Source organism: Pseudomonas sp. MWU15-20650 (genome assembly GCF_023242475.1).
Classification (GTDB): domain Bacteria; phylum Pseudomonadota; class Gammaproteobacteria; order Pseudomonadales; family Pseudomonadaceae; genus Aquipseudomonas.
Genome location: NZ_JALJFG010000017.1, coordinates 1 through 108,302, shown reverse-complemented (window position 1 = coordinate 108,302; position 108,302 = coordinate 1). Strand labels below are relative to the sequence as shown.

At 57.7% G+C, this 108,302-nt stretch carries 87 protein-coding genes, 2 tRNA genes, 1 other RNA gene and 1 pseudogene; 41 read left to right on the top strand and 50 right to left on the bottom strand.

All coding sequences use genetic code 11. The annotated features are described in order from the left end of the window. Positions 1 to 42: 42 nt before the first annotated feature. The 9 genes from msrQ to mrcB form a co-directional block, all read right to left on the bottom strand. Positions 43 to 663, bottom strand: a complete 621-nt coding sequence (gene msrQ, locus M5B43_RS15150; RefSeq protein ID WP_248750861.1) for a protein-methionine-sulfoxide reductase heme-binding subunit MsrQ — start codon at positions 661 to 663, stop codon at positions 43 to 45. Next, positions 663 to 1,676 carry a protein-methionine-sulfoxide reductase catalytic subunit MsrP gene (gene msrP / locus M5B43_RS15145; protein WP_248750860.1) on the bottom strand — a complete coding sequence of 338 codons (1,014 nt, stop codon included), beginning with the start codon at positions 1,674 to 1,676 and terminating at the stop codon, positions 663 to 665. The genes msrQ and msrP overlap by 1 nt, the downstream gene beginning before the upstream one ends. 63 nt (positions 1,677 to 1,739) lie before the next feature. Further along, positions 1,740 to 2,597: a CDP-diacylglycerol--serine O-phosphatidyltransferase gene (gene pssA / locus M5B43_RS15140; RefSeq protein WP_248750859.1), complete on the bottom strand. Its 858-nt coding sequence runs from the start codon at positions 2,595 to 2,597 to the stop codon at positions 1,740 to 1,742. A gap of 144 nt (positions 2,598 to 2,741) precedes the next feature. Beyond that, positions 2,742 to 3,758 carry a ketol-acid reductoisomerase gene (gene ilvC / locus M5B43_RS15135; RefSeq protein WP_248750858.1) on the bottom strand — a complete coding sequence of 339 codons (1,017 nt, stop codon included), beginning with the start codon at positions 3,756 to 3,758 and terminating at the stop codon, positions 2,742 to 2,744. 47 nt (positions 3,759 to 3,805) lie between these two features. Further along, positions 3,806 to 4,297 (bottom strand): acetolactate synthase small subunit, encoded by a 492-nt coding sequence (gene ilvN / locus M5B43_RS15130; protein WP_003176102.1) that lies wholly within the window; start codon positions 4,295 to 4,297, stop codon positions 3,806 to 3,808. Between the two features lie 2 nt (positions 4,298 to 4,299). Continuing rightward, complete coding sequence (locus M5B43_RS15125) at positions 4,300 to 6,024, bottom strand: acetolactate synthase 3 large subunit (protein WP_248750857.1); 1,725 nt, start codon at positions 6,022 to 6,024, stop codon at positions 4,300 to 4,302. Between the two features lie 430 nt (positions 6,025 to 6,454). Next, a complete protein-coding gene (locus M5B43_RS15120; protein ID WP_248750856.1) occupies positions 6,455 to 6,784 on the bottom strand; it encodes a YqcC family protein in 330 nt (109 codons plus the stop codon). Further along, positions 6,784 to 7,518, bottom strand: coding sequence for a hypothetical protein (locus M5B43_RS15115; RefSeq protein WP_248750855.1), 735 nt, complete (start codon positions 7,516 to 7,518; stop codon positions 6,784 to 6,786). The genes M5B43_RS15120 and M5B43_RS15115 overlap by 1 nt, the downstream gene beginning before the upstream one ends. Before the next feature lie 16 nt (positions 7,519 to 7,534). Then, complete coding sequence (gene mrcB, locus M5B43_RS15110; RefSeq protein ID WP_248750854.1) at positions 7,535 to 9,859, bottom strand: penicillin-binding protein 1B; 2,325 nt, start codon at positions 9,857 to 9,859, stop codon at positions 7,535 to 7,537. Between the two features lie 118 nt (positions 9,860 to 9,977). On the opposite strand from mrcB, the gene M5B43_RS15105 reads away from it, so the two are divergent. The 3 genes from M5B43_RS15105 to M5B43_RS15095 all read left to right on the top strand — a co-directional run bounded on the left by M5B43_RS15105 (position 9,978) and on the right by M5B43_RS15095 (position 12,446). Continuing rightward, positions 9,978 to 11,534: a bifunctional aminoglycoside phosphotransferase/ATP-binding protein gene (locus M5B43_RS15105; protein ID WP_248750853.1), complete on the top strand. Its 1,557-nt coding sequence runs from the start codon at positions 9,978 to 9,980 to the stop codon at positions 11,532 to 11,534. A gap of 92 nt (positions 11,535 to 11,626) precedes the next feature. Next, positions 11,627 to 11,971: a pentapeptide repeat-containing protein gene (locus M5B43_RS15100; protein ID WP_248750852.1), complete on the top strand. Its 345-nt coding sequence runs from the start codon at positions 11,627 to 11,629 to the stop codon at positions 11,969 to 11,971. Between the two features lie 202 nt (positions 11,972 to 12,173). After that, the gene (locus M5B43_RS15095) at positions 12,174 to 12,446 is read left to right on the top strand and encodes a TfoX/Sxy family protein (protein ID WP_138813831.1); all 273 of its coding nucleotides are present in this window, start codon (positions 12,174 to 12,176) and stop codon (positions 12,444 to 12,446) included. Between the two features lie 243 nt (positions 12,447 to 12,689). On the opposite strand, the gene M5B43_RS15090 is transcribed toward M5B43_RS15095, so the two are convergent. From M5B43_RS15090 to M5B43_RS15080, 3 genes are read right to left on the bottom strand one after another with little or no spacing between them, the layout of a single operon-like run. After that, positions 12,690 to 13,457 (bottom strand): heme ABC transporter ATP-binding protein, encoded by a 768-nt coding sequence (locus M5B43_RS15090; protein ID WP_248750851.1) that lies wholly within the window; start codon positions 13,455 to 13,457, stop codon positions 12,690 to 12,692. Continuing rightward, complete coding sequence (locus M5B43_RS15085; RefSeq protein ID WP_248750850.1) at positions 13,457 to 14,494, bottom strand: iron ABC transporter permease; 1,038 nt, start codon at positions 14,492 to 14,494, stop codon at positions 13,457 to 13,459. The genes M5B43_RS15090 and M5B43_RS15085 overlap by 1 nt, the downstream gene beginning before the upstream one ends. Further along, the gene (locus M5B43_RS15080; protein ID WP_248750849.1) at positions 14,491 to 15,369 is read right to left on the bottom strand and encodes an ABC transporter substrate-binding protein; all 879 of its coding nucleotides are present in this window, start codon (positions 15,367 to 15,369) and stop codon (positions 14,491 to 14,493) included. The genes M5B43_RS15085 and M5B43_RS15080 overlap by 4 nt, the downstream gene beginning before the upstream one ends. Before the next feature lie 156 nt (positions 15,370 to 15,525). Between M5B43_RS15080 and M5B43_RS15075 the strand changes: the two genes are divergently transcribed. Further along, positions 15,526 to 15,843 (top strand): Rieske 2Fe-2S domain-containing protein, encoded by a 318-nt coding sequence (locus M5B43_RS15075; RefSeq protein WP_248750848.1) that lies wholly within the window; start codon positions 15,526 to 15,528, stop codon positions 15,841 to 15,843. Here the strand turns inward: M5B43_RS15075 and sfsA are convergent. Next, positions 15,840 to 16,553, bottom strand: a complete 714-nt coding sequence (gene sfsA, locus M5B43_RS15070; protein ID WP_248750847.1) for a DNA/RNA nuclease SfsA — start codon at positions 16,551 to 16,553, stop codon at positions 15,840 to 15,842. The two genes, M5B43_RS15075 and sfsA, sit on opposite strands and share 4 nt — an antisense overlap. Next, positions 16,553 to 17,725 carry a pyridoxal phosphate-dependent aminotransferase gene (locus M5B43_RS15065; RefSeq protein WP_248750846.1) on the bottom strand — a complete coding sequence of 391 codons (1,173 nt, stop codon included), beginning with the start codon at positions 17,723 to 17,725 and terminating at the stop codon, positions 16,553 to 16,555. The genes sfsA and M5B43_RS15065 overlap by 1 nt, the downstream gene beginning before the upstream one ends. A gap of 321 nt (positions 17,726 to 18,046) precedes the next feature. On the opposite strand from M5B43_RS15065, the gene dksA reads away from it, so the two are divergent. From dksA to M5B43_RS27290, 15 genes are all read left to right on the top strand, one after another. Next, complete coding sequence (dksA, locus tag M5B43_RS15060) at positions 18,047 to 18,481, top strand: RNA polymerase-binding protein DksA (RefSeq protein ID WP_005791430.1); 435 nt, start codon at positions 18,047 to 18,049, stop codon at positions 18,479 to 18,481. 85 nt (positions 18,482 to 18,566) lie between these two features. Then, complete coding sequence (gene gluQRS, locus M5B43_RS15055; protein ID WP_248750845.1) at positions 18,567 to 19,454, top strand: tRNA glutamyl-Q(34) synthetase GluQRS; 888 nt, start codon at positions 18,567 to 18,569, stop codon at positions 19,452 to 19,454. Between the two features lie 62 nt (positions 19,455 to 19,516). Continuing rightward, positions 19,517 to 19,693 (top strand): hypothetical protein, encoded by a 177-nt coding sequence (locus M5B43_RS15050; protein WP_003176118.1) that lies wholly within the window; start codon positions 19,517 to 19,519, stop codon positions 19,691 to 19,693. Then, the gene (locus tag M5B43_RS15045; protein ID WP_248750844.1) at positions 19,677 to 22,631 is read left to right on the top strand and encodes a sensor histidine kinase; all 2,955 of its coding nucleotides are present in this window, start codon (positions 19,677 to 19,679) and stop codon (positions 22,629 to 22,631) included. The genes M5B43_RS15050 and M5B43_RS15045 overlap by 17 nt, the downstream gene beginning before the upstream one ends. 22 nt (positions 22,632 to 22,653) lie before the next feature. Next, entirely contained in the window at positions 22,654 to 24,090 is a 1,437-nt protein-coding gene (locus tag M5B43_RS15040) for a sigma-54 dependent transcriptional regulator (protein WP_248750843.1), read from the top strand. Positions 24,091 to 24,787: 697 nt separating this feature from the next. Beyond that, positions 24,788 to 26,185, top strand: a complete 1,398-nt coding sequence (locus tag M5B43_RS15035) for a polynucleotide adenylyltransferase PcnB (RefSeq protein ID WP_248750842.1) — start codon at positions 24,788 to 24,790, stop codon at positions 26,183 to 26,185. A gap of 2 nt (positions 26,186 to 26,187) precedes the next feature. Further along, positions 26,188 to 26,670, top strand: a complete 483-nt coding sequence (gene folK, locus M5B43_RS15030; protein ID WP_248750841.1) for a 2-amino-4-hydroxy-6-hydroxymethyldihydropteridine diphosphokinase — start codon at positions 26,188 to 26,190, stop codon at positions 26,668 to 26,670. Positions 26,671 to 26,992: 322 nt separating this feature from the next. Beyond that, positions 26,993 to 27,793, top strand: a complete 801-nt coding sequence (gene panB, locus M5B43_RS15025; protein WP_248750840.1) for a 3-methyl-2-oxobutanoate hydroxymethyltransferase — start codon at positions 26,993 to 26,995, stop codon at positions 27,791 to 27,793. Beyond that, positions 27,790 to 28,641 carry a pantoate--beta-alanine ligase gene (panC, locus tag M5B43_RS15020; protein WP_248750839.1) on the top strand — a complete coding sequence of 284 codons (852 nt, stop codon included), beginning with the start codon at positions 27,790 to 27,792 and terminating at the stop codon, positions 28,639 to 28,641. Before panB ends, panC begins: the two co-directional genes overlap by 4 nt. Before the next feature lie 224 nt (positions 28,642 to 28,865). Continuing rightward, positions 28,866 to 30,530 (top strand): glucose-6-phosphate isomerase, encoded by a 1,665-nt coding sequence (gene pgi / locus M5B43_RS15015; RefSeq protein ID WP_248750838.1) that lies wholly within the window; start codon positions 28,866 to 28,868, stop codon positions 30,528 to 30,530. Between the two features lie 103 nt (positions 30,531 to 30,633). Then, positions 30,634 to 32,571: an acetate--CoA ligase gene (gene acs / locus M5B43_RS15010; RefSeq protein ID WP_248750837.1), complete on the top strand. Its 1,938-nt coding sequence runs from the start codon at positions 30,634 to 30,636 to the stop codon at positions 32,569 to 32,571. A gap of 32 nt (positions 32,572 to 32,603) precedes the next feature. Next, entirely contained in the window at positions 32,604 to 33,473 is an 870-nt protein-coding gene (locus M5B43_RS15005) for an oxygenase MpaB family protein (protein WP_248750836.1), read from the top strand. Between the two features lie 69 nt (positions 33,474 to 33,542). Then, entirely contained in the window at positions 33,543 to 34,559 is a 1,017-nt protein-coding gene (locus M5B43_RS15000; RefSeq protein WP_248750835.1) for a class I SAM-dependent methyltransferase, read from the top strand. Between the two features lie 87 nt (positions 34,560 to 34,646). Further along, the gene (locus M5B43_RS14995) at positions 34,647 to 37,580 is read left to right on the top strand and encodes a DUF748 domain-containing protein (protein ID WP_248750834.1); all 2,934 of its coding nucleotides are present in this window, start codon (positions 34,647 to 34,649) and stop codon (positions 37,578 to 37,580) included. 489 nt (positions 37,581 to 38,069) lie between these two features. Beyond that, entirely contained in the window at positions 38,070 to 38,192 is a 123-nt protein-coding gene (locus M5B43_RS27290) for a hypothetical protein (RefSeq protein ID WP_283099489.1), read from the top strand. A gap of 280 nt (positions 38,193 to 38,472) precedes the next feature. On the opposite strand, the gene M5B43_RS14990 is transcribed toward M5B43_RS27290, so the two are convergent. The 16 genes from M5B43_RS14990 to rlmE form a co-directional block, all read right to left on the bottom strand. Continuing rightward, positions 38,473 to 39,093, bottom strand: coding sequence for a BON domain-containing protein (locus M5B43_RS14990; protein ID WP_248750833.1), 621 nt, complete (start codon positions 39,091 to 39,093; stop codon positions 38,473 to 38,475). A gap of 294 nt (positions 39,094 to 39,387) precedes the next feature. Then, positions 39,388 to 41,493: a polyribonucleotide nucleotidyltransferase gene (pnp, locus tag M5B43_RS14985; protein ID WP_017528788.1), complete on the bottom strand. Its 2,106-nt coding sequence runs from the start codon at positions 41,491 to 41,493 to the stop codon at positions 39,388 to 39,390. Positions 41,494 to 41,688: 195 nt separating this feature from the next. Next, entirely contained in the window at positions 41,689 to 41,958 is a 270-nt protein-coding gene (rpsO, locus tag M5B43_RS14980) for a 30S ribosomal protein S15 (protein WP_003177875.1), read from the bottom strand. 115 nt (positions 41,959 to 42,073) lie between these two features. Continuing rightward, on the bottom strand, positions 42,074 to 42,991 hold the full coding sequence (gene truB / locus M5B43_RS14975; protein WP_034117853.1) for a tRNA pseudouridine(55) synthase TruB: 918 nt from the start codon (positions 42,989 to 42,991) through the stop codon (positions 42,074 to 42,076). A gap of 3 nt (positions 42,992 to 42,994) precedes the next feature. Then, complete coding sequence (gene rbfA / locus M5B43_RS14970) at positions 42,995 to 43,390, bottom strand: 30S ribosome-binding factor RbfA (protein WP_003176137.1); 396 nt, start codon at positions 43,388 to 43,390, stop codon at positions 42,995 to 42,997. A 159-nt stretch (positions 43,391 to 43,549) separates the two neighbouring features. Beyond that, complete coding sequence (gene infB, locus M5B43_RS14965) at positions 43,550 to 46,066, bottom strand: translation initiation factor IF-2 (RefSeq protein WP_248750832.1); 2,517 nt, start codon at positions 46,064 to 46,066, stop codon at positions 43,550 to 43,552. Between the two features lie 27 nt (positions 46,067 to 46,093). Beyond that, positions 46,094 to 47,575 carry a transcription termination factor NusA gene (gene nusA, locus M5B43_RS14960; protein ID WP_008057419.1) on the bottom strand — a complete coding sequence of 494 codons (1,482 nt, stop codon included), beginning with the start codon at positions 47,573 to 47,575 and terminating at the stop codon, positions 46,094 to 46,096. Positions 47,576 to 47,622: 47 nt separating this feature from the next. Further along, positions 47,623 to 48,081 (bottom strand): ribosome maturation factor RimP, encoded by a 459-nt coding sequence (rimP, locus tag M5B43_RS14955; RefSeq protein ID WP_032867412.1) that lies wholly within the window; start codon positions 48,079 to 48,081, stop codon positions 47,623 to 47,625. A gap of 140 nt (positions 48,082 to 48,221) precedes the next feature. Continuing rightward, a tRNA-Met gene (locus M5B43_RS14950) sits at positions 48,222 to 48,298 on the bottom strand. Positions 48,299 to 48,394: 96 nt separating this feature from the next. Beyond that, positions 48,395 to 48,480: transfer RNA gene (locus tag M5B43_RS14945), tRNA-Leu, on the bottom strand. Between the two features lie 21 nt (positions 48,481 to 48,501). After that, complete coding sequence (gene secG / locus M5B43_RS14940) at positions 48,502 to 48,885, bottom strand: preprotein translocase subunit SecG (protein WP_083207073.1); 384 nt, start codon at positions 48,883 to 48,885, stop codon at positions 48,502 to 48,504. Between the two features lie 4 nt (positions 48,886 to 48,889). Then, entirely contained in the window at positions 48,890 to 49,645 is a 756-nt protein-coding gene (gene tpiA, locus M5B43_RS14935) for a triose-phosphate isomerase (protein ID WP_248750831.1), read from the bottom strand. 66 nt (positions 49,646 to 49,711) lie between these two features. After that, positions 49,712 to 51,049: a phosphoglucosamine mutase gene (glmM, locus tag M5B43_RS14930; protein WP_248750830.1), complete on the bottom strand. Its 1,338-nt coding sequence runs from the start codon at positions 51,047 to 51,049 to the stop codon at positions 49,712 to 49,714. A gap of 16 nt (positions 51,050 to 51,065) precedes the next feature. Further along, complete coding sequence (folP, locus tag M5B43_RS14925) at positions 51,066 to 51,917, bottom strand: dihydropteroate synthase (protein ID WP_248750829.1); 852 nt, start codon at positions 51,915 to 51,917, stop codon at positions 51,066 to 51,068. An 8-nt stretch (positions 51,918 to 51,925) separates the two neighbouring features. Further along, entirely contained in the window at positions 51,926 to 53,836 is a 1,911-nt protein-coding gene (gene ftsH / locus M5B43_RS14920; protein ID WP_159959949.1) for an ATP-dependent zinc metalloprotease FtsH, read from the bottom strand. Between the two features lie 200 nt (positions 53,837 to 54,036). Next, the gene (gene rlmE / locus M5B43_RS14915) at positions 54,037 to 54,687 is read right to left on the bottom strand and encodes a 23S rRNA (uridine(2552)-2'-O)-methyltransferase RlmE (RefSeq protein ID WP_010206606.1); all 651 of its coding nucleotides are present in this window, start codon (positions 54,685 to 54,687) and stop codon (positions 54,037 to 54,039) included. A gap of 105 nt (positions 54,688 to 54,792) precedes the next feature. Between rlmE and yhbY the strand changes: the two genes are divergently transcribed. Continuing rightward, entirely contained in the window at positions 54,793 to 55,101 is a 309-nt protein-coding gene (yhbY, locus tag M5B43_RS14910; RefSeq protein ID WP_248750828.1) for a ribosome assembly RNA-binding protein YhbY, read from the top strand. A 9-nt stretch (positions 55,102 to 55,110) separates the two neighbouring features. Here yhbY and M5B43_RS14905 read toward each other — a convergent pair whose 3' ends face one another. From M5B43_RS14905 to grpE, 8 genes are all read right to left on the bottom strand, one after another. Next, positions 55,111 to 55,515 carry an MFS transporter gene (locus M5B43_RS14905; protein WP_248750827.1) on the bottom strand — a complete coding sequence of 135 codons (405 nt, stop codon included), beginning with the start codon at positions 55,513 to 55,515 and terminating at the stop codon, positions 55,111 to 55,113. 28 nt (positions 55,516 to 55,543) lie between these two features. Then, the gene (gene greA, locus M5B43_RS14900) at positions 55,544 to 56,020 is read right to left on the bottom strand and encodes a transcription elongation factor GreA (protein ID WP_248750826.1); all 477 of its coding nucleotides are present in this window, start codon (positions 56,018 to 56,020) and stop codon (positions 55,544 to 55,546) included. Next, positions 56,017 to 59,238, bottom strand: a complete 3,222-nt coding sequence (carB, locus tag M5B43_RS14895) for a carbamoyl-phosphate synthase large subunit (protein ID WP_248750825.1) — start codon at positions 59,236 to 59,238, stop codon at positions 56,017 to 56,019. Before carB ends, greA begins: the two co-directional genes overlap by 4 nt. A 105-nt stretch (positions 59,239 to 59,343) precedes the next feature. Beyond that, complete coding sequence (gene carA / locus M5B43_RS14890) at positions 59,344 to 60,480, bottom strand: glutamine-hydrolyzing carbamoyl-phosphate synthase small subunit (RefSeq protein WP_248750824.1); 1,137 nt, start codon at positions 60,478 to 60,480, stop codon at positions 59,344 to 59,346. A gap of 258 nt (positions 60,481 to 60,738) precedes the next feature. Beyond that, positions 60,739 to 61,545 (bottom strand): 4-hydroxy-tetrahydrodipicolinate reductase, encoded by an 807-nt coding sequence (gene dapB / locus M5B43_RS14885; protein WP_248750823.1) that lies wholly within the window; start codon positions 61,543 to 61,545, stop codon positions 60,739 to 60,741. A gap of 10 nt (positions 61,546 to 61,555) precedes the next feature. Beyond that, positions 61,556 to 62,680 (bottom strand): molecular chaperone DnaJ, encoded by a 1,125-nt coding sequence (dnaJ, locus tag M5B43_RS14880; RefSeq protein WP_248750822.1) that lies wholly within the window; start codon positions 62,678 to 62,680, stop codon positions 61,556 to 61,558. A 317-nt stretch (positions 62,681 to 62,997) separates the two neighbouring features. Next, positions 62,998 to 64,914: a molecular chaperone DnaK gene (gene dnaK / locus M5B43_RS14875; protein WP_248750821.1), complete on the bottom strand. Its 1,917-nt coding sequence runs from the start codon at positions 64,912 to 64,914 to the stop codon at positions 62,998 to 63,000. 102 nt (positions 64,915 to 65,016) lie between these two features. Continuing rightward, on the bottom strand, positions 65,017 to 65,577 hold the full coding sequence (grpE, locus tag M5B43_RS14870; protein ID WP_248750820.1) for a nucleotide exchange factor GrpE: 561 nt from the start codon (positions 65,575 to 65,577) through the stop codon (positions 65,017 to 65,019). A 253-nt stretch (positions 65,578 to 65,830) separates the two neighbouring features. On the opposite strand from grpE, the gene recN reads away from it, so the two are divergent. Beyond that, entirely contained in the window at positions 65,831 to 67,504 is a 1,674-nt protein-coding gene (gene recN, locus M5B43_RS14865; protein WP_248750819.1) for a DNA repair protein RecN, read from the top strand. A gap of 84 nt (positions 67,505 to 67,588) precedes the next feature. Here the strand turns inward: recN and fur are convergent, their stop codons facing one another. Continuing rightward, complete coding sequence (gene fur / locus M5B43_RS14860) at positions 67,589 to 67,993, bottom strand: ferric iron uptake transcriptional regulator (protein WP_248750863.1); 405 nt, start codon at positions 67,991 to 67,993, stop codon at positions 67,589 to 67,591. A 98-nt stretch (positions 67,994 to 68,091) separates the two neighbouring features. On the opposite strand from fur, the gene M5B43_RS14855 reads away from it, so the two are divergent. Beyond that, on the top strand, positions 68,092 to 68,619 hold the full coding sequence (locus M5B43_RS14855) for an outer membrane protein assembly factor BamE (protein WP_248750818.1): 528 nt from the start codon (positions 68,092 to 68,094) through the stop codon (positions 68,617 to 68,619). 63 nt (positions 68,620 to 68,682) lie between these two features. Here the strand turns inward: M5B43_RS14855 and M5B43_RS14850 are convergent, their stop codons facing one another. Together M5B43_RS14850 and M5B43_RS14845 are read right to left on the bottom strand one after the other, a co-directional pair. After that, positions 68,683 to 68,985, bottom strand: a complete 303-nt coding sequence (locus tag M5B43_RS14850) for an RnfH family protein (RefSeq protein WP_248750817.1) — start codon at positions 68,983 to 68,985, stop codon at positions 68,683 to 68,685. Next, positions 68,978 to 69,412, bottom strand: a complete 435-nt coding sequence (locus M5B43_RS14845; RefSeq protein WP_248750816.1) for a type II toxin-antitoxin system RatA family toxin — start codon at positions 69,410 to 69,412, stop codon at positions 68,978 to 68,980. The genes M5B43_RS14850 and M5B43_RS14845 overlap by 8 nt, the downstream gene beginning before the upstream one ends. 168 nt (positions 69,413 to 69,580) lie before the next feature. On the opposite strand from M5B43_RS14845, the gene smpB reads away from it, so the two are divergent. Then, positions 69,581 to 70,063: an SsrA-binding protein SmpB gene (gene smpB, locus M5B43_RS14840; RefSeq protein WP_014719962.1), complete on the top strand. Its 483-nt coding sequence runs from the start codon at positions 69,581 to 69,583 to the stop codon at positions 70,061 to 70,063. Positions 70,064 to 70,101: 38 nt separating this feature from the next. Here the strand turns inward: smpB and M5B43_RS14835 are convergent, their stop codons facing one another. Beyond that, the gene (locus M5B43_RS14835; protein WP_248750815.1) at positions 70,102 to 70,869 is read right to left on the bottom strand and encodes an FCD domain-containing protein; all 768 of its coding nucleotides are present in this window, start codon (positions 70,867 to 70,869) and stop codon (positions 70,102 to 70,104) included. A 250-nt stretch (positions 70,870 to 71,119) separates the two neighbouring features. Here M5B43_RS14835 and M5B43_RS14830 point away from each other — a divergent pair, with 250 nt between their 5' ends. The 5 genes and pseudogenes from M5B43_RS14830 to M5B43_RS14810 all read left to right on the top strand — a co-directional run bounded on the left by M5B43_RS14830 (position 71,120) and on the right by M5B43_RS14810 (position 78,058). Further along, positions 71,120 to 72,814, top strand: a complete 1,695-nt coding sequence (locus M5B43_RS14830; protein ID WP_248750814.1) for a lactate permease LctP family transporter — start codon at positions 71,120 to 71,122, stop codon at positions 72,812 to 72,814. A gap of 70 nt (positions 72,815 to 72,884) precedes the next feature. Continuing rightward, positions 72,885 to 75,695 carry an FAD-binding and (Fe-S)-binding domain-containing protein gene (locus M5B43_RS14825; protein ID WP_248750813.1) on the top strand — a complete coding sequence of 937 codons (2,811 nt, stop codon included), beginning with the start codon at positions 72,885 to 72,887 and terminating at the stop codon, positions 75,693 to 75,695. A gap of 140 nt (positions 75,696 to 75,835) precedes the next feature. Further along, positions 75,836 to 76,117 (top strand): hypothetical protein, encoded by a 282-nt coding sequence (locus M5B43_RS14820; protein WP_248750812.1) that lies wholly within the window; start codon positions 75,836 to 75,838, stop codon positions 76,115 to 76,117. A 103-nt stretch (positions 76,118 to 76,220) separates the two neighbouring features. Next, positions 76,221 to 76,617, top strand: a transfer-messenger RNA (tmRNA) gene (gene ssrA / locus M5B43_RS14815). 185 nt (positions 76,618 to 76,802) lie between these two features. Beyond that, positions 76,803 to 78,058, top strand: a pseudogene (locus M5B43_RS14810) (integrase domain-containing protein). A gap of 631 nt (positions 78,059 to 78,689) precedes the next feature. Here the strand turns inward: M5B43_RS14810 and M5B43_RS27350 are convergent. Further along, the gene (locus M5B43_RS27350; protein WP_122559349.1) at positions 78,690 to 79,493 is read right to left on the bottom strand and encodes an endonuclease NucS domain-containing protein; all 804 of its coding nucleotides are present in this window, start codon (positions 79,491 to 79,493) and stop codon (positions 78,690 to 78,692) included. A gap of 247 nt (positions 79,494 to 79,740) precedes the next feature. Continuing rightward, positions 79,741 to 80,475, bottom strand: coding sequence for an HNH endonuclease (locus M5B43_RS14800; protein WP_192346364.1), 735 nt, complete (start codon positions 80,473 to 80,475; stop codon positions 79,741 to 79,743). A 366-nt stretch (positions 80,476 to 80,841) separates the two neighbouring features. On the opposite strand from M5B43_RS14800, the gene M5B43_RS14795 reads away from it, so the two are divergent. The 4 genes from M5B43_RS14795 to M5B43_RS14780 all read left to right on the top strand — a co-directional run bounded on the left by M5B43_RS14795 (position 80,842) and on the right by M5B43_RS14780 (position 85,434). After that, on the top strand, positions 80,842 to 82,530 hold the full coding sequence (locus M5B43_RS14795; protein ID WP_248750811.1) for a hypothetical protein: 1,689 nt from the start codon (positions 80,842 to 80,844) through the stop codon (positions 82,528 to 82,530). 128 nt (positions 82,531 to 82,658) lie between these two features. Further along, positions 82,659 to 83,729, top strand: coding sequence for a RelA/SpoT domain-containing protein (locus tag M5B43_RS14790; RefSeq protein WP_248750810.1), 1,071 nt, complete (start codon positions 82,659 to 82,661; stop codon positions 83,727 to 83,729). An 87-nt stretch (positions 83,730 to 83,816) separates the two neighbouring features. Next, on the top strand, positions 83,817 to 84,737 hold the full coding sequence (locus M5B43_RS14785) for a hypothetical protein (protein ID WP_248750809.1): 921 nt from the start codon (positions 83,817 to 83,819) through the stop codon (positions 84,735 to 84,737). Between the two features lie 91 nt (positions 84,738 to 84,828). Next, positions 84,829 to 85,434: a hypothetical protein gene (locus M5B43_RS14780; protein ID WP_248750808.1), complete on the top strand. Its 606-nt coding sequence runs from the start codon at positions 84,829 to 84,831 to the stop codon at positions 85,432 to 85,434. A gap of 779 nt (positions 85,435 to 86,213) precedes the next feature. Here the strand turns inward: M5B43_RS14780 and M5B43_RS14775 are convergent. Continuing rightward, positions 86,214 to 87,017, bottom strand: coding sequence for an HNH endonuclease (locus M5B43_RS14775; RefSeq protein WP_248750807.1), 804 nt, complete (start codon positions 87,015 to 87,017; stop codon positions 86,214 to 86,216). A gap of 324 nt (positions 87,018 to 87,341) precedes the next feature. Between M5B43_RS14775 and M5B43_RS14770 the strand changes: the two genes are divergently transcribed. Then, on the top strand, positions 87,342 to 88,781 hold the full coding sequence (locus tag M5B43_RS14770) for a phospholipid carrier-dependent glycosyltransferase (protein WP_248750806.1): 1,440 nt from the start codon (positions 87,342 to 87,344) through the stop codon (positions 88,779 to 88,781). A gap of 15 nt (positions 88,782 to 88,796) precedes the next feature. Here M5B43_RS14770 and M5B43_RS14765 read toward each other — a convergent pair whose 3' ends face one another. Beyond that, positions 88,797 to 89,285 (bottom strand): TIGR00645 family protein, encoded by a 489-nt coding sequence (locus M5B43_RS14765; RefSeq protein ID WP_071485524.1) that lies wholly within the window; start codon positions 89,283 to 89,285, stop codon positions 88,797 to 88,799. A 162-nt stretch (positions 89,286 to 89,447) separates the two neighbouring features. Here M5B43_RS14765 and M5B43_RS14760 point away from each other — a divergent pair, with 162 nt between their 5' ends. After that, positions 89,448 to 91,274, top strand: coding sequence for a hypothetical protein (locus M5B43_RS14760; RefSeq protein ID WP_248750805.1), 1,827 nt, complete (start codon positions 89,448 to 89,450; stop codon positions 91,272 to 91,274). Positions 91,275 to 91,499: 225 nt separating this feature from the next. Here the strand turns inward: M5B43_RS14760 and M5B43_RS14755 are convergent, their stop codons facing one another. Further along, on the bottom strand, positions 91,500 to 91,829 hold the full coding sequence (locus tag M5B43_RS14755; RefSeq protein ID WP_248750804.1) for a hypothetical protein: 330 nt from the start codon (positions 91,827 to 91,829) through the stop codon (positions 91,500 to 91,502). A gap of 182 nt (positions 91,830 to 92,011) precedes the next feature. Next, positions 92,012 to 94,450, bottom strand: a complete 2,439-nt coding sequence (locus M5B43_RS14750) for an ATP-binding protein (RefSeq protein WP_248750803.1) — start codon at positions 94,448 to 94,450, stop codon at positions 92,012 to 92,014. A 269-nt stretch (positions 94,451 to 94,719) separates the two neighbouring features. On the opposite strand from M5B43_RS14750, the gene M5B43_RS14745 reads away from it, so the two are divergent. The 5 genes from M5B43_RS14745 to M5B43_RS14725 all read left to right on the top strand — a co-directional run bounded on the left by M5B43_RS14745 (position 94,720) and on the right by M5B43_RS14725 (position 98,723). Further along, positions 94,720 to 95,208 (top strand): DUF3015 domain-containing protein, encoded by a 489-nt coding sequence (locus tag M5B43_RS14745; RefSeq protein WP_248750802.1) that lies wholly within the window; start codon positions 94,720 to 94,722, stop codon positions 95,206 to 95,208. Between the two features lie 91 nt (positions 95,209 to 95,299). Continuing rightward, positions 95,300 to 97,153 (top strand): DUF4105 domain-containing protein, encoded by a 1,854-nt coding sequence (locus tag M5B43_RS14740; protein WP_248750801.1) that lies wholly within the window; start codon positions 95,300 to 95,302, stop codon positions 97,151 to 97,153. 91 nt (positions 97,154 to 97,244) lie between these two features. Continuing rightward, positions 97,245 to 97,571 (top strand): chorismate mutase, encoded by a 327-nt coding sequence (locus M5B43_RS14735; RefSeq protein ID WP_248750800.1) that lies wholly within the window; start codon positions 97,245 to 97,247, stop codon positions 97,569 to 97,571. A gap of 236 nt (positions 97,572 to 97,807) precedes the next feature. Then, positions 97,808 to 98,164 carry a hypothetical protein gene (locus M5B43_RS14730; protein WP_248750799.1) on the top strand — a complete coding sequence of 119 codons (357 nt, stop codon included), beginning with the start codon at positions 97,808 to 97,810 and terminating at the stop codon, positions 98,162 to 98,164. 70 nt (positions 98,165 to 98,234) lie between these two features. Beyond that, positions 98,235 to 98,723 carry a GreA/GreB family elongation factor gene (locus M5B43_RS14725; protein WP_248750798.1) on the top strand — a complete coding sequence of 163 codons (489 nt, stop codon included), beginning with the start codon at positions 98,235 to 98,237 and terminating at the stop codon, positions 98,721 to 98,723. On the opposite strand, the gene gdhA is transcribed toward M5B43_RS14725, so the two are convergent. After that, entirely contained in the window at positions 98,720 to 100,057 is a 1,338-nt protein-coding gene (gdhA, locus tag M5B43_RS14720; RefSeq protein WP_248750797.1) for an NADP-specific glutamate dehydrogenase, read from the bottom strand. The two genes, M5B43_RS14725 and gdhA, sit on opposite strands and share 4 nt — an antisense overlap. Positions 100,058 to 100,973: 916 nt before the next feature. Beyond that, positions 100,974 to 102,638, bottom strand: coding sequence for an energy-dependent translational throttle protein EttA (gene ettA, locus M5B43_RS14715; RefSeq protein ID WP_248750796.1), 1,665 nt, complete (start codon positions 102,636 to 102,638; stop codon positions 100,974 to 100,976). A 286-nt stretch (positions 102,639 to 102,924) separates the two neighbouring features. Here ettA and M5B43_RS14710 point away from each other — a divergent pair, with 286 nt between their 5' ends. Together M5B43_RS14710 and glyA are read left to right on the top strand one after the other, a co-directional pair. Next, positions 102,925 to 106,776 carry a bifunctional diguanylate cyclase/phosphodiesterase gene (locus tag M5B43_RS14710; protein WP_283099488.1) on the top strand — a complete coding sequence of 1,284 codons (3,852 nt, stop codon included), beginning with the start codon at positions 102,925 to 102,927 and terminating at the stop codon, positions 106,774 to 106,776. A gap of 236 nt (positions 106,777 to 107,012) precedes the next feature. Further along, a complete protein-coding gene (gene glyA / locus M5B43_RS14705; protein WP_248750795.1) occupies positions 107,013 to 108,266 on the top strand; it encodes a serine hydroxymethyltransferase in 1,254 nt (417 codons plus the stop codon). Positions 108,267 to 108,302: the final 36 nt, after the last annotated feature.

The window sequence follows — 108,302 nt, the reverse complement described above, 5'->3', positions numbered from 1 at the left end:
TCGTCAAATTATAGGCTTCCAGAATCTGTCGTCAAGCCTTAATTACGCTTTTGTTGCAAAAGGGGCTTTTTTCGCAATAAGACGGGGGATCCGACGCATCACCGCAGGCACCCGCAGCACCAGAAGCAATGCACCTATAGATGCATAGATAGCCCACTCCTTGAGGTCAGCACGCACAATCCACAGCATATGCAGTAACCCGAGCCCAAGAATCACATACACCAGGCGATGTAATTTCTTCCATCGACTGCCCAATTGGCGCTGGCTATAACGATTCGACGTCACGGCCAACACCAACAGAGACAGAAACCCCAGAGCGCCCACAATGATGTACGGCCGCTTACGCAATTCCACCCCCAGCTGCGACCAATCGAGCCCAAGGATAAACACGCAATAAGCCGCCAGATGCAGCACAACATAGGCAAAGCACCACAACCCCAACTGCCGACGTACCGCTATCCACCCCGCCCAACCGCTCAACTTCTGTAGCGGTGTCATACCCAGCGTGATCAACAAAAGAATCAAGGTGCCCAAACCCAGGCGATCAACCAGCACTTTTCCTGGATCAGGCCCCAAGGCAAAACTCCATGCATCATATAGCCAGAGCAAAGGCCATACCGCGGCAGCTATAAAGACGCCGATGCGCCAGATCGGATAGCGCATTAGTAGTTCTTCCGCAGGTCGAGCCCCGTATATAGAGAGGCGACTTCATCCGAGTAGCCATTGAACATCTGTGTCTCACGTACATTCGGACTGAACAGGCCACTCGGCAGACGACGTTCCCGTGCTTGCGTCCACCGCGGATGATCAACGGTTGGGTTCACATTCGCATAGAACCCATACTCATTGGCCGCAATACTCTGCCAAGTGGTTTTCGGTTGCTCGCTCACAAGGCTGATCCGAACGATGGACTTCACACTCTTGAAGCCATACTTCCACGGCACCACTAAGCGCAACGGTGCGCCGTTCTGATTTGGCAGCTCCCGCCCATACATGCCAACGGCAAGGATCGCCAGCGGATTCATCGCCTCATCCAGGCGCAACCCCTCGACATAAGGCCAGTCGATCAAAGCGAAACTTGAGCGTTGCCCAGGCATGCTTTTGGGATCCTGAAGCGTTTCAAAACGGATGTACTTCGCTTTGGAGGTTGGCTCGACCTGCTTGAGCAAGGCCGAGATAGGGAAGCCTATCCACGGAATAACCATCGACCACGCTTCGACACAGCGCAGACGATAAATCCGTTCTTCCAATTCATAGGGTTTCATGAAGTCTTCCAAGGCATAGCGCCCAGGCTTCGCCACCTCACCATCGATCACAACACTCCAAGGCTCAGTCTTGAGTGAACCGGCATTTGCCGCCGGGTCCCCCTTATCTGTGCCGAACTCATAGAAGTTGTTGTAGTGGGTTGCATCCTTGAACGGGGTGATAGCTTCGTCTCTGACGGTCACCGCCTGCCATTTCGTGCCAGGGAGTTTCTCGGCAAACCAACCGGGTGCCCTGCCCGGCTCGACATCGGCATAACGCACAGCATCATCCGCACTGGCCCAGCGCGGCAAGCTACTGGCGGCAATACCGACAAGCGCACCACCGAGCAAACTGCGGCGAGACAAATAGAGGGATTCGGGCGTGACATCCGCTTCGCGACAACCGGACGCTTTGGGGATCTTGATTAACATGGCAACTCCGCAGCATTGGAGGACTGATGCACCAATAGACTGCGGAGTATGGGGGAAATTACATTAAGGCAATGTTTTGTCGCGGCGCAGATGCAGCAGGTACTGAATCGGCCCTGAAGCTGCGTAGACGAGGAACGCCAGTAGCAGAATACGCGGCGGATCACTGAATACCACTGCAAACACCAGCACCACCACAAGGATCGCTACGAAAGGCACCCGCCCCTTGAGGTCGAACTCCTTGAAGCTGTTGTACTTGATATTGCTGACCATCAGCATCCCAGCCGCCGCAACCATCAAGGCCACCAGGAACGACATCTTCGAACCCTGGATGCCGTAGTCACTGAACGCCCAGACGATTCCCGCGACGACACCGGCAGCAGCAGGGCTTGCCAGACCGATGAAGTAACGCTTGTCGGCAGTCCCCACTTGGGTATTGAAGCGTGCCAGACGCAGCGCAGCACCGGCGACATAGATGAAGGCAACCATCCAGCCAACCTTGCCCATGTCACCCAATGCCCAGGCAAACGCCAGCAAAGCAGGCGCGACACCAAAGGCAACCATGTCCGACAACGAGTCGTACTCGGCGCCAAAGGCACTCTGGGTATTGGTCATCCGCGCCACGCGCCCGTCAAGACCGTCGAGCACCATGGCCACGAAAATCGCGATGGCAGCAAAACCGAAATACTTACTGGCACTCGCGGCATCACCTGCAGCCAGCGCGCTCTGGGCACTCATGGAGTTGATAATGGAATAGAAGCCAGCAAACAGGTTCGCCGTAGTAAACAGGTTGGGCAGAAGATAGATGCCACGATGCCGGACCTTGCGACCTTCCGCGTCATGCCCTTCTTCGACATGTTCATCGATCGGCAGCAGGCTATCGGCGTCAGAAGCCTGGTTTGGCTCTTCGGGACGTTCGCTCATGGACTTTACCTTGCAACGGTGTGAAAAAATTCGACAAATACTTGCGGCGAGTGTTCGCCCGCAAACGATGCAGCTTTATACCAGAACCCGGCCCTCAAACGAAAAAACGCGGCCTAAGCCGCGTTTTCCCTTGATACGTACGACTTAGTTTTTGGCTTTGTCGACGATCTTGTTGGCACCGATCCACGGCATCATGGAGCGCAGCTGCTCGCCGATGACTTCGATACCGTGAGCGGCGTTGTTACGACGCTTGGCGGTCATCGAAGGGTAGCCGGTTGCGCCTTCGCTGATGAACATTTTGGCGTATTCGCCGTCCTGAATACGTTTCAGGGCGTTGCGCATAGCCTGACGGGACTCGGCGTTGATCACTTCCGGCCCCGTCACGTACTCGCCGTATTCGGCGTTGTTGGAGATCGAGTAGTTCATGTTGGCGATACCGCCTTCGTACATGAGGTCAACGATCAGCTTCAGTTCGTGCAGGCATTCGAAGTAGGCCATTTCCGGCGCGTAGCCAGCTTCAACCAGGGTTTCGAAACCGGCCTTGACCAGCTCAACGGTACCGCCGCACAAAACGGCTTGTTCGCCGAACAGGTCGGTTTCGGTCTCGTCCTTGAAGGTGGTTTCGATGATGCCGGTACGACCGCCACCCACACCAGCGGCGTAGGACAGCGCAACGTTTTTGGCGTTGCCCGATGCGTCCTGGTAGATCGCGATCAGGTCAGGGATACCGCCGCCTTTGACGAACTCGGAACGCACGGTGTGGCCCGGTGCTTTCGGCGCGATCATGATCACGTCGAGGTCAGCACGTGGCACAACCTGGTTGTAGTGGATCGCGAAGCCGTGGGAGAAGGCCAGGGTAGCGCCCTTCTTGATGTTCGGCTCGATTTCGTTCTTGTACAGCGCGGACTGGAACTCATCCGGGGTCAGGATCATGACCAGGTCGGCAGCCGCTACGGCGGAAGCAACGTCGGTCACTTTCAGGCCGTGGGCTTGCGCCTTGGCAACAGTAGCCGAACCTTTGCGCAGGCCAACGGTGACGTCCACGCCGGAATCTTTCAGGTTGCACGCTTGGGCGTGGCCCTGGGAACCGTAGCCGATGATGGCGACTTTCTTGCCCTGGATGATCGACAGGTCACAATCTTTATCGTAATAAACTTTCATGAGGTTCCTCTATATATCCAGGCCGTAAGGCCATTCGCTAATTTGGGTTAGATGCTGAGTACTTTGTCGCCACGGGCAATCCCGGTGACACCACTGCGTACGGTTTCCAGAATCGAGGCCGTCCCGATCGACTGGATGAAGCTGTCCAGCTTGTCGCTTGTACCGGTCAGTTGAACGGTATAAACGCTGGCGCTCACATCGACGATCTGCCCGCGATAAATATCGGTAGTCCGTTTGATCTCGGCACGTTGGGCACCCGTAGCCTTGACCTTGACCAGCATCAGCTCACGCTCGATGTGGGCACTTTCCGACAAGTCGACCAGCTTGACCACTTCGATCAGCTTGTTGAGGTTCTTGGTGATCTGCTCGATCACCTCATCGTGGCCCACGGTGGTCAACGTCAGGCGCGACAAAGTCGGGTCTTCGGTCGGGGCCACGGTCAGGCTTTCGATGTTGTAGTTGCGTTGCGAAAACAGGCCGACAACACGAGACAGAGCGCCGGGTTCGTTCTCCAGAAGCAGGGAGATAATATGCCGCATGATTAAGTACGCTCCGTCTTGTTCAGCCACATATCGCGCATAGAGCCGTCTTTGATCTGCATCGGGTAGACGTGCTCGCTGGTATCCACCTGAATATCGAGGAACACCAGGCGGTCCTTCATGGCGAACGCTTCTTCCATCTTCGGCTTCAGATCTTTCAGATCAGTGATGCGAATGCCAACGTGGCCATAGGCTTCAACCAACTTGATGAAATCCGGCAACGATTCCATGTAGGAATGGGAGTGACGGCTACCGTAACTCATGTCCTGCCACTGACGAACCATGCCCAGCACGCCGTTGTTCAAGCAGACAATCTTCACTGGAAGACCGTACTGCAGGCACGTCGACAGTTCCTGGATGTTCATCTGGATGCTGCCCTCACCGGTGACGCACGCGACGTCGCTGTCCGGGAAGCTCAGCTTCACACCCATGGCCGCAGGAAAACCAAAGCCCATCGTGCCCAGGCCACCGGAGTTGATCCAGCGGTTAGGCTTGTCGAACTTGTAGTACTGCGCGGCGAACATCTGGTGCTGGCCCACATCGGAGGTCACAAAGGCGTCGCCCTTGGTCACTTCGCAGAGGGTCTCGATCACGGTTTGTGGCTTGATGATGCTGCCGTCGCCCTTGTCGTAAGGGAACAGGCCACGGTCACCGCGCCATTCGTCGATCTGCTTCCACCAGCTGGCAACGGATTCCTTGTTCGGCGTCTCGCCGATGTCCTTGAGCGCAGCAACCATTTCGGTCAACACGCTTTCTACAGGACCCACGATCGGCACGTCGGCCTTGATGGTCTTGGAGATAGACGCCGGGTCGATGTCGATGTGGATGATCTTGGCGTTCGGGCAGAATTTGCTCGCGCCGTTGATCACACGGTCATCGAAACGCGCACCCACCGCCAGGATCACGTCGGCGTGATGCATGGCCAAGTTGGCGGTGTAGCTGCCGTGCATACCGAGCATGCCGACAAACTGGCGGTCCGTACCCGGGAATGCGCCGAGGCCCATCAAGGTGTTGGTTACCGGCAGATTGAGCAGCTTGGCCAGTTCGGTCAGGGGGGCGGAACCGCCGCCCAGAATCACGCCGCCACCCGAGTACAGCACGGGACGCTTGGCCGCCAGGAGCATTTCTGCCGCCTTGCGGATTTGCCCCGAGTGCCCACGGACGGCCGGGCTGTAGGAACGCAGCTTGGCTTTCTTCGGGAAAACGTATTCGAATTTTTCAGCCGGGTTGGTCATGTCTTTCGGGATATCGACGACCACAGGGCCCGGACGACCGGACTGTGCGAGGTAGAACGCCTTCTTCATGACTTCCGGGATTTCCGACGCATGCTTGATCATGAAGCTGTGCTTCACGATCGGCCGGGAGATACCGATCATGTCGGTTTCCTGGAACGCATCGGTCCCCACCATGGTGCTTGGCACCTGGCCGGAAATGATCACCATCGGAATGGAGTCCATATAAGCAGTCGCGATGCCGGTAATGGCATTCGTTGCGCCTGGGCCGGACGTTACCAGTACCACACCGGCTTTACCGGTGGCACGGGCATAACCGTCAGCCATATGGGTCGCGGCCTGCTCATGGCGAACCAGGATGTGGGTAACAGCCGGTTCCTTGAACAGTGCGTCGTAGACATGCAGCAGAGCACCACCTGGGTACCCGTAGATATAGTCGACGCCTTCGTCACGCAAAAAGCGGACGAGCATCTCACCGCCAGATAAAAGCTCCACGTTGTTCACCTCTAAAACGCCAGAATACCGTCCGTTGAAACCGACGGGTCTTAATAGGTTTACTTCTCAACAGAGCATGAGCGACGGTGGTCGCCGACTACGTCAGCACTGACTGAGCAAGTATTGGGATCGTCCCAAGTGTTGCGGGCTTTTCCCACCCAGCGCGAGGTAACGCGTTGCGGGTGTTACAGGTCGGCGCGGATGTGCGCCTCATGATCTGCTGAGCGGGCCTGCTTCTGGCAGTCCCGATACAGCGGACTTTGGATTCTTCTGTTTCAGCCCCTTCAAGTCAAGCAATAATTGCGCTTTTTTCCAACTAAGCGCATGCGAACGCAGAAGAAAAGGGTTTGAGGAGGGATAAAACTCGCCTGAATGTCGTCAAGCGGTAGAAATATGCGCAAGACTGCCGAAAAACCCGGCAGTCAGGCAATTAACGAGCGTCGACGATCAGTTGGTCGAACTTTTTCAGCGCATTACGCAAGCCAAGGCTTTCCAGCGGACGGTCGGCGTAGACCATCTCGGCCATTTCAAGGATGCCCGAAGCATTCGGCAATGGCAGGTCCTGCTCCAGGATCTGCTTCATGCGGACAAGGAAGACCCATTGCAACCACTGGTGGAAGTCCAGGGTATCGACCGAAAAGGGCTCCACGCTGCTAAGCGCTACGGCGCCAGGGGACACTTCGTCCCACCAGCCCTGCACGCGCAATTCGCGCTCGATCAGCAATAATTGTTCGGCAATCGCGGGAAAACGCTCATCCATCAGAGGCTGACCTTGGCTTTTTGCCGAGCCTGGGCGGCACCCGCAGCGTCACCTTGGGCGGCGCGCGCATCGCCAATCAAGGCCCACAGGTTGGCTTGCAGGTCGGGACGGCCATTGGCTAGCGTCAGGCCACGGCGGGCGAATTGCTCCGCTTGCGGCGCGTCCCCCTGGGCCATGCGTACCTGGGCCAGGCGATACAGCACTTGCGGCTCACGAGGCGCCACGCGCTGGGCACGCTCGAGACTCGACGAGGCGCCGTTCAAGTCGCCCCCCGCTTGCTGCTGCTGAGCCGTAGTGAGCAAAGCCAGTACCGGGCCGTCCAGTTGCTCATCCGCGGATAGGCCACCTGCGTTGGACGACGACGGAATACCGCTCGGCGTCGACGGCATGTTGTAGGCGCCCTGGTTGATCGGCGCCGTTTGAATCGGCGTGGAATCGATCGGCCCCGATGTGCTTGGCCCGGGGGTCCAAGGTTCGGCACTGATTGGCGCCGAGGTCGCGGCACCGCTGCCTGGGACCATGACAACCACGCCCGAGTCCTGCGGCACGGCTCGGGTCGCGGTTTGGGCAGGACGCTTGACCACGGTCTGACGGAAGCCGCCATTAGCCGAAATGCGGTCGTTATTAGAGACGCTTGTGCTCGAGTCCACTACGGGAATAGAACCGCGCTGAACACTGGAGCAACCGCTCAGCAAAGCCAGAGCTGTAATAGCTGGAATCCACAACTTGTTCACTTGAAACCCTCTTTGCTTAATTCATCCAGCCCTTGACCCAATCCATCACCGACTCTGCATCAGCAGGGGCACTGCCACCGCACGCGGCGCCGGGTGGTGGTTCGCTGCCGCGAATATACGGCATCTGCACCGCGCCCGGACAGTTGGCATCGGAGCCCTGGCCGGTATGGGGATCAATCCAGGCCTGCACGATATTGTCGGGCTGCGGCATATTGAGCGGCAACGGATCAGCCTTGCGCATGAAGCTGGTCCAGACCTGCAACGCTCCCGTCGCGCCGGTAAACGGTGTCTTGCCGTTGTCGTCACGCCCCAGCCACACCACGGCCAGGACATCCTGACCGAAGCCTGCGAACCAACTGTCACGCGAGTCGTTACTGGTACCGGTCTTGCCCGCCAGTGTCAGGTTCGCCGGCAGCACGCTGTAGACCGAACGCCCTGTACCTTCGCGCATCACGCGCTGCATGGCGTTCTGGATCAGGTAGATGGAGCCCGCGTCGAAGCGTTGCTGAATCTGGAACGGGTAACGCTTGAGCGGTTCGCCATCGGCGGTCAGCACGCTGCGAATGCCGCGCATGGGTGTATTGAAACCACCATTGGCCAGGGTCTGGTACATAGTGGCCACTTCCATCGGAGTCATGGCCCCCGCCCCCAGCAGCATCGATGGGAAGGCAGGGAACTCACGCGTGATGCCCAGGCGCCCCAGGGTTTTCAACACATTCGGTACGCCCACTTCGAGGCCGAGACGCGAGGTGGAGATATTGTAGGAATGCGCCAGACCTTGGTACAGGAACACCGTCCCATGGGAGCGACGATCAAAGTTCTGCGGTGTCCATACCTGCCCATCGGCCCCCTTGACCGACAGTGGGTCATCCGACAACCAACTGGTCAGGGTGTATTTGCTCGGCTTTTCCAAGGCGGTCAGGTAAACCGCCGGCTTGACCAGCGAGCCGATCGGACGCACAGCGTCGAGGGCACGGTTGAAACCGGCAAAGCTGGCCTGGCGACTGCCGATCATGGCCTGGACTTCACCGGTTTCCGGGTTGGTCACGACCATGGCGGCCTCTACTTCATCCGAGCCTTTGCGGCCAGTCAGACGCTTGAAGGTGTCGTTGACCGACGCTTCAGCCTTCATATGCAGAATCGGATCAAAGCTGGTGAAGATCCGCAGACCTTCCTCGGTCAAGTCTTCATCGCGATAATCTTCCCGCAACTGGCGCTTGACCAGGTCAATAAAGCCGGGGAATGAGCTATCAGCCAATTTGCCACGGGTTGTCACACCCAACGGCATTTTTTTCGCGGCAGCGACCTGTTCCGGGGTGGCAACGCCCTGCTGCTCCAGCACATCAAGCACCAGGTTGCGGCGCTCGAGCGCACGCTCCGGGTTGCGACGCGGGTTGTAATAGGACGGTCCCTTGACCATCCCCACCAACAATGCAACTTGATGCAACTTCAACTCGGACAACGGCTGCCCAAAGAAGAACTGGCTGGCCAAGCCAAACCCGTGCACCGCGCGCTGGCCATCCTGACCAACGAAGACTTCGTTCAGATACGCTTCGAGGATTTCCTGCTTGCTGTAATGCAGCTCCAGCAACATCGCCATCATGGCTTCGGTGAGCTTACGGGTCAGGCTGCGCTCGTTGGTCAGGTAAAAATTCTTGACCAGTTGCTGCGTCAGCGTACTGCCGCCCTGGGTCATCTTGCCGCCGGAAGTGTTGACCCAAATAGCGCGAGCAATCGACTTAGGCGAAACGCCCCAGTGGCTGTAGAAATCGCGGTCTTCTACAGCAACCAGGGTTTCCAGCAGATACGGCGGTACCTGATCAAGCTTGATCAGGATGCGATCTTCCAGGTTCTTCGGGTAGATGCCGCCAATCAGCAACGGCTCAAGGCGCACCACAGGCAGTTTGGAGCCATTGAGCGACGACAGCTCGGCTACGTAGTCGCCGGAGAAGCGCACACGCACCGGCTGTGCTTTCTCCAGGCCTTCATAGAACTGGAAGCCACGGGTGTTCAGGTCGACGGTATTGCCGCTGACAGCCGCGGCACCCGGGCCATTGCTCACAGGTTCGCGACGATAGCCCAGAGCATCGAGTTCAGTAAGGAAGTCTTCCTTGCTCAGCTTCTGGCCGGTGAACAACTCCAGTGGGCGGGCATACACCTTGGCTGGAATGGTCCAGCGCTTGCCGGAGAATTTTTCCTGGACCACGGCGTCGAGGTACACGGCAAAGCCGGCGAGCACCACAAGGCCGACCAGGCCGAGCTTGAGCGCCCAGCCCAGCCACGGCCGCATGCCGCGCGAAGGAGGTTTTTTACGAGAACGGGGAGATCGGGTTCGAGTCATGGCGGCGGATTATACGCACTTTATTGATGATCAACATGAGCCGGACAGCGGTTTGCACAGCAGGCGTCAGCAGCCATAATGCCCGTCATGATTTCCCCCAGACTTTGAAGGATCGCCCGTGAGCCAGTCCCTGATTGCCGCCCTGCAAAACCCGGCTTTGTACCCTCATCCGGTTGAAGCGTTTCAAGTCATCGAGACCCATATTTCCTGGGTCATCCTGACGGGCCCCTACGCTTATAAATTGAAGAAACCGATGAACTTCGGTTTTCTGGACTTCACCAACCTGAATGATCGTGGCCATTTCTGCCGCGAAGAACTACGCCTCAACCAGCGCCTGACCGAAGATTTGTATCTTGAAGTGTTGCCAATCACCGGCACTGCCGAAGCGCCGCAATTGGGTGGCGACGGCCCGGTCATCGAATACGCGCTGAAAATGCGCCAGTTCCCGCAAAGCCAAATGCTCAGCACCTTGCAAGCCAACGGCGAACTGACCAGCGCGCACATCGATGAAATGGCCAAGCAGATCGCCCATTTCCACCTCACCGCCCCGAAAGTCCCCCAGGCTCACCCGGCGGGCACCCCGGAAGAGGTGATGGCGCCGGTACGGCAGAACTTCGATCAGATTCGCCCATTCCTCAGCGACAAGGCTGACCTGGTACAACTTGAAGCCTTGCAAGCCTGGGCCGAAAGCAGCTTCGAACGCCTCAAGCCGCTGCTGGAGCAGCGCAAGCTCAATGGGTTTACCCGTGAATGCCACGGTGATATCCACCTGGGCAACGCCACCCTGATTGATGGCCGCGTAGTGATCTTCGACTGCATCGAGTTCAACGAGCCTTTTCGCTTCACCGACGTGTACGCAGATACCGGCTTCCTGGCTATGGACCTGGAAGATCGCGGCCTGAAATGCCTTGCACGCCGCTTTATCAGCCAGTACCTGGAACTGACCGGCGACTATCAGGGCCTGGAAGTGCTGAACTTCTATAAAGCCTACCGTGCGCTAGTCCGAGCGAAGGTGGCGCTTTTCAGCCTGCCGAGCGAGGCGAGCCCAGTGCAACGCGCCACTACCCTGCGCCAGTACCGCAATTACGCCAACCTGGCGGAAAGCTACAGCACCATTCCGTCGCGTTTCCTGGCGATTACCCATGGTGTTTCAGCCGTAGGCAAAAGCCATGTGGCCATGCGCCTGGTAGAAGCCTTGGGCGCTGTTCGACTGCGTTCGGATGTGGAGCGCAAGCGCTTGTTTGGCGAACAGCACGTAGAGAACACGCCACAGGCAGGTATCTATAGTCATGATGCCAGCGCCGCGACCTACGCACGATTGAACGAAATTGCCGAGACTGTGCTGCGTGCCGGCTACCCGGTGGTGCTGGATGCCACCTTCTTGAAACGCGAACAGCGCGACGCGGCAGCCCAGGTCGCCGAAGCTACAGGCGCGCCGTTCCTGATCCTCGACTGCAACGCGCCTCAAGCCGTCATCGCCAGTTGGCTGGCACAACGTCAGACAGGTAAAGACGATCCGTCCGACGCAACACTCGCCGTAATCGAAGAGCAACAAGCCAATCGTGATTCACTGACCGCCGAAGAGCTGCTGCTGAGCAAACGCGTGGAAACCAATGAAAGCGGGACGCTCGACACCCTGGTCGCGCAGATTCGCCAACGCCTACCCGGCCTGTAAGAAATATTTCTTGGTCGTGTCGTCTGGTTGGGCGCGCGACCCAAGAATAGTGGCACTATAATGGCGTCATAATTCCAACAGGAGTCGCCATTATGAGTCAGCCCAAGCTTCTTGATACCCCGCTCTACGCGCTCCTGCACAAGGACGACATCCGCGGGTTCAACCAGGAACGCCCTAAAGACGGCGTTATCGACATGCGCAGTGGCGACTTTCGAGGGTTGGATCTACGTGACTTGAACGCCACGGGCATTGACTTCACTGACGCCTATTTCCGTTCTGCCGACCTGCGCGGCCTGGATTTACGCGACAGCTCACTGGAAGGCGCCAGCCTCGCCCACGCGCAGATCTCTGGCACTTACTTCCCACCCGAACTGACCGCCGACGAGATCCTGATGTCGGTCAACTTCGGTACGCGCCTGCGCTACCGCACCAAATAACCCTGCACCTTGAGCCCCGGCTACGCCTTAAGCGTACCGGGTGCTTCGCCTATATGTCGTTAAACCGATGACGTCATTCTTATAAGCTTTTCAGCCGTTCCTGGCCAAAGAACCACGCTTTTCCTACTGAGCGCTACACTCTTTTTCAGGCTTGCCTGGTCACGATACCCACCGCACCATTCGGCCGTCGCAAGGAGGCTTGATGAACGATGAGCTGCAACACCTGAAAAACCTTGGCAAGACGTCGGCGCAGTGGCTGCACGCGGTGGGCATCCACAGCGCGTCCGACTTGCGCCGGCTGGGGGCGGTCGATGCCTACCGAGCCGTGCGAACTCGCGGGTTTCGAGCATCGAAAGTACTGCTGTATGCCATTGAAGGCGCATTGATGGATGTTCACTGGAACGACATTCCTACGGAGCGCAAGGAGGCGCTGAACCGCCAGTTGGAGGCCATTTCAGCGCGGCAGAAGAATTAGATCTGGCGATAAGACCCAATGTTTACGGGCACTACAAAGACGTGACTGAGGAAATTTGAAGAGTGTCCTAAAACAAGTGTTGACTCTCAAATGAGAATCGTTATGATTATCACAACTGATCGCGAGATCAGCCGATAACTGAAAGACCATTGGTTCGGACTCTCAGATTATCTCCTCATCAGGCTAATCACGGTTATTTGACCCGGCTCTTGCCGGGTCTTTTTTTATCTGCAAATAAATGGCTCAGCGTGCAATGATCAGCGGATGACCACGCTCCGGATGCGGCTGCACCAGCACATCCAAACCAAAGACCGCCTTGAGCGGCTCAGGCTGCAGTACCTTTGAAGGGGTATCCAATGCATGAGGACGCCCACCTTCCAACAGCAGGATCCGGTCGCAGTAACGAGCCGCGAGGTTCAAGTCATGAAGGATCACCAACACCGCAGCCCCTCGATCGGCAAAGCTGCGGATCGCCTGCAAGGTCGTGTGTTGATGCAGAGGGTCCAGCATCGATGTCGGCTCATCCAAGAGCAACGTCTGCCCCGCCTCACCCGGCCATAACTGCGCCAGCACTCGCGCCAGGTGCACACGTTGGCGCTCGCCACCTGACAAGGCCAGGTAACTACGACCACTCAGATGCCCTACATCGGCTGCTTGCAGCGCCGCGCTGATAATCTCATCGTCACGCACGCGTCCGGTTTGATGGGGCAAGCGCCCCATACCGACGACCTCTTCGACACGGAATGCAAAATCCAAGGTTGAGGTTTGTGGCAACACCGCCAGACGCCGTGCTCGTTGGGGCCCACCCAAGTGCTTCAACTCTTGCTGATCCAGCCATACGTTGCCCTGATCGGGCGGCAATTCACCGCACAACGCGCCAAGCAAGGTACTTTTGCCAGCACCATTAGGCCCCAGCACGCCCAGCACCTCGCCTGGCAACAGATCCACGGTAATGTCCGCCAGCACGGTCTTACGCCCGCGACGGATTTGCAACCCTTCCACCCGCAGCATCAGGCGCGCCCTCGCAGTAACAAATAGAGGAAAAATGGCGCGCCAATAAACGCCGTGACGATACCGATGGGTAGTTCCGCCGGCGCCAACGCCAAGCGCGCCACCAAGTCTGCGAACAACAGCAAACTCGCTCCCGCCAGCACCGAGGCAGGTAACAACACCCTGTGGTCCGGCCCCGCCAGCAGCCGCACCAAGTGCGGCACCACCAATCCGACAAAGCCAATCATTCCCGCCGCAGCCACCGCCGCGCCAACACCTAAGGCCGTGCAAAAGACCAGCTCACGCTTGAGCCCTTCAACCTCAATGCCCAGATGATTGGCCTCGGACTCCCCCAGCAACAGCGCATTCAGGGCCTTCGCCCGACGCGGCAACCACAGCGCCACGCCCGCGCTCACCAACAGCAAGGGCCACAAACGCGAATAGCTCGCACCATTGAGGCTACCCAGGTTCCAGAATGTCAGGGTGCGCAAGGTGGCGTCATCGGCCAGGTAGGTAAACAGTCCTACCATCGAACTAGCGAGTGCCGTAAGGGCGATACCGGCGAGCAGCATCGTCGCGACATTGGTCTGCCCATTGCGACGCCCCAGCCGATAAACCAGCGCCGTGACGCCCAAGCCACCTAAAAATGCGCACAGCGACAATAGATAAGGCCCGAATGCCTCCGGCAGCCCGCCAAAAAATGAGCCGCCGACAATCGCCACGGCCGCCCCCAACGCAGCACCACTGGACACCCCGACCAACCCAGGATCGGCCAGCGGGTTGCGAAACAGACCCTGCATCGCCACGCCCGACAATGCCAGGACACCGCCGACCGCCAACCCCAACAAAGTGCGTGGCAGGCGAATCTGCCCCAGGATCAATTCAGCCTGCTCCAAACCCGCCGCCTCAATCGGCACCCCCATCAACCTTAAAGCGGCCTTGAGCGTGTCCATCAACGGCAGGCTGACCGGGCCCAGCGCCAATGAGAGCCAGATCGCCAATACACACAACAGCGACAGTCCGATAAACAGCGTTTTCGGTTTAACCAAAGTCGTCATGGAGCAGATTTAGCCTGGGAGGGGTAGAACCCGGCAGCCAGCTTCGCCAGGCTTTGTGGCAAACGCGGCCCAAGCCCACCGACCAGAAGGGTCGGGTCCAGCTCAAATACGCGACCCGCCTTGGCGGCAGGCGTCGACGCCAGGATCGGGTTTTCCTTGAACAGCGCCGCACGTGCCGCGTCGCCACTGAGGGCGCGATCAGCAAACACCAGCACATCAGGACTCAACCCGGCGAGTGACTCCACTGAAAACGGCTTGTAACCATTGTGGGTCGCCAAGTTATGCCCGCCCGCCTGCTGCACTATCCAATCGGCCGCCGTGTCCTTGCCCGCGATCAACGGCTTGCCACCCGCATGGCCGAGCAACAGCAACACACCCGGTGCCTTTTGCGTCGCCTGCGCTTTGGCCACCCAGGCTTTCTGCTGGTCCAGCGCCTGCTCATATCCGGCAAACAACTCGCCAGCCTTGGCCTCGCTGCCCAGCAACGTGCCCAGGTGTAGAAGGTTGCCTTTCAAAGTCGGTAAATTCGGCTCGGCCGAGAATATGTCCACCTCCACGCCGGCACTGCGAATCTGCGCCAGCACTGGGGGCGGCCCCATTTCCTCAGTGCCCACGAGGATTTGCGGGCGCAAACTAAGAATGCCTTCAGCCGACAGCTGCCGCTGATAGCCAATGCTCGGCAGCGCCTTGAGCGACTGCGGATGCTGGCTGGTGGTGTCGACCCCCACCAGTTTCGACTCTCCCCCCAAGGCCGTCACCCACTCCGATAATGCCCCACCGGCACTGACCCAGCGTTGAGGCAGTTCAGAGGCTTGAGCCCCGTGGTTGACCAGCAGTCCGACAACAAGCGCAATAGCGCTGGTACTCAGGCGCATAACAGGGTTTCCTTCCTAGGGCAGGGCCTCTCAAGCACTCATCGATGTGACAGATCAGCACTGCTTGGCATCGTATTGAGCACCCAGTCAGCTGACGGGCGAAACAAGCATTTGATAATTGTTTGCATTTGAACGTCAAGGCACTTAAGGATTGAAATGAAGTTTCTCTGCCCCTCCAATACCCTAGGGCCCAACAGCAGCCTCGGTTTTGATATCAATGGTTGCAAGCTGTTGGCCGTGCGCCGGGACGGTATTGCCTACTTCTATGTCAACCGCTGCCCTCATCGTGGCATCCCACTGGAATGGCAACCCGATCACTTCCTGGACGCCAGCGCCAGCCTGATCCAATGCGCTACCCATGGCGCGCTGTTTCTGATCGAGAGCGGCGAATGTATCGCCGGCCCATGCGCCGGCCAAAGCCTCACCGCCCTGCCCGGCCGCGAAGACGAACAGGGCCTTTGGGTAGCACTCTAGTCGCCCAGCAGCACATCCAACCGGCGCTCGACGTAAATTTCTTCGGGTGTAACCCGCACACCGTAAGCCAACACCTCGACACCAGCAGCCTTGGCCTCAAGCAACGCCGCGGCATAACCGGCGTCAATCTCCACGGCTGGGCGAACCGCATCGATTCCCGACAGGTTGACACAATACAACTGCACCGCCCGCACACCTTCGCGAGCCAGGTGGGCCAGCTCCCGCAGGTGCTTGGCACCGCGCTGGGTCACCGCATCGGGGAAAGCCGCCACAGAGGTGCCATCAAAGCCCAAAGTGACGCTTTTGACCTCGACATAGGCCAGCCCCTGTGGGTAATCCAGGCGAAAATCGATCCGGCTTTTCTCCTGGCCGTAAGGCACTTCACGCTTCAACGCTGTAAAGCCGTTGAGCTCAGCGATCACCCCGGCATGCAACGCTTCCTCGACCAACTGATTGGCGCGCGCCGTGTTGACACACGCCAGCCGCCCCTGCGGCGTCTCGGCGATTTCCCAAGTACCCGGCAACTTGCGCTTGGGGTCATCCGAACGGCTGAACCAGACCTGGCCGCCCTCCACCATGCAATTGAGCATCGAACCCGTGTTCGGGCAGTGAATAGTGAGTAACTCGCCGGTAACGGTTTCGATATCGGTGAGAAAGCGTTTGTAGCGGCGAATCAGCCGCCCTGCTTCCAGGGGAGGATGAAAACGCATCAGCCTTGCCAGCTCTGCAAGCCGCGAGCAATCCGCTCCACCGCTTCTTGTAGTCGATCAAGGTTTTGCGTGTAGGCAAAGCGCACATGGTGGCCCGCTTGATAACGGCCGAAATCCAGCCCAGGCGTAAAGGCCACATGTTCGGTTTCGAGGAAGTGACGGCAAAACGCGAAGGCATCACCACCGAACGCGCTGATATCAGCATATAAGTAGAACGCCCCTTCCGGCTCGACAGCGATACCGAACCCCAACTCGCGCAATGCTGGCAGCAGGAAATCACGACGGCGGCCGAACTCGGCGCGGCGCTCTTCCAGAATGCTCAGGGTTTGCGGGGTGAAACAGGCCAATGCGGCGTACTGAGCCATGCTCGGCGCACTGATGTAGAGATTTTGCGCCAACTTCTCCAACTCACCGACCGCATCAGGTGGCGCCACCAGCCAGCCCAGGCGCCAGCCGGTCATGCCGAAATACTTCGAAAAACTATTCAGGACAAAGGCGTCATCGTCGACTTCCAGCACGCTGGCAGCGTCGGCGCCATAGGTGAGGCCGTGATAGATCTCATCCACCACCAAATGACCGTTACGCACCTTGATAGCACTGGACAATCCCGCCAATTCATCCCGTGTGAGAATGGTACCGGTGGGGTTGGCAGGCGACGCGACCAACGCGCCTACGCTGTCCTGGTCCCAATGCTTGGCGACCAGATCGGCGGTCAACTGGTAGCGGACTTCCGGGCCGACCGGCACCAACTGCGCCGCACCTTCCACCAGCCGCAGGAAATGACGATTGCAGGGGTAACCCGGGTCTGCCAGCAGCCAATGCTTGCCCGGATCGACCAGCAAGCTGCTGGCCAGCAGCAAGGCACCAGAGCCACCCGGGGTGATCAGGATTCGCTGCGGATCGACGTTCAAACCGTAACGTTGCTGGTAGAAACCGCTGATGGCCTCGCGCAACTCCGGCAACCCACGGGCGGCGGTGTAGCGCGTCTTGCCGTTGGCCAACGCGGCCTGGCCAGCCTGGATGATCGGTTCGGCGGTGGTGAAGTCCGGCTCGCCGATTTCCAAATGGATCACATCATGGCCGGCAGCCTGCAGCTCATTAGCCCGCGCCAGCAACGCCATGACATGAAAAGGTTCGATGGCGCGACTGCGCGCACTGTAGGGCTGAGCCATTAGCCTTCCTTAAACGGTGAGGACAAAATCTGGATTCTACCGAACCCTCGCGGTAAAACATGCTCTATTGCCTGCTCGGTCGCCCGTGAGGAACCCAGCAAGCGCTTGTAAAACGACTAAAATCAACATTCGAGGCAAGACATACCCAACCATGGCGGGCTGCCGCTGTTTGCAACCCCGTCATCATGGGCCTCGACAACCGGGAGTGGCGCACCCCGAATCTATCTGGTAAGTTCGCCCGCTTGCAGCCGCAGGGCCGGCAGGTGTCGGTGACGTTGCAATCCTGCGCAATGGATTAGAAGAGTGAGAGGCGGTCTATTCATGTCCACCCAAGCAAAGCAACAGAGCATCAGCGGCTTCCAACCCTACGTTGAATCGAAGGGTGAGGAATACATGGGCAAGCCCATGCGCGAGCACTTCTCCAAAATCCTGAAGCAGTGGAAGCAGGACTTGATGCAGGAAGTCGACCGCACGGTTGACCATATGAAGGACGAAGCAGCCAACTTCCCTGACCCGGCAGACCGTGCCAGCCAGGAAGAGGAATTCGCCCTCGAACTGCGTGCCCGTGATCGCGAGCGCAAGCTGATCAAGAAAATCGACAAGACCCTGCAATTGATCGAAGACGAAGAGTATGGCTGGTGCGAATCCTGCGGCGTCGAGATCGGTATTCGCCGCCTGGAAGCCCGCCCTACTGCGGACTTGTGCGTAGACTGCAAGACCTTGGCCGAAATCAAGGAAAAACAGGTCGGCAAGTAATCCTTGCCGAGCTGAACGAATGGGGCGTGCAGACGCCCCATTTTTGTTTCTGGCGTTTGCCGGTTTTGCAGTAGTATCCGGCCCCATGACAGCCTCTACCTATATTGGGCGTTTCGCCCCCACACCCAGTGGCCACTTGCACTTCGGCTCCCTGGTTGCCGCCCTCGCTTCCTACCTCGATGCCCGCGCCCACCACGGCCGTTGGTTGATGCGCATGGAAGACCTGGACCCTCCCCGTGAAGAACCTGGCGCCCAGGCCGCGATCCTCCATGCCCTGGAAAGCTATGGCTTTGAATGGGACGGGGAGTTGGTCAGGCAGAGCGAACGGCATGACGCCTACGCCAAAGTGCTGAACGACCTGTTTAACCACGGCCTGGCCTACGCCTGCACCTGCTCGCGCAAGCAACTGGAGCCCTACAACGGGATTTACCCGGGCTTGTGCCGTAACGCCGGACATGCGCAGCAAGACGCCGCCATCCGTCTTCGCGTACCCGAGCTGGAATACCACTTTACCGACCGCGTACAGGGCGAGTTCCGACAGCATCTGGGCCGCGATTCAGGCGACTTCATCATCCGCCGCCGCGACGGTCTCTACGCCTACCAATTGGCAGTGGTACTCGACGATGCCTGGCAAGGGGTTACCGATATCGTGCGCGGCGCCGACCTGCTGGACTCCACACCACGCCAACTGTATCTGCAAGAGTTACTGGGCTTGCGCCAGCCTCGCTACCTGCATGTGCCGTTGATCGTGCAGCCGGACGGTAACAAGTTGGGCAAATCCTACCGCTCGCCGCCGTTGACGAAAGGCCAAGCCACGCCTTTGCTGTTAAGAGCATTGCGTGCCCTCGGCCAGCAACCGGGCGATGAGCTGCTTCACGCCAGCCCACGGGAACTGCTGGATTGGGGCATCCAGCACTGGGATGCGCTGCAGATCCCACGCACACTCACGCTGGCTGAAGCGCAATTGAGCTGAAGGCGCTTGCAGCTTGCCAGCCATCCGTTACCATCGCCGCAGTTTTTCAATCAGAGGCCAACATGTACATCTATCGATTGGTCCTGCTGCTGGTCGTCGGGATCTACCTGTTTTCCCCCGCCATCATGGATTGGTGGATCGACGCCACGGGCGCCTGGTACCGCCCTTATCTGCTGTGGCTGATCCTGATCGTCGTGACCTTCATCCTGCAGAGCCAAAAAGATGCCGATGAGCTTTAGCCTCACCCAGATGCTGCTGATCAGCGCCGCCTACCTGGCTGCGTTGTTCGGCGTCGCCTGGATCAGTGAGCGCGGAATGATTCCGCGGGCGATCATTCGCCATCCGTTGACCTACACGTTGTCCCTGGGGGTGTACGCCAGTGCCTGGGCGTTCTATGGCACGGTGGGCCTGGCCTATCAGTATGGCTATGGCTTCCTCTCCAGCTACCTCGGAGTGTCCGGTGCGTTCCTGCTGGCACCCGTGTTGCTGTACCCGATCCTGAAAATCACCCGCACCTATCAGTTGTCGTCCCTGGCGGACCTGTTTGCCTTTCGCTTTCGCAGCACCTGGGCCGGCGCGCTGACCACGATTTTCATGTTGATCGGTGTGCTGCCGCTACTGGCCCTGCAGATCCAGGCGGTTGCAGACTCCATCAGCATCCTGACCCGCGAGCCCGTGCAGCATCGCGTCGCCCTGGCCTTCTGCGCACTGATCACGCTGTTCACGATTTTCTTCGGTTCACGCCATATCGCTACCCGTGAGAAACACGAGGGCCTGGTGTTTGCGATTGCCTTCGAGTCAGTCATCAAGCTGATCGCCATCGGCGGCGTCGGCCTTTATGCGCTCTACGGTGTGTTCGACGGCCCGCAACAGTTGGAACTGTGGTTGCTGCAAAACCAGACCGCCCTCGCCGCCCTGCATACGCCATTGCAAGAGGGGCCGTGGCGTACGCTGCTGCTGGTGTTCTTCGCTTCGGCAATCGTAATGCCGCACATGTATCACATGACGTTCACCGAGAACCTCAACCCACGCTCGCTGGTCAGCGCCAGTTGGGGCCTGCCGTTGTTCTTGCTGTTGATGAGCCTGGCCGTGCCGTTGATCCTCTGGGCCGGCCTGAAACTGGGCGCCACCACCAACCCCGAATACTTCACCCTTGGTGTCGGCATTGCCGCCAATAACCCTGCCTTGGCACTGCTCGCCTACGTCGGGGGGCTGTCGGCGGCCAGTGGCTTGATCATCGTCACCACCCTGGCACTCTCGGGCATGGCACTCAATCACCTGGTGCTGCCGCTTTACCAGCCCCCCGCAGAAGGCAATATCTACCGTTGGCTGAAATGGACACGCCGCGCACTGATCGTGGCGATCATCATGGCCGGTTACGGTTTTTATCTGCTGTTGGGCACCGGACAGGACCTGGCCAATCTCGGCATCGTGGCGTTTGTCGCGACCTTGCAGTTTTTGCCGGGCGTGTTGTCGGTACTGTATTGGCCGACGGCCAACCGCCGCGGCTTTATCGCCGGGCTGCTGGCAGGCATTCTGGTATGGCTGGTGACGATGCTGCTGCCACTGGTCGGTAATCTGCAGGGTTTCTACATCCCCTTGCTGAACATGATTTACGTGCTGGACGACACCAGTTGGCACATGGCGGCGATTGCGTCCTTGGCCGCCAACGTACTGATGTTCACCCTGATCTCGCTGTTTACCAACGCAAGCCCTGAGGAAACCAGCGCCGCCGAAGCCTGCGCGGTAGATAACGTGCGCCGCCCGCAACGCCGTGAGCTGCATGCGGCCTCCCCTCAGGAGTTCGCCACGCAACTGGCCAAACCTCTCGGTGCCAAGGCCGCACAAAAGGAAGTCGAGCAAGCATTGCGCGACCTCTACCTGCCGTTTGACGAGCGCCGCCCCTATGCACTGCGCCGCTTGCGCGACCGTATCGAGGCCAACCTGTCAGGGTTGATGGGCCCCAGCGTTTCCCAGGACATGGTGGAAACCTTCCTGCCCTACAAGGCGGGTGGCGAGAACTATGTCACCGAAGACATCCACTTCATCGAAAGCCGGCTGGAGGATTACCACTCGCGCCTCACCGGCTTGGCCGCCGAACTCGATGCCCTGCGCCGTTACCATCGCCAGACCCTGCAGGAACTGCCAATGGGCGTGTGCTCCCTGGCCAAGGACCAAGAGATCCTGATGTGGAACAAGGCCATGGAAGAACTCACCGGGATTGCCGCGCAGCGCGTGGTGGGTTCGCGCCTGAACACCCTGGGCGACCCATGGAAAGAATTGCTGCAGGGGTTTATCAACCTGCCCGACGAACATTTGCACAAGCAGCACCTGGCCCTCGACGGCCAGACCCGCTGGCTCAACCTGCACAAGGCGGCCATCGACGAACCTCTGGCCCCCGGCAACAGTGGCCTGGTGCTGTTGGTGGAAGACCTGACCGAAACCCAGATGCTCGAAGACAAGCTGGTGCACTCCGAGCGCTTGGCCAGTATTGGCCGCCTGGCGGCCGGCGTAGCCCATGAAATCGGCAACCCGATCACCGGTATCGCCTGCCTGGCGCAGAACCTTCGCGAAGAGCGCGAAGAAGACGGCGAAATCACCGAGATCAGCGGGCAGATCCTCGAACAAACCAAGCGCGTATCGCGCATCGTGCAGTCGCTGATGAGCTTCGCCCATGCCGGCGCGCACCAGAATCACGACGAAGCGGTATGCCTGGCAGAAGTCGCGCAAGATGCAATCGGGCTACTGGCCTTGAACCGGCGCAATTTCGAAGTACAGTTCTTCAACCTGTGCGACCCGGATCACTGGGTCGACGGCGACTCCCAACGCCTGGCGCAGGTGCTGATCAACCTGCTGTCCAACGCCCGCGACGCCTCCCCGCCGCACAGCGCTGTACGCGTCAAGAGCGAGGCTTTCGAGCACACGATCGACCTGATCGTGGAAGACGAAGGCAGCGGCATTCCACAGAACATCAAGGACCGATTGTTCGAACCCTTCTTCACCACCAAGGATCCAGGTGAAGGTACCGGTCTGGGCCTTGCACTGGTCTATTCCATCGTTGAAGAGCATTATGGACAAATCACCATCGACAGCCCGGCTGACATCGAAAGCCAACGCGGCACCCGTATTCGGGTGACCTTGCCGCGTCATGTCGAAGCGACGTCCGCTGTGAACTGAGACCGTCGAGAGAATTGAATCAATGCCGCACATTTTGATCGTCGAAGACGAAACCATTATCCGCTCTGCCTTGCGTCGCCTGCTTGAACGTAATCAGTACCAGGTCAGCGAAGCCGGCTCGGTGCAGGAAGCCCAAGAGCGATTCAGCATTCCCACGTTCGACCTGATTGTCAGTGACCTGCGCCTGCCCGGTGCACCGGGCACCGAGTTGATCAAGCTTGGCCAAGGTACCCCGGTGCTGATCATGACCAGTTACGCCAGCCTGCGTTCGGCGGTGGACTCGATGAAGATGGGCGCCGTGGACTATATCGCCAAGCCTTTCGACCATGATGAGATGCTCCAGGCCGTGGCCCGCATCCTGCGCGACCGTCAATCGGCCAGCAGTGCGCCCGCCGAACAGCGCCCCACCGGCAAAGGTAGCAACGCTGCCGAAAAACCGGGGGTCGATAACAGCAACGGCGAGATTGGCATCATCGGCTCCTGCCCGCCGATGCAGGACCTGTACAGCAAGATCCGCAAAGTGGCACCGACGGACTCCAATGTCTTGATCCAGGGCGAGTCCGGCACCGGTAAGGAACTGGTGGCCCGCGCCCTGCACAACCTGTCCAAGCGTGCCAAGGCGCCGATGATCTCGGTGAACTGCGCAGCGATCCCCGAGTCCCTGATCGAGTCCGAACTGTTCGGCCACGAGAAAGGTGCGTTCACGGGCGCCAGCGCCGGACGTGCGGGCTTGGTGGAAGCCGCGGACGGCGGCACGCTGTTCCTCGACGAAATCGGCGAATTGCCACTGGAAGCCCAGGCGCGATTGTTGCGGGTGCTGCAAGAAGGTGAGATTCGTCGCGTGGGCTCCGTCCAGTCGCAGAAGGTCGATGTTCGACTGATTGCAGCAACGCACCGGGACCTGAAGAGCCTGGCCAAGATCGGCCAATTCCGTGAAGACTTGTATTACCGCCTTCACGTAATCGCCCTCAAACTGCCGGCCCTGCGTGAGCGCGGCGCCGATGTCAACGAGATCGCCAATGCGTTCCTGTTGCGCCAGAGCGCCCGCATCAACCGTACCGACCTGAAATTTGCTTCAGACGCCGAACAGGCGATCCGGCATTACTCGTGGCCGGGTAACGTGCGGGAACTGGAGAACGCCGTCGAGCGTGCGGTGATTCTGTCGGAAAGCCCGGAGATTTCCGCTGAGCTGCTGGGCATTGATATCGAGCTCAGTGACCTGGAAGACGACGACTTCATCGGCCTGGCCCCACAGCAGGGCGGCAACAATACCAGCCATGAGCCGACGGAAGATTTGTCACTGGAAGATTACTTTCAGCATTTCGTCCTTGAGCATCAGGACCATATGACCGAGACAGAACTGGCACGCAAGCTGGGCGTAAGCCGCAAATGCCTGTGGGAGCGGCGCCAGCGCCTGGGCATTCCACGGCGCAAGACCGGGGTAACCAGCGAAAGTTGAGGGTGCGCCCCAGCGGGTAACACCCGCGGATGTGAAAAAACTGTTACCGCTGAATTTTTACGTAACAAAAGCCGGGGCTTACGGTAACGAAGCTCCGGCTTTTTTTCGGCCCTGAAAACGCCGAAAACGCCTCAACCCCCTTGTTTTGCTGGTCGGCGCAAAAGTTGGCACGCACCCTGCTATATGCTTAGTACAAAAACAATAACAAGCTTTGTACAAGACAATAAAAATAAGACGAATCGACTCACGCATAACAAAAACAACACGGCGGAGGCGCAGCTAACTGATTCTTTTGGAGAGGCGTTGCATTTGGGGCTTGCCCCGCAACCAGGCCGAGAACAACAAAAACTGCCCTAAGGCAGAGCCTGAACTGGTTGGATCGTAGATCAGCAACACAGCGACCAAAGCAATCCGTTTGCTCTTGACTCCCGATTGGGAGGGTCATGAAGGTAAAACTTCATGGCGAGGGCGATCAACAAAAACAAGAAGCCCGAAATCAATAATAAAAATAGAGCACGCAACTACTTCTGGGGGAGCTTCGGCTCCCCTTGTAGTTTCCGGCATTTGACGTTCAGAGGCTTATGGCGCAATGCCTGTAGCTTGTTCCTACACCATCCCCTGACTAAATGCTAGAATCCCCGCCCATCATGCGGTCATTCTTCGTTATGGCCGAACATTCCTTCAAACAGTGCATCCCATGCTGAAGAAGTTGTTCCAGTCCTTCCGTTCCCCCTTGCGTCGAACGCAGCACAAACGCAGCACGCCTGAAGTGCTCAATAGCAGCCAGCATTCACTGCAACGCGCTCAATTCAGCCGTTATGCAGTGAACATCGTCGAACGTTTGCAGAACGCCGGCTACCAGGCTTATCTGGTGGGCGGGTGCGTACGTGACATGTTGCTCAATATCACACCCAAGGATTTCGACGTCGCCACCAGCGCCACGCCTGAACAAGTGCGCGCAGAGTTTCGCAACGCGCGCATCATCGGCCGCCGCTTCAAGTTGGTGCACATCCATTTTGGTCGTGAAATCATCGAAGTCGCGACATTCCGCGCCGGTCATCCGCAAAATGATGAAGAGGAAGATACCAACCAGTCTTCCCGCAACGAGAGCGGGCGTATCCTGCGCGATAACGTCTACGGCACCTTGGAGGAGGACGCGCAACGCCGCGACTTCACCATCAACGCCCTGTATTACGATCCGGTCAGCGAGCGCATCCTCGATTACGCCAATGGCGTGCACGACATTCGTAATAACCTGATCCGCCTGATCGGCGATCCGACGCAACGCTACCAGGAAGACCCGGTGCGTATGCTGCGCGCCGTGCGCTTTGCCGCCAAACTGAACTTCGGCATCGAGAAGCACACCGCCGCACCGATTCGCGAGTTGGCGCCGATGCTGCGGGAAATCCCGTCGGCACGCCTGTTCGAAGAAGTACTCAAGTTGTTCCTGTCGGGCTATGCCGCCGATACCTTCGAGATGCTCGTCGACTTGCAGTTGTTCGACCCACTGTTCCCGGCGAGCGCCGAGGCTCTGGAGTACAACCCGACGTACACCCACACGCTGATCAGCGAAGCGTTGATCAACACCGACCTGCGTATCAAGCAGAACAAACCGGTGACCCCGGCGTTCCTGTTTGCCGCCCTGTTGTGGCCAGCCTTGCCCAAACGCGTACTGCGCCTGCAGGACCGTGGCATGCCGCCAATCCCGGCCATGCAGGAAGCCGCTCACGAGTTGATCGCCGAGCAGTGCCAACGCATCGCCATCCCTAAGCGCTTCACCCTGCCGATCCGCGAGATCTGGGACATGCAGGAGCGCCTGCCACGCCGTAGCGGTAAACGCGCCGACCTGCTGCTGGACAACCCGCGCTTCCGGGCGGGCTACGACTTCCTGCTGTTGCGCGAAAGCGCCGGCGAGCAGACCGACGGCCTGGGCGAATGGTGGACCGACTATCAGGACGCCAATGACAGCGAGCGCCGCGAGATGATTCGCGAGCTGGGCAGCAAAGGCGAAGGCGAAGGGCCGAAAAAACGTCGTCGCAGTGGCAGCAAGCGCAAGCGCAGCGCCGCCGATGCTTCGGGCGCTGCAGGCGAATAAACGTGGAACGTATCTACATCGGCATGGGCAGCAACCTGGCTGCCCCGCACCAGCAATTGCGCAGCGCCGTCCAGGCTCTGGCGCGATTGCCAGGCACCACCCTCGCCGGTGTGTCCGCCTTCTATCAAAGTGACTCCCTGCTCCCAGGCCAACCGCGCTACACCAATGCGGTTGCGGCCCTGGACAGCAGCCTCGCGCCGCTGGAGCTGCTCGATGCACTGCAAGCCATCGAGAATGACCAGGGCCGCGAACGCCTGGAGCGCTGGGGCCCACGCACGCTGGACCTCGACATCCTGCTGTTTGGTGATCGCCTGATCGACGAACAACGCCTCAAAGTGCCGCATTATCAGATGCATTTGCGCGCGTTTGTTCTGTATCCGCTGGCTGAGCTGGCGCCTGCCGACCTGCAGTTGCCTGACGGCCAACGCCTCAGCGGCCTGCTTCAAGCCTGCCCATTCGTCGGCCTGGAACGCCTCCCCCTGTAGGAGCGAGCTTGCTCGCGAAAATCGCCAACGATAACGCGCCCAGCCTGATTAAACGCTGCGCCTATGGTTTCTTCGCGAGCAAGCTCGCTCCTACAATCGCATCAGTAACACGGGTAACACCCCAGTCGTAACAATGCGGTAACACATCCAATTGACTTCCCGTGTCCTCATCACGACTATAGGCGTCCCGCTGCCGCCAACCCGGCGCTAAAGGGCGCAATCCAGGCCATATAAGCACTGCTTTCAAGACAGTGCGCCTGTATAAACGAAGACTCACGCGCGTTACTCGCTGTTTCCAAGCGCCTGAACGAGGACCCTTTTCATGCCAGACGTTACCCTGACCACCTTGCAGAGCCTCAAGTTCAAAGGTGAAAAAATCACCATGCTGACGTGCTACGACGCCACCTTCGCCCACGCCTGCTGCCAGGCTGGGGTTGAAGTGTTATTGGTGGGCGACTCCCTGGGCATGGTTCTTCAAGGGAATGACAGCACCCTGCCCGTCACCACGGATGAACTTGCCTACCACACCGCCAGCGTCAAGCGTGGCAACGACGGCGCCTTGATCATCGCCGACCTGCCGTTCATGGGTTACGCCACCGTCGAACAGACCTTCCAGAACGCCGGCAAACTGATGCAAGCCGGCGCGCACGTGATCAAAGTGGAAGGTGCCGTATGGCTCGCCGAGTCGATCCGTCTGCTGGCTGAACGCGGTGTCCCCGTGTGCGTGCACATGGGCCTGACGCCACAGTCGGTCAATATCCTCGGCGGCTATAAAGTACAGGGCCGCAATGAAGCCCAGGCACGCCAGATGCGCGCCGATGCCATTGCCCTGGAACAAGCGGGCGCGGCGATGATTGTGCTGGAATGCGTGCCGAGCGAACTGGCCGCAGAAATCACCCAGGCCGTCAAAATCCCTGTGATCGGTATTGGCGCCGGCTCCGCCACCGATGGCCAGGTGCTGGTGCTGCACGACATGCTCGGCCTGTCGATGACCGGCCACGTACCAAAGTTCGTGAAGAACTTCATGGCAGGCCAGGACAGCATTCATGCTGCACTGAGCGCTTACGTCAGCGAAGTCAAAGCCGTTACTTTCCCTGGTACCGAACACGGATTCTCTGCATGAACACCGTTAAAACCGTACGCGAACTGCGGGCCGCCGTGACCCACGCCCGCAGCGCCGGAAAACGCATCGGCTTTGTGCCCACCATGGGCAACCTGCACAGCGGCCACGCCACTCTGGTGACCAAGGCCGCACAGCAATCGGACTTCGTGGTGGCGAGCATCTTCGTCAACCCACTGCAGTTCGGCGCCGGCGAAGACCTGGACAAATACCCCCGCACACTGGCCGCCGACCAGGAAAAACTGTTGCAGGCCGGCTGCAACCTGCTGTTCGCGCCAACCGTCGAGGAAATGTACCCAGGCGGCACCACCGGCCAAACCCGTGTCAGCGTCCCGCAGTTGTCCGAGGGCCTGTGCGGTGCCAGTCGCCCTGGACATTTTGAGGGTGTGGCCACGGTGGTCAGCAAGCTGTTCAACATGGTCCAACCGGACATGGCCGTGTTTGGCCAGAAGGACTACCAGCAGTTGGCGGTGATTCGCGCCATGGTCCATGACCTGAACATGCCGATCCAAATCATCGGTGAACCGACCGTACGCGCCGCCGATGGCTTGGCGCTGTCATCGCGCAACGGTTACCTCACCGAAGAACAACGGGCGATTGCACCGGTGCTGCACCGCAGCCTCAGCCTGATCACTGCCGCTATCAAAGACGGCAATCACGATTTCGCCAAGCTTCGTGCCGAGCAGATCCAGCACATTGAAGCTGCCGGGTTACGGGTGGACTACCTTGAGGTTCGCCAAGGTGTGCACCTGCGCCCAGCCACGGCGGAGGACCGTGATGTCGTGGTCCTGGTTGCCGCTTATCTGGGGACGACACGTCTCATCGATAACCTGCACCTGAACCTCGACTGACCCCGCTCAACCCGCATCTGTTGCCCCGACGGCTGTGCCGGTATAAAAAAGTACCGGCCACAGCACAGACAAAGCCAAGACATATCGACACGCTAGGTTTAATGTAATCGCCCTGCGCTCTTGGTTAGCGCTGTCTGGAATCAACCGCGTGATAAACGGCAGGACGTTCCGGATTTTGAAGTGTCCTAAAGGCAGTCCCCGTAATAAAAAGGAAACCCGCAGCGATGGCGTACTACCGCACCCCTCATGACGTTACCGCTCTGCCCGCCTGGCAAGCGCTCATTCAACATCGCCAAGCCATGCAGGATTTCAGCATGCGCGACGCGTTCAATGCCGATCCGCAGCGTTTTTCCGAGTTCACCTTGAGCAGCTGCGGGCTTTTCCTCGATTACTCGAAAAACCTGATCACCAGCCAAACCCGTGACCTGCTGGTAGCACTGGCCAAGGAAGTCGACCTCAAGGCTGCAATCGACGCGCTGTACGCCGGCGAACCGGTCAACTCGTCCGAAGGCCGCCCTGCCCTGCACACCGCCCTGCGTCGCCCGGTGGGCGACAAGCTGTCGGTGAACGGCGTGAATATCATGCCGGATGTGCACAAGGTACTGAACCAGATCACTGACCTGGTTGGCCGCATCCATGACGGCCTGTGGCGTGGCTACACCGAGAAGCCGATCACCGACGTGGTGAACATCGGTATCGGTGGCTCCTTCCTCGGCCCGGAGCTGGTCTCCGAGGCACTGCTGTCCTATGCCCATAAAGGTGTGCGCTGCCACTACCTGGCGAACATCGACGGCAGCGAGTTCCACGAGCTGACCATGAAGCTGCGCGCCGAGACCACGCTGTTCATCGTCTCGTCCAAATCCTTCAATACCCTCGAAACCCTGAAAAACGCCCAGGCCGCCCGCGCCTGGTACCTGGCCCAGGGTGGCTCGGAAGCCGAGCTGTATCGCCACTTCATTGCCGTCTCCAGCAACAACGCTGCGGCCGTGGCCTTCGGTATCCGCGAAGAAAACATTTTCCCGATGTGGGACTGGGTCGGCGGGCGTTACTCGCTGTGGTCCGCGATCGGCTTGCCCATCGCCCTGGCCATCGGCATGTCCAACTTCAAGGAACTGCTGTCCGGTGCCTACACCATGGACCAGCACTTCCAGAACGCCCCGTTCGAAGCGAACATGCCAGTGCTGCTGGGCTTGCTGGGCGTGTGGTACGGTAATTTCTGGGGTGCCCAGAGCCACGCGATCCTGCCGTACGACCACTACCTGCGCAACATCACCAAGCATCTGCAACAGCTGGACATGGAGTCCAATGGTAAGAGCGTGCGCCAGGACGGTTCGCCGGTCTCTACCGATACCGGCCCGGTGATCTGGGGTGGCGTAGGTTGCAACGGCCAGCATGCCTACCATCAGTTGCTGCACCAAGGGACCCAACTGATCCCGGCCGACTTCATCGTGCCGATCGTCAGCTTCAACCCGGTGTCCGACCACCATCAGTGGCTGTACGCCAACTGCCTGTCCCAAAGCCAGGCACTGATGCTCGGCAAGACCCGCAGCGAAGCCGAAGCCGAGTTGCGCGAAAAGGGCTTGCCTGAGGCCGAAGTACAGAAGCTGGCACCGCACAAGGTGATCCCGGGCAACCGTCCGAGCAACACCATCGTGGTCGAGCGCATCAGCCCGCGTCGCCTGGGCGCGCTGGTGGCGATGTATGAGCACAAGGTATTCGTACAGAGCGTTGTCTGGGGCATCAATGCCTTCGACCAATGGGGTGTGGAGCTGGGCAAAGAGTTGGGCAAAGGCGTGTATAACCGCCTGACCGGCGCTGAAGAAACCTCGGCCGAGGATGCTTCGACCCAGGGCCTGATCAACTACTTCCGCGGTCGCCACCGCGGCTGACGCAGCCCCCAAGGCCAACGTTCGTTTGGACGTTGGCCTTGAACCCTCCTACCACAGGGTGCATCTTTATTGCTTGTCGCAAAAACAAGAATAAGGACCGCTCATGTTCGATATCAGCACATTCCCCATCGCCGATGCCGTCCGCCGGGCTGCGCAACTCACTCAAGAGGACTACCAGCGCCTCTACCGTCAATCCATCGAGCAGCCTGACGCCTTCTGGGCCGAACAGGCCAAGCACTTCCTCGACTGGATCACGCCCTGGCACACCGTCCAACAGTCAAATATCAAGACCGGCGCCGCCCAATGGTTTGCCGGTGGTCAGCTGAACGTCAGCTACAACTGCATCGACCGCCACCTGGCACAACGCGCCGATCAACCGGCCTTCATCTGGGAAGGCGATGATCCGACGAAATCTTCAAGCATCACTTACCGCCAGCTTCATCAAAACGTCAGCCGTCTGGCCAATGTGTTGAAAAGCCGTGGCGTCAAGAAAGGCGACCGGGTGTGCATCTACATGCCGATGATCCCGGAAGCGGCCTATGCCATGCTGGCCTGTACTCGGATTGGCGCGGTGCACTCGGTGGTATTTGGCGGGTTCTCTCCTGACGCCCTGCGCGACCGTATTCTCGACGCCGACTGCCGCACGGTGATTACCGCCGACGAAGGCGTACGCGGCGGCAAGCCGGTCGCGTTGAAACAGAACGTCGACAAGGCATTGGCCAGTTGCCCAGGCGTCAGCACGGTACTGGTCGTCGAGCGCACAGGCGCGAACGTCCATTGGCACGAGGGCCGAGACCTCAAGTATCAACAGGCCCTGCACGCCGCAAGCGACAACTGCCCGCCCGAACCGATGGACGCCGAAGACCCGCTGTTCATCCTCTATACCTCCGGCAGCACCGGCAAACCCAAAGGCGTGTTGCACACAACCGGTGGCTACCTGCTGCAAGCAGCGATGACGTTCAAGTACGTGCTGGATTACCGCGAAGGCGAAGTCTTCTGGTGCACCGCCGATGTGGGCTGGGTCACCGGCCACAGTTACATCGTCTACGGCCCGCTGGCCAATGGCGCCACATCGTTGATGTTCGAGGGCGTGCCAAGTTATCCGGACAGCTCGCGCTTCTGGCAGGTCATCGACAAACATCAGGTCAATATTTTCTACACCGCCCCTACCGCGTTACGCGCCTTGATGCGCGAAGGCCACGGCCCACTGGAGAATACCTCCCGCGCCAGCCTGCGCCTGCTCGGCAGCGTCGGTGAGCCAATCAATCCCGAAGCCTGGGATTGGTACTTCAACGCCGTAGGCGAGCAGCGCTGCCCCATTGTCGATACCTGGTGGCAGACCGAAACCGGCGGCATCATGCTCAGCCCGCTGGTCAGTGCCCAACGGATCAAGCCGGGGTGTGCTACCCAGCCGATGTTCGGTGTACAACCGGTACTGCTGGATGAGCAAGGCAAGGAGTTCAGCGGCGCCGGCAGCGGCGTGCTTGCCATCAAATCAAGCTGGCCGGGGCAGATTCGCAGTGTCTACGGCGACCCACAGCGCATGGTCGATACCTACTTCACACCCTACCCCGGCTACTACTTCACCGGCGACGGCGCACGACGCGACGAAGACGGCGACTACTGGATCACCGGGCGGATCGACGATGTGATCAACGTGTCGGGCCACCGCATCGGCACCGCCGAGGTGGAGAGCGCCTTGGTACTGCATGACCAGGTCGCCGAAGCCGCGGTGGTCGGTTACCCCCATGACGTCAAGGGCCAGGGCATCTACGCCTTCGTGACCCCAATGAATGGTGTCGAACCCAGCGATGAATTGAAAAAGCACCTGCTGCACCTGGTCAGCAAGGAAATTGGCAGTTTTGCCAAGCCGGAACTGATCCAATGGGCACCAGCCTTGCCGAAAACCCGCTCTGGCAAGATCATGCGGCGCATTTTGCGCAAGATCGCCTGCAACGAACTGGACAGCCTGGGTGACACCTCGACCCTGGCGGACCCGAGCGTCGTGGATGGCTTGATCGACAAGCGCCTGAACCGATAAGCGCCTAAACCGATAGGAACACCCGAGTCGCCATGGAATTTATCCGAAGCCGTATCGAAACCCAGCTGATGAGCCTCACCGGCTTGTCACTCGGCCAACTGGACCTGGAAAACCCCAAGGGCGATCCCGGCCTGTTCGGGCCGGACTCGGTCAGTTGGCAAGTCCATGGCGACTTCAGCAGCATGCTCATCGGCGGTATCAGCGCCTTGATGCTGCAAGCCTTGCACCCACTGGCCCTGGCTGGCGTGTGGGACCATTCGAATTTCCGTCAGGACATGCTCGGGCGTTTGCGGCGCACCTCGCAGTTTATTTCAGGCACCACCTTCGGCTCACGCAAAGACGCTGAGTGGTTGATCGAAAAAGTACGCACCATCCATCTGCAAGTGGTCGGCCATGCGCCGGATGGACGGCCCTATGCGGCCAGTGATCCGGACCTGCTCACCTGGGTGCATGTGGCTGAAGTCAGCAACTTTTTGGCCGCCCACCTGCGTTATCGCAACCCGCACCTTTCGGGTCGAGACCAAGACCGGTACTACAGCGAAATTGCCTTGGTTGCCGAACGCCTGGGCGCTCGGCATGTGCCGCGATCACGCCAGGACATTTCGGATTATCTAGCGCGCGTCCGCCCGCAACTGCTGTGCGATGAGCGCAGCCGCGAAGTCCTGCGCCTGCTGATCAATACGCCCGCCCCCAGCACCTTGGCCAAACCTTTCAGTAGCCTGATGATGCAGGCCGGGATCGACCTGCTGCCAGACTGGGCAAGCAGTTTGCTCGAACAACACCAGAGCCCGCTGCAACGCCAGATGATCCGCGCCGGGGTCAAGCGCAGTGCGCCATTATTGCGCTGGGCCATGCGCAATGGTTCGGTGCAACGCGCCCATCGGCGGATGGGGTTGATGTAGGCAGCGGCCTATAGCTGTTAAACTCCGCGCCCACATTGCCCTCATTTACCCGCAAGCAAGGCGCGCTCCATGACTCCCTTGAATCAGGCGCTGCGCGCCGCACTCGATCATCGCCAAGACCTGATCAACGAGCTGCATGCCCAAGGCACAGACTGCTATCGGTTGTTCCACGGCAGCCAGGAAGGCGCCGGTGGCCTGACCATCGACCGCTACGGCCCGCAATTGCTGGTGCAGAGCTTCCACCAATCGCTGGAAAGCGTCGACCTGTTGGACCTGCATCTACTGATCAATCAGTACATGGGCCTGGAATTGCTGTTGGTGTACAACGACCGTTCCCGTGGCAACTCGCGAATCGACCGCGAAGACACGGTGTACCGCGCCGAGCCCGCCGCACTGGAAGACCTGGTCGGCCACGAATGGGGCCTCAACTACCGCGTACGTGGGCGCCATGCCGGGCAGGACCCCTTGCTGTTCCTTGACCTGCGTAACACCCGTGGCTGGGTCAAGAACCATAGCGCCGGCAAAAGCGTGCTGAACCTGTTTGCCTACACCTGTGGCGTGGGCTTGAGTGCGGCGGCCGGCGGCGCAAGCGAAGTGTGCAACCTGGACTTTGCCGAGGGGAACCTGGCGGTTGGACGGGAAAACGGTGTGCTTAACTCGCAGTTGCCGACCATGACGTTTGTACAGTCCGATTACTTCCCGGCAATTCGTCAACTCGCGGGCCTGCCGATCACCCAGCGTCGCGGCCAGAAACTGCCGAGTTATCCGCGACTGGAACAACGCCAGTATGACCTGGTGTTGCTGGACCCTCCCGCCTGGGCCAAGAGCGCCTTCGGCACCGTCGACCTGCTGCGCGACTATCAAAGCCTGCTCAAGCCTGCGCTGCTGGCCACCGCCGACAATGGCGTGTTGATTTGCTGCAACAACCTGGCGAAAGTCAGCATGGATGACTGGCGCGAGCAGGTGCTGCGCTGCGCGGAAAAGGCCGGTCGCCCTGTACGCGACTGGCAAGTCATGACACCGGGGGCCGACTTTCCATCGCGCGACCAACAACCTCCGCTGAAGACCCTGATCCTGCAACTGTAGGAAGTATCCCAACACCCGGTGTTCTTCGGAACCGAATTCCCGTGCCATACTCCAAGGCACTCTCGTTCGACATAGATGGCGTCACCCATGCCCAAAGGATTGATTCGCGCCATAGGCGCCTTGCTGGCCGCCCTTGCTTTGTACAGCTTGCTGGGCTTCCTGATTTTGCCCGGCATTGCTCTTCGCATTGCCAACCAACAGTTGGCCAATTACGCCACCGTGCCCGCGCGTATTGAGCGTATCGAGCTCAACCCGTTCAGCCTGGAGCTGACGTTATGGGGCCTGAAAATCGGTGAGCCTGGCAAAGAGCAAGTCGGGTTCGAACGCCTCTACGCCAACTTGCAGATCGACAGTCTCTGGACGCGTGCGCTGCATCTGGCCGATGTGCAACTGGACCAGCCCAAGACCGAACTGTTGTTCGACAAGTCCGGCCAGTTGAACCTGGCCCAACTGTTCAAACTGCCACCGAGCGAGCCCACCCCGGCCGACCCCAATGCCAAGCCGTTCCCGCTGCGTATCGACAGCATCAAGCTGGCGGGCGGTTACCTGCACTTCAAGGATCTGCGCCCCAGCGAACCTATCGAGTTCCTCTACGACAAACTCGACTTTGAACTGAAAAACCTCAGCACCCTGCCGGAAGATAACGCCGACATGACCTTGGTGGCCGCCGGCCCTGAAGGTGGGCGGATCGACTGGAAAGGTAATTTCAGCCTCGTGCCGATCACGTCCGAAGGTACGCTGAAAGTCACCGACGGCAAGATGAAAGCCTGGTGGCCGTATGTGCGTGATGCGGTGCCGCTGGTACTTGAAGACGGCGTGCTGAATTTCAATACCGACTACAAATTCAGCCTGGCCAAAGAAACCGAGCTGAACCTGACCAACACTGCCGCCAGCATCGCGCCATTCGCGATCAAGGCTCCGGACGGCCGGCCGTTGGCTCGACTGGAGCGCCTGGACGTCAGCGAAACCACGGTGGACCTGGCCAAGCAGCAAGTGGTTGTCGGCAAGATCCGCAGCAGCAAACTGGAAACCTGGGCTGCCCGTGAAGCCGATGGCCAATTGGACTGGCAGAAACTGTTCGCCAGCCAACCGAGCAAGCCGGCAAAGGCGCCTGAACCTGCCACCACGCCGGCAACGGCTGATGCCCCGAAAGTGGAACCTGTAACACCGAGCAAACCCTGGCAAGTGCTGCTCAAGGATGTGCAACTGCGTAATTATCAAGTGCACCTGGCCGACCGCCAGGCCAAGCCTGCGGTAGCCTTGGAGCTGGGCCCGTTGAATGTCGATGTGCAAAACTTCGACAGCCTCAACCAAAGCCCCTTTAGCCTGAAAATCGACACCGGCCTGGGTAAGCAAGGCAAGATCCAGGCGACCGGCGAGGTCAACCTCAACCCGGTCAGCGCCAAACTGAAGGTGAATACCCAGGACATCGACCTGCGGGTTGCCCAATCCTATATCAGCCCGTTCATTCGCCTGGAATTGCGCAGCGGCATGCTCGGCAGCAACCTGGATGTGAACCTGAAAAGCACCGAGCCATTGGCGCTCCAGGTCACGGGGCGTGCACAGGTTGATCAACTGCATACCCTGGATACCCTCAAGACTCGAGATTTTCTCAAGTGGCAGCGCCTGGTGCTCGAAGGTGTGAATTACCAGCATGGCGAAAGCCTGTCGATCGATAAGATCAACCTGCTGCAACCCTATGCGCGTTTCATGATCAACGATGACCGCACCACCAACATCGATGATTTGCTGATCCCGCAACCGGCTTCCAGTGGCACCAAGTCGGCGGCCAAACCTGCGTCGAGCAAAGACAAGCCCCTGGGCATTCACATCGGGCAGATTGCGATCAACGACGGCTCGGCCAACTTTGCCGACTTCAGCCTTACACCCAACTTTGCCACCGCCATTCAACAGCTTAACGGCCAGATCGGCACCATCGACAGCCGCCAGGCCAAACCGGCCAGCGTCGATATCAACGGCAAGGTCGATCGCTACGCACCGGTGACCATCAAAGGCAGCGTGAACCCGTTCGACCCGATGGCCGCGCTGGATATTGCCACCAGCTTCAAACGTGTCGAACTGACCACCCTCACGCCTTACTCGGGTAAGTTCGCCGGTTTCCGTATCCGCAAGGGTCGCCTGAACCTCGACCTGCATTACGTGATCACCAAGGGCCAATTGAAGGCCGAAAACAAAGTGGTGGTCGAGCAACTGCAACTGGGCGAGAAAGTCGACAGCGCCGACGCCGTGGACTTGCCGATTCGCCTGGCGATCGCCCTGCTCAAGGACAGCGACGGCAAAATCTCGATTGAACTGCCGGTAACGGGTGACTTGAACAACCCACAGTTCAGCGTGATGCCCATCGTGTGGCAGACCTTACGTAACCTGGTGGTACGCGCAGCAACGGCGCCGTTCAAATTCATTGGCGGCCTGATCAGCGGGGGCGGCTCTGAGGACCTGGGTAATGTGTCCTTCGCTGCGGGCTCCAGCGAGTTGAGCAAGGACACCGAAGGCGCCCTGAACACGCTGGCCAAGGCACTCAAAGAGCGTCCGACGTTACGCTTGGAAATCGAAGGTACGGCTGCCGCCAGCAGCGACGGTCCCTTCCTCGCCGCACAGCGCCTGGAGCGTGAGTACCAATACAACTACTACAAAATCCTTCAGCGTCGTGGTGACAAAGTCCCGGCCCAGGCATCGCTGCTTGTGGTGCCCGAGAAGGAAAAGGCGCCGTTGCTGGAAGGCATCTACCGCACCCGCCTGAAACAACAACCACCGGCCGAATGGAAAGACCTGAGCAACGATGAACGCAGCGCGAAACTGCGTGACGGGGTGCTCAAGTTCTGGAGCTCCAGCGATGTGCTGTTGCGCCAACTGGGCCAGGATCGCGCCAGCGCCATCAAGGACTACCTGGTGGATAAAGGCCAACTGCAAGATGACCGTGTGTACTTCATTGATGCCAACCTTGGGCAGGCAGAGAAAGACGGTCGTGTTGTCACGCCAATGCATCTGGACGCTGAGTAACCGGAAGCTGGCGTACATCCAAATGTGGGAGGGGGCTTGCTCCCGATGACGGTGGATCAGCTACAGATAAGCTGACTGACACACTGCCATCGGGAGCAAGCCCCCTCCCACTTTTTTGATCATCATATTCCGACCTGTAATGACCACCTCCGTGTGGTCGGTCGCATGAACTCCAGAGGTGGTACTCAAGTTCTGGAGCTCCAGCGATGCGCCAACTGGGCCAGGATCCCGCCAGCGCCATCAAGGACTACCTTGGGCAGGCAGAGAAAGACGGTCGTATCGTCACACCAATGCATCTGGACGCTGAGTAACCGGAAGCTGGCGTACATCCAAATGTGGGAGGGGGCTTGCTCCCGATGGCGGTGGATCAGCTACAGATGAGCTGACTGACACACTGCCATCGGGAGCAAGCCCCCTCCCACTTTTTTGATCATCATATTCCGACCTGTAATGACCATATCCGTGTGGTCGGTCGCATGAACTCCAGAGGTGGTACTCAAGTTAGCGATGCGCCAACTGGGCCAGGATCGCGCCAGCGTCATCACGGACTACCTTGGGCAGGCAGAGAAAGACGGTCGTGTTGTCACGCCAATGCATCTGGACGCTGAGTAACCGGAAGCTGGCGTACATCCAAATGTGGGAGGGGGCTTGCTCCCGATGACGGTGGATCAGCTACAGATAAGCTGACTGACACACTGCCATCGGGAGCAAGCCCCCTCCCACTTTTTTGATCATCATATTCCGACCTGGAATAGAACAGGCCCCGACACAAGTGCCGGGGCCTGTAATGACCACATCCGTGTGGTCGATCGCATGAACTCCAGAGGTGCATCAGGTGGATATCTAACTCACCCTAAGCCGCCGCCGTCTAGCTCAGACGAAACTTTGAACGTTACTCTGCTTTCAGGCCATCGGCCGATACAGCTTTAACGCCTTTGATTTGCTTGGTGATATTCACCGCAGTAGTTTTCTGTGCTTCAGTCACTGCGACAGAAGAGGACAGGGTAACTACGCCCTTGTTGGTTTCGACTTTGATGTCGGTGCCAGGAATGCCTTTTTCGGTTACCAGATCCGCTTTGACTTTGGTGGTAATCCAGGTGTCAGAGGTAGCGCCTTTAGCGTCAGCTGCTGCGGCTTTGGTTTTGTCGACGTTATCGGCTTTAGTTGCACCGCCTGCCAGCAGGCCGTCGGCGGAAACAGCAGTAACACCTTTGATTTTCTTGGTGATCGCTACAGCAGTAGCTTTCTGCGAGTCAGAGATGGCAACCGTCGACGACAGGGAAACCACGCCTTTATTGGTCTCTACCTTGATGTCCGAACCAGGGATGCCTTTTTCGGTCAGCAAATCGGATTTAACTTTGGTGGTGATCCAAGTATCCGAAACACTTTCCTTAGCCTTGGTGGCTTCACCTGCCGCCAGGGTCATTGGAGCTTGGGAAGTCTGAGCAAAGGCCACGTTAGCACCCATGGCCAGGGTCAGAGCGGTAGCAGCAGCGAGAGCGAACTTCTTCATACGAGTAACTCCTGTTTTATTGAAAATCTGCAGTGTGTGAACCTTGATGCTGCAGCGTTAACAGGGTTGTTGCAGGCAGTGTGCCAAGTCGCCCCTTAAATTAAATCATTTAAAAACAATGAGTTATAAAAAACAAGGACCCTCTTAATCGTGCAACTTGCATGAATTCGATCCTGCCAGCATGCAACTTGCGGCTTTTGAGATTTACTAAGCACCTGATTTACCGGCATTTTCCTACGAGTATAAAAAAGGACTCCGAAGAGTCCTTTTTTTCAGCGTGAAGTCAGCGGGTGATTAAACGCCCGAAGCCTTGGCTGCTGCTACGTCCTTGATGGACAGCTTGATACGGCCGCGGTTGTCTACGTCCAGTACCAGCACTTCCACTTCCTGGCCTTCTTTCAGAATGTCGGTCACTTTCTCAACACGAGCGTCGCTCAGCATGGAGATGTGAACCAGACCGTCTTTGCCCGGCAGGATGTTGACGAATGCGCCGAAGTCGACGATGCGCTCAACTTTACCGACGTAGATCTTGCCGATCTCAGCCTCGGCAGTGATACCCAGGACGCGTTGGCGTGCAGCTTCAGCAGCTTCCTTGGTTTCGCCGAAGATCTTGATCGAGCCGTCGTCTTCGATGTCGATCGAAGCCTTGGTCTCTTCGCAGATCGCACGGATAGTCGCGCCGCCTTTACCGATGACATCACGGATTTTGTCGGTGTCGATTTTCATCGCGATCATGGTCGGAGCATTTTCCGACAGTTCGGTACGGGACTGACCAATGATCTGGTTCATCTGACCGAGGATGTTCAGGCGCGCTTCCAGGGCTTGGCCCAGGGCGATTTCCATGATCTCTTCGGTGATGCCCTTGATCTTGATGTCCATCTGCAGCGCGGTCACACCTTTGGCGGTACCCGCTACTTTGAAGTCCATGTCGCCCAAGTGGTCTTCGTCACCCAGGATGTCGGTCAAGATGGCGAATTTCTCGCCTTCTTTAACCAGGCCCATGGCGATACCCGCAACCGGCGCCTTCATTGGCACGCCAGCGTCCATCAGTGCCAGGGAAGCACCGCAAACGGAAGCCATGGAGCTGGAACCGTTGGATTCAGTGATTTCCGACACAACACGGATGGTGTACGGGAACACGTCAGCAGCAGGCAGCATGGCCTGAACCGAACGGCGTGCCAGACGACCGTGACCGATTTCACGACGACCAGCACCGCCCATGCGACCACACTCGCCCACCGAGAACGGAGGGAAGTTGTAGTGCAGCATGAACGGGTCTTTTTTCTCGCCTTCCAGGGTGTCCAGCAGTTGTGCGTCACGGGCAGTACCCAGGGTCGCGACTACCAGGGCCTGAGTTTCACCACGGGTGAACAGTGCCGAACCGTGAGTCTTCGGCAGAACGCCGACTTCGATGTTCAGCGGGCGCACGGTGCGTGTGTCGCGACCGTCGATACGTGGCTTGCCGTTTACGATGTTTTCGCGAACGGTGCGGTATTCGATTTCACCGAATGCGGCTTTCACGTCACTGGCAGAAGGCTGGCCTTCTTCACCGGACAGCTTGGCCACAACCTGGTCCTTCAGCTCGCCCAGGCGAGCGTAACGGTCGGCCTTGACGGTGATGGTGTAGGCGTCGGAGATGGCAGCGCCGAACTCGGAGCGGATAGCGCCCAGCAGCTCGGTGGCTTCCGGGGCGGCAGCCCAGGTCCAGGTCGGCTTGGCAGCTTCGGCAGCCAGCTCGGTGACAGCCTTGATGACAGCCTGGAATTCGTCGTGGGCAAACAGTACAGCGCCCAGCATCTGGTCTTCGGTCAGCTCTTTGGCTTCCGATTCAACCATCAATACGGCTTCCGAAGTACCTGCAACGACCATGTCCAGGCTCGACGCTTTCAGTTGCTCGTAAGTCGGGTTCAGCAGGTAGCCGGTGCTTTCGTGGAAAGCAACGCGTGCCGCGCCGATCGGGCCATCGAAAGGAATGCCGGAGATAGCCAGGGCAGCCGAGGTACCGATCATCGCAGCGATGTCCGGATCGGTTTTCTTGCTGGTGGAAACGACGGTGCAGACAACCTGCACTTCGTTCATGAAGCCTTCTGGGAACAGCGGACGGATCGGACGGTCGATCAGTCGGGAAGTCAGGGTTTCTTTCTCGGAAGGACGGCCTTCACGCTTGAAGAAACCGCCAGGGATCTTACCGGCAGCGTAAGTCTTTTCCTGGTAGTGAACGGAAAGAGGGAAGAAGCCTTTGCTTGGGTCAGCGGTCTTGGCGCCAACAACGGTCACCAGTACGGTGACGTCATCGTCAACGGTAACCAGCACTGCACCGGAGGCTTGACGGGCGATACGGCCTGTCTCGAGGGTAACGGTCGACTGACCGAACTGGAATTTTTTGATAACCGGGTTCACGGTGTCCTACCTTCTTTGTGGCTCTTGGGGGAACGTGTCTTCTTGCGAAATTCTTGGGCAATGCCGGGAATCGGCCCGACGCTAGTCCAGGGTAAAACGTGTATCCAGATAAAACTTGAGGCTGGAAGCCTACCATGAGCCAGTGGGGACCCCACTGACACACGGCAGACAACCAACCTCTAGCGCAATCGCTTATTAGCGACGCAGACCCAGGCGACCGATCAGAGTCTGATAACGACCCAGATCCTTGCCTTTCAGGTAGTCCAGCAGCTTACGGCGCTGGTTTACCATGCGGATCAGACCACGACGGGAGTGGTGGTCTTTACCGTTGGCCTTGAAGTGACCTTGCAGCTTGTTGATGTTGTGGGTCAGCAGTGCAACTTGCACTTCTGGCGAACCAGTGTCACCAACAGCTTGCTGATAGTCAGCTACGATTTGTGCTTTTTCTTGAACGTCGAGAGCCATGAGGCAATCCTTTTTTCAGGAAACCACCCAAAGGGCAGTCTCAACAGGCCAGGGACAAATCCCCGTATCTAAAAATGAGTAGTGACCGTGCCTGTTAACAGCCACACTCGTTCGGTCATTCTGACCGAATCAGTCGACGCGGCGCGATGCGCCCGTCTTCGCTCACTTCACCAATACCGATAAAGCGACCGTTATGATCCTGTACTCGCACCATGCCGAACTTCGGAGCATCCGGGGCACGTACCGGCTGGCCGTTGAGCCAGTAGAACGCGCTGTGTTCCGAGAAGTGCAGCAATGGCCAATCGAGCAAACCGCTATCCGATGGCATCAGGAAGCGATCAACCGCTTCATTCCCGCCCTCGGCATGCACGGCTTCCAACTCTTCCAGCGTAACCGTCTGCGCCAGGCTGAACGGCCCGGCCTGAGTACGTCGCAGTTCTGCAACGTACGCGCCACAACCGAGCTTTTCACCAATATCTTCCACCAGGGTACGGATATAGGTGCCTTTGCTGCAGTCCACGGCCAAGCGGGCAGTGTCGCCTTCGCAGGCAAGCAATTCCAAGCGCGCAATAGTAACAGAACGCGGTTCGCGCTCCACTACTTCACCCGCACGTGCCAACTTGTAAAGTGGCTGCCCATCGCGCTTGAGTGCCGAGTACATCGGCGGTATCTGACTGATTTCCCCACGAAAAGCGGGTAAAGCAGCCTCGATATCAGCACGACCAACGGTCACGTCGCGAACCTGCAAAACATCACCCTCGGCATCGGCCGTGGTGGTGGTCTTGCCCAGTTGCATCAGGGTTTCGTAACCCTTGTCGGAATCGAGCAGGTATTGCGAGAACTTGGTGGCCTCACCAAAGCACAACGGCAATACACCGGTGGCCAGGGGATCAAGGCTGCCAGTGTGCCCGGCCTTCTCGGCATTGAGCAGCCAGCGGACCTTCTGCAACGCGGCATTGGAGGTAAAGCCAATGGGCTTGTCGAGCAGAATGATGCCGCTGACGTTGCGACGGATACGTTTGACCTGAGCCACCGCTTACTCCTTGGCGTCTTCAGGCGTGGACGGGTGCTGGCTGTCTTCAGCCACTGCGCGCTCGATCAGTGCCGACAGATGCGCGCCCCGCACGACACTTTCGTCGTAGTGGAAGTGCAACTGGGGAACACTGCGCAGCTTCATTTCGCGGGCCAACTGCATGCGCAGGAAACCTGCGGCGGAGTTGAGCACCTTGATGCTTTGTGCGATTTCTTCGCTGTTGTCCTGCCCCATCACGGTGATGAAGATTTTGGCGTGACCCACGTCACGGCTCACTTCAACGGCGGTGATGGTGACCAGGCCAACGCGCGGGTCTTTGACTTCGCGACGGATCAGTTGGGCCAGCTCGCGCTGCATCTGATCGCCGATTCGCTGGGTACGGCTGTATTCTTTTGCCATGTCTTGTTACCTGTTACTGCCACACGGTGAAACCCGTGGGGTCTGAAAGCGGCAAACGCCCGGCCTGACAAAAGCCAGACCGGGCGTTGCGTTTAGAGTCCGGACACTGCGCGGGACATTTGCATGCCCACACGCTGTGTGGCTCCTGAAGTGCGCGAGTTAGAGGCTGCGAGCAACCTGAACCTTCTCGTAGACTTCGATCTTGTCACCAGCCTTGACGTCGTTGTAGCTCTTGACGCCGATACCGCATTCCATGCCGGCACGTACTTCGGAAGCGTCATCCTTGAAGCGGCGCAGGGATTCCAGCTCGCCTTCAAAGATAACGATGTCTTCGCGCAGTACACGGATTGGACGGTTACGGTACACGGTACCTTCGATAACCATGCAGCCGGCGATCGCGCCGAATTTCGGCGAGCGGAACACGTCACGTACTTCGGCGATACCCAGGATGTTCTCCCGGACGTCGCTGCCAAGCATGCCGGTAAGGGCTTTCTTGACGTCTTCGATGATGTCGTAGATGACGTTGTAGTAACGCATGTCCAGGCCTTCCTGCTCGACGATCTTGCGAGCGCCAGCATCGGCACGCACGTTGAAGCCGAACAGTACAGCGTTGGAGGCCAGTGCCAGGTTGGCGTCGGATTCGGTGATACCACCGACACCGCCACCGACAACGCGCACTTGCACTTCGTCGTTACCCAGGCCGTTCAAAGCGCCGTTCAACGCTTCGAGGGAACCACGAACGTCAGACTTGAGGACGATGTTAAGCGTCTTCTTCTCTTCCTGGCCCATGTTCTCGAAGATGTTTTCCAGCTTGCCTGCGTGAGCACGGGCCAACTTGACTTCGCGGAACTTGCCTTGACGGAACAGAGCCACTTCACGGGCTTTCTTCTCGTCGGCAACTACGCTCATCTCGTCGCCAGCGTCCGGAGTACCGTCCAGACCGAGGATTTCGACCGGGATAGCTGGACCGGCTTCCTTGATTGGCTTGCCGTTCTCGTCGAGCATGGCACGTACACGGCCGTAGTTCGAACCAACCAGCACCATGTCGCCTTGGCGCAAGGTACCGTCTTGAACCAGCACGGTCGCAACCGGGCCACGGCCCTTGTCGAGGCGGGATTCAACCACAACACCACGGCCAGGAGCCGATGGAGTAGCGGTCAATTCCAGCACTTCGGCTTGCAACAGAACGGCTTCGAGCAGTTCGTCAACGCCAGTACCCATCTTCGCGGAGACCGGTACGAATGGAGTGTCACCACCCCACTCTTCGGAGGTCACGCCGTGAACCGACAGTTCGCTACGGATGCGATCGAGATCGGCGCCCGGCTTGTCGATTTTGTTCACCGCAACCACCAGTGGCACGCCAGCTGCCTTGGCATGCTGAACGGCTTCGATGGTTTGTGGCATCACGCCGTCGTCCGCCGCAACCACCAGGATCACGATGTCGGTCGCCTTGGCACCACGGGCACGCATTGCGGTAAACGCGGCGTGACCTGGGGTATCGAGGAACGTCACCATGCCACGGTCGGTTTCAACGTGGTACGCGCCGATGTGCTGGGTAATACCGCCGGCTTCGCCTGCAGCAACCTTCGCACGACGGATATAGTCGAGCAGGGAGGTTTTACCGTGGTCAACGTGGCCCATTACGGTCACGACCGGCGCACGGGAAACTGCCTCACCTTCAAACTTCAGGGACTCAGCCAGGGAATCTTCCAGGGCGGTGTCGCTGACCAGGGTCACTTTGTGGCCCAGCTCTTCAGCAACCAGTTGGGCAGTTTCCTGATCCAGTACCTGGTTGATGGTGGCCGGCGTACCCAGCTTGAACATGAACTTGATGATTTCAGCTGCCTTGACCGACATCTGCTGGGCGAGATCGCCCACAGTGATGGTCTCGCCGATCTTCACTTCACGCACGACAGGGCCGGTTGGGCTCTGGAAACCGTGGGCGTTGCGTTTTTTCAGCTTGGCCTTGCCACGACCACCACGACGGAAGCCATCGCTTTCTTCGTCGGTAGTACGTGGAGCAACGCGTGGAGCAGGCGCTTTCTCTTTGACCGAAGCACGATGTGGAGCGTTTTTGCGCTCGCCATCGCCACCACCACCGCGACGATTGTTATCGTCGGCACGTGGTTTGTCCGGACGACGAGGTTCGTCGCGCTTGCGGGCGTCAGCTGCTGGAGCCGGTGCAGCGGCAACCGGAGCAGCCTCACGCACAGGTTCAACAGGCGCAGCGACCGCTTCAGTGGCAGCAGGTTGCGCAGCAGCAGGCTGGCGACGCGCTTCTTCTTCGGCGCGGCGCTTGGCTTCTTCTTCAGCCTTCTGACGAGCAGCATTTTCTACTGCGCGACGTTCTTCCAGTTCGCGTTTGCGCTCGGCTTCGATTTCTTCCGGGCTGCGCTGTACGAAGACTTTCTTCTTACGTACTTCAACGCTGATGCTCTTGCTACCAGCAACACGCAGGGTGCTGGTGGTTTTGCGCTGCAATGTAATCTTGCGCGGTTCTTCCACTTTCGCCTTGTGGCTGCTCTTCAAGTGAGTCAGCAAAGACTGCTTCTCACTATCGCTCACACCTTCATCGGCGGCGGTGTGCGGCAGACCTGCCTCACGCATCTGCTGCAACAGGCGCTCTACCGGTGTTTTGACCTCATCGGCCAGTTGTTTCACCGTGACTTGCGTCATGCACTTCTCTCCTCAGGCCGCGCCTAATTACTCGAACCAATGGGCTCGGGCGGCCATGATCAACTTGCCGGCACGATCATCGTCAATGCCGTCGATGTCGAGCAGGTCGTCAATAGACTGCTCGGCCAGGTCTTCGCGGGTAATTACGCCGCGCACCGCCAGTTCCATCGCCAAATCCTTGTCCATACCCTCAAGCGAGAGCAGGTCTTCGGCCGGATGGGCGTCTGCCAGCTTTTCCTCAGTAGCGATGGCTTTAGTCAACAAACGATCCTTGGCTCGAGCGCGAAGCTCGTTGACGGTGTCTTCGTCAAAGCCGTCGATGTTGAGCATTTCTTCCAACGGTACGTAGGCAATCTCTTCCAGGCTGGTGAAGCCTTCATCTACCAGCACCTGTGCCAGGTCTTCATCGACTTCCAGCTCGTCGATGAAGTTGCGCAGGATGTCACCGGTTTCAGCTTGCTGCTTAGCCTGGATGTCCGATTCGGTCATCACGTTCAGGGTCCAACCGGTCAGTTGGCTGGCCAGACGCACGTTCTGACCACCACGACCAATGGCCTGAGCCAGATTGTCTGCGCCAACGGCGATGTCCATTGCATGGGCATCCTCGTCAACGATAATTGCCGCCACTTCAGCGGGCGACATGGCGTTGATCACGAACTGCGCCGGGTTATCGTCCCACAGGACGATGTCCACACGCTCACCACCCAATTCGCCCGATACTGCCTGGACGCGTGAACCACGCATACCAATGCAAGCACCTTGCGGGTCGATGCGTTTGTCCTTGGAGCGGACCGCGATCTTGGCACGTGAACCCGGGTCGCGGGACGCAGCCATGACTTCGATCAGACCTTCAGCGATTTCTGGAACCTCGATACGGAACAGCTCGATCAGCATTTCCGGCGCAGTACGCGACAGGATCAACTGAGGGCCACGGTTCTCGGTGCGAATTTCCTTGAGCAGCGCACGCAGACGCACGCCAACACGGAAAGTTTCGCGGGAGATGATGTCTTCACGGGCAAGCAACGCTTCTGCGTTGTTACCCAGGTCAACGATCACGTTATCGCGGGTCACTTTTTTCACGGTGCCGGAGATGATTTCACCCAGGCGCTCGCGATAGGCATCAACGACTTGAGCGCGTTCGGCTTCACGAACCTTCTGCACGATGACCTGCTTGGCGGTCTGTGCAGCAATACGGCCGAATTCGATCGATTCGATCTTTTCTTCGACGACATCACCGACCTTGGCGCCAGGGTGCGTTTCGGCAACCTTGCTTGGCCAGGTTTCGATGGCCGGATCATCAAGATCGGCCTCTTCAACGACCGTCCAGCGACGGAAAGTCTCATAGGCACCGGTGTGGCGATTGATTTCCACACGCAGATCAACTTCGTCTTCAAAACGCTTTTTGGTAGCAGTGGCCAGGGCCAGCTCCAGCGCTTCAAAAATCACGTTTGCCGGTACGCCCTTTTCATTGGATACCGACTCAACAACCAGCAGTACTTCTTTGCTCATCGTACGCCTCGCCTTTCGCAAGCCATTGGATCCGCGGGATCCGCGTCTCAGTCAAAACTGGGAATAATGTTGGCCTTGTCGATCATATCGATCGGCAACAGGAATTCATGGTCTTCTACCTGCACCACGACATCCTGTTCTTCTACACCGCGCAGAAGGCCCTGAAAGTTGCGTCGCCCTTCGAACGGGGATCGCAGCTTGATCTTCACTTGTTCACCGGCATATTTAGCAAACTGCTCGATAGTGAACAGTGGGCGCTCCATGCCTGGCGAGGAAACTTCGAGGGTGTATTCAACAGCGATTGGATCTTCAACATCCAGTACGCCGCTGATCTGACGGCTGACAATGGCACAATCGTCCACCAGCACGCCGCCCTCTTTATCGATATAAACGCGCAACATTGAGTGGCGACCTTGAGCCGAAAACTCAATACCCCAGCATTCATAGCCTAGGGCCACGACCACCGGGGCCAACAAGGCCTGCAACTCTTCTAGCTTGCTCGACACCTGAACCCCCTCGTGCATGTATGTGCATGCTGTGCAAAATAAAAAAATGGGCGAAACGCCCATCCTTGAAACGCCGTCGAACAGCGGCGTTGAAAGTGTCCAGCTAACAAAAAGCCCCTTAAAAGGGGCTCCGCTAAAACTGGTTGCGGGGGCCGGATTTGAACCGACGACCTTCGGGTTATGAGCCCGACGAGCTACCAGACTGCTCCACCCCGCGACAAAGCTGGGGCGGAAGTATACGACCGATCCCTTACAGGGTCAATGTAACCTTCCACCTACAAGAAAGCCCGCAACAGCGGGCTCTCCTGATAATTGGTACCGAGAAGGGGACTCGAACCCCTACACCCTATGGGCACAACCACCTCAAGGTTGCGTGTCTACCAATTCCACCACCTCGGCAATACAGCGTTTACAACCTTCTTACTTCTGCTCTTGAGCTGGAGGTACGTCAGTCGCTGGAGTAGCCGACTTTTGCTCTTGAAGCACCGGGACATCATCAGAAGCCGGTTTTGCTTTTGGTACTTCCAACACTGCTGGGTTTGGCAAACCTACTTGAGTCAGCACATGAGCTTTCTCTTTAGCAAAGTAACCTAACCCCAGGCTGGTTATGAAGAAACCGGCGGCAAGTATAGCAGTAAACTTACTAAGAAAGGTAGAGGTTCCTTGGCTTCCGAACACAGTATTTGAAGCACCTGCACCGAAAGACGCACCAGCATCCGCACCTTTACCCTGTTGCAACAAAACCAGGGCAACTACGCCCAGGGCAGCCAACAGATGAAAAACGACTACGACTGTTTCCAGCATTTTTTCAGTTTCCCGCGGCGCGACAGATCGCACCGAACTCATCTGCATTCAGGGAAGCTCCACCAATGAGCCCCCCATCGATATCCGGCATGCCGAACAGTTCGACCGCATTGGCCGCCTTCACGCTGCCGCCGTATAGAAGCCGCACACCTTGTGCGACTTCAGAATTCTCTGCCGCCAACTGCGCGCGAATGGCTGCGTGCACATCCTGCGCCTGTTGCGGTGTAGCAGTCAGCCCGGTGCCAATGGCCCAGACCGGCTCGTAAGCAATGACTGCCTTTGCAAACGCACCAACACCCAGCTCCTCGATGATGCTGCCCAGCTGACGCGAGACAACTTCAAGAGTTTTGCCCGACTCACGCTGCTCAAGGGTCTCCCCTATGCACAACACTGGAATCAAGCCACAAGCCTGTGCCGCCGCGAACTTGCGATTGAGCGTCGCGTCACGCTCGCCCATCATCTGACGGCGCTCGGAGTGCCCAACAAGCACATAGGAACAACCTGCATCAACCAGCTGACTCGGCGAAATCTCACCGGTCAACGCACCTTGCATGGGCTCCACTGCAGAATTCTGCGCGCCGACCTGAATCGACTTGCCTTTCAAGCCATCAATCACCTGATTGATATGCAAGCAAGGCGGGAAAACCGCAACATCAACACCGCTCGGCAAGGCCAAGTGACGAAGGCCATTGATCAGCTCAGCGACACTGGCGCGGGTACCGTGCATCTTCCAGTTACCAGCTACCATAGTGCGACGCATGCTGTACCCCGTCGGTCAAAGTGGGCGCAGATGTTACCCAACCACATCATCACTGGCAAGCCGAATTCAGGCGCAAATTTCAGTTACCAGTTTTGCCAGGTCTTCAGCATGGCCGCGAACCTGCGTTTCGTCCTCACCTTCAACCATGACGCGCACCAGAGGCTCTGTACCGGACTTGCGCAGCAATACCCGCCCACGCCCCGCCATTGCAAGGGTCACGCGCTCGCAGGCTTCTTTGACAGAAGGGTGTTCGATTGGATTTTCGCCACCGGCGAAACGCACATTGAGCAAGACTTGCGGGCACTTGCGCAATGCTTGGCGCGCCTGTGCCAGACTCTCTTCGCGACGACGCAAGGCCAGCAGCACCTGCAGCGCAGCAATAATTGCATCCCCCGTGGTGGTGTGCTGGAAACACACAACATGCCCAGAGTTTTCGCCGCCTACCAGCCAATTACGCTCCAGCAACTCAGCGATCACATAACGGTCACCGACATTGGCACGGATAAAGGGAATCCCAAGATCTGCCAGCGCCAACTCGAGCCCGAGGTTGCTCATCAACGTTCCGACGACGCCACCTTGCAGCTTGTTACGCTCATGCAAGTCGCGAGCAATGATAAAAAGCAAGTCATCGCCATCCACCACCGCCCCGGTGTGATCCACCATCAAGACGCGGTCGCCATCACCATCGAAGGCAATACCCAGGTCAGCATGCTCAGCCAGAACCGCTGCCTGCAACTGCTCCATATGGGTGGAGCCGCAATTGTCGTTAATGTTCAAACCATTGGGTTGAGCCGACAACACGGTCACGTCCGCACCCAACTCCTTGAATACACTCGGCGCCACTTTGTAGGTCGCACCATGCGCGCAATCGACAACAATTTTCAACCCGGCAAAATTGGTGCTGGTCGGAACGCTGCTCTTGCAGAACTCAATATAGCGGCCCGATGCGTCATTGATCCGCGACACCTTGCCCAGCTTGCTGGATTCCACCACCGTCATCGGCGCATCCAACAGTTCTTCGATCATCAACTCAATCTCATCAGGCAACTTGGTGCCCTGCCCCGAGAAAAACTTGATCCCATTGTCATCATGAGGATTGTGCGAGGCACTGATCACGATACCGGCTTCAGCGTGGAAGGTACGCGTCAGGTAAGCGATCGCCGGTGTCGGCATAGGCCCCAGCAGCATCACATCAGCCCCCGCAGCCGACAAACCGGCCTCCAGCGCGGACTCAAACATATAACCCGAAATACGAGTGTCCTTGCCCACCAGGATGCGGCAAGCGCCCATGCTGCGGAACGCCATGCCTGCCGCCCACCCCAACTTGAGCATGAAATCAGGAGTAATCGGATATTCGCCGACCCGACCACGGATACCGTCGGTGCCAAAGTATTTTTTAGTCATAAGTACTCCATCATTCTTATTCGGCTGACTCTACAGCTGCAATCATACGCACCACATCGACCGTCTCGGCGACGTCATGCACACGCAAAATACGCGCACCCTTGGTCACGGCAAGCGCGGCCAATGCCAGGCCACCGTACAACCGCTCACCTACAGGGCGGTTCAAAGCCTGCCCAATCATGCTCTTGCGTGAAACGCCAACCAACAAGGGCCGACCCAAGGCATGCAAAGATTCCATGTGCTTGAACAAGCTCAAGTTGTGCTGCAGGGACTTGGCGAAACCAAACCCGGGATCCAGGATAATGTTGTCAGGCGATATTCCCACCGCAACGCACTGGGCCACTCGCTCAGCAAGAAAACCGCTGACTTCGCCGACGAGATCATCATAGTGCGGGTTGTCCTGCATATTGCCGGGCTCTCCCAGCATATGCATCAGGCACACCGGCAAACCGGTAGCGGCAGCCGCATCCAGAGCACCATCGCGCCGCAGCGAGCGAACATCATTAATCAACCCCGCCCCCAAGCGCGCTGTCTCGCGCATCACCGCCGGGGTCGAGGTATCGACCGAGATGATCACATCCAGCTCACGCGCAATAATCTCGACTATCGGCGCCACCCGCTCCAGCTCCTCCAAGGGAGAAACAGCGCGAGCACCAGGCCGAGTCGACTCACCGCCGACGTCAATCAACGTCGCTCCGGCAGCCACCATCGCCGCCGCATGACGCAATGCGGCATCCAGCTGGCTGAAACGGCCACCATCGGAAAAGGAATCAGGGGTTACATTAAGAATGCCCATGACATGGGTATGGGCCAAATCAAGAACCCGGTTGCCGCAAGGCAACCGGGCAGAGGACAACGCAGAAGTCATTTCAAACCTTAATGGTCAGCTGCCGGGCCACCGATCGGGGTTTCAGGGCGCTCGCTCTGAACCACTGGCGGAGTGCCTGAAGTACCCGAGCCGCCCTCCCAATCACGAGGCTCGCGCGGTGTACGGCCCGCCATGATGTCGTCGATCTGGTCGGCATCAATGGTCTCGTATTTCATCAGCGCATCCGCCATGGCATCCAGTTTGTCGCGGTTGTCGGTCAGGATCTGCTTGGCCGTACCGTAACACTGGTCAATGATGCTGCGCACCTCGGAGTCGATCAGCTTGGCAGTCTCACCGGAGAAGCTCGCGCTTTGACCACCACCGCCACGCCCCAGGAAGACTTCGCCTTCTTCCTCGGCATACATCAACGGGCCGAGTTTTTCCGACAACCCCCACTTGGTCACCATGTTCCGTGCAATCTGGCTGGCACGCATGATGTCGTTGGAAGCACCGGTAGTCACGCCGTCGAAGCCAAGGGTCATTTCTTCGGCAATTCGACCGCCGTACAGGGAACAGATCTGGCTGATCAGTGCACGCTTGGAGAGGCTGTAGCGATCCTCTTCCGGCAGGAACATGGTGACCCCCAGCGCTCGACCACGCGGAATGATCGACACTTTGTAGACCGGGTCATGCTCAGGCACAACGCGACCGACAATGGCGTGACCCGCTTCGTGATAAGCGGTGTTCTGCTTCTCTTTTTCGGACATGACCATGGATTTGCGCTCAGCGCCCATCATGATCTTGTCTTTCGCCAGCTCGAACTCTTTCATCTCGACAATACGCTTGCCGGTACGCGCCGCAAACAATGAGGCCTCGTTCACCAGGTTGGCCAAGTCGGCACCAGAGAAGCCTGGGGTGCCACGGGCGATCACAGCCGGAGCCACGTCGTCACCCATCGGCACTTTGCGCATGTGCACTTTCAAAATCTGTTCACGACCGCGAATATCCGGCAGACCAACCACGACCTGACGGTCAAAACGGCCGGGGCGCAGCAACGCAGGGTCCAGCACGTCCGGACGGTTGGTTGCGGCGATGACGATGATGCCGTCATTCATCTCAAAACCATCCATCTCGACCAGCAACTGGTTGAGGGTCTGCTCACGCTCATCATGACCACCACCCATGCCGGCGCCACGATGGCGACCAACGGCGTCGATCTCGTCAATGAAGATGATGCATGGCGCGTGCTTCTTGGCCTGTTCGAACATATCGCGAACACGGCTGGCGCCGACGCCGACGAACATCTCGACGAAGTCAGAACCGGAAATGGTGAAGAACGGCACCTTGGCTTCGCCGGCAATTGCCTTGGCCAGCAAGGTTTTACCGGTACCCGGAGGACCAACCATCAATACACCGCGAGGAATGCGGCCGCCCAGGCGCTGGAACTTGCCTGGATCACGCAGGAATTCGACCAGCTCGCCAACTTCTTCCTTGGCTTCATCGCAACCTGCGACATCAGCGAGGGTAGTCTTCACCTGATCTTCGGAAAGCAGACGTGCCTTGCTCTTGCCGAAGCTCATCGGCCCGCCCTTGCCTCCCGCACCACCCTGCATCTGGCGCATGAAAAACATGAACACGGCGATAATCACCAGGATAGGGAAGCTGGCTACCAGGAGCTGAGTCCAGATGCTCTGCTGCTCAGGCTGCTTGCCTTCGACAACCACATGGTTATCCACCAGGTCGCCGATCAGACCATTGTCCTGAATTGCCGGACGAATGGTCTTGAAGCTGTCGCCATCGTTGCGCTTACCGGTAATCACGTAGCCATCAACCGCTACGCGCTCGACCTTGCCATCCTTAACTTGCTGGATGAAGTCGGAATAGTTGAGGGTCTGCGGCTCGTTAGGGCTGGAGAAGTTGTTCATCACCGTCACCAGGACAGCCGCGATGATCAACCACAGGATCAGATTCTTTGCCATATCGTTCAATTAACTACCCTCTGAAGCAAGCTCCGCTACTGGCGCGCGCTTCGCATGATATTCACCGGCCTAACTTACTACATTACCTACAACTCTGGCAGGCGCCGTCTGTAACCCTTTGTGAAACTTTGACTACACAATATTCGTAAAGCTTCGTGACGAAAGCGACATAAAAAAACCTATCGACTCCCTTGAAACCTTCAAAGACGCTCATCACTGGCGGCGCCTTCGATACCACGGAACCCTCGCGCCAACAGGTATTGCTCGCGAGAACGGTCCCGGGAAGAGTCTGGTTTACGCATCTGCACCTTGTCGAACAGCTTGCGGATGTTCTTGTGGTACTCGTCAAAACCCTCACCCTGGAAGACCTTGACCAGGAAATCACCACCCGGGCGCAATACTCGCCCCGCCAAATCCAATGCCAACTCGCAAAGGAACATGGCTCGCGGCATATCAACAGCCGGTAATCCACTCATATTGGGGGCCATGTCGGAAATCACAAGGTCTACCTGCGAATTTCCCACAGCTTCCAGGATCTCGGCCAGTACAGCGTCCTGGGTAAAGTCACCGTGCACGAAGGTTACATCCGGGATGCTGTCCATCTCGAGGATGTCCGATGCGATCAACCGTCCCTGCCCACCAATCAGACGACTGGCTACCTGGGACCAGCCACCCGGGGCGGCTCCCAGATCGATAACACTCATGCCAGGGCGAAACAATTTGTCCTTGTCCTGGAGCTCTAGAAGCTTATAACTGGCCCGGGAACGGTAGCCGTCCTTTTGCGCCTTTTTGACGTAAGGGTCGTTGAAATGCTCTTGCAGCCACTTAAGGCTAGTTTTGGAACGGGCCACGGGCCACCTCGAAAATAAAACGGGTCGTGATTAACTGGGCGGTCCCGGACTCGCTCGGGTAAACTGGCCGCCGCTTTTTACAAGATCAGACGCAGGGGTCAGATTATGCCGCTCACTCAAGAGCAGAAGAAACAGTACAAATCCATTGGCCACCATCTGAAACCAGTTCTGATTGTGGCAGACAACGGTTTGACTGAAGGTGTGTTAGCCGAATTTGAACGCGCACTGAACGATCACGAGCTGATCAAGATCAAGGTCAATATCCTTGATCGCGAAGCGCGCCTGGCCGCCATTGCAGAACTGTGCAAGACCGGCAAAGCGGACCTGGTTCAGGTCATCGGCAAGATGGCGCTGCTGTATCGCAAGAATTTCAGCGTCAACAAGCAACTGTCGAACGTTCATCGCTTCAAATGATTACAAGGGTCACGGGCGCGCTTCGCGCGCCCTGCCACTCCATCCCGGCGCCGGCTGTATAACCAGCACCAGGCCGGAGAACCCTAGCACAAGATAGCTGAATAGCTGCCAGCGCAACGCTTCCGGCAGCCACACATGCACCACGCAAAACATTGCGCATGCATACAGCGCCATCAACAGCAGTTGCCCGCGAATATCCCGCCACAGACTTTCCAAGCCTTCAGCCTTGACCAGCACCAACGCCTGAAGCATCACACACGCCGCCGCAAAACCCACCAGCAGCGCGCTCAATAATCCATCGATCTCATCGATCAGCAACGGAGCCAGGCCAATCAGGCCCAGCACCGGTAGCACACCAAGATGAAACAACCATAGGCCACCCACCCAAAGCATCTGGGCAAGCTGCCAAAGCATGGCGCCCGCACGAAGCGGGCGCCACCTTTCAGACATGGCGAACTTCAACAATCTCGTACTCGGTCACGCCACCAGGCGTTTTAACGGTCACCACATCACCCTCTTCCTTGGCGATCAAGGCGCGAGCCAGCGGTGAACCGACAGAGATCTTGCCGAGTTTGAAGTCAGCTTCGTCTTCGCCCACGATGTGGTAAACCACGCTTTCGTCAGTTTCGACGTTGGCGATTTCCACGGTGGTGCCGAAAATCACCTTCCCGGTATGAGGAATGGTCGTCACATCGATGACTACAGAGTTCTGCAGACGGCCTTCGATGTCACGTATCCGCGCTTCGACCATGCCCTGCTGCTCACGAGCAGCGTGGTATTCGGCATTTTCCTTCAGGTCACCCAGCTCACGAGCCGTACCGATGTCCTGGCTCAGCTTTGGACGTACGACCTTGGTCAGATGGGCGTGCTCCTCTTCCAGGGCCTTGAAGCCCTGGACGGTCATTGGGTATTTGGTCATGCCTTCAATCCTGCGTGTAGATCCTGCAAGCGACGCACGGTCTTTTCCGGACCGAACTTGAGCGCTTCGCAGATGGCTTCGCCAGCAGCAATAGTGGTGGTGCAATAGATCTTGTGCTGCAAGGCATTACGACGAATGGAATAGGAATCCGCGATCGACTGACGACCTTCGGTGGTGTTGATGATCAGGGTGACTTCGTCATTCTTGATCATGTCGACCACGTGCGGACGGCCTTCCGTCACCTTGTTCACGCGACGTACTTTCAGGCCGGCAGCTTCGATCAGCTTGGCGGTCCCAGCGGTAGCCACGACTTCAAAACCCAAGTTGATCAGATCACGGGCCACACCCGCAACCAGCGGCTTGTCATCATCACGAACGCTGATGAACGCAGTACCACCGGTCGGCAGCACTTCGCTGGCACCCATCTGAGCCTTGGCAAACGCTTCGCCGAAGGTGTCGCCCACACCCATCACCTCACCGGTGGACTTCATCTCTGGGCCCAGGATCGGGTCCACGCCAGGGAATTTGGCAAATGGGAACACTGCCTCTTTCACGCTGTAGAAGTTTGGAATGATTTCCTTGGTGAAGCCGATTTCCTTCAGGGTCTTACCAGCCATCACGCGGGCAGCGATCATGGCCAGGGACACACCGATGCACTTGGACACGAACGGTACGGTACGCGAAGCACGCGGGTTGACTTCGATGACGTAGATGTCTTCGCCTTGCAGCGCCAACTGAACGTTCATCAGGCCGACCACACCCAACTCCAAAGCCATCTTCTTGACCTGCTCGCGCATCTCATCCTGGATATGCACAGGCAGCGAGTACGGCGGCAGCGAGCATGCGGAGTCACCGGAGTGAACGCCCGCCTGTTCGATGTGTTGCATGATCGCGCCGATCACCACATCGGTACCGTCGCAAACCGCATCCACGTCCATTTCAATAGCGCAGTTGAGGAAGTGGTCCAGCAGCACAGGGCTGTCGTTGGACACCTTCACCGCATCGCGCAGGTAACGCTTGAGTTCTTCTTCTTCGTAGACGATTTCCATCGCCCGGCCGCCCAGCACGTAGGACGGACGCACCACCAGCGGGTAACCAATCTTGCTGGCCGCACGAATAGCTTCATCTTCACTGCGCACAGTGGCGTTTGGCGGCTGACGCAGGTTCAGGCGCTCGACCATTTGCTGGAAGCGCTCGCGGTCTTCAGCACGGTCGATAGCGTCTGGGCTGGTGCCGATGATCGGTACGCCGGCCGCTTCCAGGGCACGCGCCAGCTTCAGCGGGGTTTGGCCGCCGTACTGGACGATCACGCCTTTTGGCTTCTCGACGCGCACGATTTCCAGCACGTCTTCCAGGGTTACTGGCTCGAAGTACAGGCGATCAGAGGTATCGTAGTCGGTGGAAACAGTTTCCGGGTTGCAGTTGACCATGATGGTCTCGTACCCGTCTTCACGCAGAGCAAGAGCGGCGTGTACGCAGCAATAGTCGAACTCGATGCCCTGGCCGATACGGTTCGGACCGCCACCCAGGATCATGATCTTGTCACGACCCGACGGCGCAGCTTCGCACTCTTCCTCGTAGGTGGAGTACAGGTAGGCGGTGTCGGTGGAGAACTCGGCCGCGCAGGTATCAACGCGCTTGTAGACCGGGAAGATCTCCAGCTTGTGGCGATGAGTCCGCAGGTTCTTCTCAGTCACACCCAACAACTTGGCCAGGCGCTGATCGGAGAAACCTTTGCGCTTGAGGCGGAACATCATGTCGCGGTCGATGCTGGCCAGACCCAGTGTCTTGACCTTCTCCTCTTCCTTGATCAGATCTTCGATCTGTACCAGGAACCACGGATCAATCATGTTCATGCCGAAGATGTCTTCGACGGTCATGCCTGCGCGGAAGGCATCAGCCACATACCAGATACGCTCGGCACCCGGAACGGTCAGCTCGCGCTTGAGTACGCTCATGCTTTCCGGATTGCTCAGGTCAAGCTTCTCGTCGAGGCCGCAAACACCCACTTCCAGACCACGCAGGGCTTTCTGCAGGGATTCCTGGAAGGTACGGCCGATAGCCATGACTTCACCGACCGACTTCATCTGAGTGGTCAGGCGTGCGTCAGCCTTGGCGAATTTCTCGAAGGCAAAGCGTGGCAGCTTGGTCACGACATAGTCGATGGACGGCTCGAAGGACGCCGGGGTCTTGCCGCCGGTGATGTCGTTCGACAGTTCGTCCAGGGTGTAGCCTACAGCCAGTTTGGCCGCGACTTTGGCAATCGGGAAACCGGTGGCCTTGGAAGCCAGGGCCGACGAACGGGATACACGCGGGTTCATCTCGATCACGACCATGCGGCCGGTGTCCGGGCAAATGCCGAACTGAACGTTCGAACCGCCGGTTTCCACGCCGATCTCGCGCAAGACCGCCAGGGAGGCGTTACGCAGGATCTGGTATTCCTTGTCGGTCAGGGTCTGCGCAGGAGCAACGGTGATCGAGTCACCGGTGTGCACGCCCATCGGGTCAAAGTTTTCGATGGAGCAGACGATGATGCAGTTGTCCTTCTTATCGCGGACAACTTCCATCTCATACTCTTTCCAGCCGATCAGCGATTCGTCGATCAGCAGCTCTTTGGTTGGCGACAAGTCCAGACCACGGGCGCAGATTTCTTCGAACTCTTCACGGTTGTAGGCAATACCACCACCGGTGCCGCCCATGGTGAAGGACGGACGGATGATGCACGGGAAGCCCAGGGTCTCGAGGACCGCGTTGGCTTCTTCCATGCTGTGGGCGATCCCGGAACGCGGGCACGCCAGGCCGATGGACTTCATGGCCTTGTCGAAACGCGAACGGTCTTCAGCTTTGTCGATCGTGTCGGCATTGGCGCCGATCATTTCAACGCCGAACTTTTCCAGGACGCCTTCGCGCTCCAGGTCCAGGGCGCAGTTCAGTGCAGTCTGGCCACCCATGGTCGGCAGCAGCGCGTCCGGACGCTCCTTCTCGATGATCTTGGCAACGGTCTGCCATTTGATCGGCTCAATGTAGGTCGCGTCGGCCATGGCCGGGTCGGTCATGATGGTGGCCGGGTTGGAGTTCACCAGGATGACGCGGTAGCCCTCCTCGCGCAGGGCTTTACAAGCCTGGGCGCCGGAGTAGTCGAACTCACAAGCCTGGCCGATCACGATCGGGCCAGCGCCGAGAATCAGGATGCTTTTTATGTCTGTACGTTTTGGCATGGGTTTGTCACTCAAATCCGCAGGTCAGTCGGCAAGCCGTCTTGAACAATCTTTGAAGAGCCTGCGGGGGCCACCGAGGTTCGGGGCCGCCCGCTAGCCACTCAGTCAGCGTCGCTTGGCCATCTCATTGATGAAACGGTCGAACAGCGGCGCTACGTCGTTCGGGCCCGGGCTGGCTTCAGGGTGGCCCTGGAAGCTGAACGCGCTCTTGTCGGTGCGCTCGATGCCTTGCAGGGAGCCGTCGAACAGCGACTTGTGAATGGCTCGGACATTGCCCGGCAATGTCGCCTCGTCCACTGCAAAGCCGTGGTTCTGGCTGGTGATCATTACAACGCCAGTGTCCAGATCCTGCACCGGGTGGTTGGCGCCGTGGTGGCCGTGGCCCATTTTCAGGGTCTTGGCACCGGAAGCCAGGGCCAGCAACTGGTGACCCAGGCAGATACCGAAGACCGGAATCTCGGTCTCCAGTACTTCCTTGATCGCCTGGATGGCATAGTCGCAAGGCTCAGGGTCACCCGGGCCGTTGGACAGGAACACGCCGTCCGGTTGCAGGGCGAGCACATCACTGGCTGGGGTTTGCGCCGGCACCACGGTCACGCGGCAGCCGCGCTCAACCAGCATGCGCAGAATGTTGTATTTGATACCGTAGTCGTAAGCGACTACGTGGTATTGCAGGTCGGCAGCAGCAATAGTCTCGTGACTGTCGGTCTTCAAGTCCCAGACAGTGGAGCGCCACTCGTACTTCTCTTTGGTGCTGACGACTTTCGCCAGATCCATGCCTTTCAGGCCAGGGAAGCCTTGAGCTGCGGCGATCGCCGCTTCTTCGGAAATATTGTCACCGGCCATGATGCAGCCGTTCTGCGAGCCTTTTTCACGCAGGATGCGTGTCAGACGGCGCGTATCGATACCGGCGATCGCCACAACGTTGTTGGCTTTCAGGTAATCGGACAGCGACATCGTGTTACGCCAGTTGCTCGCAACCAGTGGCAAGTCACGAATCACCAGACCAGCCGACCAGACACGATCAGACTCGACGTCTTCCGGTGTAGTACCGGTGTTGCCGATGTGCGGATAGGTCAGGGTAACGATCTGTTGGGCGTAGGAAGGATCGGTAAGGATTTCCTGATAGCCGGTCATGGCAGTGTTAAACACCACCTCTCCAACGGTTTGACCGTCGGCTCCAATGGCTTCGCCGCGAAAAATGCTGCCATCAGCAAGGGCGAGTATGGCTGGCTTAGTCAAGAAGACCTCCCGTAAATAAAGCCTGAAAGGGCGATCGCAGGTTGTAAAAAAGCGGAGTGACGTATGGACACGTCACCCCGCTTCTTCACTGAATTATTCTGCGCGCTTTTAGTGGACACACTAAAGCTGTAGCTTACAGAAAAAGGGTTTTTTGGTCCACCGCTAATGAGCCTTAAAGGCAGGAGAATGCGACAGGAAGTCGCTTAGCGGGTAAAACGGGGCCTCAGGATAATCCTGAAGCCCTATTTTAGCTACTGATCAGTGCAGATCCAGCACATCACGCATGTCGTACAGGCCCGGCTCACGCCCGTCCAGCCAGAGCGCAGCACGCACCGCACCCTTGGCGAAGGTCATGCGACTGGACGCCTTGTGCGTAATCTCAAGGCGCTCACCTTCAGTGGCGAACAGCACCGTGTGGTCACCCACGACATCACCACCTCGCACAGTCGCAAAACCGATGGTGTCACGCGCACGTGCACCGGTATGGCCTTCACGCCCGTACACCGCCACCTTCGACAGATCGCGGCCCAGCGCGTCAGCGATAGCCTCGCCCATGCGCAGCGCAGTGCCCGAAGGCGCATCGATCTTGTGACGGTGATGAGTCTCGATAATCTCGATATCCGCCTCATCACCCAGAACACGCGCCGCCAGATCCAGCAACTTGAGCGACAGATTCACGCCGACACTGAAGTTGGCAGCGAAGACGATGGGAATATCCTTGCCCGCCTCCACCAGCAACTGCTTCTGCTCTGCGCTCAAACCCGTCGTGCCAATGACCATGGCCTTGCCCGCCTTGCGGCAGAACGCCAGGTTTTTCAGCATCACATCCGGCAGAGTGAAGTCGATCAATACATCGAACTCGTCCGCCACCTGCTCCAGGTTGCCCGACAACGAAACGCCGATGCGCCCCAGGGAGGCCAGCTCACCGGCATCCGCCCCGATCAGCGTGCTGCCCGGACGAACGATCGCCGCCGTCAGCCCAGAGGCCGGCGAGCGCTGCTGCACTGCCTCGACCAGGGTCTTGCCCATACGCCCGGCAGCGCCCATTACGGCTATACGTCGCATATTCACTTCCTTACAGGTCGCCGAAGAAGCGCTTCACGCCATCGAAGAAACCGGTGGTTTTCGGCGAGTGCGAGTCATCGCCTTCCAGCGAACTGCGGAACTCTTCAAGCAATTCGCGCTGACGACGCCCCAGATTGACCGGAGTTTCCACCGCCACGCGACACATCAGGTCACCTGCACCGCCACCGCGCACCGGCGCAACGCCTTTGCCACGGATACGGAACTGCTTACCGGTCTGCGTGCCCTCAGGGATCTTCAGCTTGACCCGACCATCAAGGGTCGGAATCTCCAACTCCCCGCCCAATGCCGCGTCAACAAAGCTGATCGGCACTTCACAGAACAGATGCTTGCCGTCGCGCTGGAAGATCGAGTGCTCACGCACATTGATCACCACGTACAGGTCACCCGTCGGACCACCCTGGGTCCCGGCCTCGCCTTCGCCCGACAGGCGAATACGATCACCGGTATCCACGCCCGCCGGCACTTTCACCGAGAGGGTCTTGTACTCTTCGACGCGACCTTCGCCGTGGCAAGAGTCGCACGGGTCGGAAATGATCTTGCCCTGACCATGGCAGCGCGGGCAGGTTTGCTGCACCGAGAAGAAACCTTGCTGCATGCGGACCTGACCGATACCGCCGCACGTCGGGCACGTGATCGGCGAGGAGCCTTTCTTGGCACCCGAACCATCGCACGGTTTGCAATTGACCAGCGTCGGCACACGAATATTGACCGTGGTGCCGCGCACGGCCTCTTCCAGGTTCAGTTCCAGCGTGTAGCGCAAGTCGCTGCCACGCTGGGCACCGCCGCGCTGGCCGCCACGACCGCCGCCAAAGAAGTCACTGAATACATCGCCGAAAATGTCGGAGAAGTTTTGACCACCAAACCCGGCACCGCCGCCGCCCATGCTCGGGTCGACACCCGCATGGCCATACTGGTCGTAGGCCGCGCGCTTGTTGGGATCACACAGACATTCGTAGGCCTCGTTGGCCTCTTTGAACATTTCTTCGGATTCTTTGCTATCCGGATTACGGTCAGGGTGGTGCTTCATCGCCAGGCGACGGTAGGCCTTTTTCAGGTCCGCCTCGCTGGAACCGCGCTCCACACCTAACACTTCGTAATAGTCACGCTTTGCCATAAGTCTTTGCACTCTTAAGGACGTTCGGCTCGACCCTCCTGAGCCTTGCCAAACTCGTTGAGCCCCAATACAGGCCCGGACCCAACTCACGTCAATTCAACGATCCTGGTCATTACTGCTTCCAGCCAGGGACCCAGCCAAAAGCGCGGTGACTGTCGATCGGGAAGCAGGAGCATTCCCGATCACACCGCCAGCACCCGAGCGTTGTCGCATGCTGTAAAAATTCGCATACCCCAGACACGCCAACGCGGGAGCAAGCTCCCGCGCGGCGACATCCTACCAGTCACCGCTTATTAGCGGTCAACCGGTCGAGCAGATTACTTCTGCTCTTTAACTTCTTCGAACTCAGCATCGACAACATCGTCGTGCTTGGCTTCAGGCTCTGCGTGTTGCGCAGCGCCGTCTGCCGGCTTAGCTTGCTCGGCGTACATTTTCTGAGCCACTGGCGCGGAAACTTTCGACAGCTCCTCAACCTTGGCTTCGATGGCAGCCTTGTCGTCGCCTTTAACAGCGGCTTCCAGGGCAACCAGAGCGGCCTCGATCGCAGTTTTCTCTTCAGCGGTCACTTTATCGCCCGCTTCGGAGACCATTTTGCGCGTCGAGTGAACCAGTGCGTCGCCCTGGTTACGAGCAGCTGCCAGCTCTTCAAACTTCTTGTCCGCCTCGGCATTGGTCTCAGCATCACGAATCATCTGTTGAATTTCTTCATCAGACAGACCGGAGTTGGCCTTGATGGTGATCTTCTGCTCTTTGCCGGTAGCCTTGTCTTTCGCGCCGACGTGCAGGATGCCGTTGGCGTCGATGTCGAAGGTCACTTCAATTTGTGGCACGCCACGTGGTGCTGGTGGAATCTCAGCCAGGTCGAACTTGCCCAAGGACTTGTTCTGCGCCGCTTGCTTACGCTCACCTTGCAGCACGTGAATGGTCACGGCGCCCTGGTTGTCATCGGCCGTCGAGAACACTTGGGATTTCTTGGTAGGAATCGTGGTGTTTTTCTCGATCAGCGCAGTCATCACGCCACCCATGGTTTCAATACCCAGGGTCAGCGGGCTAACGTCCAGCAGCAGTACATCTTTGACATCACCGGCCAATACCGCGCCCTGGATGGCAGCACCCATGGCAACCGCTTCGTCCGGGTTCACGTCTTTACGTGCTTCTTTACCGAAGAACTCGGTCACCAACTTCTGAACCAGCGGCATACGGGTCTGACCGCCGACCAGGATCACGTCGTTGATCGAACCAACGTCGATACCGGAGTCTTTCAGCGCAATGCGGCAAGGCTCGATGGTGCGTTGAACCAGGTCTTCAACCAGCGCTTCCAACTTGGCGCGCGAGATCTTCACGTTCAAGTGCTTAGGACCGGTAGCGTCTGCAGTGATGTACGGCAGGTTGACGTCGGTCGACTGAGCGGAAGACAGCTCGATCTTGGCTTTCTCAGCGGCTTCTTTCAGGCGCTGCATGGCCAGCGGGTCGCCCTTGAGGTTCATGCCGCTTTCTTTCTTGAATTCGTCAACGAGGTAGTCGATCAGACGAATGTCAAAGTCTTCACCACCCAGGAAGGTGTCACCGTTGGTCGCCAACACTTCGAACTGGTGCTCGCCGTCAACTTCAGCGATCTCGATCACGGAGACGTCAAAAGTACCGCCACCCAGGTCGTAAACGATCACGGTGTGGTCGCCCTTGGCCTTGTCCATACCGTAAGCCAGAGCGGCTGCGGTTGGTTCGTTGATGATACGTTTTACGTCCAGGCCCGCAATGCGGCCGGCGTCTTTAGTCGCCTGGCGCTGGCTGTCGTTGAAGTAGGCAGGAACGGTGATCACCGCTTCTGTCACTGCTTCACCAAGATAATCTTCGGCAGTCTTCTTCATCTTTTTCAAGATTTCAGCCGAGATTTGCGGCGGCGACATTTTCTGGCCGTTTACTTCAACCCAGGCATCACCGTTGTCAGCCTTGGCGATTTTGTAAGGGACCATCTTGATGTCTTTCTGTACGACTTCTTCGTCGAACTTACGACCGATCAGACGCTTTACCGCATACAGCGTGTTATGCGGGTTAGTCACAGCCTGACGCTTGGCCGACTGACCAACGAGGATCTCACCGTCGTTGGCGTAAGCGATGATCGACGGCGTGGTACGCGCGCCTTCGGCGTTTTCGATTACTTTTGCAACGCCGTTTTCCAGCACGGAGACGCAGGAGTTGGTGGTCCCCAGGTCAATACCGATAATTTTACCCATGATTTACTCTCCCGAAACTTGAATTTGGATGCCGCAGCAGTGGCGGCTAACTGCGGTAGCACTTAAACGCTTGACTTATAAATGGGGGCCTTGCGGCGGATTTCAAGCCTGCTCATCAATAGAAGGTGCAACGGCTACAGGAGCCTTGCTCACCACCACCATTGCCGGGCGCAGCAAGCGACCGTTGAGCTGATATCCCTTCTGGAACACTTTCAACACGCTGTTAGGCTCCAGGTCATGACTTTCTTGCATGGCCATGGCTTGATGATGCTCAGCGTTGAACGGCTCGCCGCCTTGCGGATCAATGGCTTCCAACTGATAACGCTTCAGGGTGTCCTGGAACATTTTCAGGGTCAGCTCGATTCCTTCACGCATTGGGCGGATGTTTTCGTCGTCCGGGTTGGACAACTCAAGGCCACGCTCCAGGCTATCGATGATCGGTAGCAGATCATTGGAGAATTTTTCCAATGCGAATTTGTGAGCCTTTTCTACGTCCTGCTCGGCACGGCGGCGGACGTTCTGCAGATCGGCAGCAACACGCAAAGATTGATCCTGCGCGGCGGCCAATTGCTCTTCGAGTACTTGCACGCGAGTCGCCAGCTCCTCACCGGCAGCCGAATTGGCGTCTGGAGTTTGCGTATCCTGCGTCTGTTCGTCAGCCATAGATTTCTCCTTTCAAAATCATGCGCGAACTCAACTCGCGCTTCTGTTCCGGTATATGGGGCCACAATTTCCAGGTTCAAGGGCGCAGGCATTACCAAAGTCTTTCACACACATCGGACCGTTTCCTGCGCACTCATTCCCCATCGCACTAAAAAACACAGCCGATCAAGTAAATCGAGCTAAGCGGCAGGATTGTCAGCCCCGATCAAAACACTGTATAAATAACCAGACCTAAAGCCTGGGAGCGACGTTCATGCTCGTGCACCTGTCCGTACATAACTACGCCATCGTTGAACATCTGGATCTCGAACTGGACCGAGGAATGAGCGTAATCACAGGCGAAACCGGCGCCGGCAAGTCGATCATGCTCGACGCCCTGGGCCTGACCCTCGGAGACCGCGCCGACAGTGGCGTAGTGCGCCCGGGTGCCGACAAAGCCGACATCCTCGCCACCTTCGACCTGGCGGACATTCCGGAAGCCGAGGCATGGCTCGCCGAGCGCGACCTCAATAATGAGGGCCCCTGCATTCTGCGCCGGGTAATCACCGCTGAAGGGCGCTCCCGCGGCTACATCAACGGCACGCCTTGCCCCCTCGGTGATTTAAAAGCCCTGGGTGAGTTGCTGATCGATATCCACAGCCAGCATGAACACCAATCCCTGCTGAAAACCGATACTCATCGCCGCTTGCTCGATGAGTACGCTGGCGCCACCGATCTTGCCCGCCAGGTGCAACTGGCCGCCCAACGCTGGCGCCAAACGCGCCAGGAGCTGGAGCGCCTCTCCAACTCCGGCGACGAACAACGCGCTCGCCACCAACTGCTCAGCTATCAACTCGAAGAGCTTGAAAGCCTGGGCCTGGGCGAGACCGAGCTGGAGCAACTTGAGCAGGAACACAAGAACCTGACCAATGCAGAGACCTTGCTGGGCATCTGCCGCCAGGTGGTCGAGCAATGCAGCGAGAGCGACTCCGGCAATGTGCTCAACGCGCTGACAGCCAGCCTCAACCGCCTGTCCAGCGTGAATAATGCTTCCGGCTCCCTGAGTGAAGCGACCACCCTGCTGACCAGCGCGCAGATCCAGGTTGAAGAAGCCGTTGGCGAACTGAATCGCTTCCTGGACCACTTCGATGCCGATCCAGCGCGCCTGCAGGAGATAGAAGAGCGTCTGGACACTATCTATACCCTGGCGCGCAAACATCGAATCCAGCCCACTGAAGTTGCAACCATGCAGCAGAAACTGCTGGATGAAATCGAAACACTGAACGCCAATGACGAGTCCATTGAGCGACTGGGCGACGAGCTCGCTTCCTTTGCCCGCCATTATCAAGAGAAGGCCCGCGAGCTGAGTGACCTGCGCCAGCAGGCAGCCACGAGCCTGGCCGGTGCCGTTGAGCAGGAGATTCAGCGCCTGGGCATGCCGGGCGGGCGCTTCACCATCGAGTTACACGCCAATACCAGTCACGAGCTGCAACCTCATGGCTTGGAACAAGTAGAGCTCCTGGTCAGCGCCAACCCTGGGCAACCACTCAAGGCACTGGCCAAGGTGGCATCCGGCGGGGAGCTGTCGCGGATCAGCCTGGCGATTCAGGTGATTACCGCCCAGACCTCACGAGTACCGACACTGGTATTCGACGAGGTAGACGTCGGCATTGGTGGGCCAACCGCAGAAATCGTTGGCCAGTTATTGCGCCGCCTGGGGGATCGCGGCCAGGTGCTGACGGTGACCCACTTGCCACAAGTGGCAGCCCAAGGGCATCAACATTTGTTTGTACATAAAGTGCGAGGCAGTGATGCAACCCACACGGCCGTCTCCAAACTGAACAAGTCGGAACGCGTAGAGGAAGTGGCGCGGATGCTCGGCGGTATCGACTTAACCAAGGAGTCCTTGGCTCACGCGAAGAAAATGGTCGTGGCAGCCAAGGCTTGAACTGAAGCTTCCCCTTTATAGAAAGCACGAAGGCGACCCTAAGGTCGCCTTCTATCGTTTCGCAGAGCAGAACTGCGCCGATTTTTACTTTTTCTTACGGATGTAAAGCACCAGATTGTGGTCAACCAATTCGAATCCGTGCTGCTCAGCAATAGTGTGCTGGAGCTTTTCAATTTCCGGACTGGTGAACTCAATCACCTCGTTTGTATCGAGGTCAACCATATGGTCGTGATGACCACCATCTGCCAATTCGAACACCGCATGACCGCCGTCGAAATTATGACGAACCACCAGCCCTGCGGCTTCAAACTGGGTCAGCACACGGTAAACCGTGGCCAGGCCAACGTCCTCGTTAGACTCCATCAGCGCCTTGTAAACATCCTCGGCACTCATGTGGCGCTGCTCAGCAGAATCGAGCATTTGTAGAATCTTGACTCGTGGCAGAGTCACTTTGAGACCGGCTTTGCGTAGTTCGCTATTTTCAACCATGGTTAGCTTTCTCGCGGATGCTGCTTCGCAGCTTCTCTTAATACGGGTATGATCGGCGTTTACGTTGTCCCAGCCAAGATAGTGGAAGTCGCCCACCGATGCAAAACACCAAGCTCTTGCTAACCAGTTTCACCTTTGTGGGACTGCTCGCACTCGCCGGTTGTTCATTCCCCGGGGTTTACAAAATCGACATCCAGCAGGGCAATGTCGTCACGCAGGACATGATAGACCAGTTACGGCCGGGAATGACCCGACGGCAAGTACGGTTTATCATGGGTAACCCTCTGCTGACCGACACTTTCCATGCCGATCGCTGGGATTATCTCTACAGCATCCAGCCTGGTGGCGGTGAACGCCAACAGGAACGCGTCAGCGTCATCTTCAATGGCAATGACCAGCTTGTGAGCCTTTCCGGCGACTTCATGCCCGGCGTAAGCCGTGATGAAGCGTTACTGGGCAAGGATAACGGCACCAACGTGACCGCGCCTGCGCAGGAAGCCGAGAAGCCGAAGGCCGAGGAGCCGGCCAAACCTGGCTCCTTGCTCGACCAGATCCAGAAAGACGTCGACGGCGTGAAAACCGTGCCGGTCCCGACGCCACAGCCTCTGGACGCCAGCCCGCAGTAACATTGCGGCGCTCAACAAAAAGCCCGGCGTACCGGGCTTTTTGCTGCCTGCAGATTGGCAAGCTTATGAATTTTGCTGCCTGGCCATCGCCGCTTTAGCCGCGCGCAGCCTGCGCACTTCCTTTGGGTCCGCCAGCAACGGGCGGTAGATTTCAATTCGATCACCCGGCTGCACAACACGCACATCCGGGTCTGTCACCACCTTACCAAAGACCCCCAAAGGGCACTCAGCCAATACCAGCTGCGGAAATTGCCCTGCAATCCCCGATGCCTGCACCGCCGCCCGCAAGCTTGTGCCCACAGGCACCGCCACCCCCAGCAAAACCTGGCGATCCACGGCGGCATACACCACTTCAATCTCAACCATGCAGTTGCTTGGCTCGCTGACAGAACGCATCCACTAAAGTGTTAGCCGCCTGATTGAACAAAGGCCCCAGCGTCGCCCGCACAATGGGCCCGGCATAATCAAACGACAGATCCAGGCTGATCTTGCAGGCTTTATCGGTCAGCGCCTTGAAAACCCACACCCCATGCAGCTGGGTGAATGGCCCTTCCTGCAGATTCATTTCGATTGACTTCCCCGGCACCAGCACATTGCGCGTAACAAAGTGCTGACTAAGGCCGCCCTTGGCCACTCCGACACTGGCGACCATGTGCTCCGCACTGCTCTCCAAGACCTCGGCAGTCGAGCACCAAGGCAGGAATTCCGGGTAACGCGCCACGTCGTTGACCAGGTCATAGAGCGCCTGCGCCGGATAAGGCAGCAGGGCCGAACGTTGAATATGCGTCGTCATGTGAGCGTTATTTCCACAGCTGAACGGCAAACATCGCGAAAAAACAGCCCAATCCGCGAGAGAAAAAAACCAAAGAAGCGCCTGCATTGTCCGGGATTCGCCCGACACGCTCAAGCACGCAGGTTGACCGTAGCCGACACGCTCGCAACTCCCTATAATGCCGCCCCTATGGCTAAACAAAAGAAACACCCCACAGGGACCATCGCGCAAAATAAAAAGGCGCGACACGATTACTTCATCGAACATCGATTCGAGGCTGGCTTGGTCCTGGCCGGCTGGGAAGTAAAGAGTCTGCGTGCCAGCAAACTGCAGTTGGTCGACAGCTATGTGCTGCTCAAGGATGGCGAGGCGTGGCTGCTCGGCAGTCATATCACGCCTCTGACCACCGCAAGCACCCACGTGATTGCCGACCCGGTGCGCACACGCAAGCTATTGCTCAATGCCCGCGAACTGGAAAAGCTCGCCGCGGCCGTGCAGCAAAAAGGCTACGCTTGCGTCTGCTTGTCCTGGTACTGGAGCAAGCATCTGGTCAAGTGCGAAATCGCACTGGGCAAGGGCAAGAAGGAATACGACAAGCGCGATACAGAACGCGAACGCGATTCCAACCGTGAATTGCATCGCGCTGTGCGTAACAAGGGCAAAGAAGAGTAACCCTTGTGACGATGTAGCCTTGGGTTACTCAGCCGAGGCTACATACCTTTACGGCGCTCAGCCCGGGCTACACGCTGAACCTCCTGACGCACTTCCTCCAACACTTCCTGCACATACAGCAGGTGACGTGTTGAAACCTCGCGTGCCTGCTCGGCCCGCCCCTCAATGATTGCCAGGTACAAGTCTCGATGCTGACTGATCAGCATGTCGCGAGTCTCCGTGCGCTGCTGATACATACCACCAATATTCGTCACCACATTACGCTTGAGCAGGTCGAACAAGCCGCGAATCGTGTGCAACAGCACGGCGTTATGACTGGCTTCGGCAATAGCCAGGTGAAACCGCGCATCCGCAGCGCCCTCCTCCACCCGGCTCACTTCATCGGCCCGTGCATAGCAATCCTGCAACGCCTCAAAAGCCGCTGTCAGCCGCTCACGGTCGACCTCAGTGGCACGTAATGCCGCGTAATAGGCGCACGATGCTTCGAGAGTCTGACGAAATTCAAGCAAATCCCGCTGCGCTTCAGAGTTGTTTTCCAACAAGTGCAGCAACGGATCGCTGAAGGTCGACCCCAAAGATTGCGCTACATAGTTGCCACCGCCCTGGCGACTGACCAGCAACCCTTTGGCCGCCAGTTTCTGGATCGCCTCACGCAATGATGGGCGCGATACACCAAACTGTTCAGCCAAAGCGCGCTCGGCCGGCAAGCGCTCGCCCGACTTCAACGTGCCCTCAAGGATCATGCCCTCAAGCTGCTCGACAATATCGTCAGACAAACGGCGCTGACGCACCTGATCAAACCCCATAACTCACTCTCCACGATCCCGACCACTCGCCGGGGCCTCTATTCTGGCCTATCGCCACGCTTGCAGCACCTATCAGAACACCTGCGATTTATTCGATCACAACACCTCCCCCCCGACCTAAGACCAAAGTTTCGCAGGCGGCAAATTGACACACCCCTGCCGAGGCTCTTACTCTAGCCAACAGCGACTATAAATTGGTATTACCAATTATCCAAGCTCAACAAACAACAACAATCAGGGGCCACCCCATATGCAAACCTGGCAACAGCTCTACAGCCCTCTCGGCAGTCTCGGCCTGTCCGCACTGGCCGCCGTTATTCCCATCGTATTCTTCTTTCTGGCCTTGGCCGTATTTCGCCTCAAAGGCCATGTGGCCGGCAGCATCACCCTGGCCCTGTCGATACTGGTCGCCATCTTCGCCTTCCAGATGCCGGTAGACATGGCCCTGGCCGCTGCCGGTTACGGCTTTGCCTACGGCTTGTGGCCTATTGCATGGATCATCGTTGCGGCGGTGTTCCTCTACAAATTGACGGTCAAGAGCGGCCAGTTCGAAATCATCCGCAGCTCCGTCCTGTCGATCACCGATGACCAGCGCCTTCAAGTACTGCTGATCGGCTTCTGCTTCGGCGCCTTTCTGGAAGGGGCGGCCGGCTTCGGCGCGCCCGTGGCGATCACCGCCGCGCTGCTGGTCGGCCTGGGCTTCAACCCACTTTACGCCGCGGGCCTGTGCCTGATTGCCAACACCGCGCCGGTGGCCTTTGGCGCACTGGGAATTCCGATCATTGTCGCCGGCCAAGTTACCGGCATTGATTCGTTCAAGATCGGCGCCATGGCCGGTCGCCAACTGCCGTTGCTGTCGCTGTTCGTACCGTTCTGGCTGGTGTTCATGATGGACGGCCTGCGCGGCGTTCGCGAAACCTGGCCCGCTGCATTGGTCGCTGGCCTGAGCTTCGCCGTCACCCAGTATTTCACCTCCAACTTCATGGGTCCGGAGTTGCCGGATATCACCTCGGCCCTCGTTAGCCTGGTTGCCCTGACCCTATTCCTGAAGGTCTGGCAGCCTAAGCGCACTGCTGGCGCACAGATTGCCGGCGCCACGCCCGGTGCAACAGTCACTGCCAGCGCAGGCGGCTTCGGCCAGCCACGCAGCACCGTGGCTTCGCCCTACAGCCTGGGGCAAATTTTCAAGGCATGGTCGCCCTTCCTGATCCTGACCGTGTTGGTGACCATCTGGACCCTCAAGCCCTTCAAGGCGATGTTCGCGGCAGGCGGCTCGATGTACAGCTGGGTGTTCAACTTTGCCATTGCGCACCTGGATCAACTGGTGATCAAAACTGCCCCCATCGTGACCACCCCGACAGCGATCCCGGCCGTATTCAAACTGGACCCGATCTCGGCCACCGGCACCGCCATTTTCTTCTCTGCACTCGTCTCGATGCTGGTGCTGAAAATCGACATCAAGACTGGTCTTACCACTTTAAAAGAGACCTTCTTCGAGTTGCGCTGGCCAATCCTGTCCATTGGCATGGTGCTGGCCTTCGCCTTCGTTACCAACTACTCCGGCATGTCCTCGACCATGGCATTGGTACTGGCCGCCACCGGTGCAGCCTTCCCGTTCTTCTCGCCGTTCCTCGGTTGGCTGGGGGTATTCCTGACAGGCTCCGACACCTCGTCCAACGCCCTGTTCAGTTCATTGCAAGCCACCACCGCCCACCAGATCGGCGTCAACGATGTCCTGCTGGTAGCGGCAAACACCAGCGGCGGCGTGACCGGCAAAATGATCTCGCCACAGTCGATCGCCGTGGCGTGCGCAGCCACTGGCCTGGTGGGCAAAGAATCCGATCTGTTCCGCTTTACCCTCAAGCACAGCCTGTTTTTTGCCACGATCGTCGGGCTGATCACTCTGGCGCAGGCTTACTGGTTCACCGGCATGCTGGTGCACTGAGACCTGCACGTAATAGGGTAAGAATCGACGCCGGACAACGGTTCCGGCGTCAGCTATTTCTGGAGGACCGATGAGCCTGCCTGCTGCCTTTCTGAGTGACGCCGCACAACTGATCCCGAAAGATCGTCTCTTCGACGATCCACTTTCCACCCTTGCCTTCGGCACCGACGCTAGCTTTTACCGACTGGTCCCACAGTTGGTAATCCGCGTGGAGTCAGAAGACGAAGTCGTCAAGCTGCTGCAACTGGCCCAGCGTGACCACGTGCCGGTGACCTTCCGCGCAGCCGGCACCAGCCTGTCCGGGCAGGCCATCAGCGACTCGGTGCTGATCGTGCTGGGGGATAACTGGAATGGCCGCGAGATTCGCGGGCAAGGCACACAAATCCGCCTGCAGCCCGGCGTGATCGGTGCCCAGGCCAATGCCTGGCTGGCACCGTTCGGGCGCAAGATCGGGCCGGACCCGGCGTCGATCAATGCCTGCAAAATCGGTGGTATCGTCGCCAACAACGCCAGTGGCATGTGCTGCGGTACGGCGCAAAATACCTATCACACCCTGGCGGGCATTCGCCTGGTGCTGGCTGATGGCAGCCGCCTGGACACAGAAGATGCTGGCAGCGTTAAAGCCTTCCGCCAGACTCACAGCGCGCTGCTTGAGCGCCTGGCCTCATTGGGTCGCGAGACGCGGGCAAACGTTGAGTTGGCTGCAAAGATCCGCCACAAATACCGTCTGAAAAATACCACCGGCCTGTCGCTCAATGCGCTGGTGGATTTCGATGACCCGCTGGATATCCTCAGCCACCTACTGGTGGGCTCCGAGGGCACGCTGGGGTTTATCAGCGCAGTGACCTACGACACGGTGGTCGACCACCCGAACAAAGCCTCAGCGCTGATCGTGTTCCCGGATGTCGAGACGTGCTGCAACGCCGTAACGGCCCTCAAGACCCAGCCCGTCTCCGCCGTTGAACTGCTGGATCGACGCAGCATGCGTTCGGTGCAGGACAAACCGGGCATGCCCGCCTTCGTACAGCAACTGTCGGAAAACGCCTGCGCACTGCTGATCGAATCCCGCGCGGCCTCGCCCTCATTACTGCATGAGCAACTGACACTGATCATGGCCTCCCTGGCGCCTTTTGCCGTGGAGAAACAAGTCGACTTCACCGAAGACCCGGTGGAAAACGCGCGCCTGTGGGCGATCCGCAAAGACACCTTCCCCGCCGTAGGCGCCGTACGCAAAACCGGCACCACGGTGATCATCGAAGACGTGACCTTCCCGGTCGAGCAACTGGCCATCGGCGTCAACCGCTTGATCGCACTGTTCGAAAAGCATCATTACGACGAAGCCATCCTTTTCGGACACGCTTTGGAAGGCAACCTGCACTTTGTGTTCACCCAAGGCTTCAACAGCAGCGATGAAGTCGCACGCTATCAGGCGTTCATGGACGACGTCGCACACTTGGTGGCGGTGGAGTTCGGTGGATCGCTGAAAGCCGAACACGGCACTGGCCGCAATATGGCGCCTTTCGTCGAGCTGGAATGGGGCAGCGACGCCTATCAACTGATGTGGCAACTCAAGCGCCTGCTCGACCCCAACGGCATCCTCAACCCGGATGTGGTGCTCAGCGAAGACCCACAAATCCACCTCAAACACCTCAAGCCCCTGCCCGCCGCCGACGAGCTTGTGGATAAGTGCATCGAGTGTGGCTTTTGCGAGCCCGTGTGCCCTTCGAAGGGCCTGACGCTCAGCCCACGCCAACGCATTGTGATCTGGCGTGATATCCAGGCGAAGAAACGGGCCGGCGTCGACACCACCGAACTGGAGGCGGCCTACCACTACCAAGGCATCGATACCTGCGCCGCTACTGGGCTGTGTGCCCAGCGCTGCCCAGTCGGTATCAACACCGGTGACCTGGTGAAAAAGCTGCGCAGCCGTGACGCCACCCGTACGAAAACTGCCGAATGGCTCGCCACCCATTTCGCTACGACCCTGCAAGGCGCACGCTTTACCCTGCATGTAGCTAATGGTGCACGCCTGCTGCTGGGTGCACCGCGCCTTGCGAAGTGGTCGGCCACGGTGACCACGCTGTCCAAGGGGCAAATCCCACAATGGACCACCGCCATGCCGCAACCGGAAAAAGCCATTCGTTTCAGCCCTGCGGTGACGGATGCACGGCCAAGGGTGGTTTATCTCGCGGCGTGCGTCTCACGCGCCATGGGCCCGGCAGCCGGTGATAAAGAGCAGATGTCGCTGTACGACAAAACCCGCAACCTGCTGGAAAAGGCCGGTTATCAAGTGGTCTTTCCCGACAACCAAGACAGCCTGTGCTGCGGCCAACCCTTCGCCTCCAAAGGCTACGCCGAACAGGCCGAGCACAAGCGCCAGGAACTGATCGGCGCCCTGCTCCACGCCAGCCGTGGCGGCCTCGACCCCATCTATTGCGATACCAGCCCCTGCACGCTGCGCCTGGTACAAGACCTGGGCGAAACCCGCCTGGACCTCTACGACCCCGTGCGCTTTATCCGCACCCACCTGATGGACCGTCTCGACTTCGAGCCCCAGGATGCGCCCATCGCGGTGCACGTCACCTGCAGCACCCAACACTTGGGCGAAAGCCAGGCATTGATCGACGTGGCTCGGCGCTGCGCCAAGACCGTGGTGGTCCCGGAAGGCATCCACTGCTGCGGTTTTGCCGGCGATAAAGGCTTTACCACGCCAGAACTCAACGCCCACTCACTGCGCTCACTCAAGGACGCCGTGCAGTATTGCAGCGAGGGCATCTCCACCAGCCGTACCTGCGAGATCGGCCTGAGCCTGCATGGTGGCATCGACTATCACGGCCTGGTCTATCTTGTGGACCGGGTCACCAAGGCCCGTGCTCACTAAATAAACCGGCACACAAACAGAACCCTGGCGCGCCGGCGTAGTCATCTGCATAGGCCTCGGCGAACGGGGCTTATCCGACAGGTTGCTGGCCGCTCTGGAGCGCCAGCAGCGTCGAGCCCTTTTTCGCAAGGAGATACCCTATGAAGCGTTCCGCTCTTGCTGGTCTGTTCATTACTGCTGCGATGATGGCCACCCCTGTTTTTGCTGCCGGTGAGCCTGACCTGTGCAAAATCAACCTGGATAAGATCAATAACGGCAAAGCGCTGCTCGCCACCGACACCAGTGGCAAAAGCGGCGAGATAGACACCGCAGTCTCCCAAGCCAAAGCCGCTCACGCGGCAGGTGATGACAAAAAGTGTATCGAGATCACCTCCAAAGCCCTGCAAGACCTGCAAGACAGCGAAAAAGGTGGCAACCAGTAACCACGCTGGCGCACAAGGCCAACCTTCGGGTTGGCCTTCCGTGACGGTTTGGCGTACACTGCACAGGCTTGTCACTCACTATGAAACAACGAGTTACAAGCACGGGGCCGTTTAGGATTCGACGCCGGTTGCGAAACTTTAGGTGCATGCCGAGTTGGTAACAGAACTCGTAAATCCACTGTTGCAACTTCTTATAGTTGCCAATGACGAAAACTACGGCCAGGAATTCGCTCTCGCTGCGTAAGCAGCCTTAGCCCTGAGCTTCTGGTACCTTCGGGTCCAGCAATCACCAGGGGATGTCTGTAAACCCAAAGTGATTGTCATATAGAACAGAATCGCCGTGCAGTACGTTGTGGACGAAGCGGCTAAAACTTACACAACTCGCCCAAAGCACCCTGCCCTTCGGGTCGCTGAGGGTTAACTTAATAGAAACGGCTACGCATGTAGTACCGACAGCGGAGTACTGGCGGACGGGGGTTCAAATCCCCCCGGCTCCACCATTTGATCATCTAAAGACGTCCACGGACGTCTTTTTTGTGCCTGAAATCCAGTGAAATCAAGGGTTTAAGCGCTACTTGGCGCTGGAGAGTTTTTTGAGTTCCAGCCGTTTGGGTATTCCAAATGGTATTCCAAGCCATCCGGTGCTATTTTTTGGAATACCAAAACGGTGTCAGGGGAAGCTCTCATGCCTGCTCCAGCCCTCCGCCTTTCCGACCGCCAGCTCAAGGCAGTCAAGGCAAAAGACAAGGATTACGTCCTCAGCGATGGTGACGGCCTCCAGCTCCGAGTCAGGAGCAACGGCTCGATGCTGTGGAACTTCAACTACCGCGAGCCGGTAACCAAAAATCGTATCAATATGGGGCTGGGCACGTACCCAGAGCTCTCACTAGCGAACGCCAGGAAAAAAGTGGTGGAAGCGCGCGAGCTGCTTGCACAAGGCATTGATCCCAAGGTGCAACGCAATGCACAGGACGAAGCCAAACGAGCGGAGACGGAACATACGTTCGAGAACGTGGCCACCGCCTGGTTCGAGCTGAAGAAGGACTCCGTCACGCCGGCGTACGCCGAAGACATCTGGCGGTCGCTCACACTGCATGTATTTCCAGACCTGAAAACAACGCCGCTCTCGAAAATTACCGCACCGATGGTCATCGAACTGCTTCGCCCAATAGAAGCTAAAGGCAGTCTCGAGACAGTGAAGCGACTGAGCCAACGGCTCAATGAGATCATGACCTACGGGGTCAACTCCGGGCTGATTTTCGCTAACCCCCTCAGTGGCATTCGGGCGGTATTCAAGAAGCAAAAAAAAGAAAACATGGCCGCGCTACGACCAGATGAGCTGTCCGAGCTCATGATCGAAATCGCGAACGCCAGCATCAAGCGGATCACCCGCTGCCTGATCGAATGGCAACTGCACACCATGACCCGTCCTGCCGAAGCGGCCACCACCCGATGGGCAGACATCGACTTCGACAAACGCATCTGGACCATCCCACCAGAGCGCATGAAGAAGCGTCGTCCGCACACCATCCCGCTGACCGAACAAGTACTCGCGTTACTGGAGACGCTCAAGCCCCACAGCGGCCACAGGGAATACGTGTTCCCGGCAGATAGAAATCCGCGCACCCACGCCAACAGCCAGACCGCCAACATGGCGTTGAAACGCATGGGCTTCCAGGACCGCTTGGTCAGCCACGGCATGCGCTCCATGGCCAGCACCATCCTGACGAGCATGGGTGGGATCCGGAGCTGATCGAAGTCGCGCTGGCGCATGTCGACAAGGACGAAGTCCGAAGCGCTTACAACCGAGCGGACTACATCGAACGCCGGAGACCGATGATGGCTTGGTGGAGTGAGCACATTCAGAAAGCGGCCACCGGCAACCTGTCGGCATCTGCGATCAATCAAACCAGGGACCACAACGTCGTGCCAATACGGTGAGCGCTCACCGGACGCCGCCAGGAACCGAGAATGACTCCCCAGATGGAGTGTTGGTTGATTTGGCGACAGCGGCGACAACCCGCGTAATACCTGGCCTGCAGCATGGCGACAAAAGTGGCGACTGTCGCCACTGCAAGCCTTGTTCTTGGGGCCTTTTGACTAAGTCCATGCGGGCGGGAAGGCTCCGCATTCCCACTCGCATGGGCTCTGCGTTATGGCATCTCACTTGACCACCTAATTGCATTGCCACTGACCAGTCATTCGCATTCGCGCTGACCAGCCGTTTGCAGTTGATGGATGTCAGCGGATGCCACTCAGCCGCGAGTGCGCCAGCCAAGCACTGAAGGACTGCAACCGGCCGATTCTGTTGAAAAAGTCGGTTTGCCCAAACTGCTCGAATACTGATGGGTGAAACTCCCATTTTTTCACGCTGCTACGTGAAATCCGAGTCCCGCAGCCTCTGCTGAAGGTAAGGATTTCAATCTCAGACGCATACTTTTCAGCCATGGAAGCCAGGCCGGACTTTTTCAACAGAATCGGCCAAAAAGAGACCGTGACTCTGCCGGGTCAACGCTCTATTCACGGGAAGATGTCGGCTGGTCACGGCCTTGCTAGGAGGGGTGGCGTCCGGTCAACTATGCAGGGCCACCGATCGAAGCGACACAGCAAGGTCATATTCCATCAGGCGTACGTTTGGCACCTGTGATGCCGCGTACCGTAGTTTTTGGCCGATGTCAGAAGCGACGATGACGCCATACACGCTCCTCTCGCCCGCGAGGTGCTCTTTCACCCAGCCCATGTAACGAAGGATTTGTCCCATTGCCGCGTCCGGCCCACGGCCTACTTTCAGTTCGAGGACGTAGAAGTCGCCGTTTCCCGTCGCCAGGATGTCGATCGGGCCGACGTCAGTTTGGAACTCCACGCCGTCGCGATCGTCCGTGCGGTATAGCGTGAGCGGCGCATCGTGGCCAGGTAACCTGGGAAGTTTTTTAGCGAGGTAATCGCGCAGGTGTGCCTCCAGAGCGAACATGCTGTACGCCTCATCGGATGCCTCAACAGCTTCGACGATCGGCAGCGGATTCTCACCCACCCCGTCAGCGAGGCGGACGATCAGTGCGCCATCGCCAGATTGTGCGATCTCCCACACGCCGTGCTTCTCTGGTTGGTACCAAACGACCCGGCCGCGCCCAGTGCTATACAGGTAATCGTAGGCCGTGTCGGTGAGCCGTGGTTTCTTGTTCTCGTTGTAGTGAATACGTGATGGGTGATTCACCGCCCCCGAGATGATGCTGCATGTCATCGAACTGTCGTTGACGTCATGACCATACATCGACCTTACCTTTGCTTTAATCGCAGGGTATGTGCATTCCCCGTTCATCTGCTGCGCCGCTTCCCGAACCATCTGCCATACCGGCGGGCGGTTGCCATTGCTCACTGTTGTACTCCTCGTTTGTGTTCTGTTTTCGCGTAATGAACCACGCCGTGAGCGTATAGGGTTCACTTAATCGTGGTAGCAATTCGTTAGCCCTTACGGCGAGCTTTGGATAGTAAGCCGCCTTTCAAGAGAGCGCGTAATCGGTCAGTTTCGGCCTTTCATGAGCGTCGATTAAATCTGGTACGGTTCAGCCCATGCCGTTGTGTGCGACCTACTTCCCGGCAGCTTTGATATTGGTGGGTGTGAACTACGCGAAGCCGAACGTATCCCTATGGGCAGCAAGGTAGGGCAAATGCTTTGGATTGAGCTTGCGTAGCTTCATGGATTTCGACAGACCAAACTCTGGAGGCAGCTTTTCGGCAATGCTGGACAGCAGAATAGAGCCATCATCTTTGAATGAGATCAGACCTTGGTCAAACAGGCGATCGTAGTGTGGCGCCAGTAGCAAGCCGTTAAATGGATCGAGCTTGGAATCTGCTTCTGACTGGCTCCAGGGAACAATGTGCGATGCGACCAGCAGCTTGGGCTCCTTTACTCCGGAGAGTGCGCAAGCATCACCCCAAAACCCCATCAATTGCTTCCTGAACTTCTGCTGGCCGACGCGGGCCATGATTGTCGTTGCCCGAGCGGTAATCAGGTTAGCCAAATCTTTTGTACTCCCGACCTGGCCATCTTCATGTTCAACGGCATCGAGCACGGTAACGATGAAGCTGGATTCGGAATTTTCCAGCACGATGGGGCTGATCATATCAACGAGCGCTTTCGGGAACTTGATCTCGCGTCCGCTAGTGATCTGAAAGTAATCGACGATATCCAGTTCGAATCGTGGCTCGAATGAGATTTGTAGGAGGCGGCGTGTGCCGTCTACGAAATTGCAGTTTTCACGAACCTCGGTGTGGGAGCCCCAAAGAATGTGTTCCTTTTTACGGTCGCGGAATGGCTGTTGCCAGGATGTATCCGATAGTTTGATGAGCTTGGCCATGCCAATCCCTTTTCGAATGAGAACACCAATGGGCTGTTAAGACAGTACTTCCCGAAAGGGACATCAGTAAACTTCGCTCACAATGATGGCTTAAGCATGGCATGCTAGCAGTGAAAACAGCCAAGGACGCATGCAGCGCTAATGACGATACCAAACTGGTTTATACCTCTCAGTGAAACGTTGAGTTCCACGCTAGTTCGCGGAGCCACCCCTGCTGTGACAAGTCTGACAAGGTACGAAGTAGCGGCGATCCTCTACGTGTTGCAGCTGTCCAAACCTCTCAAACCACCAATGCGATCTCCCATCGAGATGGAGCGGAAATTTGCGGCTTTCCTAGGCCTCCCAAGTGAGCAGTTGAGGTCCGCTTTGGCTGAAGCTTACGATCACACAACCTTCATCGCAGGCCTGGCGCAAGCCGCCGATTTAGGCATTGGATTGGTTGATAAAGAAACGGTCATTAAGCATCCCTTCATTCGACCAGAAGGTAGTTGGGACTTCGATTTTGCCAACCGTTATAAAGCTGTGTATGGAGCCATTAGGTATGAACATACCCGCCCTAGTGGTCTGATTACAAAGTTGAGCGATCATCAACTTCGATTGATCCACAACATTCGGGCAAACCAAGAAGACTCGATCGAAGCACAAGCGCATGCAGGCACCGGCAAGACTTTTGTTTTGGACGAAGTCATGGCTTTGATGCCTGATCGCAGATTCATTTTTCTAGCAGACGCCGAGCCAAAACTCAGGGCAATTCGGGCACGCTTCCCACGAGAAAAAGTGCAAACTTCCACATTCAAAAGTTTGGCAGAGCTACTGTTATCGAAGGGCAACAAAGCTCTCCAAAACAAGATGGTCGGTGAGTCTAGACTGCCTCTGTCTTACTCGGAACTTTCTGAACAGGTAGGCTTTAGCCCTATTGGCAACCGAAGTTCTACACAAGTAGCGGCGCTGTGCTGGTCGGTGATTTTCAAGTTTTGCATGTCTAAAGATCTGACCATTACTTCCCACCACATTCCTCGGGACCAAATTCGATGGCTACGCCCGATTGATCAGGAAGTTGTAGCAGCAGCGGCCGCCAAACTTTGGTACAAAATGACTCAGTTAGATCTAGAAGCTCCCTCTCTTCCGGTCCGTGGTTACCACCGGATCAAACAAATGTCTTTAGTTGGGCTTTACGTGCCCGAAAACATTGACACCGTACTGGTAGACGAGGGCCATGATCTTACGGCGCCAATGGTCGAGCTTCTCGACAGGTCACCGCAAACAGTAATTTCTCTGGGCGACCAGTATCAAAACCTTGAAGGTCAATATGTGCAGCATCATGCAATGATTCGACATCGAGAGATGGCGACTTCGCTGCGTGCAGGGCCTGCGCTCGTGGGATACATCAATCCGCTCCTAGAGATATTTCCTGGTGTTTCTGCCCAACCTTTCTTGGCTGATAGGGCCAAGGAGATGGTTGTTGAGGAATATCCCGCCAACTCGTTCCCTCCGGAATCGACGGTTATCTTGGTAGCGGATGAGTGGGGGGTGTTCGACTGGCTCGTGCGCAGCCGTGAAATGGCTCAAGGCGCAGCAGTAATAGATTGGGATGAAAAGTTTGAGCTTTTCTTAGACGACTGCCTGAATTTATTTATGCGCAACGAGAAACCGAGGCATGGTGCCATCGCCCGCTATCGAACGTGGGATCAACTTCATGAAGACATGAAATGGAATGATGCATTCCTCAGAGTTGAAAAATGGCTTGGTACCGTTGGTGTTAATTTCGGCGTATCAGGGATTTACACGCGCGCTGGCATCGATGAACTTTCGAACAAAACTCCTGCGCGCCCATTGCTGGCGACAGTTTTCACAGTTAAAAACTTCGAATTTTCGCGAATGGCGATTTCGGAGGACCTCTATTATTCTCCTGATCTACAGGGCAAAAGGTTGCTTTCCAAAAAACTAGCGCTGCTTTATACGGCGATCACTAGGGCTTCGGGAAAAGTTTACTTTCCCGACACTCATCGCGAATGGATAGCCTGTATCACGTATGCGGCTAGTACCCTCAAGTAAATATTTAACTCGATTTGGAGTTCTTGACGAATTCACGCACCAAGACACGGATAGTTATCAGGCTCAACCGGCGGAGACATTACACAATGTGTGTCGCCTACTTATAGTTAGCATGCCAAGGAGAACAAATGCCATCTCTAGATTTTGAGGTTGAAAAGCAAAGTTTTCGTGACTATTACAATGGAAATCACGGACTTCTGGATGGGGCAAAAAGCTCCTTTATAACCTTGGTTAACTCTCTAATCAGAGCCTCCAGCGACATAGCCCTATCAAAGATAGAAGGCCGTGTAAAGGACAGAGATGAATGTATTAAAAAATTTAGTGAAAAATACAAAGCCAGCCTGGAAGCTAACGCTCAAGAATATCGAATATTAGACCACATTACAGATTTAATCGGTGTGCGCGTAGTTTGCCTATACGAAGATGATATAGAAAAAATTAAAGACCTTCTGAGTGTTCACTTCGAAGTTATAGACATTACAGATAAAATTGCGCAAATTGAGAATACTGAAAACTCATTTGGTTACAAAGGCTTACACCTGGACCTAAAATTAAACGAAAAACGAAAAGAGCTACCTGAATATTCACAGTTCGTTGATCTAGGGTTTGAGGTTCAGGTTCGCACGATAATTCAAGATTCATGGAGTGTATTGGATCACAAAATCAAGTACAAAAAATCTATACCAATTAACCTTAAGCGAAGAATTAATTCTTTGGCTGCTCTATTTGAAGTAGCAGACCGAGAGTTCCGAGAAATTCGCAACGCCACGGAGGAAAGTATAAAGGCAGAAGATATTCCTCAGGAGCAAATCACTAGAGAGTCTGATCAAATCGAAGCCGGGGAAGCACCTCCAAGGTTTAAGCCTTCCTCCCTAAATGCATTCAGCTTTTTGAAAATTGCACATCACTTTTTCAACGAATTCGACTTTGAAGCACGTAAAGTTGATGAGTTTACGGAGGAAGTTGTTTCCCTTAAGCCGGATATAAGTCGCGGCAAGTTTAACTTTTACATTCGGGAAAACATATCAAAAGTAAAAAGATACAAAGAATTTTTCGAAGAATCAAATCAAAACGAAAAGTTCAACCCATATGCCGTTATTAGACACTGCCTGTATTTGGGCGATAAGGAAATATTCGCCAAGCTACTACCCGGACAATCCGCGGAGACCTTCGAGGTCTGGCTTGCGGATAACGGCTAACAACTAGTTCAAACCGCTCGCGTCGCTCGCTGGGATGTGCTACAGCCCGCTCCTTAACCACATGCTAAATATCTTTCGGAAAAACAAATGTCAGCCAGCAAAAGCGAACACACTCTAGAGCTAGTTCAAGATCTCCTTGATGATCTGGAGCTAAGTAGATCTTCCGGAGAAAGCCTGATTCTAAAAGCATCAAGGTTAGCCAGGATTGTTGGGAGCTCTGAGATTAAAGAATGGCTTGGCTTTGAGCTTGGTGGCTACAAGTCATCTAACGATATCTCCTTAAAATATATGGGTATAACAGGTCGGTGGACAAAAAAAGAAGAAAACAAAGGATACTGGGTACCTTTCGCCCAAATAGATGCCTTGATTGAGGCAGAGAAGTCCAAGCTATCCGTTATGCGCATACCAGATTCTGCAGGCGACTATAATCACGCAGTATCAGTTGCTACTAGGGCAATGAATGAAGCCTCGGCCAGTATATCTCGCTATACCGGTATCAGAAGTAAAGTCATCGCGAGATTACACTCTTTCATAACAGACGTTTACTATGAAAAACTTTTCGACAATCTGACAGAGTCGATATTTGAGCAGTATCAACGCGACGTCGATAGCTTGATTTCGGATAAATGCCACGATGTGCTTGACCAGATACCCTCTGTCATGGAACGACTTAGCCATGGCGAGCAAGAGCCAATCAGTCACGCACTTATAACCTGTAGACGAATTATTGAATCTTTTGCCGATTCGATATTTCCAGCTACTGACGATGTGCTAGATATTGGCGGAAATATCCTAAAGCTAGATGCGGGAAAGCATCAGAATAGAATCAATGCATATATTCATCATCGTTGCGAAAGCAAATCCAGAAAGCAAAAATTTCGCCAAAACCTTGCTAATCTTTTTGATCGGGTATCGACTGGAGTACATCAGGATGTCACTCCAGAAGAGGCGCGCGCACTGTTTCTTAATACTTATCTATTTCTGGGTGAAGTGCTACACCTCGAATGAGAATCTTAACTAGCTCTTCAAATATTTCGCTTCGCTCGAGACGAGCTATACTCCGCCTCATAATCAAACACTAGGCGAATTAGGAATCTGCATGAACACACCAGATGAGGACGCCCGTGATGAGTGGTACTCTGGAATGGTTGATGAAATATCGGAGCAGGCAATCGATGAGTTCACATTTGATCGTTTGCGTTCTTACTATGTAAACAATCGAGATTTAGCCAAAAACGCTGTGTTAACCTTTCGCGAAGCCCGTGACATTCTGGCCAGTTCACCATCCTCTGCGCTTGTGCTCTTCACCACGGCAATTGAACTTGGTTTAAAACTCACACTATTGAAGCCTGTAATATATGGACTCGTCCATAATGATTCCGTTGCTGACCTAATTTCAGACCTCGCGGTTAAGCATAATGGCTTTGATAGATTCAAGCCCCTGCTGGCTCGGATCCTTAAAGAGTACGGCGGCATTGACTTCAATTCATTTAAAATTGAAGGACATACCAAAACAATCTGGGAAGAAATTAATGCCTTACAAGGCAGCAGAAACGCCGTTGTGCATAGGGGTGAGCTGGCTAGTAACGATGTTGCTACTCTCGGCAAAAACGTTGCTACCATGATAATGGGTACGTTCCTCCCTTGTGTATTGGCTGGCTTGGGCTTAAAGCTAATAGAGGGCGGAGTGATCGAGAATGCCTAACAAAATGTATGAGTCCGTTCGCTCGGACGGACTCAATCCGGCACCTTAACCTGAGTGTTAGTCAGTGTCCGCAATGGGGAAAACTGCCCTGAACAAATGGTTGCTTTTGGCCGAGACTGTGTGAAAACGTTTTTCAGCGCGACAGGTACTCAAAAATGTACTGCAAATCGCGCTTCTACGAAAATCCACATCTGCTGACGTGTCGATAAATTTCAGATTTAACGTATACGCGCGCACTTCAATTTTGGCGTAGCGTTTTTACACACTCTGGGCCGGTTTCTGCCTATCGCCTTCTTCCGACTAGGATCGATTGCTACCTGTTGCCCCGACCACTGTAACAAGATCACTGCTTATCATGGATGCGAAGCAAGGTTTCCAGATCGAATACAAGCGGGTGTCAATGGAATGCTATTTCGTGAGGTATTCCAATTGGTATTCCAATCAAAATACAAAACCAATATTAACGATAATAATCAATAGGATAAACTACTGTTTCAAATTACCCCGGCCCACCAAATGAACGAAAAAAGACGTCTATGGCCCTCTTTTTCTGTGACTGAAGTCCAGTAAATATGGAGAAAAATAAATCAGTCTCCCTCCGCCAGTCCCATTTTCCAGTGGGATAAAAGGCTGCTACCTATACTGTACTGATCAAGAGACCGCGTAATACCTTGAGAGCCAACTTGCCCGGTAAAGTAACGGCTAATGGGCCCGCCGTTAGGATGTCACTACCCAGGGTTCAGCCTCACAAAAAACCGTAGGCTGAACACAGTAGAAAACTAAGGCTCGATTACCCATCGCCCGCGCAACATGCCTTTCAGCTCATCAACGCTCAGCGTCATATCCCGCTTGCGATGGACCACGGCGTGACAGTTGGCGCACAACGTAACGAGGTCAGTCTCAGGATTCACGGCTTTCTCACCACCAAAGTCCGAAATCGGCACTATATGGTGAACGTGAATGAACCCCTTCGCGTGCTCGCCGTACGCCTGTTCGAAATCAAAGCCACATGCCTTGCAGTCAAGGCCGTGGATAGCAATGGCCTTCACCCTCAGATCTTTCCGGCGCTCGTAGCGGGTTCCAAAGTAACTTAATTTGCTGCCTTCATTGGCCGATTCAAAGGTCAATGGATCGCCTTCGGAATTTGGTGCGACCTGGTCAGCCTGGGAAGACAGGAGCTTCGCATGACTTAGGATTGCATCGTAATCCAGTTGGGAAATGGACCGAACCCCGTCACGCCAATAGTTGTTCACTCGAGTAGCGGGGATCGTCTCTAGGTACACTCCGTTAATTTTCGAGGGGATAGCGCCTTCAAACGGAGTGAAGTTTTCGATCAAAGCAAAAAGGTCCCCCTTATCACTCCTCCGGTCTGCGTAGACCTTGCCGATGCGTGCCATACCAAAATAATGCGGATCGGCGCTGAGGCGGACAGAAGCAAAGGTTTTGTCCTTGATGCGCCCTTTGTAATAGATCACTTCGGTTCCTTCAGCAAGCCAGGCTTGGTACCGCTTGGGGAAGTGATAGACAGCACCGGTTTCGTCTTGCCACTGCGATGTGTCGTTTTCAACGATGACTGCGGGCATTCCATTTCCTCTCGGCCGATGGCAAAAGCCTACCAAAAATGAGGAAACTTCTTACAAAATATTCCGCCTCAATTTTTTAAGATTCTTATTCTTTATATAAATTAATAAGATGAGAAAGCTTTTCAGCTTCCCCCGGCCATCAACAAAACCCACCCACTACGGGTTTTACCGTTTCTAGCCATCCCCCCCCATTAACCCACCTCAACCCTCCCCTCACAAAAAACCCACAGTCATTCACGAAATATTAAGAATCGCCTTCGTATACTCTCTGATTACCCCTGACCGCTCCCCCGACCGGTCTCTTGTCTCCGGTAGCCAGATTCCATGACGCGTCCCGTTCCTCTGCTGCTCCTGCTCGCTGCTCTGTTGTTCTTCTTTGCCTTGGGCAGCCATGAACTGCAAGGCTCTACCGAAGCCCGGGTTTCCGGGATTGCCATGGCCATGCACCTGGACAATGACTGGGTGGTGCCGCGTCTGTTTCGTGAGCCCTTCCTGGAAAAGCCGCCCCTGAGCCTGTGGCTGGATGCCGGGGCGATTCGCCTGTTTGGCGCGACGACCTGGGCCGTGCGTCTGGCGTCGGCGGTTGCCGGGTTGATCAGCGTGATGTTGTTCTACGGGATGCTGCGTACGTTTGGCCGGCCCAAGACGCTGGCGTTCTGTGCGGCGTTGATCCTGGCGACTATGGCCAGCTACTGGGGCAATGTGCGAGGTGTGGGCGAGGATTCGCTGCTCAGCCTGGGCATTACCGCGGCTTTGCTGGGGTTCTACCAGGCGATGCGACCCGCGTCCGAGCGCCAAGGCTCAAGCGCGTGGGGCTGGGCGTTGTTTACTGCGGGGATGGTCATCGCGACCTTGAGCAAAGGCGTGCTGGGCCTGGCCATGCCGGGTATCGTGATCTTTGTTTACTTGGCCAGCACCAGCGTCATGGATAAGCGCCTGCGTATCGGCGATTGGTTCAAGCCGGCGTTGTTCACGCTGCTGGCATTGGTGCCGCTGCTGATCTGGCTGGGTTTTCTGTACCAACGCGGCGGGATGCAGGCCGTGGGCGAGGTGTTGTGGACCAACAGCGTCGGGCGCTTCAGCGGCTCGTTTGTCGAGGCCGGGCATTACGAGCCCTTCTACTATTACATCGCGAAGCTGCCCGAAGCCTTCCTGCCCTGGAACATCCTGGTGTACCTGGGCCTGTGGCACTTCCGTAAAAGCCTGGTGCGTAACCGTTACCACTTGTTCTTCAGCGTGTGGCTGGTGGCGCAGTTCACCCTACTGACCCTGGCCTCCAGCAAGCGCACCGTGTACTTGATGGCCCTCACCCCGGCCGCCGCCGTGCTCGCGGCGGAATATGCACGTGTGCTGCTGGAATGGTTGAAAGACCGCAAGCCCGGCCTGTACCAGCACCGCCGCAGCGTGATCGCCGGCGTGTTCACGGTGCTGATTGCCTGCTACATGAGCGCTGCATTCTGGTTCGCCCCCAAAGCCGACGCTCGGGAGTCCTTCGTACCGGTGATCAGTCAGCTCCAGGCCCTGCAAGCAGAAGGTCGAGAAGTGGCGATGTTCCAGCCCAACGAACGCATTGCCGGCGCCGGGGTGTTTTACATGCAAGCCTACGTGCCCATCCTGCAAACCGAGCCCGAGCTGCGCGCATTCCTGACCGCCAAACCCGGCAACGTTGCGCTGATGGATCACACCGACCGGTTGAATGAGAAGGTCACGGTGATCAAGGAGATGGCGATCGGTCGCCAGCCTTACTACTTCGCCGAGCAGTAAGGCCGGTGCGGGGCATCAGTGCTTGGTGAGCTTGTCCAGGTAGCCCATGGCAAACGCCGAGATCACGAAGGTCATGTGGATGATGACGTACCACATCAAGTGCTGCGGATCGACGTTCTTGGCGTCCATGAAGATGCGCAACAAGTGGATGGAGGAAATCGCCACGATGGAGGCCGCCACTTTCATCTTCAGCGAGGAAGAGTCCATGGTGCCCAGCCAGTTGAGCTTTTCCTTGCTTTCATCGATGTCCAGCTGCGAGACGAAGTTCTCGTAGCCGGAAATCATCACCATCACCAGCAAGCCGCCGACCAGCGCCATGTCGATCAACGACAGCAGCACCAGGATCAGCTCGGACTCGGCCATCGAGAACACGCTTGGCAGCAGGTGAATCACTTCCTGGAAGAATTTCAGCGCCAGCGCCAGCAACCCCAGGGACAAGCCGAAATAGATAGGCGCCAGCAGCCAGCGCGAGGCGTACATAGCATTTTCGATAAAACGTTCCATTGAATCTCACACAGCGTGGTTAAAAATGGCCGCGAGTATATCAGCCGATAACAGGCACCTGTAACCGCGAGAAAACTGACCCAGGTGGCATCTGTAAGAGAGTTTTTCTGCTAGTGTCGAGACCATTAACTCGGCTCGATGATGTCGGACAGGAAGACTCAAATGATGGATGTGCGATCCCCTTTGGCCACTCTTGGCCTGTGCGCGGCGTTGCTGATGGCCAGCGGCTGCTCCCCCAAAGAAGAGCAGAAGAAGCAGCTCACCCTCGAAGAGAAAACCACACAGTTCGAAGCGTCCCTGGACAGCATCCAGGACCCCAAGCTACGCGATGCCGTCGCCGACCTTGGCGGCTCGCTGCTGTTACTGGAACGCGCGCGCGTCAAGCTCGCCACCAAGCCCATCGAAGCAGAATACGGCGAAGACACCCTGGCCGTGCTCAAGCATTACCCCACGCCCCAAGCCCTGGTGGACACCTACATCAGTGGCCTGTTCGTCCTGCGCAAAGCCTCCCACTCGGATTATCTGACAGATTTACAGCCCGTCTTCCCCTTCAGTTTCAACAGCCCGGACCAATTCCCGTTCCCCCACGGCCTGGAGTGGCAGTCGGTAACCTTGAGCAACAACAAAGTCATCCCCTTCCAGCCGGAATGGTCGGAAACCGATCCTGGCATCCAACTCAGCCCCAGCAGCTCCAACCTGACCAACCCCGATGACCTGACGGTGACTTACCCGTTCATCGAGGGTATCGAAACCGACAATAAGAGCCAGCCACAACCCATCAGCCTCAAGGGCACCGTAGAAGTGGTCGCGCCTGGCAAAGTGCTGACGTTCGACTTGTCGAAAAAAGACGTGGGGCACAAACGCACCGAAGGCAATATCACCCTCAACCTGTTGCTGCTTGAGAAAAACTACGCCGAGATCGAGCTGACCAATAGCGAGCCGCTGGCGCCGGAAGTCGGCGACGAGTCGCCCAACCCTTTGCTGGTGCAGGCTCGCGATAGCACCGGGCAATTTCTCACCCGGTCAGGTTCGATCAACGAAAATGCCGCGCAAGTGGCGTTTTACGAGAAACAACTGGCCCAGATGCAGAAACAGAAAGCGTGGTCGGACGCCTTTGAAAAGCAACTGACAGACGAGCAAAACGCTTTCGAACGCAAGCAAAGCAGCCATTACGCCAAAGTCTATTTCAATGGTCTGATCGATAACCTACAGGTCGATGTACTGGATTTTTCCAAGGCCACCCTCACCCGCAAGGACCTCGACCTGCCGGTTCTGCGCTTCGACAAGAACAGCCTGCAGAAGACCGTGCAAGCCTTGCCGATGCCGGTGACCGTGTATGACGACAGCGCCGCCAGTTGGCTAAAAGACGCATCGATGACGGAGGAGCAGCTGAAAAAAAGCGTGACGATCAGCCAGTCGAGCGAAGATGCCAGCGCCGCGAAGATCGTGTTTGACCACCCGTTCACGTTCAATGACGACCTGGCCGGCGCCGATCGCAACAATAGCGACGCGCCCATTACTTTCTTCACGGCGGACGACAAGGGCGAGCGCGGCGAGCCCATCGAGCTGCCGGCCGAGGCTTTCGAGCTCAATGCCGGCAGCGGCACGCTCACCTACGACCTCAACCTGTTCCCGGAGAACCCCGCCTTTGTGGTGGGCTCGGTGCCGCTGTTTCTGGCCACCATCGAGAAAAACACCATTGACGTGACCAAGCTGCCCAAGGGCCTGTCGCTCAAGGACAACGCACTGGTCGTCGATCAAAAAGACTTCCCCGCCGACAGCTGGCGCTTCTATGCCAAGGACGCCAGCGGCAACTACCTCAAGGAAATCCTCGGCGTCAGCCACCGCGCGCAGGAATACGGCACGGCGCTATTTGACGTGCATTATTTCTATGGCCAGCCGACCACCCTGGAAAGCTACCAGCGCACCAACCTCGATATCGTGCAATACGGTTTTGAGGTCAAACTGGATAAGCCCGAGAGCAAATAACCCCTACCGTGGGGCATGGGCCAATACCCGTCAGTTAAGCGCTAGACCGAGCAACCGCTAACCTGTGGCGAGCGGGCTTGTTGTGGCGAGCGGGCTTGTCCCGCGTTGGGGCGCGTAGCGCCCCCAAAGAATGCGGTGTACCCGATACTCCGCAAAGACAGCTTTTGGCCACAGTAATAGTGTCCCGTCTTAACTGACTGGCATTAAGGCATGGGAGCAATCCGCTCAGTGATGGGTATCACTGACCGGCTGCACCCGCCCGCCATTGAGCTGTCGCAGATGGGCCTGCAGGTGCAGGCACCAGATCTGCGGGTCGTCTGCCAGCTCGTAGCCGTGCAACGTCAGGCTTTGCACAATCGACTCCAGAATGGTTTCTGCCACGAAGGGCCCATGGAACGGGCCCTGGGACTTGATGGTGGAAGGCTGTTCGCCCGTCATTCCGGCGGCAAACAACAACGTCCACATCCCGTTATCCCCCGCAAGAGGGCGAATGGAGCATTCGATACGGGTGACCAGGCCCAGGCATTGGCGGGTGAGGCTAAGGTTGCGCGACATGGCGGCGCCCCTCGGTAGATCGGTATTCAGCCTCAAACATACGGCGAGGCTGTCTCTATCCTGCGACTCCTGTGGATATCCCTAGAGCTGAGAATAGAAGAAAAACGCGACAAACCAAGGTTGTAGGGACCAACGGGCGTTGGTCCCTGGGGTAGGAGTCAATTTTGTGGCAGGTTAACCCATCAGCTCGGCTTCGCTTCGGCCAACGCCTGCTGCGCCAACTCCTTCTCCGCCTCCTTCAAGTCTTCCTCGCTGACCATCTCGGCAATCGCGCGCAAACGCTCGACCACACGGGCATTGACGGTGCCTTCCGGGAATTGCCCCTCCGCGTCCGGCTCACCCGCCGGCTCACCGACCAACAGGCTCAGTGCCTCATCCGCCTGGCGCACCGCGTAGATATGGAATTGCCCGGCGCGCACGGCCTGCAGCACCTTCTCATCGAGCATTAGCGTGGCAACGTTAGCCTGAGGAATGATCGCCCCCTGCTCACCCGTCAAACCGCGCGCTTCGCACAGGCGGAAGAAGCCTTCGATCTTCTCGTTGACCCCGCCCACCGCCTGCACTTCACCAAACTGGTTGATCGAGCCGGTGATGGCAAAGCACTGCTTGAGCGGTGTCTTCGACAAGGCCGAAATCAAAGTGCACGCTTCGCCCAAGGATGCACTGTCGCCGTCCACATAACCGTAGGACTGCTCCAGCGCAATACTGGCCGAGATCGCCAGCGGGAATTCCTGGGCATAACGACTCCCCAGGTAACCGGTGAGGATCATCACCCCCTTGGAGTGAATCGGTTGGCCGAGGTTAACTTCACGCTCGATGTCGACAATGCCGCTGCCGCCCGGGTACACCGTGGCGGAAATCCGCGCCGGTACACCAAACGCCGAGTCGCCTACCTCCAGCACCGTCAGCCCGTTGCACTTGCCCACGGCAGCGCCAGCGGTGTCGATCAGGATCACCCCGGCGAGCATGTCGTCGAGGATCCGCGCCGACACGCGCCCGGTGCGCGTGGCCTTGGCCTTCAGCGCACGCTCGATATGCCCGGCATCGGTCATTTCATCGCCCGCCAGGTGGCGAATGAAATCCGCCTCGCTGACCAACTGGAACAAGTCGCCAATCCGCGCCGACAAACGCCCCTGATGCTCCGCCAGCCGCGCACTGTAAGTCGCCAGGCGTGCCACCGCGTCCGACGTCAGCGGCGCCATGCCCTCTTCCGAGGTGCGGGTTTTGAGCAACTGGGCGAACTGCTCCAGGCTTTCGTCGACCATCGGGATGTCTTCGTCGAAATCCACCAGCACCCGGAACATTTCCTGGAAGTCCGGATCAGCGTCTTGCAACGCGTAGTACAACTGACGGGAGCCGATGATGATCACCTTGACCTGCAAGGGGATCATTTGCGGGTTGAGGGTCACGGTGGCCAGGCGCCCCAGTTCGCCCAGCGGCGACTCCATCTTCAGCTTGCGCGACTGCAAGGAACGCTTGAGGGCGTCCCACACAAACGGCTCGCTGAGCATTTTTTCGGCTTCGAGAATCAGGAAACCGCCGTTGGCACGGTGCAAGGCGCCCGGGCGCAACTGGCGATACGTGGTGTAGAGCGCGCCCTGGTCGGTGCTGTATTCGATACGGCCAAACAGGTTGTCGTAGGTCGGGTGCGGCTCAAACACCACCGGCGCGCCGCCGTTGACCGGATGGCCCACCACCAGGCTCGGGCAGTATTGCTCTTCAAGCAGCTTGCGCGCCTGGGCGTCGGTCTTGGCGTCGTCCACCAGTTGCTCAACCACGGTTTTCAGCAGGTACACCTGCATGGCCTGCAGGTAGCCGCAGACTGCCGCATTTTCCGCATACTTTTCCGACAGTGGCGCCAACAAAGGCTGCAGAGCAAGGGTGATGGTTTCTTCGTTGAACTGGCGCAACTGGTTGTTCGACTCACGCTTCCACTGCGGCAGGCTGGCCAGTTCTTCGTTGAGGCGCTCTTCCAGTTCGGAAATATCGGTGTGGAAGCGCTCGCGATCAACTTCCGGCAGTTGCGAGAACTCCGCTTCGTCCAGCGCCTTGCCGTCGAGCATCGGGGTAAACGCAATGTTGGAGCTGTCACGGTACAGCGCCACGTCTTTTTCCAGGGCCAAGCGCTCGATCACGTCCAACGCCTTGTCGTAGCGCTGGTTGAAGGCACGGTCGATGGCGCTTTTGCGCTGTTGATACGTCGGGTGCTCGAAGACGGCCGGGAAGGTCGCCACCAGGTTGTCGACCAACCCGTTGATATCGGCGATGAACGCCGCCGCGGCGCCCCCTGGCAATTCCAGCGCGCGCGGTTCGCGAGGCTCATCGAAATTATTCACATAGACCCAGTCCGCCGGGGTCTGCAGGCGCTTGCCTTCGGCTTTCAGGTAACGTTTGACGAACGAGAAACGCCCGGTACCGGGCTCGCCCATGACAAACACGTTGTAACCGGGACGTGGCATGGCCACGCCGAACTGCAATGCTTCAACCGCACGTTCCTGGCCAAGCACACCGCGAAAGGGCTCCAAATCATTGGTGGTCGAGAAGCTGAACTGTTCAGCGGAGAAAGGGCGAGTCAGCGCTTCGGGCGCTAGACGCAAGCTGGCAGCAACAGGATCAGGCATCGGGCTTCCTTACATCAGGCGGGGCAGATGACGGCATTCTGGCTCCCGGTCACGCGCTCTGGCAAGGCGCGCCGTTGGGGAAAGCATAGACACCGAAGGCGTCATGCAAAAAAAACGCGATAACGCGGATTGTTTTATAAAAAATAACGGAACCCCGGGATCGTGCCTAAACTCCAAACTGCGCGGGTTGGACTAATAACTGGCCCCAGGGGCGTTGCGAAGCGCCTGACCCCCTTGTCTATTGGTTTGCACACAAAGAGAAAACAGCTATGAAACGGATCCTTCTTGGTACTCTCTTCACCGTCGTATCCCTCAATGCAATGGCAGAAGCACCCGGTGGCCCGAACTGCGGTTGGGGTAACATGTTGTTCGAAGGCCAGCGCGGTACCCCGGCTCACTTCCTGGCTTCCACCACCAACGGCACCTCGGGTAACGCCACCTTCGGCATGACTTCCGGCACCAACGGCTGTAACACCAACAGCAAGCTGACCTACGGCGGCAAGTCCTGGATTGCCATGAATGGCATGATGAACGAGCTGTCCGAAGACATGGCCAAAGGCAATGGCGAAGCGCTGACCACCTATGCCGTGGTCCTGGGTGTGGCACCTGAAGATCGCGAGCACTTTGCCGCTGTGACCCACGAGCACTTCCAGCAAATCTTCAGCAAAGCTGACGTGACCGCTGACGACGTGCACACCAATACCCTTGCCGTGCTGAAAAGCGACGCCCGCTTGGCGAAGTACGCAACACAAGCTTAAGCTCGACCCGCCCGCGCCTTTCGAGGCGCGGGTTTTATTTTTGGACCCGCCTCCCCTTTGGGTCTCACTTTTTCCGACTTAAGTTGCCCCTATGCTCAAACGCCTTGCCTGGATGGCACTCTTCGCCTGCGCCCCGCTGTACGCGGCCCCGCATCTTGATGATCACCGTTTGCAGCAACTGGCCAACGATCCGTTCTGGCTGTCGCTGGGGCATTACGAAGCCGGCAAAATCAGTGGCTGGCGCAGCTACGTCAGCGATAAGAAATTCTTCCTCGCCACCGATGGCGCCCACCATCCGGATGCCGAGCTCAAGGCCACCGTTGAAGCGCTGTATGCTCCGGCGAGCCTGGGTGAACACCACGCCCAATGCGTCTACCCCGCACGCACCCGCTGGCTCAAGGATCAGTTGCAGCTGACCGACCTGCCGGCCGTGGACTGCGCTGAATTCAAGCAATGGTTCAAGGACGTCGCGCCGCACAGCGCGGTGATGATCTTCCCTGCGGCTTACCTCAACAGCCCGTCGTCCATGTTCGGCCACACCCTCCTGCGCATCGACCAGGCGGACGTGCAGAGCAACAACACCGCCCTGCTCAGCTACGCGATCAACTTCGGCGCCTATATCGAAGGCTCGGACAACAGCATCCTCTACGCCTGGAAAGGCTTGATGGGCGGTTATCCCGGCCTGTTTGCCCTCGTGCCCTACCAGGAGAAACTCTCGGAATACCGCAGCCTTGAGAACCGCGACTTGTGGGAGTACCGCCTGAACCTGACGCAGGTGGAAACCGAGCGCATGGTCGAGCACGTGTGGGAACTCAAGCAGATTCAGTTCGACTACTTCTTCTTCGACGAAAATTGCTCTTACCGTCTGCTGGAACTGCTGCAAGTGGCCCGCCCCGGCCTGCGCCTGACCGAGCAATTCCCACTGACTGCCATTCCCACCGACACGGTCAAAGCGGTAAAAGACGCCGGCCTGGTTGAAAAAATCGACTACCGGCCGTCCCGCGAACGCGAACTGCTCGAACGCGCCAAGCCCTTGGACAGCGCTGAGCAGCAATGGGTGCTGAACATCAGCGATGACCAGCAGCAATTGCAGGCACCCGCCTTCAAAGCCCTGCCTCGCGACCGTCAGGCGTTGATCATCGATGCCGCCTACCGCCTGGGCCGTTATCGCGCCAATGGCCTGGAGCGCGACACCGAGCGCTCGCAACGCAGCTTCGAACTATTGCGCGCGATCAACCAGAACCCGGCACCGGACCTCAACGTCGAACGCCCCGGCCTGCCGGAAAACGGCCATGAATCGCGCACCTGGCAAGCCGGCATCGGCACCCGTGGCAACAAAACCTTCGGCGAATACGGCCTGCGCATGGCCTACCACGACCTCAACGACAACGCCGAGGGCTTCCCCCTCGGTGCGCAGATCGAAATCCTGCAAATGAAACTGCGCCAGTACGAAGGCAACCACTGGCAGTTGCAGCAACTGGACCTGGCCACCATCCGCTCCCTGACGCCACGCAACGCACTGCTGCAACCTTGGTCATGGCAAGTTACGGGTGGCCTGGAACGCGTACCGGGCAAACACGACGACCAGACCCTGGTCGCCCACGTCAACGGCGGCGCCGGCGGTACCTGGCAACTGACCGACGACATGCTCGGCTTCGCCCTCGGTACCGTACGTGTGGAACACAACAATGACTTCAGCGAAGCCATCTCCCCCGCTGCCGGCTTCAATACGGGCGTGCTGTGGAAAAACCCACTGGGCAATTTGAGCCTGGAAGCCAAGGGGGATTTCTTCACCAATGGCGAAGTACGCCGCAGCATCAGCCTCAACCAGCAGTGGGAGTTGTCGCGCAACCTGGGGTTACGCCTGAGCGCCCAGCGCGAGTACAGCCACCTTTCCACCCCAGTGAATGAAGTGATGCTCGAGGTAAAGTGGTATCACTACTGATCTGTGAAGCCCGGCGAAGATCCAATGTGGGAGGGGGCTTGCGTATAGGCCGACACATCGCACTGCCCACCCAATCAGGAGTTCCATCAACATGACCGTTAACTGCACCACCCTTGAAGAAGTCCGCGAAAACATCGACCGCCTCGACCAGCAAATCGTCACCCTGCTGGCCGAACGCGGCCGCTATGTCTCCCAGGCGGCACGCTTCAAAAAAGACACCGATGGCGTCAAGGCACCGCAGCGGGTTGAGCAGGTGATTGCCAAGGTGCGGGATCTGGCGCACACCGTGGGCGCCAACCCCGAAGTGACCGAACAGGTCTATCGCGCAATGATTGCTGCATTCATTGAGCAGGAATTGGCGGAACATGCCGTACTAACACGCTCAGAAAAACCATCATCAACACACACAACCCCGTAGCCCGCTTCTAAGCTATTGATAAATAGACAGGAATTTTCTGACGAGAAAAAATGCTTTCGTCATGCCTTTCATCAACACTGTATTGGGGCCGCTTCGCAGCCCAACGCGGGGCAAGCCCGCTCGCCACCGTTGATGGCCCTTTAGTCCAACACCTTTCTCACACCCCTTTCACACCTCCCCAACAAATCCCTGACTAGACTTCCTCCATCAGCCGTGAAACGGCCAAGGGGCAAGCAATGTGGCGGTATGCGGTAATGCTGTGTGCGCTGGTGTGGCTGGCAGGTTGCCAATCGACTCATCAGGAGTTACTGGCCAAGGGGTATCCACCGGCCTTTGCCGATGGCTTTGATGACGGTTGCAGCAGCGGTCGCCAGGCCGCAGGCGTGATCAGCGGTGAGTTTCGCAAAAATGTTCCACGCTATTTGAAGGACCGTGAATACGCTGAAGGTTGGGAGGACGGTTTTCGCCAGTGCAAGTCGATGCGCGAGAACGAAGAGCTGCGTGACTACAAGGACAATCACTGGGACGACCGTGAACGCGCCTGGCAGCATGAGAAGGACCGTGATGCGGGCAGGGCCTATCGCTCGCAATAGGTCGCTTTCAGATAGCCATCGAAACTAAAGCACGGCGAACATGGCCCAAATGTCATAGAGGGAGCCTCTCATGAGCCGAGCTTTCGTAAATGAAGACAACGCCGCCGCCCAGGCCGACCAGCCGGTGGAACGCCAGGTCAGCCAGCAGCCCAATCGCCTCACCGCACAAGGGTTGGCGCAGTTGCAGGCCAAGGTGGCGCAATTGCAGCAGGAACACAGCCTCGAATCCGCCAAGGACGATAAACAACGCCTGGCGGACCTCGAGCGGGATTTGCGTTACTTCAACCAGCGCGTGCAAAGCGCCCAAGTGGTGCCGCCGGCCACGTCCACCGACAAGGTGCAGATCGGCAGTTGGGTCACCTTTGCCAATGAGCAGGACGAACAGCAGCGCATTCAATTGGTCGGCGAAGACCAGGCCGATGCCAACGCCCACCTGATCAACTGGGGCTCACCGCTGGGCCGGGCACTGTTGGGGGCCCAGCTTGGCGATGAGGTGCTGTGGAAGCGCCCCGTCGGCGATCAATTGATCGAAGTGCTGCGTATCGAACCCGAGGCTTAGACGATACCTTGGGCCAGCATCGCGTCGGCGACTTTCACAAAACCGGCGATGTTCGCGCCCTTCACGTAGTTGACCCGGCCGTTTTCTTCGCCGTAATGCACGCAGGCGTGGTGAATCGATTGCATGATGTTGTGCAACTTGCTGTCCACTTCACCGGCGGTCCACAACAGGCGCATGGCGTTCTGCGACATCTCCAGGCCGCTCACAGCCACGCCACCGGCGTTGGACGCCTTGCCCGGGGCGAACAGAATGCCCGCCTGCAAAAAGATATCCACAGCCTCAAGGGTGGTCGGCATGTTGGCGCCCTCGGCCACGCAGAAACAGCCGTTGTGCAGCAGGGTGCGCGCGGCGTCGGCGTCGAGTTCGTTCTGGGTGGCGCAGGGCAGCGCAATATCGCAGGCCAGCTCCCAAGGCGCCTTGCCTTTGCGAAATTCCAGGCCGAACCGTTCGGCCAATTCACTGATGCGACCGCGTTGCACGTTTTTCAGCTCCAACAAGGCGGTCCATTGCTCCTCGCTCAAACCACTTTCGGCGTACAGGGTGCCTTCGGAATCCGACAGGGAGATCACCTTGCCACCCAGGTCCATCACCTTGCGCGCAGCGTATTGCGCCACGTTACCGGAACCGGAGACCGCCACGCGCTTGCCTTCAACGCGCTGACCTTGGCGCTTGAGCATTTCCTCGGCGAAATACACGCAGCCAAAACCGGTGGCTTCAGGGCGAATCAGGCTACCGCCATAAGTCATGCCTTTGCCCGTCAGCACCGAGGTGAATTGGTTGCTGAGACGTTTGTACTGGCCAAACAGAAAGCCGATTTCCCGGGCGCCCACGCCGATATCACCGGCCGGGACGTCCACGTCCGCCCCAATATGGCGGTACAGCTCGCTCATGAAGGCCTGGCAGAAACGCATGACTTCAGCGTCACTCTTGCCCTTGGGGTCAAAGTCCGAGCCGCCTTTGCCGCCGCCCATCGGCAGCGACGTCAGGGAATTCTTGAAAGTCTGTTCAAAGGCGAGGAATTTCAGCACGCCCAGGTTCACCGACGGGTGAAAACGCAGGCCGCCTTTGTAAGGGCCGATGGCACTGTTCATCTGGATGCGAAACCCACGATTGACCTGGACCTTGCCGTGATCGTCCACCCACGACACCCGGAAGGTAATCGCGCGCTCCGGCTCGCACATACGCTCCAGAATGCCCGAGGTCAGATAGTGGGGGTTGGCTTCGAGAAACGGCCACAGGCTGCGTAGGACTTCCTCTACAGCCTGGTGGAATTCCGGCTGGTCGGGGTCGCGTTTCTTGAGACGGAAAAGGAAGGATTCGACAGATTCGATCATGAAAAGTCTCGGCAAATTGATTGTTGTTAAACAGAGATTGAGCCGGACTTTAACAATTCGTTTCGCACCGCGACAGGGCGAAATGTCGCCTTTGTGAATTTAAATGGTGCATTTTATATAAATAGCCGGCCATTTTTGCCCTTAAAGGGGGATTTCAGGCCGAGTCATGCCTCCATAGTTAGATAGCTATCGGGGGCAAGCCCCCTCCCACATTTGTTTGGCGGTGTGCCTGTCAGACCACCAACGACAGCTGCATGCTGAAGTACTGCTTGACCGGCCAGCCCCATGCATCAGATGGGCGAGTACCAAAAACCGGCGCCTGACTCGGTCAACATGTGGGAGGGGGCTTGCTCCCGATTACAGTGGGTCAGCTAAGAACAAGCTGGCTGATCCACCGCTATCGGGGGCAAGCCCCCTCCCACATTTGTTTGGCGGTGTGCCTGTCAGACCACCATCGACAGCTGCATGCTGAAGTACTGTTTGACCGGCCAGCCCCATGCATCAGATGGGCGAGTACCAAAAACCGGCGTCTGACTCGGTCAACATGTGGGAGGGGGCTTGCTCCCGATTGCAGTGGGTCAGCTAAGAACAAGCTGGCTGATCCACCGCTATCGGGAGCAAGCCCCCTCCCACATTTGTTTGGCGGTGTGCCTGTCAGACCACCAACGACAGCTGCATGCTGAAGTACTGTTTGACCGGCCAGCCCTCAGATGGGCGAGTACCAAAAACCGGCGTCTGACTCGGTCAACATGTGGGAGGGGGCTTGCTCCCGATTACAGTGGGTCAGCTAAGAACAAGCTGGCTGATCCACCGCTATCGGGAGCAAGCCCCCCCACATTTGATCGGAGTGGGCCGTAGTAAACGCGCAAAAAAAAGCGGAGCCCCAGGGGCTCCGCTTTTTTCAAACCCGCCCGAATCAGGCCAGCTTTTTGTGGCGTACACGGTGCGGCTGGGCAGCAGCTTCGCCCAAACGCTTTTTACGGTCTGCTTCGTACTCGGTGTAGTTACCCTCGAAGAACACCGCTTGCGAGTCGTCTTCGTACGCCAGGATGTGGGTCGCGACGCGGTCAAGGAACCACCGGTCGTGAGAGATCACAATGGCGGCGCCCGGGAAGTCCAGCAGGGCTTCTTCCAGGGAGCGCAGGGTTTCAACGTCGAGGTCGTTGGACGGTTCGTCGAGCAGCAGGACGTTGCCGCCCTCTTTCAAGGTCAGGGCCAGGTGCAAGCGACCCCGCTCACCGCCAGACAGGTCCTTGACGAACTTCTGCTGGTCGCCGCCCTTGAAGTTGAAACGGCCGACGTAGGTGCGCGACGGGATTTCATAGTTGCCGATGCGAATCTGGTCGGAGCCATCGGAAATCTGCTGGAACACCGTCTTGCTGCCGTCCAGGTCTTCGCGGCTCTGGTCGACGCAGGCCAGTTGCACGGTTTCGCCGATCTCGATGCTGCCGGAGTCCGGGGTTTCCTTGCCCATCAGCATGCGGAACAGCGTGGATTTACCCGCACCGTTACCACCGATAACGCCGACGATCGCGCCTCTTGGCATAGAGAACGACAGGTTGTCGATCAGCACGCGGTCGCCATAGCCTTTGGTAACGTTCTTGAACTCGATGACCTTGTCACCCAGGCGCGGACCGGCCGGGATATAGATCTCGTTGGTTTCACTGCGTTTCTGGAATTCCTGCGACTGCATTTCTTCAAAGCGTTGCAGACGCGCCTTGGATTTGGACTGACGGGCCTTGGCGCCTTTGCGCACCCACTCTAGTTCTTCCTTCATGGCTTTTTCGTGGGCCGATTGCTGCTTGGATTCGGCGGCCAGACGGTCGGACTTGGCTTCCAGCCAACCGGAGTAGTTGCCCTCGTAAGGGATACCGGCGCCACGGTCAAGCTCGAGGATCCAGCCGGCAACGTTGTCCAGGAAGTAGCGGTCGTGCGTGATCGCAACCACGGTACCCGGGAAGTCGTGGAGGAAGTGCTCCAGCCAGGCGACGGAATCGGCGTCCAAGTGGTTGGTCGGTTCGTCGAGCAGCAGCATGTCGGGAGCCGACAGCAGCAGGCGGCACAGGGCCACACGACGTTTTTCACCCCCCGAGAGGAATTCGACCTTGGCGTCCCACGCCGGCAGGCGCAGCGCGTCGGCGGCGACTTCCAGCTGGCGCTCCAGGTTGTGGCCGTCGCCCGCCTGCAGGATGGCCTCAAGCTTGGCCTGTTCGGCGGCGAGCTTGTCGAAGTCGGCATCCGGTTCGGCGTAGGCGGCATAGACTTCGTCCAGGCGGGCCTGGGCGTCCTTGATCACGCTCACGGCCTCTTCGACCACTTCACGCACGGTCTTGGTCGGGTCCAGGATCGGTTCCTGCGGCAAGTAGCCGATGTTCAGTTCAGGCATCGGGCGGGCTTCGCCTTCGAACTCGGTGTCGACGCCGGCCATGATTTTCAGCAGCGTAGACTTACCCGAACCGTTGAGGCCGAGCACGCCGATCTTGGCGCCAGGGAAGAAGGACAGCGAAATGTTTTTCAGGATTTCCCGCTTCGGCGGAACAACTTTTCCCAGCCGATGCATGGTGAAGACGTATTGAGCCATGGTGAACCTAGCGTCAGTGACTGATGAATTAAGCGGACGAAGCCCGTGCCAGGCCATGCGCCGCGCGGGCCGTTGACGGTAATCAATGCCTGCGAGCGGAAAAAAGCCTGAATATCTGGGGCTGGAACGCCCCCGCGTAACCGGCAAAGCTACCTGAATGCGCTGGGGCAGTCCAGCCAGGCGGGACTGGCACTTTGCCACAAGTCAGGGCATGCTAGCCGCCCTCCGGGCGTCCGGCTTATAGTGCACGTCGCGCGCCAGTCCAGCCAAACCGCAGGATCACAGCTTGTCCAAAGTCACGCCGCCTACTCCTTTGCGCGCCGCTCATATTGCGCCGGGAGCTCCCCTGCACGGTACCCTCAAAGGCGCGTTGGCGACGCTTGTCTTGATGCTGCTCGCGTTATTGTTCTGGCAATTGCTCGACCAACTGCAGCAGAACCAGAAAAACCAACAGCAATACACCATCGACTACAGCGCCGACCTGGCCGAGCAAATCAGCCTGAACATGGGCCTGAGTGCGCAGATCGCCCTGAACCTGCTGCCGATCGTCGAACCACCGCGTAATGCCGAACAACAACAGGCGCTGATGCGCACCTTGCAGCGCTCATTACCGGAGCTGCGCAGCTTCGCCCTGCTCGCGCCCAGCGGCGCACTGCTCAGCGACACGGCCAACGACAGCCAGGACGCTGCCTGGCTCGAAGAATTGGTCAAGCGCAGCCACTTCCAGTCCTATTACCTGAGCAACAACAACGACGGCACCGTCATCTATCTGTTGCTGCAACAGCCCAGCGGCGGCTCAAAGATGTACTGGGCGTTACGCCTGGCGCCCAACTACGTGGCCAACCTCACGCGCCAGGACGGCCAGGGCCAACGGCCCATGTGGGCGATCGAGAACCGCCTGAACCACCGTGTGGTCAGTCGTGACAGCGGCATGCCGGCGCAATGGTCCAGTGCGCTGACCCCGGACGAGCTGAACAAAAGCGTGCTGGTCAGCCCCTTGAGCAAAAGCGACTGGCAACTGCGCGGGCTGTTCGACCGCGGCGCGGTGCTGGAACAACTGCTGCCGGCCTTCATCGGCAAATGCCTGCTGGGGCTGGCTTTCTCGCTGATCCCGGTGATCGTGCTGCTGAACATGCGCCGTCGCCAGCGCCAGGTGCATGAAGGCCGGCGGCGCTATCAGGATATTTTTGAAGGCACCGGCGTGGCCTTGTGCGTGCTCGACCTGTCGGGGTTGAACGCATTTTTCGACAAAACCAAGCTACACACCCGCGAGCAGTTGCACGCCTGGTTGCAGGACAACCCCACTGAACGCCAACAGTTGCTCAAGGAGTTGCGGGTCACCGAGGTCAACCAGGTGGCGGTGCGTCTGTTGAATGTCAGTTCATGCGAACAAGCCTGGGAACGCCTGATCGACGATAGCCCACGCAATGCCACGTCCATTGGCTACCCGGTGCTGGAAGCGGTACTCGCCCAGCAAAAACAGCTGGAGCTGGAAATCCAGCTCAACGATGTGGCCGGCAACGCACAATACCTGTGGCTGGTGATGCGTTTGCCGGAACAGCAGGACGACTTTAAAGCGGTGATCCTCAGCATCAGCGACATCACCAGCCGCAAGCTGGTTGAGCTTTCGCTGGTGGAGCGCGAGAGTTTCTGGTCGGACGTCGTGCGCACGGTGCCCGACCACCTGTACGTGCAGGACGTGATCAGCCAGCGCATGATTTTCAGCAACCACCACCTGGGCCACACCCTCGGCTACAACAGGACCGAATTGCAGCAAATGGGTGAGTACTTCTGGGAAATCCTGCTGCATCCCGAAGACGCCGAGCACTACCACGATTTGCGCCAACAGCAGCGCGAGGTCGGTTACGCGACCCAACTGCAATGCCAGCTGCGCTTTCGTCACCGCAACAATCAATGGCGCCGTTTCGATATCCGCGAGCAAGCCCTGGCCCCGGACACGTCTGCCGTGGTCACCCGGATCATCGGTGTGGCCAAGGACATTACCGACCAGATCGAAGCCAGCGAGTCATTGCGCGATAGCGAACAACGCTACCGCATGCTGGCCGAAAGCATCAGCGATGTGATCTGCTCCACCGACAGCCAACTGGCCCTCAACTACGTCAGTCCATCGGTCAACGCCGTGCTGGGGTATGACGTGGACTGGGTGTTCAAGAACGGCTGGCAGTCGATTATTGCCAACCCGCAACAGCTGACCGGCATTTATAGCCTGGTGGAGCAGGTCAGCCGCGCCCTGGGCAACCCCGAGGCGTTGAACACGCTGCGCGACGACGTGCATACCCAGTTGTTCCTGTTCGACTGCCTGCGCGCCGATGGGCGCAAAGTACCGATTGAGCTACGCCTGGTACTGGTGTGGGACGAGCACGGTGCGTTTGAAGGCATCCTCGGCGTCGGCCGTGATATCAGCCAGCAACGCCGTGCCGAAAAAGACCTGCGCATGGCGGCTACCGTATTCGAGCACTCCACGTCGGCCATCCTGATTACCGACCCGGCCGGTTACATCGTGCAGGCCAACGAGGCGTTCAGCCGTGTCAGCGGTTATGCGGTGAGCGATGTCCTCGACCAGTTGCCGACCATGCTCACCGTCGATGAACAGCAAGAAGCCCACCTGCGCTACGTGCTCAAGCAACTGCATCAACACAGCACCTGGGAAGGTGAGGTGTGGCTCAAGCGCCGCAACGGTGAGCATTACCCGGCGTGGGTCGGCATTACTGCCGTGTTCGACGATGAAGGTGACCTAGCCAGCTACGTATGTTTCTTCAGCGATATCAGCGAACGCAAGGCCAGCGAACAGCGCATCCACCGCCTGGCGTATTACGACGCCCTGACCCATCTGCCCAACCGTACGCTGTTCCAGGACCGCCTGCACACCGCGTTGCAGTCTGCCGAGCGGCAGAAGTCGTGGGTGGTGCTGATGTTCCTCGACCTCGACCGCTTCAAGCCGATCAACGACTCCCTGGGCCACGCCGCCGGCGACCGCATGCTCAAGGAGATGGCCACGCGCCTGCTCGGTTGCGTGGCCGAAGACGACACAGTGGCGCGGATGGGTGGCGACGAGTTCACCCTGCTCCTGCAACCGCGCGTCAGCCGCGAAATGGCGTTGAACCGCGCAATCACAGTCGCCGAGCAGATTCTGGCCAGCCTGGTGAAGCCATTCGTACTGGAAGGTCGCGAGTTCTTCGTGACCGCCAGTATCGGCATCGCCTTAAGCCCCCAGGACGGTAACGAGCTCAGCCAACTGATGAAAAACGCGGATACCGCGATGTATCACGCCAAGGAGCGCGGCAAGAACAACTTCCAGTTCTATCAGGCCGACATGAACGCCAGCGCCCTGGAGCGCCTGGAGCTGGAGAGCGACTTGCGCCACGCCCTGGAGCAGAACGAGTTCGTGCTGTATTACCAGCCACAGTTCAGCGGCGACGGCAAACGCTTGACCGGCGCCGAAGCCCTCCTGCGCTGGCGCCACCCGCGCCGTGGCCTGGTACCGCCGGGGGATTTCATTCCCGTGCTGGAAGAGCTGGGGTTGGTGGTGGACGTGGGCGACTGGGTGCTCAGCGAAGCCTGTCGTCAGCTCAAGTCCTGGCACCAGAACAAGGTGCGTGTGCCGAAAGTCTCGGTGAACATCTCGGCGCGACAGTTCTCCGACGGCCAACTGGGCGAGCGCATCGCCACCATCCTCAAGGACACGGGCCTGCCACCAGCGTGCCTGGAGTTGGAACTGACCGAAAGTATTCTGATGCGTGAAGTCAACGAAGCCATGCAGATCCTCGCCAGCCTGAAAAACCTGGGCTTGAGCATCGCGGTGGATGACTTTGGCACCGGCTATTCATCGCTCAACTACCTCAAGCAATTCCCTATCGACGTGCTGAAAATCGACCGCACCTTTGTCGACGGCCTGCCGTCCGGCGAACAGGACGCACAGATCGCGCGCGCCATCATCGCCATGGCCCACAGTTTGAACCTGGCGGTGATCGCTGAGGGCGTGGAAACCCATGAGCAACTGGACTTCCTGCGTGAGCATGGCTGCGATGAGGTGCAGGGCTATCTGTTCGGGCGGCCGATGCCGGCGAATCGGTTCGAGGCACAGTTCAGCAACGAAGCGCTGTTCATGTTCGACTGAAATGTCGTGGTGGGACTTATGGCCTCATCGAGGGCAAGCCCCCTCCCACCTTTTGACCGGTGAATACATTCAAATGTGGGAAGGACTCGCCCCCGATGAAGCCGGTAATGGCACCGCTTATCTCCAGATGAGCCCCACTTGTCCGCGACATGATGTCCTTTCATATGCCATCTAAAACCCATTGAGTTAGAATGCCTCCTTTTCTGCCCCCCCCCCCCCGATCCTTGAGGACCGCCATGTTCAGCCGTGATTTGACTATTGCCAAGTACGACGCCGATCTCTTCGCCGCCATGGAGCAAGAAGCCGTGCGCCAGGAAGAGCACATTGAGCTGATCGCTTCGGAAAACTACACCAGCCCTGCGGTGATGGAGGCTCAAGGTTCGGTTCTGACCAACAAGTACGCCGAAGGCTACCCCGGCAAGCGCTACTACGGTGGTTGCGAGTACGTCGACGTGGTTGAGCAGTTGGCCATCGACCGTGCCAAGCAACTGTTCGGCGCCGATTACGCCAACGTCCAGCCACACGCCGGTTCCCAAGCCAACAGCGCCGTTTACCTGGCCCTGCTGCAAGGCGGCGACACCATCCTGGGCATGAGCCTGGCCCACGGCGGTCACCTGACCCACGGCGCCAGCGTTTCCTCCTCCGGCAAGCTGTACAACGCCGTTCAATACGGCATCGATGCCAACGGCCTGATCGACTACGACGAAGTCGAGCGCCTGGCGGTTGAGCACAAGCCAAAAATGATCGTGGCCGGTTTCTCTGCCTATTCGCAGATCCTGGACTTCCCACGCTTCCGCGAAATCGCTGACAAAGTGGGCGCCTACCTGTTCGTAGACATGGCTCACGTAGCCGGTCTGGTTGCCGCAGGCGTTTACCCGAACCCAGTGCCTTACGCTGACGTGGTCACCACCACCACCCACAAGACCCTGCGCGGTCCACGTGGCGGCCTGATCCTGGCGCGCGCCAACGCCGAGATCGAGAAGAAGCTGAACTCTGCCGTATTCCCTGGCGCCCAGGGTGGCCCGCTGGAGCACGTGATCGCCGCTAAAGCGATCTGCTTCAAGGAAGCCCTGCAACCTGAGTTCAAGACTTACCAGCAACAAGTGGTGAAAAACGCCCAGGCCATGGCCAGCGTGTTCATCGAACGCGGCTTTGACGTGGTGTCCGGCGGTACCGAGAACCACCTGTTCCTGCTGTCGCTGATCAAGCAGGACATCTCCGGTAAAGATGCTGACGCCGCTCTGGGCAAAGCCTTCATCACCGTGAACAAGAACTCCGTGCCGAACGATCCACGTTCGCCGTTCGTCACCTCCGGCCTGCGCTTCGGTACTCCGGCTGTGACCACTCGTGGCTTTAAAGAAGCAGAGTGCAAGGAACTGGCCGGCTGGATCTGCGACATCCTGGCTGACCTGAACAACGAAGCCGTGATCGATGCGGTCCGTGAAAAGGTCAAGGCCATCTGCAAAAAGCTGCCGGTATACGGCGCTTGATAGCAGTTGCTTGAATGAAAAGCCCGGCTCTTGAGC

Excerpts from the sequence above, each read along its gene's own strand:
- msrQ (WP_248750861.1), bottom strand. The coding sequence starts at position 663 with ATGCGCTATCCGATCTGGCGCATCGGCGTCTTTATAGCTGCCGCGGTA.
- msrP (WP_248750860.1), bottom strand. The coding sequence starts at position 1,676 with ATGTTAATCAAGATCCCCAAAGCGTCCGGTTGTCGCGAAGCGGATGTC.
- pssA (WP_248750859.1), bottom strand. The coding sequence starts at position 2,597 with ATGAGCGAACGTCCCGAAGAGCCAAACCAGGCTTCTGACGCCGATAGC.
- ilvC (WP_248750858.1), bottom strand. The coding sequence starts at position 3,758 with ATGAAAGTTTATTACGATAAAGATTGTGACCTGTCGATCATCCAGGGC.
- ilvN (WP_003176102.1), bottom strand. The coding sequence starts at position 4,297 with ATGCGGCATATTATCTCCCTGCTTCTGGAGAACGAACCCGGCGCTCTG.
- M5B43_RS15120 (WP_248750856.1), bottom strand. The coding sequence starts at position 6,784 with ATGGATGAGCGTTTTCCCGCGATTGCCGAACAATTATTGCTGATCGAG.
- mrcB (WP_248750854.1), bottom strand. The coding sequence starts at position 9,859 with ATGACTCGAACCCGATCTCCCCGTTCTCGTAAAAAACCTCCTTCGCGC.
- M5B43_RS15100 (WP_248750852.1), top strand. The coding sequence starts at position 11,627 with ATGAGTCAGCCCAAGCTTCTTGATACCCCGCTCTACGCGCTCCTGCAC.
- M5B43_RS15095 (WP_138813831.1), top strand. The coding sequence starts at position 12,174 with ATGAACGATGAGCTGCAACACCTGAAAAACCTTGGCAAGACGTCGGCG.
- M5B43_RS15090 (WP_248750851.1), bottom strand. The coding sequence starts at position 13,457 with ATGCTGCGGGTGGAAGGGTTGCAAATCCGTCGCGGGCGTAAGACCGTG.
- M5B43_RS15085 (WP_248750850.1), bottom strand. The coding sequence starts at position 14,494 with ATGACGACTTTGGTTAAACCGAAAACGCTGTTTATCGGACTGTCGCTG.
- M5B43_RS15080 (WP_248750849.1), bottom strand. The coding sequence starts at position 15,369 with ATGCGCCTGAGTACCAGCGCTATTGCGCTTGTTGTCGGACTGCTGGTC.
- M5B43_RS15075 (WP_248750848.1), top strand. The coding sequence starts at position 15,526 with ATGAAGTTTCTCTGCCCCTCCAATACCCTAGGGCCCAACAGCAGCCTC.
- sfsA (WP_248750847.1), bottom strand. The coding sequence starts at position 16,553 with ATGCGTTTTCATCCTCCCCTGGAAGCAGGGCGGCTGATTCGCCGCTAC.
- M5B43_RS15065 (WP_248750846.1), bottom strand. The coding sequence starts at position 17,725 with ATGGCTCAGCCCTACAGTGCGCGCAGTCGCGCCATCGAACCTTTTCAT.
- dksA (WP_005791430.1), top strand. The coding sequence starts at position 18,047 with ATGTCCACCCAAGCAAAGCAACAGAGCATCAGCGGCTTCCAACCCTAC.
- gluQRS (WP_248750845.1), top strand. The coding sequence starts at position 18,567 with ATGACAGCCTCTACCTATATTGGGCGTTTCGCCCCCACACCCAGTGGC.
- M5B43_RS15050 (WP_003176118.1), top strand. The coding sequence starts at position 19,517 with ATGTACATCTATCGATTGGTCCTGCTGCTGGTCGTCGGGATCTACCTG.
- M5B43_RS15045 (WP_248750844.1), top strand. The coding sequence starts at position 19,677 with ATGCCGATGAGCTTTAGCCTCACCCAGATGCTGCTGATCAGCGCCGCC.
- M5B43_RS15040 (WP_248750843.1), top strand. The coding sequence starts at position 22,654 with ATGCCGCACATTTTGATCGTCGAAGACGAAACCATTATCCGCTCTGCC.
- M5B43_RS15035 (WP_248750842.1), top strand. The coding sequence starts at position 24,788 with ATGCTGAAGAAGTTGTTCCAGTCCTTCCGTTCCCCCTTGCGTCGAACG.
- panB (WP_248750840.1), top strand. The coding sequence starts at position 26,993 with ATGCCAGACGTTACCCTGACCACCTTGCAGAGCCTCAAGTTCAAAGGT.
- panC (WP_248750839.1), top strand. The coding sequence starts at position 27,790 with ATGAACACCGTTAAAACCGTACGCGAACTGCGGGCCGCCGTGACCCAC.
- pgi (WP_248750838.1), top strand. The coding sequence starts at position 28,866 with ATGGCGTACTACCGCACCCCTCATGACGTTACCGCTCTGCCCGCCTGG.
- acs (WP_248750837.1), top strand. The coding sequence starts at position 30,634 with ATGTTCGATATCAGCACATTCCCCATCGCCGATGCCGTCCGCCGGGCT.
- M5B43_RS15005 (WP_248750836.1), top strand. The coding sequence starts at position 32,604 with ATGGAATTTATCCGAAGCCGTATCGAAACCCAGCTGATGAGCCTCACC.
- M5B43_RS15000 (WP_248750835.1), top strand. The coding sequence starts at position 33,543 with ATGACTCCCTTGAATCAGGCGCTGCGCGCCGCACTCGATCATCGCCAA.
- M5B43_RS14995 (WP_248750834.1), top strand. The coding sequence starts at position 34,647 with ATGCCCAAAGGATTGATTCGCGCCATAGGCGCCTTGCTGGCCGCCCTT.
- M5B43_RS14990 (WP_248750833.1), bottom strand. The coding sequence starts at position 39,093 with ATGAAGAAGTTCGCTCTCGCTGCTGCTACCGCTCTGACCCTGGCCATG.
- rpsO (WP_003177875.1), bottom strand. The coding sequence starts at position 41,958 with ATGGCTCTCGACGTTCAAGAAAAAGCACAAATCGTAGCTGACTATCAG.
- rbfA (WP_003176137.1), bottom strand. The coding sequence starts at position 43,390 with ATGGCAAAAGAATACAGCCGTACCCAGCGAATCGGCGATCAGATGCAG.
- infB (WP_248750832.1), bottom strand. The coding sequence starts at position 46,066 with ATGACGCAAGTCACGGTGAAACAACTGGCCGATGAGGTCAAAACACCG.
- nusA (WP_008057419.1), bottom strand. The coding sequence starts at position 47,575 with ATGAGCAAAGAAGTACTGCTGGTTGTTGAGTCGGTATCCAATGAAAAG.
- secG (WP_083207073.1), bottom strand. The coding sequence starts at position 48,885 with ATGCTGGAAACAGTCGTAGTCGTTTTTCATCTGTTGGCTGCCCTGGGC.
- tpiA (WP_248750831.1), bottom strand. The coding sequence starts at position 49,645 with ATGCGTCGCACTATGGTAGCTGGTAACTGGAAGATGCACGGTACCCGC.
- glmM (WP_248750830.1), bottom strand. The coding sequence starts at position 51,049 with ATGACTAAAAAATACTTTGGCACCGACGGTATCCGTGGTCGGGTCGGC.
- folP (WP_248750829.1), bottom strand. The coding sequence starts at position 51,917 with ATGACTTCTGCGTTGTCCTCTGCCCGGTTGCCTTGCGGCAACCGGGTT.
- ftsH (WP_159959949.1), bottom strand. The coding sequence starts at position 53,836 with ATGGCAAAGAATCTGATCCTGTGGTTGATCATCGCGGCTGTCCTGGTG.
- yhbY (WP_248750828.1), top strand. The coding sequence starts at position 54,793 with ATGCCGCTCACTCAAGAGCAGAAGAAACAGTACAAATCCATTGGCCAC.
- M5B43_RS14905 (WP_248750827.1), bottom strand. The coding sequence starts at position 55,515 with ATGCTTTGGCAGCTTGCCCAGATGCTTTGGGTGGGTGGCCTATGGTTG.
- greA (WP_248750826.1), bottom strand. The coding sequence starts at position 56,020 with ATGACCAAATACCCAATGACCGTCCAGGGCTTCAAGGCCCTGGAAGAG.
- carB (WP_248750825.1), bottom strand. The coding sequence starts at position 59,238 with ATGCCAAAACGTACAGACATAAAAAGCATCCTGATTCTCGGCGCTGGC.
- dapB (WP_248750823.1), bottom strand. The coding sequence starts at position 61,545 with ATGCGACGTATAGCCGTAATGGGCGCTGCCGGGCGTATGGGCAAGACC.
- dnaJ (WP_248750822.1), bottom strand. The coding sequence starts at position 62,680 with ATGGCAAAGCGTGACTATTACGAAGTGTTAGGTGTGGAGCGCGGTTCC.
- dnaK (WP_248750821.1), bottom strand. The coding sequence starts at position 64,914 with ATGGGTAAAATTATCGGTATTGACCTGGGGACCACCAACTCCTGCGTC.
- grpE (WP_248750820.1), bottom strand. The coding sequence starts at position 65,577 with ATGGCTGACGAACAGACGCAGGATACGCAAACTCCAGACGCCAATTCG.
- recN (WP_248750819.1), top strand. The coding sequence starts at position 65,831 with ATGCTCGTGCACCTGTCCGTACATAACTACGCCATCGTTGAACATCTG.
- fur (WP_248750863.1), bottom strand. The coding sequence starts at position 67,993 with ATGGTTGAAAATAGCGAACTACGCAAAGCCGGTCTCAAAGTGACTCTG.
- M5B43_RS14855 (WP_248750818.1), top strand. The coding sequence starts at position 68,092 with ATGCAAAACACCAAGCTCTTGCTAACCAGTTTCACCTTTGTGGGACTG.
- M5B43_RS14850 (WP_248750817.1), bottom strand. The coding sequence starts at position 68,985 with ATGGTTGAGATTGAAGTGGTGTATGCCGCCGTGGATCGCCAGGTTTTG.
- M5B43_RS14845 (WP_248750816.1), bottom strand. The coding sequence starts at position 69,412 with ATGACGACGCATATTCAACGTTCGGCCCTGCTGCCTTATCCGGCGCAG.
- smpB (WP_014719962.1), top strand. The coding sequence starts at position 69,581 with ATGGCTAAACAAAAGAAACACCCCACAGGGACCATCGCGCAAAATAAA.
- M5B43_RS14835 (WP_248750815.1), bottom strand. The coding sequence starts at position 70,869 with ATGGGGTTTGATCAGGTGCGTCAGCGCCGTTTGTCTGACGATATTGTC.
- M5B43_RS14830 (WP_248750814.1), top strand. The coding sequence starts at position 71,120 with ATGCAAACCTGGCAACAGCTCTACAGCCCTCTCGGCAGTCTCGGCCTG.
- M5B43_RS14825 (WP_248750813.1), top strand. The coding sequence starts at position 72,885 with ATGAGCCTGCCTGCTGCCTTTCTGAGTGACGCCGCACAACTGATCCCG.
- M5B43_RS14820 (WP_248750812.1), top strand. The coding sequence starts at position 75,836 with ATGAAGCGTTCCGCTCTTGCTGGTCTGTTCATTACTGCTGCGATGATG.
- M5B43_RS14800 (WP_192346364.1), bottom strand. The coding sequence starts at position 80,475 with ATGGCCAAGCTCATCAAACTATCGGATACATCCTGGCAACAGCCATTC.
- M5B43_RS14790 (WP_248750810.1), top strand. The coding sequence starts at position 82,659 with ATGCCATCTCTAGATTTTGAGGTTGAAAAGCAAAGTTTTCGTGACTAT.
- M5B43_RS14785 (WP_248750809.1), top strand. The coding sequence starts at position 83,817 with ATGTCAGCCAGCAAAAGCGAACACACTCTAGAGCTAGTTCAAGATCTC.
- M5B43_RS14780 (WP_248750808.1), top strand. The coding sequence starts at position 84,829 with ATGAACACACCAGATGAGGACGCCCGTGATGAGTGGTACTCTGGAATG.
- M5B43_RS14775 (WP_248750807.1), bottom strand. The coding sequence starts at position 87,017 with ATGCCCGCAGTCATCGTTGAAAACGACACATCGCAGTGGCAAGACGAA.
- M5B43_RS14770 (WP_248750806.1), top strand. The coding sequence starts at position 87,342 with ATGACGCGTCCCGTTCCTCTGCTGCTCCTGCTCGCTGCTCTGTTGTTC.
- M5B43_RS14765 (WP_071485524.1), bottom strand. The coding sequence starts at position 89,285 with ATGGAACGTTTTATCGAAAATGCTATGTACGCCTCGCGCTGGCTGCTG.
- M5B43_RS14760 (WP_248750805.1), top strand. The coding sequence starts at position 89,448 with ATGATGGATGTGCGATCCCCTTTGGCCACTCTTGGCCTGTGCGCGGCG.
- M5B43_RS14755 (WP_248750804.1), bottom strand. The coding sequence starts at position 91,829 with ATGTCGCGCAACCTTAGCCTCACCCGCCAATGCCTGGGCCTGGTCACC.
- M5B43_RS14750 (WP_248750803.1), bottom strand. The coding sequence starts at position 94,450 with ATGCCTGATCCTGTTGCTGCCAGCTTGCGTCTAGCGCCCGAAGCGCTG.
- M5B43_RS14745 (WP_248750802.1), top strand. The coding sequence starts at position 94,720 with ATGAAACGGATCCTTCTTGGTACTCTCTTCACCGTCGTATCCCTCAAT.
- M5B43_RS14740 (WP_248750801.1), top strand. The coding sequence starts at position 95,300 with ATGCTCAAACGCCTTGCCTGGATGGCACTCTTCGCCTGCGCCCCGCTG.
- M5B43_RS14735 (WP_248750800.1), top strand. The coding sequence starts at position 97,245 with ATGACCGTTAACTGCACCACCCTTGAAGAAGTCCGCGAAAACATCGAC.
- M5B43_RS14730 (WP_248750799.1), top strand. The coding sequence starts at position 97,808 with ATGTGGCGGTATGCGGTAATGCTGTGTGCGCTGGTGTGGCTGGCAGGT.
- M5B43_RS14725 (WP_248750798.1), top strand. The coding sequence starts at position 98,235 with ATGAGCCGAGCTTTCGTAAATGAAGACAACGCCGCCGCCCAGGCCGAC.
- gdhA (WP_248750797.1), bottom strand. The coding sequence starts at position 100,057 with ATGATCGAATCTGTCGAATCCTTCCTTTTCCGTCTCAAGAAACGCGAC.
- ettA (WP_248750796.1), bottom strand. The coding sequence starts at position 102,638 with ATGGCTCAATACGTCTTCACCATGCATCGGCTGGGAAAAGTTGTTCCG.
- glyA (WP_248750795.1), top strand. The coding sequence starts at position 107,013 with ATGTTCAGCCGTGATTTGACTATTGCCAAGTACGACGCCGATCTCTTC.